This is a genomic window from Polaromonas sp. P4_F6, from assembly GCF_056401275.1.
This window is the reverse complement of the sequence record NZ_JBFUJQ010000004.1, coordinates 168,727-278,098: the sequence shown is the minus strand read 5'-3', so window position 1 is coordinate 278,098 and position 109,372 is coordinate 168,727. Positions and strand designations below refer to the sequence as shown.

General features: G+C 64.2%; 120 protein-coding genes and 2 tRNA genes (2 of these 122 running past the window's edge). 35 read left to right on the top strand and 87 right to left on the bottom strand.

Features of this window, described 5'->3' with window-relative positions; all coding sequences use genetic code 11:
• From panC to AC1DUN_RS13055, 4 genes are all read left to right on the top strand, one after another.
• Positions 1–447, top strand: the 3' portion of a protein-coding gene (panC, locus tag AC1DUN_RS13070) for a pantoate--beta-alanine ligase (protein ID WP_477714376.1). Its footprint begins 402 nt before the window's first position; 447 of the gene's 849 nt are visible here — the last part of the coding sequence; the start codon falls outside the window, past its left edge; it ends in the stop codon at positions 445–447.
• A 7-nt stretch (positions 448–454) separates the two neighbouring features.
• Complete coding sequence (locus AC1DUN_RS13065) at positions 455–913, top strand: GNAT family N-acetyltransferase (protein WP_477714307.1); 459 nt, start codon at positions 455–457, stop codon at positions 911–913.
• Complete coding sequence (locus tag AC1DUN_RS13060; RefSeq protein ID WP_477714306.1) at positions 910–1,389, top strand: N-acetyltransferase family protein; 480 nt, start codon at positions 910–912, stop codon at positions 1,387–1,389. Before AC1DUN_RS13065 ends, AC1DUN_RS13060 begins: the two co-directional genes overlap by 4 nt.
• Before the next feature lie 79 nt (positions 1,390–1,468).
• On the top strand, positions 1,469–1,798 hold the full coding sequence (locus AC1DUN_RS13055; protein WP_074577985.1) for a cupin domain-containing protein: 330 nt from the start codon (positions 1,469–1,471) through the stop codon (positions 1,796–1,798).
• Between the two features lie 24 nt (positions 1,799–1,822).
• Here AC1DUN_RS13055 and AC1DUN_RS13050 read toward each other — a convergent pair whose 3' ends face one another.
• From AC1DUN_RS13050 to AC1DUN_RS13035, 4 genes are all read right to left on the bottom strand, one after another.
• Entirely contained in the window at positions 1,823–2,833 is a 1,011-nt protein-coding gene (locus tag AC1DUN_RS13050; RefSeq protein ID WP_477714305.1) for an NAD(P)H-dependent glycerol-3-phosphate dehydrogenase, read from the bottom strand.
• A 51-nt stretch (positions 2,834–2,884) separates the two neighbouring features.
• Positions 2,885–3,352 carry a protein-export chaperone SecB gene (secB, locus tag AC1DUN_RS13045; protein WP_074577983.1) on the bottom strand — a complete coding sequence of 156 codons (468 nt, stop codon included), beginning with the start codon at positions 3,350–3,352 and terminating at the stop codon, positions 2,885–2,887.
• Positions 3,353–3,441: 89 nt separating this feature from the next.
• Entirely contained in the window at positions 3,442–3,705 is a 264-nt protein-coding gene (grxC, locus tag AC1DUN_RS13040) for a glutaredoxin 3 (RefSeq protein WP_007867884.1), read from the bottom strand.
• A 107-nt stretch (positions 3,706–3,812) separates the two neighbouring features.
• On the bottom strand, positions 3,813–4,223 hold the full coding sequence (locus AC1DUN_RS13035; RefSeq protein ID WP_477714304.1) for a rhodanese-like domain-containing protein: 411 nt from the start codon (positions 4,221–4,223) through the stop codon (positions 3,813–3,815).
• Between the two features lie 125 nt (positions 4,224–4,348).
• Between AC1DUN_RS13035 and gpmA the strand changes: the two genes are divergently transcribed.
• From gpmA to AC1DUN_RS13020, 3 genes are all read left to right on the top strand, one after another.
• Positions 4,349–5,092 carry a 2,3-diphosphoglycerate-dependent phosphoglycerate mutase gene (gpmA, locus tag AC1DUN_RS13030; RefSeq protein ID WP_477714303.1) on the top strand — a complete coding sequence of 248 codons (744 nt, stop codon included), beginning with the start codon at positions 4,349–4,351 and terminating at the stop codon, positions 5,090–5,092.
• Between the two features lie 185 nt (positions 5,093–5,277).
• Positions 5,278–6,717 carry a S41 family peptidase gene (locus tag AC1DUN_RS13025; protein ID WP_007867890.1) on the top strand — a complete coding sequence of 480 codons (1,440 nt, stop codon included), beginning with the start codon at positions 5,278–5,280 and terminating at the stop codon, positions 6,715–6,717.
• Between the two features lie 114 nt (positions 6,718–6,831).
• The gene (locus AC1DUN_RS13020) at positions 6,832–7,587 is read left to right on the top strand and encodes a HesA/MoeB/ThiF family protein (protein WP_477714302.1); all 756 of its coding nucleotides are present in this window, start codon (positions 6,832–6,834) and stop codon (positions 7,585–7,587) included.
• A 4-nt stretch (positions 7,588–7,591) separates the two neighbouring features.
• Here AC1DUN_RS13020 and AC1DUN_RS13015 read toward each other — a convergent pair whose 3' ends face one another.
• Positions 7,592–9,601, bottom strand: a complete 2,010-nt coding sequence (locus AC1DUN_RS13015) for an AsmA family protein (RefSeq protein ID WP_477714301.1) — start codon at positions 9,599–9,601, stop codon at positions 7,592–7,594.
• Positions 9,602–9,958: 357 nt separating this feature from the next.
• Between AC1DUN_RS13015 and AC1DUN_RS13010 the strand changes: the two genes are divergently transcribed.
• Positions 9,959–10,339 (top strand): response regulator, encoded by a 381-nt coding sequence (locus AC1DUN_RS13010; protein ID WP_074577977.1) that lies wholly within the window; start codon positions 9,959–9,961, stop codon positions 10,337–10,339.
• 2 nt (positions 10,340–10,341) lie between these two features.
• On the opposite strand, the gene AC1DUN_RS13005 is transcribed toward AC1DUN_RS13010, so the two are convergent.
• Positions 10,342–10,974: a response regulator gene (locus tag AC1DUN_RS13005; RefSeq protein WP_007867910.1), complete on the bottom strand. Its 633-nt coding sequence runs from the start codon at positions 10,972–10,974 to the stop codon at positions 10,342–10,344.
• Between the two features lie 129 nt (positions 10,975–11,103).
• Here AC1DUN_RS13005 and AC1DUN_RS13000 point away from each other — a divergent pair, with 129 nt between their 5' ends.
• The 7 genes from AC1DUN_RS13000 (at position 11,104) to AC1DUN_RS12970 (ending at position 14,714) form a co-directional block, all read left to right on the top strand.
• Positions 11,104–12,444, top strand: a complete 1,341-nt coding sequence (locus tag AC1DUN_RS13000) for a sensor histidine kinase (protein ID WP_477714300.1) — start codon at positions 11,104–11,106, stop codon at positions 12,442–12,444.
• A gap of 191 nt (positions 12,445–12,635) precedes the next feature.
• On the top strand, positions 12,636–12,800 hold the full coding sequence (locus tag AC1DUN_RS12995) for a DUF1328 domain-containing protein (RefSeq protein ID WP_007867921.1): 165 nt from the start codon (positions 12,636–12,638) through the stop codon (positions 12,798–12,800).
• A 106-nt stretch (positions 12,801–12,906) separates the two neighbouring features.
• Entirely contained in the window at positions 12,907–13,293 is a 387-nt protein-coding gene (locus AC1DUN_RS12990) for a hypothetical protein (RefSeq protein ID WP_074577975.1), read from the top strand.
• A gap of 47 nt (positions 13,294–13,340) precedes the next feature.
• Positions 13,341–13,706, top strand: coding sequence for a hypothetical protein (locus AC1DUN_RS12985; protein WP_477714299.1), 366 nt, complete (start codon positions 13,341–13,343; stop codon positions 13,704–13,706).
• Positions 13,707–13,728: 22 nt separating this feature from the next.
• The gene (locus AC1DUN_RS12980) at positions 13,729–14,184 is read left to right on the top strand and encodes a hypothetical protein (protein ID WP_477714298.1); all 456 of its coding nucleotides are present in this window, start codon (positions 13,729–13,731) and stop codon (positions 14,182–14,184) included.
• Positions 14,181–14,306: a hypothetical protein gene (locus AC1DUN_RS12975; RefSeq protein ID WP_477714297.1), complete on the top strand. Its 126-nt coding sequence runs from the start codon at positions 14,181–14,183 to the stop codon at positions 14,304–14,306. The genes AC1DUN_RS12980 and AC1DUN_RS12975 overlap by 4 nt, the downstream gene beginning before the upstream one ends.
• A 93-nt stretch (positions 14,307–14,399) precedes the next feature.
• The gene (locus AC1DUN_RS12970; protein ID WP_477714296.1) at positions 14,400–14,714 is read left to right on the top strand and encodes a BON domain-containing protein; all 315 of its coding nucleotides are present in this window, start codon (positions 14,400–14,402) and stop codon (positions 14,712–14,714) included.
• Positions 14,715–14,813: 99 nt separating this feature from the next.
• On the opposite strand, the gene AC1DUN_RS12965 is transcribed toward AC1DUN_RS12970, so the two are convergent.
• The 16 genes from AC1DUN_RS12965 to AC1DUN_RS12890 all read right to left on the bottom strand — a co-directional run bounded on the left by AC1DUN_RS12965 (position 14,814) and on the right by AC1DUN_RS12890 (position 31,662).
• Positions 14,814–15,320, bottom strand: coding sequence for a BON domain-containing protein (locus tag AC1DUN_RS12965; RefSeq protein ID WP_477714295.1), 507 nt, complete (start codon positions 15,318–15,320; stop codon positions 14,814–14,816).
• 156 nt (positions 15,321–15,476) lie between these two features.
• Positions 15,477–15,998, bottom strand: a complete 522-nt coding sequence (locus AC1DUN_RS12960; protein ID WP_477714294.1) for a thermonuclease family protein — start codon at positions 15,996–15,998, stop codon at positions 15,477–15,479.
• Positions 15,999–16,086: 88 nt separating this feature from the next.
• Complete coding sequence (locus tag AC1DUN_RS12955; RefSeq protein ID WP_477714293.1) at positions 16,087–16,911, bottom strand: DUF429 domain-containing protein; 825 nt, start codon at positions 16,909–16,911, stop codon at positions 16,087–16,089.
• A gap of 30 nt (positions 16,912–16,941) precedes the next feature.
• On the bottom strand, positions 16,942–17,364 hold the full coding sequence (locus AC1DUN_RS12950; protein ID WP_436157645.1) for a BLUF domain-containing protein: 423 nt from the start codon (positions 17,362–17,364) through the stop codon (positions 16,942–16,944).
• A gap of 2 nt (positions 17,365–17,366) precedes the next feature.
• Entirely contained in the window at positions 17,367–18,089 is a 723-nt protein-coding gene (folE, locus tag AC1DUN_RS12945; RefSeq protein WP_036838408.1) for a GTP cyclohydrolase I, read from the bottom strand.
• Between the two features lie 134 nt (positions 18,090–18,223).
• Positions 18,224–19,444, bottom strand: a complete 1,221-nt coding sequence (gene clsB / locus AC1DUN_RS12940) for a cardiolipin synthase ClsB (protein ID WP_477714292.1) — start codon at positions 19,442–19,444, stop codon at positions 18,224–18,226.
• 145 nt (positions 19,445–19,589) lie between these two features.
• Positions 19,590–20,036: a dihydroneopterin triphosphate diphosphatase gene (gene nudB, locus AC1DUN_RS12935; protein WP_477714291.1), complete on the bottom strand. Its 447-nt coding sequence runs from the start codon at positions 20,034–20,036 to the stop codon at positions 19,590–19,592.
• A 36-nt stretch (positions 20,037–20,072) separates the two neighbouring features.
• Complete coding sequence (gene aspS / locus AC1DUN_RS12930; protein WP_477714290.1) at positions 20,073–21,872, bottom strand: aspartate--tRNA ligase; 1,800 nt, start codon at positions 21,870–21,872, stop codon at positions 20,073–20,075.
• Positions 21,873–21,916: 44 nt separating this feature from the next.
• Positions 21,917–22,558, bottom strand: coding sequence for a DUF502 domain-containing protein (locus tag AC1DUN_RS12925; RefSeq protein WP_477714289.1), 642 nt, complete (start codon positions 22,556–22,558; stop codon positions 21,917–21,919).
• Positions 22,558–22,920, bottom strand: coding sequence for an FmdB family zinc ribbon protein (locus AC1DUN_RS12920; protein WP_477714288.1), 363 nt, complete (start codon positions 22,918–22,920; stop codon positions 22,558–22,560). Before AC1DUN_RS12920 ends, AC1DUN_RS12925 begins: the two co-directional genes overlap by 1 nt.
• A 114-nt stretch (positions 22,921–23,034) precedes the next feature.
• Positions 23,035–24,588 carry a ubiquinone biosynthesis regulatory protein kinase UbiB gene (ubiB, locus tag AC1DUN_RS12915; RefSeq protein WP_477714287.1) on the bottom strand — a complete coding sequence of 518 codons (1,554 nt, stop codon included), beginning with the start codon at positions 24,586–24,588 and terminating at the stop codon, positions 23,035–23,037.
• Complete coding sequence (locus AC1DUN_RS12910) at positions 24,585–25,202, bottom strand: hypothetical protein (RefSeq protein ID WP_477714286.1); 618 nt, start codon at positions 25,200–25,202, stop codon at positions 24,585–24,587. The genes ubiB and AC1DUN_RS12910 overlap by 4 nt, the downstream gene beginning before the upstream one ends.
• A 136-nt stretch (positions 25,203–25,338) precedes the next feature.
• Positions 25,339–26,343, bottom strand: coding sequence for a Tim44 domain-containing protein (locus tag AC1DUN_RS12905; RefSeq protein WP_477714285.1), 1,005 nt, complete (start codon positions 26,341–26,343; stop codon positions 25,339–25,341).
• A gap of 28 nt (positions 26,344–26,371) precedes the next feature.
• Positions 26,372–27,103 (bottom strand): bifunctional demethylmenaquinone methyltransferase/2-methoxy-6-polyprenyl-1,4-benzoquinol methylase UbiE, encoded by a 732-nt coding sequence (gene ubiE, locus AC1DUN_RS12900; protein WP_007867977.1) that lies wholly within the window; start codon positions 27,101–27,103, stop codon positions 26,372–26,374.
• Positions 27,104–27,269: 166 nt separating this feature from the next.
• Positions 27,270–27,683: a gamma-butyrobetaine hydroxylase family protein gene (locus AC1DUN_RS12895; RefSeq protein ID WP_477714284.1), complete on the bottom strand. Its 414-nt coding sequence runs from the start codon at positions 27,681–27,683 to the stop codon at positions 27,270–27,272.
• Positions 27,684–27,762: 79 nt separating this feature from the next.
• On the bottom strand, positions 27,763–31,662 hold the full coding sequence (locus tag AC1DUN_RS12890) for a DUF3683 domain-containing protein (RefSeq protein ID WP_477714283.1): 3,900 nt from the start codon (positions 31,660–31,662) through the stop codon (positions 27,763–27,765).
• 220 nt (positions 31,663–31,882) lie between these two features.
• Between AC1DUN_RS12890 and ugpB the strand changes: the two genes are divergently transcribed.
• From ugpB to ugpQ, 5 genes are all read left to right on the top strand, one after another.
• The gene (ugpB, locus tag AC1DUN_RS12885; protein ID WP_477714282.1) at positions 31,883–33,196 is read left to right on the top strand and encodes a sn-glycerol-3-phosphate ABC transporter substrate-binding protein UgpB; all 1,314 of its coding nucleotides are present in this window, start codon (positions 31,883–31,885) and stop codon (positions 33,194–33,196) included.
• A gap of 133 nt (positions 33,197–33,329) precedes the next feature.
• The gene (gene ugpA / locus AC1DUN_RS12880) at positions 33,330–34,211 is read left to right on the top strand and encodes a sn-glycerol-3-phosphate ABC transporter permease UgpA (RefSeq protein ID WP_477714281.1); all 882 of its coding nucleotides are present in this window, start codon (positions 33,330–33,332) and stop codon (positions 34,209–34,211) included.
• A gap of 30 nt (positions 34,212–34,241) precedes the next feature.
• Complete coding sequence (gene ugpE, locus AC1DUN_RS12875; protein ID WP_413327516.1) at positions 34,242–35,093, top strand: sn-glycerol-3-phosphate ABC transporter permease UgpE; 852 nt, start codon at positions 34,242–34,244, stop codon at positions 35,091–35,093.
• 32 nt (positions 35,094–35,125) lie between these two features.
• Positions 35,126–36,145 carry a sn-glycerol-3-phosphate import ATP-binding protein UgpC gene (locus tag AC1DUN_RS12870; RefSeq protein ID WP_477661100.1) on the top strand — a complete coding sequence of 340 codons (1,020 nt, stop codon included), beginning with the start codon at positions 35,126–35,128 and terminating at the stop codon, positions 36,143–36,145.
• 31 nt (positions 36,146–36,176) lie between these two features.
• Positions 36,177–36,929 carry a glycerophosphodiester phosphodiesterase gene (gene ugpQ / locus AC1DUN_RS12865; protein WP_477714280.1) on the top strand — a complete coding sequence of 251 codons (753 nt, stop codon included), beginning with the start codon at positions 36,177–36,179 and terminating at the stop codon, positions 36,927–36,929.
• Between the two features lie 4 nt (positions 36,930–36,933).
• Here the strand turns inward: ugpQ and AC1DUN_RS12860 are convergent, their stop codons facing one another.
• A complete protein-coding gene (locus AC1DUN_RS12860; protein WP_477714279.1) occupies positions 36,934–37,224 on the bottom strand; it encodes a hypothetical protein in 291 nt (96 codons plus the stop codon).
• Positions 37,225–37,362: 138 nt separating this feature from the next.
• Here AC1DUN_RS12860 and hemA point away from each other — a divergent pair, with 138 nt between their 5' ends.
• From hemA to grxD, 4 genes are all read left to right on the top strand, one after another.
• The gene (gene hemA / locus AC1DUN_RS12855) at positions 37,363–38,652 is read left to right on the top strand and encodes a glutamyl-tRNA reductase (protein ID WP_477714278.1); all 1,290 of its coding nucleotides are present in this window, start codon (positions 37,363–37,365) and stop codon (positions 38,650–38,652) included.
• A 114-nt stretch (positions 38,653–38,766) separates the two neighbouring features.
• Complete coding sequence (gene prfA / locus AC1DUN_RS12850) at positions 38,767–39,888, top strand: peptide chain release factor 1 (RefSeq protein WP_477714277.1); 1,122 nt, start codon at positions 38,767–38,769, stop codon at positions 39,886–39,888.
• Between the two features lie 12 nt (positions 39,889–39,900).
• Positions 39,901–40,755, top strand: coding sequence for a peptide chain release factor N(5)-glutamine methyltransferase (gene prmC, locus AC1DUN_RS12845; RefSeq protein ID WP_477714276.1), 855 nt, complete (start codon positions 39,901–39,903; stop codon positions 40,753–40,755).
• 146 nt (positions 40,756–40,901) lie between these two features.
• Complete coding sequence (gene grxD, locus AC1DUN_RS12840) at positions 40,902–41,231, top strand: Grx4 family monothiol glutaredoxin (protein WP_007868007.1); 330 nt, start codon at positions 40,902–40,904, stop codon at positions 41,229–41,231.
• A 50-nt stretch (positions 41,232–41,281) separates the two neighbouring features.
• On the opposite strand, the gene AC1DUN_RS12835 is transcribed toward grxD, so the two are convergent.
• The 9 genes from AC1DUN_RS12835 to AC1DUN_RS12795 form a co-directional block, all read right to left on the bottom strand.
• The gene (locus tag AC1DUN_RS12835; RefSeq protein WP_477714275.1) at positions 41,282–41,560 is read right to left on the bottom strand and encodes a hypothetical protein; all 279 of its coding nucleotides are present in this window, start codon (positions 41,558–41,560) and stop codon (positions 41,282–41,284) included.
• Positions 41,561–41,633: 73 nt separating this feature from the next.
• Positions 41,634–41,849 carry a DNA gyrase inhibitor YacG gene (locus tag AC1DUN_RS12830; RefSeq protein WP_007868011.1) on the bottom strand — a complete coding sequence of 72 codons (216 nt, stop codon included), beginning with the start codon at positions 41,847–41,849 and terminating at the stop codon, positions 41,634–41,636.
• Positions 41,850–41,910: 61 nt separating this feature from the next.
• Positions 41,911–42,666 carry a cell division protein ZapD gene (zapD, locus tag AC1DUN_RS12825; protein ID WP_007868013.1) on the bottom strand — a complete coding sequence of 252 codons (756 nt, stop codon included), beginning with the start codon at positions 42,664–42,666 and terminating at the stop codon, positions 41,911–41,913.
• 45 nt (positions 42,667–42,711) lie between these two features.
• Positions 42,712–43,323 carry a dephospho-CoA kinase gene (coaE, locus tag AC1DUN_RS12820; protein ID WP_477714274.1) on the bottom strand — a complete coding sequence of 204 codons (612 nt, stop codon included), beginning with the start codon at positions 43,321–43,323 and terminating at the stop codon, positions 42,712–42,714.
• A 4-nt stretch (positions 43,324–43,327) separates the two neighbouring features.
• Entirely contained in the window at positions 43,328–44,179 is an 852-nt protein-coding gene (locus AC1DUN_RS12815; RefSeq protein ID WP_477714273.1) for a prepilin peptidase, read from the bottom strand.
• Entirely contained in the window at positions 44,179–45,396 is a 1,218-nt protein-coding gene (locus AC1DUN_RS12810) for a type II secretion system F family protein (RefSeq protein ID WP_477714272.1), read from the bottom strand. The genes AC1DUN_RS12815 and AC1DUN_RS12810 overlap by 1 nt, the downstream gene beginning before the upstream one ends.
• Positions 45,397–45,480: 84 nt before the next feature.
• Positions 45,481–47,214 (bottom strand): type IV-A pilus assembly ATPase PilB, encoded by a 1,734-nt coding sequence (pilB, locus tag AC1DUN_RS12805; RefSeq protein ID WP_477714271.1) that lies wholly within the window; start codon positions 47,212–47,214, stop codon positions 45,481–45,483.
• Between the two features lie 133 nt (positions 47,215–47,347).
• A tRNA-Pro gene (locus AC1DUN_RS12800) sits at positions 47,348–47,424 on the bottom strand.
• Positions 47,425–47,441: 17 nt separating this feature from the next.
• On the bottom strand, positions 47,442–48,425 hold the full coding sequence (locus tag AC1DUN_RS12795) for a polyprenyl synthetase family protein (RefSeq protein WP_477714270.1): 984 nt from the start codon (positions 48,423–48,425) through the stop codon (positions 47,442–47,444).
• A gap of 184 nt (positions 48,426–48,609) precedes the next feature.
• On the opposite strand from AC1DUN_RS12795, the gene rplU reads away from it, so the two are divergent.
• From rplU to proB, 4 genes are all read left to right on the top strand, one after another.
• Positions 48,610–48,921, top strand: a complete 312-nt coding sequence (gene rplU / locus AC1DUN_RS12790) for a 50S ribosomal protein L21 (RefSeq protein WP_007868028.1) — start codon at positions 48,610–48,612, stop codon at positions 48,919–48,921.
• A gap of 27 nt (positions 48,922–48,948) precedes the next feature.
• On the top strand, positions 48,949–49,206 hold the full coding sequence (gene rpmA / locus AC1DUN_RS12785; RefSeq protein WP_007868030.1) for a 50S ribosomal protein L27: 258 nt from the start codon (positions 48,949–48,951) through the stop codon (positions 49,204–49,206).
• 117 nt (positions 49,207–49,323) lie between these two features.
• Complete coding sequence (gene cgtA / locus AC1DUN_RS12780; RefSeq protein WP_007868035.1) at positions 49,324–50,409, top strand: Obg family GTPase CgtA; 1,086 nt, start codon at positions 49,324–49,326, stop codon at positions 50,407–50,409.
• Between the two features lie 114 nt (positions 50,410–50,523).
• The gene (gene proB, locus AC1DUN_RS12775; RefSeq protein ID WP_074577942.1) at positions 50,524–51,660 is read left to right on the top strand and encodes a glutamate 5-kinase; all 1,137 of its coding nucleotides are present in this window, start codon (positions 50,524–50,526) and stop codon (positions 51,658–51,660) included.
• 31 nt (positions 51,661–51,691) lie between these two features.
• Here the strand turns inward: proB and AC1DUN_RS12770 are convergent, their stop codons facing one another.
• Together AC1DUN_RS12770 and AC1DUN_RS12765 are read right to left on the bottom strand one after the other, a co-directional pair.
• Positions 51,692–52,213 (bottom strand): CNP1-like family protein, encoded by a 522-nt coding sequence (locus AC1DUN_RS12770; RefSeq protein ID WP_477714269.1) that lies wholly within the window; start codon positions 52,211–52,213, stop codon positions 51,692–51,694.
• Entirely contained in the window at positions 52,210–52,911 is a 702-nt protein-coding gene (locus AC1DUN_RS12765) for an RNA pyrophosphohydrolase (protein ID WP_477714268.1), read from the bottom strand. The genes AC1DUN_RS12770 and AC1DUN_RS12765 overlap by 4 nt, the downstream gene beginning before the upstream one ends.
• A gap of 123 nt (positions 52,912–53,034) precedes the next feature.
• Between AC1DUN_RS12765 and AC1DUN_RS12760 the strand changes: the two genes are divergently transcribed.
• Entirely contained in the window at positions 53,035–54,774 is a 1,740-nt protein-coding gene (locus AC1DUN_RS12760; protein WP_477714267.1) for a proline--tRNA ligase, read from the top strand.
• A 31-nt stretch (positions 54,775–54,805) separates the two neighbouring features.
• The gene (locus tag AC1DUN_RS12755; RefSeq protein WP_477714375.1) at positions 54,806–55,465 is read left to right on the top strand and encodes a lytic transglycosylase domain-containing protein; all 660 of its coding nucleotides are present in this window, start codon (positions 54,806–54,808) and stop codon (positions 55,463–55,465) included.
• A 17-nt stretch (positions 55,466–55,482) separates the two neighbouring features.
• Here the strand turns inward: AC1DUN_RS12755 and AC1DUN_RS12750 are convergent, their stop codons facing one another.
• From AC1DUN_RS12750 to AC1DUN_RS12730, 5 genes are all read right to left on the bottom strand, one after another.
• Entirely contained in the window at positions 55,483–55,944 is a 462-nt protein-coding gene (locus AC1DUN_RS12750; protein ID WP_477714266.1) for an NUDIX domain-containing protein, read from the bottom strand.
• Positions 55,941–56,915, bottom strand: a complete 975-nt coding sequence (locus AC1DUN_RS12745; protein WP_477714265.1) for an ATP-binding protein — start codon at positions 56,913–56,915, stop codon at positions 55,941–55,943. Before AC1DUN_RS12745 ends, AC1DUN_RS12750 begins: the two co-directional genes overlap by 4 nt.
• A gap of 6 nt (positions 56,916–56,921) precedes the next feature.
• A complete protein-coding gene (gene argJ / locus AC1DUN_RS12740; protein ID WP_477714264.1) occupies positions 56,922–58,163 on the bottom strand; it encodes a bifunctional glutamate N-acetyltransferase/amino-acid acetyltransferase ArgJ in 1,242 nt (413 codons plus the stop codon).
• A gap of 54 nt (positions 58,164–58,217) precedes the next feature.
• The gene (gene secA / locus AC1DUN_RS12735; protein WP_477714263.1) at positions 58,218–60,983 is read right to left on the bottom strand and encodes a preprotein translocase subunit SecA; all 2,766 of its coding nucleotides are present in this window, start codon (positions 60,981–60,983) and stop codon (positions 58,218–58,220) included.
• Positions 60,984–61,196: 213 nt separating this feature from the next.
• A complete protein-coding gene (locus tag AC1DUN_RS12730) occupies positions 61,197–62,180 on the bottom strand; it encodes a M23 family metallopeptidase (RefSeq protein ID WP_477661078.1) in 984 nt (327 codons plus the stop codon).
• A gap of 50 nt (positions 62,181–62,230) precedes the next feature.
• Between AC1DUN_RS12730 and AC1DUN_RS12725 the strand changes: the two genes are divergently transcribed.
• Positions 62,231–62,548: a hypothetical protein gene (locus tag AC1DUN_RS12725; protein WP_413327491.1), complete on the top strand. Its 318-nt coding sequence runs from the start codon at positions 62,231–62,233 to the stop codon at positions 62,546–62,548.
• Positions 62,549–62,672: 124 nt separating this feature from the next.
• Here AC1DUN_RS12725 and AC1DUN_RS12720 read toward each other — a convergent pair.
• The 6 genes from AC1DUN_RS12720 to petA all read right to left on the bottom strand — a co-directional run bounded on the left by AC1DUN_RS12720 (position 62,673) and on the right by petA (position 67,090).
• Positions 62,673–62,748 (bottom strand) — tRNA-Thr (locus tag AC1DUN_RS12720).
• A gap of 11 nt (positions 62,749–62,759) precedes the next feature.
• Positions 62,760–63,311 (bottom strand): ClpXP protease specificity-enhancing factor, encoded by a 552-nt coding sequence (locus tag AC1DUN_RS12715; protein WP_477714262.1) that lies wholly within the window; start codon positions 63,309–63,311, stop codon positions 62,760–62,762.
• Positions 63,312–63,455: 144 nt separating this feature from the next.
• Complete coding sequence (locus AC1DUN_RS12710) at positions 63,456–64,067, bottom strand: glutathione S-transferase N-terminal domain-containing protein (protein ID WP_007868077.1); 612 nt, start codon at positions 64,065–64,067, stop codon at positions 63,456–63,458.
• An 88-nt stretch (positions 64,068–64,155) separates the two neighbouring features.
• Positions 64,156–64,911: a cytochrome c1 gene (locus AC1DUN_RS12705; RefSeq protein WP_477714261.1), complete on the bottom strand. Its 756-nt coding sequence runs from the start codon at positions 64,909–64,911 to the stop codon at positions 64,156–64,158.
• Positions 64,912–64,929: 18 nt separating this feature from the next.
• Complete coding sequence (locus AC1DUN_RS12700) at positions 64,930–66,339, bottom strand: cytochrome b (protein WP_477714260.1); 1,410 nt, start codon at positions 66,337–66,339, stop codon at positions 64,930–64,932.
• Between the two features lie 115 nt (positions 66,340–66,454).
• Entirely contained in the window at positions 66,455–67,090 is a 636-nt protein-coding gene (petA, locus tag AC1DUN_RS12695) for a ubiquinol-cytochrome c reductase iron-sulfur subunit (RefSeq protein WP_477661075.1), read from the bottom strand.
• 252 nt (positions 67,091–67,342) lie between these two features.
• Between petA and mscL the strand changes: the two genes are divergently transcribed.
• Positions 67,343–67,765, top strand: a complete 423-nt coding sequence (gene mscL, locus AC1DUN_RS12690) for a large conductance mechanosensitive channel protein MscL (RefSeq protein WP_007868086.1) — start codon at positions 67,343–67,345, stop codon at positions 67,763–67,765.
• 165 nt (positions 67,766–67,930) lie between these two features.
• On the opposite strand, the gene pdxA is transcribed toward mscL, so the two are convergent.
• Complete coding sequence (pdxA, locus tag AC1DUN_RS12685; RefSeq protein ID WP_477714259.1) at positions 67,931–68,968, bottom strand: 4-hydroxythreonine-4-phosphate dehydrogenase PdxA; 1,038 nt, start codon at positions 68,966–68,968, stop codon at positions 67,931–67,933.
• Positions 68,969–69,184: 216 nt separating this feature from the next.
• On the opposite strand from pdxA, the gene AC1DUN_RS12680 reads away from it, so the two are divergent.
• The gene (locus tag AC1DUN_RS12680) at positions 69,185–70,534 is read left to right on the top strand and encodes a hypothetical protein (protein ID WP_477714258.1); all 1,350 of its coding nucleotides are present in this window, start codon (positions 69,185–69,187) and stop codon (positions 70,532–70,534) included.
• Positions 70,535–70,564: 30 nt separating this feature from the next.
• Here the strand turns inward: AC1DUN_RS12680 and AC1DUN_RS12675 are convergent, their stop codons facing one another.
• The gene (locus AC1DUN_RS12675; protein ID WP_477714257.1) at positions 70,565–71,326 is read right to left on the bottom strand and encodes a Nif3-like dinuclear metal center hexameric protein; all 762 of its coding nucleotides are present in this window, start codon (positions 71,324–71,326) and stop codon (positions 70,565–70,567) included.
• 134 nt (positions 71,327–71,460) lie between these two features.
• On the opposite strand from AC1DUN_RS12675, the gene AC1DUN_RS12670 reads away from it, so the two are divergent.
• Complete coding sequence (locus tag AC1DUN_RS12670; protein ID WP_477714256.1) at positions 71,461–72,618, top strand: S1C family serine protease; 1,158 nt, start codon at positions 71,461–71,463, stop codon at positions 72,616–72,618.
• 18 nt (positions 72,619–72,636) lie between these two features.
• Here the strand turns inward: AC1DUN_RS12670 and tatC are convergent, their stop codons facing one another.
• The 40 genes from tatC to AC1DUN_RS12470 form a co-directional block, all read right to left on the bottom strand.
• A complete protein-coding gene (gene tatC, locus AC1DUN_RS12665) occupies positions 72,637–73,437 on the bottom strand; it encodes a twin-arginine translocase subunit TatC (protein ID WP_477661070.1) in 801 nt (266 codons plus the stop codon).
• A gap of 67 nt (positions 73,438–73,504) precedes the next feature.
• Positions 73,505–73,972, bottom strand: a complete 468-nt coding sequence (gene tatB / locus AC1DUN_RS12660; RefSeq protein ID WP_477661069.1) for a Sec-independent protein translocase protein TatB — start codon at positions 73,970–73,972, stop codon at positions 73,505–73,507.
• 15 nt (positions 73,973–73,987) lie between these two features.
• A complete protein-coding gene (tatA, locus tag AC1DUN_RS12655) occupies positions 73,988–74,227 on the bottom strand; it encodes a Sec-independent protein translocase subunit TatA (RefSeq protein WP_074577924.1) in 240 nt (79 codons plus the stop codon).
• 169 nt (positions 74,228–74,396) lie between these two features.
• Positions 74,397–74,756: a histidine triad nucleotide-binding protein gene (locus AC1DUN_RS12650; protein WP_413327479.1), complete on the bottom strand. Its 360-nt coding sequence runs from the start codon at positions 74,754–74,756 to the stop codon at positions 74,397–74,399.
• A gap of 22 nt (positions 74,757–74,778) precedes the next feature.
• Positions 74,779–75,129 (bottom strand): DUF4870 family protein, encoded by a 351-nt coding sequence (locus AC1DUN_RS12645; protein ID WP_477714255.1) that lies wholly within the window; start codon positions 75,127–75,129, stop codon positions 74,779–74,781.
• Between the two features lie 55 nt (positions 75,130–75,184).
• Positions 75,185–75,580 (bottom strand): phosphoribosyl-ATP diphosphatase, encoded by a 396-nt coding sequence (locus AC1DUN_RS12640; RefSeq protein WP_007868112.1) that lies wholly within the window; start codon positions 75,578–75,580, stop codon positions 75,185–75,187.
• The gene (gene hisI, locus AC1DUN_RS12635) at positions 75,567–75,983 is read right to left on the bottom strand and encodes a phosphoribosyl-AMP cyclohydrolase (RefSeq protein ID WP_477661066.1); all 417 of its coding nucleotides are present in this window, start codon (positions 75,981–75,983) and stop codon (positions 75,567–75,569) included. The genes AC1DUN_RS12640 and hisI overlap by 14 nt, the downstream gene beginning before the upstream one ends.
• 158 nt (positions 75,984–76,141) lie before the next feature.
• Positions 76,142–76,921, bottom strand: a complete 780-nt coding sequence (gene hisF, locus AC1DUN_RS12630) for an imidazole glycerol phosphate synthase subunit HisF (protein WP_477714254.1) — start codon at positions 76,919–76,921, stop codon at positions 76,142–76,144.
• Between the two features lie 2 nt (positions 76,922–76,923).
• Entirely contained in the window at positions 76,924–77,115 is a 192-nt protein-coding gene (locus AC1DUN_RS12625) for a hypothetical protein (RefSeq protein ID WP_074577918.1), read from the bottom strand.
• Positions 77,108–77,848 carry a 1-(5-phosphoribosyl)-5-[(5-phosphoribosylamino)methylideneamino]imidazole-4-carboxamide isomerase gene (gene hisA / locus AC1DUN_RS12620; RefSeq protein WP_007868120.1) on the bottom strand — a complete coding sequence of 247 codons (741 nt, stop codon included), beginning with the start codon at positions 77,846–77,848 and terminating at the stop codon, positions 77,108–77,110. The genes AC1DUN_RS12625 and hisA overlap by 8 nt, the downstream gene beginning before the upstream one ends.
• A gap of 99 nt (positions 77,849–77,947) precedes the next feature.
• Positions 77,948–78,637, bottom strand: a complete 690-nt coding sequence (gene hisH / locus AC1DUN_RS12615; RefSeq protein WP_477714253.1) for an imidazole glycerol phosphate synthase subunit HisH — start codon at positions 78,635–78,637, stop codon at positions 77,948–77,950.
• Positions 78,638–78,749: 112 nt separating this feature from the next.
• Complete coding sequence (hisB, locus tag AC1DUN_RS12610) at positions 78,750–79,358, bottom strand: imidazoleglycerol-phosphate dehydratase HisB (RefSeq protein ID WP_477714252.1); 609 nt, start codon at positions 79,356–79,358, stop codon at positions 78,750–78,752.
• Positions 79,355–80,449 (bottom strand): histidinol-phosphate transaminase, encoded by a 1,095-nt coding sequence (gene hisC, locus AC1DUN_RS12605; RefSeq protein ID WP_477714251.1) that lies wholly within the window; start codon positions 80,447–80,449, stop codon positions 79,355–79,357. Before hisC ends, hisB begins: the two co-directional genes overlap by 4 nt.
• Positions 80,446–80,904, bottom strand: coding sequence for a PIN domain-containing protein (locus tag AC1DUN_RS12600; protein ID WP_477714250.1), 459 nt, complete (start codon positions 80,902–80,904; stop codon positions 80,446–80,448). Before AC1DUN_RS12600 ends, hisC begins: the two co-directional genes overlap by 4 nt.
• Positions 80,901–81,134 (bottom strand): hypothetical protein, encoded by a 234-nt coding sequence (locus tag AC1DUN_RS12595; RefSeq protein ID WP_007868133.1) that lies wholly within the window; start codon positions 81,132–81,134, stop codon positions 80,901–80,903. The genes AC1DUN_RS12600 and AC1DUN_RS12595 overlap by 4 nt, the downstream gene beginning before the upstream one ends.
• 54 nt (positions 81,135–81,188) lie before the next feature.
• Positions 81,189–82,505 (bottom strand): histidinol dehydrogenase, encoded by a 1,317-nt coding sequence (gene hisD, locus AC1DUN_RS12590; protein WP_477714249.1) that lies wholly within the window; start codon positions 82,503–82,505, stop codon positions 81,189–81,191.
• A 3-nt stretch (positions 82,506–82,508) separates the two neighbouring features.
• On the bottom strand, positions 82,509–83,159 hold the full coding sequence (gene hisG, locus AC1DUN_RS12585; protein WP_477714248.1) for an ATP phosphoribosyltransferase: 651 nt from the start codon (positions 83,157–83,159) through the stop codon (positions 82,509–82,511).
• The gene (gene murA, locus AC1DUN_RS12580) at positions 83,156–84,424 is read right to left on the bottom strand and encodes a UDP-N-acetylglucosamine 1-carboxyvinyltransferase (RefSeq protein WP_477714247.1); all 1,269 of its coding nucleotides are present in this window, start codon (positions 84,422–84,424) and stop codon (positions 83,156–83,158) included. The genes hisG and murA overlap by 4 nt, the downstream gene beginning before the upstream one ends.
• A gap of 7 nt (positions 84,425–84,431) precedes the next feature.
• Positions 84,432–84,686: a BolA family protein gene (locus tag AC1DUN_RS12575; RefSeq protein ID WP_007868148.1), complete on the bottom strand. Its 255-nt coding sequence runs from the start codon at positions 84,684–84,686 to the stop codon at positions 84,432–84,434.
• Between the two features lie 2 nt (positions 84,687–84,688).
• Complete coding sequence (locus AC1DUN_RS12570) at positions 84,689–85,444, bottom strand: ABC transporter permease (protein WP_074577910.1); 756 nt, start codon at positions 85,442–85,444, stop codon at positions 84,689–84,691.
• Positions 85,441–86,406 (bottom strand): ABC transporter ATP-binding protein, encoded by a 966-nt coding sequence (locus AC1DUN_RS12565; protein ID WP_477714246.1) that lies wholly within the window; start codon positions 86,404–86,406, stop codon positions 85,441–85,443. The genes AC1DUN_RS12570 and AC1DUN_RS12565 overlap by 4 nt, the downstream gene beginning before the upstream one ends.
• 69 nt (positions 86,407–86,475) lie before the next feature.
• The gene (locus AC1DUN_RS12560) at positions 86,476–86,748 is read right to left on the bottom strand and encodes an STAS domain-containing protein (protein ID WP_477714245.1); all 273 of its coding nucleotides are present in this window, start codon (positions 86,746–86,748) and stop codon (positions 86,476–86,478) included.
• Between the two features lie 12 nt (positions 86,749–86,760).
• Entirely contained in the window at positions 86,761–87,405 is a 645-nt protein-coding gene (locus tag AC1DUN_RS12555) for an MlaC/ttg2D family ABC transporter substrate-binding protein (protein ID WP_074577907.1), read from the bottom strand.
• A gap of 202 nt (positions 87,406–87,607) precedes the next feature.
• Positions 87,608–88,351 (bottom strand): MlaA family lipoprotein, encoded by a 744-nt coding sequence (locus AC1DUN_RS12550; RefSeq protein WP_477714244.1) that lies wholly within the window; start codon positions 88,349–88,351, stop codon positions 87,608–87,610.
• A 14-nt stretch (positions 88,352–88,365) separates the two neighbouring features.
• Entirely contained in the window at positions 88,366–88,872 is a 507-nt protein-coding gene (gene mlaD, locus AC1DUN_RS12545) for an outer membrane lipid asymmetry maintenance protein MlaD (protein WP_074577905.1), read from the bottom strand.
• 132 nt (positions 88,873–89,004) lie between these two features.
• Entirely contained in the window at positions 89,005–89,799 is a 795-nt protein-coding gene (mlaE, locus tag AC1DUN_RS12540; RefSeq protein WP_074577904.1) for a lipid asymmetry maintenance ABC transporter permease subunit MlaE, read from the bottom strand.
• Entirely contained in the window at positions 89,796–90,641 is an 846-nt protein-coding gene (locus AC1DUN_RS12535) for an ABC transporter ATP-binding protein (protein WP_477714243.1), read from the bottom strand. Before AC1DUN_RS12535 ends, mlaE begins: the two co-directional genes overlap by 4 nt.
• A gap of 321 nt (positions 90,642–90,962) precedes the next feature.
• Positions 90,963–92,429, bottom strand: coding sequence for a glutamate synthase subunit beta (locus AC1DUN_RS12530; RefSeq protein WP_477714242.1), 1,467 nt, complete (start codon positions 92,427–92,429; stop codon positions 90,963–90,965).
• Between the two features lie 100 nt (positions 92,430–92,529).
• Positions 92,530–97,272, bottom strand: coding sequence for a glutamate synthase-related protein (locus tag AC1DUN_RS12525; RefSeq protein ID WP_477714241.1), 4,743 nt, complete (start codon positions 97,270–97,272; stop codon positions 92,530–92,532).
• Between the two features lie 236 nt (positions 97,273–97,508).
• Entirely contained in the window at positions 97,509–98,219 is a 711-nt protein-coding gene (locus tag AC1DUN_RS12520; RefSeq protein WP_477714240.1) for a transposase, read from the bottom strand.
• A 98-nt stretch (positions 98,220–98,317) separates the two neighbouring features.
• The gene (locus AC1DUN_RS12515; protein ID WP_477714239.1) at positions 98,318–99,466 is read right to left on the bottom strand and encodes an ABC transporter substrate-binding protein; all 1,149 of its coding nucleotides are present in this window, start codon (positions 99,464–99,466) and stop codon (positions 98,318–98,320) included.
• 216 nt (positions 99,467–99,682) lie between these two features.
• A complete protein-coding gene (locus AC1DUN_RS12510) occupies positions 99,683–100,906 on the bottom strand; it encodes an MFS transporter (RefSeq protein ID WP_477714238.1) in 1,224 nt (407 codons plus the stop codon).
• 24 nt (positions 100,907–100,930) lie between these two features.
• Positions 100,931–102,130, bottom strand: coding sequence for a deoxyguanosinetriphosphate triphosphohydrolase (locus AC1DUN_RS12505; protein WP_477714237.1), 1,200 nt, complete (start codon positions 102,128–102,130; stop codon positions 100,931–100,933).
• A gap of 19 nt (positions 102,131–102,149) precedes the next feature.
• The gene (gene aroB, locus AC1DUN_RS12500) at positions 102,150–103,265 is read right to left on the bottom strand and encodes a 3-dehydroquinate synthase (protein ID WP_477714236.1); all 1,116 of its coding nucleotides are present in this window, start codon (positions 103,263–103,265) and stop codon (positions 102,150–102,152) included.
• Positions 103,266–103,333: 68 nt separating this feature from the next.
• Positions 103,334–103,858 (bottom strand): shikimate kinase, encoded by a 525-nt coding sequence (locus AC1DUN_RS12495; RefSeq protein ID WP_477714235.1) that lies wholly within the window; start codon positions 103,856–103,858, stop codon positions 103,334–103,336.
• Between the two features lie 163 nt (positions 103,859–104,021).
• Positions 104,022–106,145, bottom strand: a complete 2,124-nt coding sequence (locus AC1DUN_RS12490; protein WP_477714234.1) for a type IV pilus secretin PilQ — start codon at positions 106,143–106,145, stop codon at positions 104,022–104,024.
• The gene (locus AC1DUN_RS12485; RefSeq protein ID WP_477714233.1) at positions 106,142–106,693 is read right to left on the bottom strand and encodes a pilus assembly protein PilP; all 552 of its coding nucleotides are present in this window, start codon (positions 106,691–106,693) and stop codon (positions 106,142–106,144) included. Before AC1DUN_RS12485 ends, AC1DUN_RS12490 begins: the two co-directional genes overlap by 4 nt.
• Positions 106,690–107,358 (bottom strand): type IV pilus inner membrane component PilO, encoded by a 669-nt coding sequence (locus tag AC1DUN_RS12480; RefSeq protein WP_477714232.1) that lies wholly within the window; start codon positions 107,356–107,358, stop codon positions 106,690–106,692. Before AC1DUN_RS12480 ends, AC1DUN_RS12485 begins: the two co-directional genes overlap by 4 nt.
• Positions 107,359–107,374: 16 nt before the next feature.
• Positions 107,375–108,019: a PilN domain-containing protein gene (locus tag AC1DUN_RS12475; protein WP_477714231.1), complete on the bottom strand. Its 645-nt coding sequence runs from the start codon at positions 108,017–108,019 to the stop codon at positions 107,375–107,377.
• The gene (locus tag AC1DUN_RS12470) at positions 108,016–109,095 is read right to left on the bottom strand and encodes a pilus assembly protein PilM (RefSeq protein WP_477714230.1); all 1,080 of its coding nucleotides are present in this window, start codon (positions 109,093–109,095) and stop codon (positions 108,016–108,018) included. Before AC1DUN_RS12470 ends, AC1DUN_RS12475 begins: the two co-directional genes overlap by 4 nt.
• A 268-nt stretch (positions 109,096–109,363) precedes the next feature.
• Between AC1DUN_RS12470 and AC1DUN_RS12465 the strand changes: the two genes are divergently transcribed.
• Positions 109,364–109,372 carry the beginning of a penicillin-binding protein 1A gene (locus AC1DUN_RS12465; RefSeq protein ID WP_477714229.1) on the top strand. Its footprint extends 2,415 nt past the window's final position, so only the first 9 of its 2,424 coding nucleotides appear in the window; it begins with the start codon at positions 109,364–109,366; its stop codon lies beyond the right edge, outside the window.

Sequence of the window (109,372 nt, the reverse complement as noted above, 5' to 3'; positions counted from 1 at the left end):
TGCGTGTTCGCCGGCATGCCCACCGGCGTGGCGGCTTTCGGCAAGAAGGACTACCAGCAGGTCATGGTGGTGCGCCGCATGGTGCAGCAGTTCGCGCTGCCCATCGAGATCCTGGCCGGCGAGACCCAGCGCGCCGAGGACGGCCTGGCGCTGTCCTCGCGCAACGGCTACCTGAGCGCGGCCGAACGCGCCGAGGCCGTGGAGCTGTCCAAAGCCATACGCGCGCTGGGCGAAGCCGCCCGCGCCGCCGGCACGCCCGACCTGCCCGCGCTGGAAGCCCAGGCCATGCAGGCGCTGGCGCGCCGCGGCTGGAAACCCGACTACCTCACCGTGCGCCGCCGCGCCGACCTGCTGGCGCCCCAGGGCCCGCTGGCGGGTGAGCCGCTGGTGGTGCTGGGTGCGGCCAAGCTGGGCAGCACGCGGCTGATCGACAATCTGGAAATCTAGGCCGGCGATGCACATCAAACCCGTCGACCCGCTGTCGCCCGAAGCGCAATCATTGCTCGCGCGATCCGACGCTTATATGGCCGCGCTCTACCCCGCTGAAAGCAACCACCTGGAAAGCGCGGAGGCGCTGCGCCAGCCCCATGTGCTGTTTGTGGGCGCCCACCTCGACGGCGCGCTGGTGGGCTGCGGCGCGGTCAAGACGCTGGACGACGACGGGACTTACGGCGAAATCAAGCGCGTCTTTGTGCTGGATGCGCACCGCGGCAAGGGGCTGTCCAAAGCCATCATGCAGACGCTGGAGTCCCACCTCAAGGCCGGCGGCGTGGGCCTGGCCCGGCTGGAAACCGGCATCCACCAACCCGAAGCGCTGGGCCTTTATGCCAAGCTCGGTTATGTGGCGCGGGAGCCGTTTGGCGCCTATGCGCCCGACCCCTTGAGCGTCTTCATGGAAAAGCCGCTCGCGTGAGCACGTTGTCCATACGGCTGGCCACCCCGGCCGACCTGGCGGCGGTGGCCGCGCTGTTTGACGCCTACCGGCAGTTTTACGAGCAGCCCGCCGATGCTGGACTGGCACTGCACTTCATAGGCGAGCGCATGCGCAGGCAGGAGTCGGTGATCCTGGTCGCGCAAGCCGTGGACGCGCCGCACACCCTGGTGGGTTTCTGCCAGCTCTACCCCAGCTTCTGCTCGGTGATCGCCCAGCCGATCTGCACGCTTTACGACCTTTTTGTGGCACCCGAAGCGCGCCAGACCGGCGCCGGCCGCGCGCTGATGCAGGCGGCCCATGCGCACGCGCAGCAAAACGGCTTCGCGCGGCTGGACCTCAGCACCGCCAGGACCAACCACAAGGCGCAGGCCTTGTATGAATCCTTGGGCTGGGTGCGCGACGAGGTCTTTCTGTACTACAACAAGGCGGTTCCCGGGACGGTTGCGCCAGCCTGATCAGGTCAAACGCGCGGACGGGCAAGGCCCGCCTTGGGGTATAAAGTTCCATAGCCCCCACGTTCCCAGGAGTTTCGCCATGGCCATTCCCCACGCCGCATCCGGGCAGCTCGTTGACGTCCAGCCGCTGGCGGGCAAGCTCTCCGAGGGCCGCACCGTCGCGCTGTTCAAAAGCGAGGAACTGGAGGTCATGCGCCTCATCGTTCCGGCCGGCAAGACCGTTCCCTCGCACCAGGTCAAAGGTGAGATCACCGTGCAATGCCTGGAAGGCGAAGTGGCGTTCACCGCGAACGGCCAGACCCAGCCCATGAAAGCCGGCCAGTTGCTCTGGCTGGCCGGCGGCGTGCCGCACGGGCTCACGGCGGTGCGGGACTCGTCGCTGCTGGTGACGCTGCATTTACGCAAGTAGCCGCGTCCCGGCGCGACGCGGGATTCAGGCCAGCTCAGCGGTAGGCCCGCGGCCCATCAGCATCGCCACCGCCTCGGCGGGTTTGAGCTTGCCATCGAGCAAGGCCACCACGCTCTGGGCGATGGGCATCTCCACGCCCAGGCCGGCGGCGCGCTGCACCACGGTGCGGGCGCAGTACACACCTTCGGCGACATGGCCCAGCGAGGCCACCGCCTGCGCCAGGGTCTGGCCCTGGGCCAGCAGCAGGCCGACCTTGCGGTTGCGGCTCAGGTCGCCGGTGGCCGTGAGCACCAGGTCGCCCAGGCCCGACAGGCCGGTGAAGGTTTCGGCGCGCGCGCCCAGGGCCACGCCCAGGCGCGTCATTTCGGCCAGGCCGCGCGTGATAAGGGCGGCGCGGGCGTTCAGCCCCAGCTGCAGGCCGTCGCACAGGCCGGTGGCGATGGCCAGCACGTTCTTGACGGCGCCACCCACTTCCACGCCCACAACGTCGTCATTGGCGTAGACGCGCAGCGTGGCGCCGTGGAAGGCGGCGACCAGCGCGTCGCGCACCTCGGCATGTTCGCTGGCGGCGACCAGCGCCGTCGGCTGGCCGCGCGCGACTTCGAGCGCAAAACTCGGGCCGCTGAGCACACCGGCCCTCAAGCTGGGAGCGGCCTGCGCGCGTATTTCGTGGACCATCAAGCCAAAAGGCGAAGCTGCGGCGGCCACCGGGGCCTCAAAGCCCTTGCTGAGCCAGGCCACGGGCGCGCCGGCATCCCGCAGGCTGTGCAGCATGCCGCGGGCAGCCGACACCGGCGTCGCGAGGATGATGAGGTCTCGCCCGGCCAGCGCCTGGGCCAGCGGCGTATCGCCGCCCTGCAGCGCCAGGGCGGCGGGCAAGGCGATGCCGGGCAGGTAACGGGCATTGACGCGCCCGGAGCGCAGGCCGGCGAGTTGCGCGGCATCACGCACCCACAAAGTCACCTGGTGGCGCGAGGCGCTGCTCACGGCCAGCGCCGTGCCCCAGGCACCCGCGCCTATGACCAGTATTTTCATGAGGGTGTCACGCGGACATCATGAGGCGGCCGGGAGCATCCCGGCGGGCCCTCAGACGATGATCTGGGACGGGGCCGGCGTGGCAGCTGCGGCTTCCGCCTGCTGCTGCTCGTACATGGCCTGGAAGTTGATTTCGGCCATGTGCACGGGCGGGAAACCGCCGCGCTGGATCACGTCGGCCACGTTGCCGCGCAGGTAGGGGTAGACGATTTGCGGGCAGGCGATGCCCAGGATGGCGCCCAGCTGTTCGGGCGGCACATTGCGGATTTCAAAAATGCCGGCCTGCTTGGCCTCCACCAGGAACACCGTCTTGTCGGCGATCTTGGTCTGCACGGTGGCCGTCACGGCGACTTCGAACAGGCCTTCGGCGATGGGCGTGGCGCCCACGCCCAGCTGGATGTCCACGCTGGGCTGTTCCTGGTTCAGCAGGATTTCGGGGGAATTGGGCTGCTCCAGCGACACGTCCTTAAGGTAAACGCGCTGGATCTGGAATACGGGGTCAAGATTGGCTTCAGCCATGGTGTTCTTTCGGGTGCTGGGAGGGAATCGATGCGCCGGCGGGCCGGCGGCCAGCGCGCATTATCTCAGGCAATTCCTGCCTCAAAAATTCAGGCTGGATTATTCAGGAGAGGCATGAGGCCACCGCGGCCGTCGAGAGCCATCAGGTCGTCGCAGCCGCCCACATGGGTCTCGCCGATGAAGATCTGCGGCACCGTGCGCCGGCCGGTGATGTCCATCATCTTCTGGCGTTCGCCGGGCACCATGTCGACGCGGATTTCATCGAGTTCGGTGACGCCGCGCTGTTTGAGCAGTTGTTTGGCCTGGATGCAGTAAGGGCAGGTGCCGGTGGTGTAGATCTTGACGGTTTGCATGGTGTCTCCGGATCGCGCCGGCGGGGGCGGGGCGCGGGAAAAGTGGATGAATCAGGACTTGCCGGGAGAGGCAGGTTTCATGCCTGCTTTGCCCGGCCAAGCCTGGTTCAGGCCTTTTCCAGGGGAAGGTTAGCCTCTTTCCAGGCTTTGAGCCCGCCGCCCAGCGATTGGGCTTGCTCGTAACCGAGCTTTTTGGCCACGGCGACGGCACGGCCGGCGCGCGCGCCGGTGGCGCACACCAGGATCAAGGGCAGGCCTTTGTTCTTGACCGCCAGGGGCAATTTCTCTTCCAGCTCGCCGAAAGGCACGTTTTTGGCGCCCGTGACGTGGCCGGCGGCAAATTCATCCGCTTCGCTGACATCCACGACCACCGCTTTTTCGCGGTTGATCAGCTGCACCGCGCCGCTGGCGGTCAGCGCGCCGGCGTTCATCGCGCCGGAAATCATGGGCCAAACCAGCATGCCGCCCGAGGCGAGTGCTATCGAAATCAGCATCCAGTTATCGATCAGAAATTTCACGGTAAACCCTTTGTGTATTTTTCAGCTAACCCGTGATTTTAGAATGGAGGGAGAAAGCGCCCCGCCCGGCAGCCCCCCAATTCCCTTTAATTTCCCCTTTTTTCCACTCCCCACCCCTCCTGACCATGTACAAACTCGTGCTCATACGCCACGGCGAATCGACCTGGAACCTTGAAAACCGCTTCACCGGCTGGACCGACGTGGACCTCACGGAAACCGGCATTGAACAGGCCAAAAACGCCGGCAGGCTGCTCAAAAGCGAGGGCTACGAGTTCGACCTGGCCTACACCAGCGTGCTCAAGCGGGCGACCCGCACGCTGTGGCACACGCTGGACGAAATGGACCGTACCTGGCTGCCCGTGGTGCACAGCTGGCGCCTCAACGAGCGGCACTATGGCGCCCTGCAGGGGCTGAACAAGGCCGAAACCGCGAAAAAATTCGGCGACGAGCAGGTGCTGGTCTGGCGCCGCAGCTACGACACCCCGCCGCCGCCGCTGGATGCGAACGACCCGCGCGGCGAACGCGATGACCCGCGCTACGCCAAGCTTCAGCCCGGCCAGGTGCCGCTGACCGAGTGCCTCAAGGACACGGTGGAGCGCGTGCTGCCCTTCTGGAACGAATCCATGGCGCCCGCCATCAAGGCCGGCAAGCGCATCGTGGTCGCGGCGCACGGCAACTCCATACGCGCGCTGGTGAAATACCTGGACAACATCTCCGACAGCGACATCGTGGGGCTCAACATCCCCAACGGCATTCCGCTGGTCTATGAGCTGGACGCCAGCCTCAAACCCCTGCGCCACTTCTACCTGGGCGACAGCGAGGCCGCGGCCAAAGCCGCCGCCGCGGTGGGCGCCCAGGGAAAAGCCTGATCCCGCACAGGGGTTTACCCGTCCGGATTTTTGTAAAAGTCCTGTAAATAGCCGACCGTTTCGCTTCTTTTTTCGCGCCGCGCCCTGGCTAGGGTGGAACTGGAGGCTCCGGCCTTTCTCCAAGGTGTATATTGCTTCCCACGGGGGGAACAAGGGTTTCCCAACGGCTTACGAAGGTATTTTTTATGGGTCAAAAGCTCAAGATAGCAGGCTGGATTTCAATCGGCGCCGTGGCGGGAGCTCTCACCACGGTACAGCTGCAGGCGGTGGCCCGCGCGGGCATCGCCCCCCTGCCACTCGAAGAGCTGCAGCAGCTGGCCGCGGTTTTCGGCATGGTCAAGACCGATTACGTCGAGCCGGTGGACGAGAAAAAGCTCATCACCGACGCCATTTCCGGCATGGTGGCCAGCCTGGACCCGCACTCGGTCTATTTCGACAAGAAGTCCTACAAGGAATTCCGCGAAGGCACGACCGGCCGCTTTGTCGGTGTCGGCATCGAAATCAGCCAGGAAGACGGCCTGGTCAAGGTGGTTTCGCCCATCGAAGGCTCGCCCGCCGACCGCGCCGGCCTCAAGCCCAACGACCTGATCACTCGCATCGACGACACGGCGGTCAAGGGCCTGACGCTCAATGAAGCCGTCAAGAAAATGCGCGGCGAGCCCAAAACCAAGGTGTTGCTGACGATCTTCCGCAAGGACGAAAACCGCACCTTCCCGGTCACCATCACGCGCGAGGAAATCCGCACCCAGTCGGTTCGCAGCAAGGTGGTGGAGCCCGGTTACGCCTGGGTACGCCTGAGCCAGTTCCAGGAGCGCACGGTCGAGGATTTCGTGACCAAGCTCGAGCAGATCTACAAGCAGGAGCCCAACCTCAAGGGCCTGGTGCTCGATTTGCGCAACGACCCGGGCGGCCTGCTGGACGCCGCCGTCGCGGTGTCGGCCGTTTTCCTGCCTGATAACGTCACCGTGGTGTCGACCAACGGCCAGCTCGCCGAAAGCAAGTTCACCTACAAGGCCTCGCCCGAGTTCTACCAGCGCCGCAACGGCGCCGATCCGCTCAAGCGCCTGCCCGCAGCCCTGAAGAACGTGCCGCTGGTGGTGCTGGTCAATGAAGGCTCAGCCTCGGCCAGCGAAATCGTCGCCGGCGCGCTGCAGGACTACAAGCGCGCCACCATCATGGGCACGCAGACCTTCGGCAAGGGCTCGGTGCAAACCGTGCGGCCGCTGGGCCCCGACACGGGCCTGAAGCTCACCACGGCGCGCTACTACACCCCCAGCGGCAAATCCATCCAGGCGCGCGGCATCGTGCCCGACGTGATGGTGGACGAAACCGCCGAAGGCAGCCCGTTCGCCGCCCTGCGCACCCGCGAAGCCGACCTGGAGAAACACCTCAACAGCGGCCAGGGCGCCGAGGTCAAGGATGCCAATCGCGAAAAAGCCCGCGAGATAGCACTCAAGCGCCTCGAGGAAGAAGCCAAGAAGACGCCGGAGCAGCGCCGCCCGCCCGAACTGGGCAGCGACAAGGACTTCCAGCTGGCCCAGGCGATCAACCAGCTCAAGGGACGTCCCGTGCTGGTCAGCAAGACCGCCGTGGTGGAACCCAAGAACGAGAAAAAAGAGAACTGAGGCCGTGACGGGAGAGTGCCGGGATAACCGGCCTTTCCCGGTTTCCCCTGGCCGGTTTTTCGCACTCCTGTTCCATCGAGGCCGCCCTCCCCCGCGGCGGACTCCTTTCCTTTCATGAACGACGACCAGCTGCTTCGTTATTCCCGGCACATCCTGCTCGACGACATCGGCATCGAAGGCCAGGACAGGCTCCTGAAAGCGCATGTGCTCATCGTCGGGGCCGGCGGACTGGGCTCGCCGGTCGCGCTTTACCTGGGCAGCGCCGGCGTCGGCCACATCACCATCGCCGACCATGACCGTGTCGAGGCCACCAACCTGCAGCGGCAAGTCGCCCACACCCTGGACCGCATCGGCGAATTCAAGGCCGAATCCGCCCGGCAGGCCATCGCGGCGATCAATCCCGACGTGACGGTCACGCCCGTCACGCAGCGGGCCGAGGGCGCGCTGCTGGATGACCTGGTAGCCCAGGCCGACCTGGTGCTCGACTGCACCGACAACTTCGCGACCCGCCACGCGATCAACCGCGCCTGCGTGAAACACCGCAAGCCGCTGGTCTCGGGCGCGGCCATCCGCTTTGACGGCCAGGTCGCGGTGTTTGACGCGGGCCATGCGCAGTCGCCCTGCTATGCCTGTGTGTTCCCCGAATCGGAGCTGATGGAAGAAGCCTTGTGCGCCACCATGGGCGTGTTCGCGCCGCTGGTCGGCATCATCGGCAGCACGCAGGCGGCCGAAGCCCTGAAGCTGCTGTGCGGCGTGGGCGAGGCGCTCACCGGGCGCCTGTTGATGCTGGACGCCAGGCGCATGGAATGGAGCGAGATGAAACTGGCGCGCAACACCGCTTGCGCGGTCTGCGGCGGCATTCACCGCTGACCTTTTATTTGACGGCAGCCGCCGGGATGCGCGAGCCAGCGCTCGATGCGGCGGCCTGTTTCAGGATCGCCGCGCAGTTCTCGTCCTGGCCCGGCCCGGTTTCTATCGTGGCGGCCAGGGCCAGCAAAGGATTGATCATACCCAGCGCGAGCGCGATGCCGGCCCGCCCGGCCAGTGCGCCCTTGTCGGGACCGGCCGACGGGGCCGCGAAAGTACCACCGATTTTCAAGGGCGACCTCAAGCTCAGGATGCTGTGGTCCTTGGGAGCCGGCTCCAGGACCAGGTCCAGGGTTTCATCGGCTAGGCTGATGTTGCCGCGTCCGTTGATCACCGTGTCGGAAGTGTCCAGCACGATGGTTTTGCTGCTCATCAGCCCCTGCTTGACTTCAAAGGCGACAGCCGCGCAGCGCAGCTGCACATTGCGGTCGCCGCGCACCAGGAACTTGATGATCTCGCCGCCATCCAGGCCCATGAATTCGAGCAGGATGTTGCTGATCTCGCCTTTGCCCATCAGGACGGCCACATCACCGGAAGACGTGCCCAGCATCTGCGCCAGCGAGTTGCCGCGCCCCTTCAAGTCGAACTGGCCGCTGATTTTGCCCAGGCTGCTTTTGGTGGTTTGCACCGCGGGGAAAAGCTGGTTGAGCTGCACGCCGCGCAGGTCCAGCCGCGCCGCAAAAAGCGCCGGTACCTCATTCGAATCTATGCGTATGGCGCCGGCCACCGTGCCGCCCGCGATGCCCAGCGATATCGGCTCGAGTTGCAGGACACCGCCCGTCAGCTTGACGTGCACGCTGCCCTTGTCCAGCGGCAGCACCTGCACATGCCGGATGTCGGCGGCCGAATACACCACGTCGGCGTTCATGGCTTTAAGCCGGGTAATGTCCAGTGTCGCGACGGGCAAAACTTTGCGCGAGGCGTTGCCCGTTTTGCCTGTCTTGACCGGCGCGGGCTCGGCCTTGGCGGCCACGGCATTCGTGGGAGTGGGCCCCGCCGGCGGGGCCAGCCCGATCACCGGCGCCAGGTCGGCGAAGTCCAGCAGTTTTGACTGCACCTTGCCGGTCAGCAAGGGCACCGGCGCGGAGGGGTCAAAACTGAGCGCGCCGCTGAGGTCCGAGCTGCCCAGGCGTCCCTGAATCTGGCTGGCAGCCCAGACCTTGCCGTGCTTGGCGAGTTTGCCGCGCAATTTGTAAGGCGGCGTGGACGGCAGCACCACGCCCAGCAGCTTGTAGAGTTCCTCGAGGTTGCGGCCCTGCAGGTCAAAGCTGGCATCCACCCCGGCAAGGTCCGCGAGGTTGGCGATGCTGCCCTTGGCCTTCAGGCTGGTCTTGCCGGCCACCGCATTCACTTCTATCGGGAACGGTGCCTCCACGTCCTTGCTCAGCTGCAGGACGCCGCCGGTGCGCCCGTTGGCGCTGAAGGCCTCGTTCTTCCATTTGCCCGTGGCCTTGTAGCTCAGCGGCAACTGGCCGGCCGCCTCCTGGGCGAGCGAAAAATCGACGTGGATGTTGGCGCCCTGCGCCGCCGCCCGGTAGTCCACGCTGCCGCCGTCTATCAGCAAGGCATCGATGCGCGGAATGGCACCCTCATCGGAGGTGTCGCGCGCCAGCGCCCAGGTCCGGCGTCCATCGGGCTCCATCTGCAGCCCTATTTCCGGTGCCGTCAGCGCGATGCGCGGCAACACGACCTTGCCCAGCAGCAGCGGCAGCAGCCTGATGTCGAATTCGGCCGCCTCCGCCTTGACCAGGTAAGGCTTGCTGGCCCACTCGGGGTTGGCAAACTCCACACCGTCGGCCCTGACCGTGACGGTGCGCCCCAGGTGCACCGACAGATGCCGGGTGATTTCAAAGCGCCGTCCCAACTGGTCGGAAATATGGCGGTTGATGGGGCCGCGCAGCATGTCCCATGGGAAAAACACCAGTACCAGCACCAGGGCAAGCAGCACGGCGGCGATACCGGCAAGCCACCGTCGCCAGAGGACCGGCGCGGACTGGGGAGTGTTCATGAGTGGCATGGAGGATGGGGCCCGTCAAGGAGGCGGAAGGCCGGGCTTGCCGCGCGGGTGGCGGGGAAGGTGTGGAAGCGCCGGGGCGCGGGGCTCCGTTTAGCCCTGCATTCCACTATCGGCCGGATTGCGGAATGAGGCAGTCGGCAGGCGCCATGACACCCTGTGGGCATGTACCTACAGCCCGCGTAGTGTGGCTGCGGCGCACAAGCAATGCAGCCGTAGGCGGCCTCCTACAAGTGCTGGCCTTGGCCGCTGGCAGAATGGGCCTGGGTTGAAGATACATTAGGAAACAAGAGACATTCGCATTTTTGGGACTTTCGTAATACTTCGAAAGCCACGCGGCCTCCCACCTGGACCTGAGCAGTGAGACTGAAAACGTACATCGTAGAAGACAATCCGACCATTCGCGAAAATCTGATCGGAACGCTGGAGGAGTTGGCACGCATTGATGCCGTGGGAACCGCAGAAACCGAAAACGAAGGCAAGGCCTGGCTGGCGGAAAACAGCGAGGACTGGGACCTGGCGATTGTTGACCTGTTTCTCAAACAAGGAAGCGGGCTGGGCGTGCTGGCCGCCTGCAGGGACCGCCCTTCACGGCAGAAAGTCGTGGTCCTGAGCAACTATGCCACCGCCGACATCCGCCAGCGCTGCACGCAACTCGGCGTCGACGCGGTGTTCGACAAATCCAACGAGATCGACGCCCTGGTGGACTATTGCATCCAGCAGAGCGCCGCCGCCGATTGAACTCAATCAATCAGCTTGTTCTTGAGCGCGTAGTAGGTCAGGTCGCTATTCGAGGAAAGGCTCATCTTTTCCATCACGCGGGTGCGGTAGGTGCTCACCGTTTTCACGCTCAGCGACAGCGCCTTGGCGATGTCGCCCGCCGTCTCGCCCTTGGCCAGTTTCAGGAACACCTGGAACTCCCGCTCGGACAGCTGCTCGTGCGAAGCCACGTCGTTGGGCCGGTTCAGCTGCTGCGCCAGCAGCTCCGCCACCGCCGGGGTGATGTAGCGCTTGCCCAGCGAGATCACGCGGATCGCGTCGACAATCTCGGAAGGGTCGCACTCCTTGTTGAGGTAGCCGCTGGCGCCCTGGCGGATCAGGTTGACCGCATAGTGCTCCTCGGGGTAGCCGCTGAGGATGAGAATGCCGACATCGGGCGCCTTTGCGCGGATCATGGCCAGCGCGTCAATGCCGCTTTGGCCCGGCATGGACAAGTCCATGACGAGGATGTCGAGTTCGACATTGCGAACCAGGTCAATGGCCTCACGGCCGCTGCCGGCCTCGCCGACGACGCGCAAGTCAACCTGGTCCGAGAAAAACTGCTTGAGCCCCGAACGCACAATGGCGTGGTCGTCCACAATTCCGATTTTGATCATGTCGCTGTCTTCCTATAAAGCTGCAAGCCGGCAACGCCGTGAAAAGAGAAGCCTTGAACTGGCGCCTGCTTTAATTTTCAGCACCCATTATTGACGAATTCTTCACCGAAGTACCAAACGGAGTTTGCCGTGAAAGCATTTGCGATACCCAGAATGGCCATCAGCCTGCCTTTGGCGGTGTTGGCCGCCGCCTTCCTCATCTTCATCAATGAGGCGAGTTTCCGCAAGTCTACCGAAGCGGCGGCCAGCATTGAAGAGGCGCAGCAGACCCGCGGCGCCATCAACAAGCTGCTGCAGCACATGCTGGACGCGGAAACCGGCCAGCGGGGCTACCTGCTGACGGGCGACGCGCGCTACCTGGAGCCCTACAACGCCGCGCTGGCCGACATCGACCACAACCTGGACACGCTGCGCCAGCTGTTCACGCCCTACCGGGAGCAGCTGGCGGAGTTCGGCCAGATGTCGCGGCACGTTTCCCGCAAGCTGGCCGAAATGGACCTGAGCGTTCGCATGCGCAAGGAGGGCAATGAGGACGCCTGGAAGTTCGTGCTGACCACGGACGTCGGCAAGGAACACATGGAGGCCATCCGCGAGCAGTCCGCCAGGCTGGCGGCCGGCAGCGTCAGCAAAATGGAGCAGGGGCAGGAGCAGATCCGGCGCTCGCTGCAGCTGTCGCGCATCGGGGTGGCCACCGTGGCGCTGGCGGGTTTGCTGGCCTTCTACATGTACCTGCTGCAGACCAAGGCCTTGCTGGCTTCGGGCCGGCGCGAGCAGGAATCCCTGCAGCGCGAGCGCGACTTCCTCGAAGTGCAGGTGCGTGAGCGCACCGCCAACCTGGCCGAACTGGCCACCCACCTGCAGAATGTGCGCGAGGACGAACGCGGCCACCTGGCGCGCGAACTGCACGACGAACTGGGCGCGCTGCTGACCGCGGCCAAGCTCGATGTGGCGCGTTTGAAGTCGCGCCTGGCGGGCAGCATGCCGGAAGCGGTGGAGAGGCTTACGCACCTGACCAACACGCTCAACAGCGGCATCGCGCTCAAGCGGCGCATCGTGGAAGACCTGCGCCCGTCCTCGCTGTCGCACCTGGGCCTGGTGGCCTCGCTCGAAATCCTGGGACGTGAGTTCGAGGAACGCTCGGGCCTGGCCATCACCACCGACCTGGAGCCCGTCGAACTCGGCGGCTCCGCGCAACTGACCGTCTACCGCCTGGTGCAGGAGTCGCTGACCAACATCGGCAAATACGCGGAAGCCAAGCAGGCCGAGATCAGCCTGCATAACTTCGACAGCTACATCACCGTCGAGGTCAAGGACGACGGCAAGGGTTTCAAGGTCGGCAGCGTGGGCGCGGGCAGCCACGGACTGGCCGGCATGCGGCATCGCGTGGAAGCCGCGGGCGGCCGCCTCACCGTCACCAGCGCCGAAGGCGAGGGCACGCGCATTTCCGCGGTGCTGCCGAAGACGCGCTGACACGCGCACGCGCGCGTGAGCCTCGCAAGCGCGTAACAAAATGTCGGCCCCCTCCTACAGGGCGTGGCCATTCGAACTGACACAGGCACACGTCCGCAGCCGATGAGGCCATCGCGGGACGCTCTCTAAGCTTGGCTCAAGGCCGCTTCAACCGAAGCAAGGGCCATCCACCCCGGAGCAAGGAGCCTCAGATGTTGCACTATTCCGTCGTTTTTCTCGTCATCGCGCTGATCGCCGCCGTGTTCGGTTTCGGTGGCATCGCGGCCGGCGCCGTCGAGATCGCCAAGATCCTGTTCTTCATTTTTGCCGTGATGGCCGTCGTGAGTTTTGTCATCAGCCTGTTGCGCAAGAACTGACGGTCCCGCGTTTCGCCTCCCCCGCATGAGCCGCGTCACCCGGTGACACGGCTTTTGTTTTCCCTTCTTCTTTTTAATGCTTCCCCTCAAACCACCAAGGACCGCCATGAATTCCCAGACCGCCGCCAATACCGCCCGCCAAGCCTCCGATGAGCTGCTGCAGACCGCCGAGAAAGCCGTGGGCAGCACCCGCAGCTATGCCAACGAAGCCCTCGACAAAGCAGAAAGCAAGGTGCGCGACCTGCGAGGCAGCGTCGACCCTGTGGTCGACATGCTGGCCTCCAAGGCCCAGCACCTGGCACGCCAGAGCCTGGACATCGCCGCCGAAGCCAAGGACCGCGCACAGCGCTCGCTGTCCAACGCCGCGGGCGCAACCTCGCGCTATGTCGCCGACCAGCCCCTGCGCTCGGTGCTGATCGCCGCCGCGGTAGGCGCGGGCGTCGCGCTGCTGATTTCCTCGGCACGCCACCACCGCCAGCAGAACCGCTACTGAGAGCTACCGAGCCACACCGCGACACAGGCCAATACAAGCACCCCGCCATGCTCCATCCCCTTTTCTCCACCATCGTGCAGCGGCCCGACCTGGTCGTGGACCACTTGTCGGCCTATGCGGCGCTGTTCCAGGAAGAAGCTTCCGAGGCCGGCTCCGAATTGCTGGCGCGTGTCGTGGCCTGGGCGGTGGCCGTCGTGGCGGCCGCCGTCTTCCTGGGCCTGGCGGGCACGGCCGTGATGCTGGGGATGCTGCATAACCAGTTTCACTGGGCGCTGGTGGTGGTGCCGGGTATTGCGCTGGCCATCCTGGCCATTGCCATGCTGCGGGCGCGCAAGCCTCTTTCCTCGGAGCGCTTTCCCGAACTGAAGGCGCAGATCGACAGTGACGCCCATGCCTTGCGCATGGCCGCCTGAACAGCGCCACCCAGACCACACCATGACCGCCCTCTCCCAACTCACCCAGCCCACGCCGCAGGAAAGGCTGGCCAGCAGCCGCAAGGCCATCGTCAGGCATATGAACCGCGACAAGCTGTCCCACGATGAGCAGGAACAGTCTGCGCAGCACGGTGAGGAAGGCCCACCATATGCCAGTGGCGGCAGCTGGGGCTTCATCAAACACGCGCTGGGCGCCTGGTGGCAGCACCACCCCGTGAGCGCCGCGCTCAACCTGGCGCGGCCCGTGCTCGGCCAGTACGCCAGGGAAAAACCGCTGCAGCTGCTGGGCATCGCCGCCGTGGCGGGCGCCGCGGCCGTGGCCTTCAAGCCCTGGCGGCTGGTGTCCCTGGGCAGCGTGCTGCTGGCCACGCTCAAGTCGTCGGAGGTCTCGGGCGCCCTGCTGTCCCTGCTTTCCCGCCCGGCGCAAGACAACGAACAGGCACAAAGAACACCATGAAGCCCCTCGCCATTTCCAGACACCCCACGGCAACGGCCCGCGCCGAAGCTGAGCCGCGCGAGCCCGGCCTGGAAGCGGCGCGCACGAGCCCGCACGAACTCAGGGACTGGCTGGAGACATAACCCTTACCGCAGGCCTGTGGGCGTGGTGCCGTCCACAGACAGGCTTTTTCAACCCTGCACCAAAACCATGACATCAACACAAGAGGAAACCATATGAAATACGCTCGCGCACTTGCATTCGCCGCCCTGGCAGGCATCACCATCATTGGCAGCGGCTGCGCTGTCGGGCGTGGCCAGGAAACTGCCGGCGCCTACGTCGACGACGCCGCCATCACGACGTCCGTGAAGGCGAAATTCGTCGAGGACAAGACCGTGGCGGCCTCCTCCATCAAGGTGGAAACGCTCAACGGCACCGTCCAGCTGTCCGGCTTCGCCAAATCCGCCGCGGAAAAGGCCCAGGCTGAAAACATCGCCCGCAACGTGAAGAACGTCAAGGCCGTTCGCAACGACATCGTCGTTCGCCCGTAAACGGTTGGGCCCTATGCCACCGCAAGGGTGGCTGCAAAAGGCAGGCATGGGATTTCCCATGGCCTGCCTTTTTCACGTCCAGGCTCGCGGCCTCTGACTCTAGCCGGCTGCTTTGACCTCGAGTTTGTTGTCCACCGATTTGACGCCCTTGACCGCCTTGGCCAGGTCGGCGGCCTTGTCGCGGGCGGCCGACGTGGGCGCGGAGCCCTTGAGGGTCACGGCGCCGTCGCGGGTGTCCACATTGATCTTGAGCACGCTCAGGTCCGGGTCCTTCGCGAAGCCCGCAGTGACGGTGGTGGTGATGGTGAGGTCGTCGATTTTTTCACCGGCCTTGGCGGCCATGTCCTTGCCGGAAGACTCGGCGCTCTGGGTCGCGTTTTTCACCGCGGCGCCCACACTGGCCATCTCGCTCTCGGCCTTGGCTTTGGCCCGGGCGGCGGCGTCTTCGGTTTTCGCAATGGCCGAGTCGAGTTGCTGGCCGGCGGTTTTTCCCTCGTCCTGCTTGTTGCAGGCCGACAGGGCCAGCGCCAGGGATGCCGCGACCAGGACGGCCAGCGGCCGCGGGGCATGGCCCGCTTGCGAGGGATTCAAAAGGGTGGGAATCATGGTGGCTCCTTATCGGGATGTGAGGGGCTCGGCCTGAGCAGCCGGGCGCAAGAAAGTGGCGAAGCGGCGTTCGCGCACATTCACTCTAGCCAGATGGCCCGTTGCCGCACATCGGTACCGGCTGAAACAGCCGTAGGACAAGGGGCAGCTCCGGTGTTAGCGGCAGCTGCCGTGCCGCTTGCGGAATTGCGCGGGGTACACCGGCGGTGCGGCATACGATGGCGCGAAGATTCCCAGCCCCGCGGCCCTGGCCTGCCGCTGCTGCGCGGCATAGGGGCCGGCGTTGCCCCGGTTGCGGTAAGACCAGGCCAGGCCCTGCGCCACCATCCAGCGGCCCGTGTCTTCGCCTTTGAAGCTGATCTTCGCCAGCAGGCGGCCATAGTCGTCATGCTGCCGCCCGTGCACAGCCACACGCTGGCCCAGCAGCTTGCGCATCAGCGCGTCGCGGGAGGCGGTGCCGCCGGCCTGGCAGATTTCCGGCGCGTCTATGCCGCTGATGCGAACGCTGACGGGCTTACCGCCGCCGGGCGGCCGCACCCTCACGGTGTCGCCGTCGACCACATAAGTCACCACGCCGGACCAGGCGCTTGGTGTGGACTTGGCTTGGGAAGATGCCTGCACGGGAAGCCACGCGCCCAGCAGCGCGGCCAGCACGAGTACGCGGAAAAGGAAAGACATGGCACTAAGGGGCGCGTGATGCGCGGAAAAAAGGCCCCTGAATATACTGGACAAACAGACAGGCCGGCCCTGCTCCTTCGTGCGGATGTCAGGCCGTGACAATCCAGCCTTCCAGCGGGTCCATCTCCAGCGGCAAACCGTAGCGCGGCGCGCCCTGCCGCTGCGCCCAGGCCGCCTGCATCAGGCACAGCACGGCATCCAGGCTGTCGCCGCTGGCGTCATCGGCCAGCGTGTCGCGCTGGGCATGGCTGACTTTCAGGCGCAGCCCCAGCCGGGTTTGCCCGTTTTCCAGCGCGGTGATCAGGTCCTTGCGCGCAATCAGCCGTTCCGGCGTCTGTTTGGCCTTGTCGTCGCTTTTGTAAGAGCGGCCGCCTAGCACTTCGCGCGCGAGCAGGCCGGGGTAGCCCTCGAGCGCGACGCGGCGAATGTCGCCGTCGTGCAGGCCGGGCAGGTGCACGCCGGCCGCCAGCAGCCGCGGCACACCCGCATGCAGCATATAGGCCACCGGCGGGTTGACCCATTTCATCGAGGGGCTGGAGCCGGCCGGTCCATCGGCGGCGCGGTGGGCAAATTTCCGGCCGGCGGGGCGGGCGTCGCAGAAGGCGGCAAAAGCGCTGCGGATATCGGGCCGGCTCAGGGCCGCGTAGTGCAGCATCAGGTCCGGCCAATGGCCGGGCCAGCCGAGCTGCTCAACCAGTTCGCGCGGCAAGCCGAAGGGAAAATCAAAAGCGCCCAGCCAGGCGGGTTCGCGGCGCAGCCATTGCTCAAAGCCGTCCAGCGACTCGAGGCGCTCCAGGCCGGCGAGCAGCACGCGGCCGCCGGCCGCGGAGCCGGTGGCCATCACAATGGGTTTGCGGCGGCTGGGGCTGCTGGAAAAATCGCAGCCCAGGAGCAATCCGGTCACCGGCGCCATGCAGGCTCCCTCACGCCGACGCCGCCAGGCTCAAACGCGCCCGCAGATGGAGGCGGTGGCCATCAGGTCTTCGAGCAGCGCGTAGGACACCTTGCCGGAGACGGAATAGGGATCGAGCTCGGCCTTCTCGGAATACTTCAGCAGGATGGAATGGTTGAGCTTGGAGAGGTTGACCTGCCCCATGGTCCAGCCGCCGAAGCGCCGCTCGGAGATCTCCTCGAAGTGCAGCAGCACCACGTCCTTGTGGCGGGCGTCGTGCTGGATATGGCCGAACAGGTCGCTGACCGCCATGCGCCCGCCCTCGATGGCCTGCAGAAAGATGCCGCCGCCGTAGCAGAGGATGCCGGTGATGCCGGTGGCCGGATTGTGCTGGCGCGACTGCGACAGGATGCCCTCGATGGCCTCGGGGCTGGTGTCGACCGCGCGGCTTGCGTAAAGTAAACGTACGAGCATGCTTAGCCTTTTTGCGGAATCAGTGCGAGGAATTCGCGGCGCAGGGTCGAGTCCTTCAGGAACACGCCGCGCATCACCGAGTTGATCATCTTGCTGTCCATGTCTTTCACGCCGCGCCAGGCCATGCAGTAGTGGCTGGCTTCCATCACGATGGCCAAGCCGTCGGGCTGGGTTTTTTCCATGATGAGGTCGGCCAGCTGCACCACGGCCTCTTCCTGGATTTGCGGGCGTCCCATGACCCATTCGGCCAGGCGCGCGTATTTGGACAGGCCGATCACATTGGTGTGCTCATTGGGCAGCACGCCTATCCAGATCTTGCCGATGACCGGGCAGAAGTGGTGGGAGCAGGCGCTGCGCACCGTGATGGGCCCGACGATCATGAGCTCGTTGAGGTGTTCGGCGTTGGGGAACTCGGTGATGGTGGGTGAGGCCACGTAGCGGCCCTTGAAGACCTCGTTGAGGTACATCTTGGCCACGCGGCGCGCGGTGTTGTTGGTGTTGTGGTCGCCGGCGGTGTCTATCACCAGGCTGTCGAGCACGCCTTGCATCTTGCCCTCGACTTCGTCCAGCAGTTTTTCGAGCTCTCCGGGCTGGATGAACTGGGCGATGTTGTCATTGGCGTGAAAGCGCTTGCGCGCCAGGGCCAGCCGTTCGCGGATCTTGACGGAAACGGGCGTACCCTCGCCGGTCGCGTCCTGGGGGGGCGTGTCGGATTTCATAAGCATGCCAGATATTACCAGCCCGCCCCGGCGCCGTCTTGTCCGGAATTTGACAGGGTCTTTGGCCTTTTACCCTTTCCGCACGGGCGCAAGCAGCTATTAATTTAATAGCGATCTGATCAAGTTGGGGCTTCAGGGCCTCAATAGCGCTGGCCCGCCACCAGCAGCGCCAGCCGCACCAGGGCATAAGCCCCCCAGCCCCGCAGGCGCTGGCCCAGGGGGCGGTGGCTGTGGGCGGCCGGGTCCATACGCCGCCCGTGCTTGACCATGGCATCGCGCAGAATGCCCGCCAGGCCTTCGGCAAAGGCCTTGTCCTCGACCACCACATTGGCTTCACGGGCCAGCAACAGGCTCAAGGGGTCCAGGTTGGACGAGCCCACGGTGGCCCAGTGCCCGTCCACCACGGCCACCTTGGCGTGCAGAAAGCCGGCCTCGTATTCATGGATCTCCACACCCGCCGCCAGCAGGACGCCGTAGACGGGCCGGGCCGCGTGGTACTGCATGAAGTACTCGTAGCGGCCCTGCAGTAGCAAGGTGACGCGCACGCCGCGCCGCGCGGCCCCTATCAGGGCGCGCCGCAGCTTGCGCCCCGGCAGAAAGTAGGCATTGGCGATGATGATCTCTCGGTGCGCCTTGCCTATGGCCTTGCGGTAGGCGCGCTCTATGCTGCTGCGGTTGCGCAGGTTGTCGCGCAGCACCAGCGCCGCCCTGGGGCCGGCGCCGCTGCCCGCGGCGGGCAGCGTGGCGCCGGTGCGCCCGCCGTAACCCGCCGCCTTGAACTTCTCCCAGGCCGCGTTCATGTGCCGTTGCCGCGCGCTGTAGCCTGCCTGCACGCGCCACCACAGCAGCGCCATGGCATCGGCGGCTTCCAGCGCCAGCGGCCCGGTGGCGGCCACGGCGAAATCAAGGCGAGCCGCCTGGAGCTCGCCGTGGTTGGGGTCGTAAAAATCGTCGAGCACATTGATGCCGCCGCAAAACACCGTGTGCTGGTCGACGACACACAGCTTGCGGTGCAGGCGGCGCCAGCGCTCCGGCACCAGCAGGCCCAGGCCGCTCAGGCCCGTGCCCAGGGGAGAGTAGACGCACCAGTCGACTTTGGCCTGCGCGAATTTTTCGCGCCATTCGGCCGGCAGCGGGCTGGTGCCTATGCCGTCCACCAGCACCTGCACCGTCACGCCGCGGCCGGCGGCGCGCACCAGCGCTTCGGCCACCTGCGCCCCGGCGCCGTGGAAATCGAAAATATAGGACTCCAGCTGGACCCAGCTATGCGCCGCGTCCAGCGCCTGGACCAAGGCGGGGAAAAAGTCCCGCCCGCCCTGGAGCAGTTGCAGCTCGCCGGTCTTGTGGAGGGGATACAGCATGGGCGGTGGCGTTCGTCCCTGTGCGAATGGAGAGATGGGCGTGGGGTCCGTCCCATTTAAACCGAGCGGCCGGTGTTTGCCAATCCTGTGAAACGCCAACTCACAAAGTGTTGCGCCTGCGCGCGGCCCTCGCGGCCCTCACGGCTCAGGCCATGAATTGCGGCAGCAGCAGCACCGCCTCGGCATTCGAGGGCGAAAAGCACAGGTCGGCCGCCGCGTGGTGCGGCAGCCATTGCCAGGCGGTGTGCTCCCGGGGGTTGAGCTTCACCTCGCGGGCCTCGGGCAGGCACAGGCTGAAAACGTGCTCGGTATTGCGGGTCACGCCGGGCGCGTAACGATGGCGCCAGACCGGGTAGATCTCGTAGACGTTGGCGAGGCCCCAGTCGCGAAATTGCGCCGGCGCGGCAGCGATGCCCGTCTCCTCAAGCACCTCGCGCATGGCGGTCTCCAGCAAGGGTTCGTCCACCCCGTCCTTGGACCCCGTCACGCTCTGCCAGAAGCCGGGATTGTCGGCGCGCTCTATCAGCAGCACCTCGCGCTGCGGCGTGTGGATGACGACCAGCACCGACTCGGGGATCTTGAACGGCTTCAAGGCATCCCCTTTCGCGCTGGCCGTGCGGCGCGCCGTTTAGACCGGGTTGCGCAGGCGGATGTGCAGCTCGCGCAACTGCTTTTCGTCCACCGGGCTGGGCGCATGCGTGAGCAAGTCCTGCGCGCGCTGGGTTTTCGGGAAGGCGATCACGTCGCGGATCGACTCGGCACCGGTCATCATGGTGACGATGCGGTCCAGGCCAAAGGCCAGGCCGCCGTGCGGCGGCGCGCCGTACTGCAGCGCGTCCAGCAGGAAGCCGAACTTCTGCTGGGCTTCTTCAGGACCGATCTTCAGCGCGCTGAACACCTTGCTCTGCACCTCGGCGCGGTGGATACGCACCGAGCCGCCGCCCAGTTCCCAGCCGTTGAGCACCATGTCGTAGGCCTTGGCGATGCAGCGGCCCGGGTCGGTGTCCATCCAGTCCTCATGGCCGTCCTTGGGCGCGGTGAAGGGATGGTGCACGGCGCTCCAGCGCTGGCCGTCCTCGTCGAATTCGAACATCGGAAAGTCCACCACCCACAGCGGCTTCCAGCCCTTGGTGAACAGGCCGGTCTTTTTGCCGAAGTCGCTGTGGCCGACCTTCAGGCGCAGCGCGCCTATGCTGTCGTTGACGATCTTGGCCTTGTCGGCGCCGAAGAAAATGATGTCGCCGTTCTGCGCGCCCGTGCGCTTGAGGATTTCGGCAATGGCGGCATCGTGGATGTTCTTGACGATGGGGCTTTGCAGGCCCTCGCGGCCCTTGGCGGCGTCGTTGACCTTGATCCAGGCCAGGCCCTTGGCGCCGTAGATCTTGACGAACTCGGTGTAGCCGTCGATCTCGCCGCGGCTCATTTCAGAGCCGCCGGGCACGCGCAGGGCCACCACGCGGCCGCCCGCCGTCGTGGCCGGCGCGCTGAAGACCTTGAAGTCCACGTCGGCCATGACGTCGGTCAGCTCGGTGAATTCGAGGTTCACGCGCAGGTCGGGCTTGTCGGAGCCGAAGCGGTGCATGGCGTCGGCATAGGCCATGACGGGGAACTCGCCCAGGTCGGTGTCCAGCACGGTCTTGAAGATGCTGCTGATCATGCCCTGGAACAGGTCGCGGATGTCCTGCTCGCCCATGAAGGAGGTTTCAATATCGATCTGCGTAAATTCGGGCTGGCGGTCGGCGCGCAGGTCTTCGTCGCGAAAGCACTTGGTGATCTGGTAGTAGCGGTCGAAGCCGGACACCATGAGCAGCTGCTTGAACAGCTGCGGGCTTTGCGGCAGCGCGAAGAACATGCCTTCGTTGACGCGGCTGGGCACCAGGTAGTCGCGCGCGCCTTCGGGCGTGCTCTTGGTCAGCATCGGCGTTTCAATGTCGATGAAGCCGTTGGCGTCGAGGAACTTGCGCGTTTCCATGGCCACGCGGTAGCGCAGCATCAGGTTGTTCTGCATGTAGGGGCGGCGCAGGTCCAGCACGCGGTGCGTGAGGCGCGTCGTCTCCGACAGGTTGTCGTCGTCGAGCTGGAAGGGCGGCGTCACGCTGGGGTTCAGCACGATCAGCTCGTGGCACAGCACCTCGATCTTTCCGCTCTTGAGGTTGTCGTTGGTGGTGCCGTCGGGGCGGGCCCGCACCACGCCCTTGACTTGAACACAGAACTCGTTGCGCACGCCTTCGGCGGTCTTGAACATGTCGGCGCGGTCCGGATCACAGACCACCTGCACATAACCTTCGCGGTCGCGCAGGTCGATGAAGATGACGCCGCCGTGGTCGCGCCGGCGGTTGACCCAGCCGCACAGGCTCACGGTCTGGCCCATGAGGCTCTCGGTCACCAGACCGCAATAGTGGGAACGCATTTGGGAAACGATGGCCATAAAAATACTCGAACTTTCAGCGCTTTTGGGGCAGTTGTCGCCGTTTAAAGGGGAGGGGTCAGGGGCAGGGTCGCGGGCAGCGGCACGGGCTTTGCGGGCACCACGACACCCATGGAAATCACGTAGGTCAGGGCTTCATCGACGCTCATCTTGAGTTCGATGCAGTCGCTTTTTTTCAGCATCACGAAATAGCCGCCGGTGGGGTTGGGCGTGGTCGGGACGTAAACGCTCAGGTAGTCGCCCTGCAGGTGGTTGACCACGTCCCCGCCGGGCGTGCCGGTGAGAAAACCTATGGTCCAGACGCCTTCACGCGGCCACTGCACCAGCAGGGCCTTGCGAAAGGCGTTGCCGTTTTCCGAGAACACCGTGTCGGAGACCTGCTTCACGCTCGAATAGATGGAGCGGACAATGGGGATGCGGCTCAGGAAGGAATTGCCCCAGCGCACCAGCTTCTTGCCGAAAAAATTGCTGGCGAAGGCGCCCATCAGCAGCACGATCAGCAGCATGAGCAGCACACCGAAGCCGGGGATGTGAAAACCCAGCAGCTTGTCGGGGTGCCAGGCGCCCGGCAGGATCAGCAGCGTCTGGTCCAGCGTGCCGACGATCCAGTCGAGCACCCACAGCGTGATCGCCAGGGGCACCAGCACCAGCAGTCCGGCCAGAAGCCATCGGCGAATGGAAGCCATCACGAGGAAGACTTGGAAGAAGCATCGCCGGCCGAAGCCTTGGCGGGTGCGGCTGCTGCGGGGGCTGGAGCGGCCGGTGTGCTTGCCGGCGCGGCGGCCGTGGAATCGGCCGGCTTGCTGTCCGCGCCCTTGCCGGCTTCGCCGCCCTCAGTCTTGGGGGCGGCCACGCCCGTGCTGTTGCCGCCGCGAAAATCCGTCACATACCAGCCCGAGCCCTTGAGCTGGAAACCCGCGGCCGTGACCTGCTTTTTGAACGCGGGCGCGCCGCAGTTCGGGCACACGGTGAGCGGCGCATCGGAGATTTTTTGCAGAACGTCCTTGGCATGCCCGCAGGACTCGCATTTATAGGCGTAGATTGGCATAGTGCTTAAGGCTTTGAGGGGGTATTCCCAGGAATTCCCGGGGAATTTGCCCGGGCAAGGTAGCCCGGGTGCAAAGCCTTCAATTATAGGCCGTTGAGGCCCTTCCCGGCGGCTTTAGAAGAGCCGCACGCGCAGGATGAGCTGCATGGCGATCAGCCCCAAAACAAAGCCCAGGCCGCCGTAAATCAGGCTTTGCAAGAGCTTGTTGGTGTGTTTTTGTTCCTGCAGCAATTCTTCAAGCTCGCGCCGGCTGATGCCGGGGGGAGATTTCAGGTACTGGGACAGGAGGCGCGGCAGGCCCGGCAGCAGCTTGGCATAGGCCGGCGCCTCGGCCTTGAGCTGCGCCAGCAGTTTTTCGGGGCCCACCTGCTCCAGCATCCATTTCTCGAGAAAGGGCTTGGCGGTGCTCCAGAGGTCCAGGTCGGGGTCCAGTTCGCGCCCCAGGCCTTCGATGTTGAGCAGGGTTTTTTGCAGCAGCACCAGCTGGGGCTGGATTTCGACGTGAAAGCGCCGCGATGTCTGGAACAGCCGCATCAGCACCAGCCCCAGCGAGATTTCCCGCAGCGGCCGGTCGAAATAGGGTTCGCAGCAGGCGCGTATGGCGGCCTCCAGCTCGTCGACCCGGGTTTCGGGGGGCACCCAGCCGGATTCGAGGTGCAGCTCGGCCACCCGCTTGTAGTCGCGCTGGAAGAAGGCGCTGAAGTTCTGCGCCAGGTATTCCTTGTCGACCTCGGTCAGCGTGCCCACGATGCCGAAGTCCAGCGAGATGTAACGGCCGAAAGTTCCCGGTGCCAGGCTCACCTGGATATTGCCCGGGTGCATGTCGGCATGGAAAAAGCCGTCACGGAACACCTGGGTAAAGAAAATGGTGACGCCGTCGCGCGCCAGTTTTTTCATGTCCACGCCGGCATCCAGCAGGCGCTGCACCTGGCTGATGGGAACGCCCTTCATACGCTCCATCACCATCACGTCGGGCATGCAGAAGTCCCAGACCATCTCGGGGATCATGACCAGGTCGAGGTCCTGCATGTTGCGGCGCAGCTGGGCCGCGTTGGCAGCCTCGCGCAGCAGGTCCAACTCGTCATGCAGGTATTTGTCGAACTCGGCGACCACCTCGCGCGGTTTGAGGCGCTTGCCGTCGGCCGAGGCGCCCTCCACCCAGCCGGCCATCATGTGCATCAGCGCCAGGTCTTTCTCGATGGCGGGCAGCATATTGGGCCTGAGCACCTTGACGGCCACCTCGCGCCCGTTCGGCAGGGTGGCGAAATGCACCTGGGCGATGGAGGCGCTGGCGACCGGCGTGTGCTCAAAGCTCGCAAAAATGCGGTCCAGCGGCCGGCCGAAGGCTTTTTCGATGATGGCGACGGCCACGGCGGAGTCAAACGGCGGCACCCTGTCCTGCAGGCGGGCCAGCTCGTCGGCGATGTCGGGCGGCAGCAGGTCGCGGCGGGTGGACATCACCTGGCCGAACTTGACGAAGATGGGGCCCAGGCTTTCGAGGGCTTCGCGCAGGCGCTCGCCGCGCGGCGCCTTCAGGTTGCGCCCGACGGAAACGATGCGCGTCAGCAGGCGCACGCCCGGACGCTGGAAACTGGAGAGCACCAGCTCATCCAGCCCGAACCGCAGCACGGTCCAGACGATGAAGACGCCCCGGAAAAGCCGGGTCATGCAGAAGCCTTCGCGGTCGGGGCGCCCTCACCCGCCGCGGGGCTTGCGGGCGCCGCCTGTGTGGCAACCCCGGACGAGGTGGGCGCCGGAGCCAGCGGTGTCCTGGCGAGGAACTGCTTGAGTCCTTCAAACAGCCGGCGCCCGGCGTCGGCCACCGCGTGGGCGGGTGCGTCGCCGATCAGGCGCGACAGGTCTTCCTCGGCATCCCAGCGCAGGTTTTCGGCCAGCCAGCCCAGCTCGGCGGCCAGTTGCACGTCGCCTTCGATCTTGACCGGCGGCGGCTTGCCGGCCAGGACGGATTGCACGACAGTGAGCGGCGACTCGATGGCGACGGCCAGGGTGAGGTCCGGCGTGGCGCCGGGCGTGGCGCCGGGCGTGGCCCGGTCGACCAGGCCCGCGGGTGTGACCACCAGGTCAATCGAGAACAAGCCCCAGCGCAGGTGCACCACACGCCCCTTTTGCCGCAACAAGCGGTCCTGGGCCTGCTTTTCCTGCATCAGGACATGGTTCAGGAACAGCACCAGCCGCTGCTGCCCCTCATCGACCACCCAGTCGGGAGGCTGAAAACGGGTGGCGATGGATTCCAGAAATGAAAAAGGGGACGATGTATTCATACGTCCCCGATTCTGACATGGCCCCCACGGTCGCGCACTTCGTGTGGCCTGCTGCCTCTCCCTGCCCCTTTCACCACAAAAGGGGCCGCTGCGCCTGCGGCCCCTGCTTGAATGGGGAGCCGCGCCTTCCAACCGATTACTGGAGAGCTTGGACTCCAGCCACTAGCCAGCCGCTGCCGCCGTTGCGGGGTTTGGTCATATTCCAGACCTCGCGGAAGGGGCTGGCGCCGGCAGAGGCGTCTTCGCGGATCATGCCGGAGAACTCCACGCTGGCCATGTAGACGTCGCTGAGTTCCTCGATGCCCAGCAGTTGGGCGTCCAGCATCACGACCTCGGTCTTGTTGACCTGGCCGCCGGTGTGCGATTCGCGGTCGGCGAGCTGGGTCTTGATCTGCTCGAGCATGTCGTCGGTCATCATGGCGCGCAGGCTCTGGATGTCGGAGCGGTCCCAGGCATCCTGCAGCGTCACGAAGTTGGCCTTGCTGGCCTTGAGGAAGCCTTCGGCGTCAAAACCGGCCGGGACACCCCAGGACTGCGAGCCCAGCAGGGCCGAGCCGATCATGGAGCCGCCCGCAGCGGGCGCGGCCGCGTCGTATTTGTTGGCGTCGAAAGCCATGCTGCTGCGCTCCCAGGGGCGCGCGGAGGCATCGTTGCCGACGTTTTCGGGGCTGTAGTTCTTGGGGGTGGTGGCATTGCCCGCACCCTGGAAGGCGAAAGGCGCCTGACCGGAGGCCGCGCCGGGCGCACTGGCCGCCCCGCCCTTGAGCCTGCGCATGACAAAGCCGATCACCAGCATGACCACCAGCGCCAGCAGGGCAAACAGCATGATCTGGCCGAAGGCACCACCCAGGCCCAGCGACGAAGCCAGCCAGGCCAGGCCCAGGCCGGCGGCCAGGCCGCCCAGCATCGCGCCCCAGGGGCGCTTGGGCGCCTGCGCGGGCGCCGCGGCGGGCGTTGCCGGCTTGGCGGCGGAATTGGTGGCGGAGCCGGCGCCCGCGGGCGCCGCCTCGCGTTGCGTGACATTGGACGACTGCTTGCCGAAGGACTTGCCGCCACCCAGGCGCTTGGCCTCGGCCGACGTGCCTGCCAGGGCCATGGCCGTGACCAGCACGGTGGAAAGAATTGCGGACCAGATCTTCATATCGTCTCCTTAATCACACTTCAACACTTCAGCACTTGATTCCAACATGCAATGCCACTACGCCGCCCGTCATGTTGTGATAGTCCACATGGCCGAAACCACCTTTACGCATCAGGGCTTTAAGTTCTTCCTGGCCCGGATGCATGCGAATGGACTCGGCGAGGTACTGGTAGCTTGAGTCGTCATTGGCCACCAGCTTGCCCAGCCGGGGCAGGACCTTGAAGGAATACCAGTCGTAGATTTTTTCCAGCGGCCTGGCCACTTTGGAGAATTCGAGCACCAGCAACTTGCCGCCGGGCTTGAGCACGCGGTTCATCTCGCGCAGCGCGTCTTCCTTGTGCGTCATGTTGCGCAGGCCGAAGGCCACGGTCACCACGTCGAAACTCGCGTCGGGGAAAGGCAGGTGCTCGGCGTCGCAAACCAGCGTCGGCAGGTTCACGCCTGCGTCCAGCAGCCGGTTGCGGCCCTCGCGCAGCATGGCCTCGTTGATGTCGGTGTGCACCACACGCCCGGTACTGCCCACCTTGGGAGCAAAGGCCAACGCCAGGTCGCCCGTGCCGCCGGCGATGTCCAGCACCTGGTAGCCCTCCTTGACGTTGGCCACCAGCACGGTGTAGGCCTTCCAGGCGCGATGCAGGCCCATGGACATCAGGTCGTTCATCACGTCGTATTTGGGCGCCACGGAATCAAAAACGCCGCGCACCCGGCGCGCCTTGTCCTGCTCGTCAACGGATTCGAAACCGAAATGGGTACTGCTCATAGGTCAATGCTAGAGGGCAAAGCGGGCAATGGCCGCGACAACCCTGGGCTGACGCGGGACATTGCGGGCTTATTGCAGGCTTTTATGCTGGAAAAACAACAGTGCCGTGATGCGGGCTTTGACCACCCGGCGCGGCGCGGCAAAGGGCCTCGCGCGGCTCGCGCCATCAATGGCTGGCGCAGCCCTGCCCGCCGGCCTGGGGCATGGGCGCATCGCGGTCCACACCGGCGGCTTGCAGGCGACGCTGGTAGTCGTCCCAGAGACGGTTTTGCTCGGCACCCAGGTGGTAGAGGTAGTCCCAGGAAAAAATCCCGCTCTCATGGCCGTCCGAAAACACCGGCTTGACCGCGTAGTTGCCTATGGGCTCGAGTTCGACCACCGTCACCTCGCGCTTGCCGGTCTGCAGGATCTCCTGGCCCGGGCCGTGGCCCTGCACCTCGGCGGACGGCGAGTAGATGCGCATGAGTTCAAACGGAATCCGGAACTCGGCGCCGTCGGAAAACGCGATTTCAAGCACGCGCGACTGGCTGTGAACCGTCAGCGCCGTGGGCGTCGGGGAGCCGGGTTGAAGGCCTGCCATGGGAATCGCTTTCTGAAAGGAAAAGGCCGGACAGGCCGGCCATCATGGTTTTGGCAATATCTCTGTTGACACCCGGAGCCTAAACCAGCACGCGTTCGATGCCGCCGTGGTTGGCCGCCTCCACATAGGCCGGCAGCCATTCCTTGCCCAGGATCTGGTTGGCCATTTCGACGACGATGTAGTCCGCCTCGAGCAGGCCGTTCTGCAGGTCGTCGCCGTAGCGCGAGAGCCCTTGCAGGCAGCTCGGGCAGCTGGTGAGTATCTTCACATTGGCGGTTTCAGCCACCGCGCCGGAGGCCCGCAGGGCGGCTTCGCCCTTGCGCAATTCCTCTTCCTTGCGAAAGCGGATCTGCGTGGAGATGTCGGGGCGGGTGACGCCCAAGGTGCCCGACTCACCGCAGCAGCGCTCGTTCTTGAGCACGTTGTCGCCCATCAGCGCCTTGACGGTTTTCATGGGCTCCTGCAGCTTCATGGGGCTGTGGCAGGGGTCGTGGTAAAGGTAGCCCGCACCAGGCTGGCCGGTGCGCAGGGTGATGCCTTTTTCGAGCAGGTACTCGTGGATGTCGATGATGCGGCAGCCCGGGAAGATTTTCTCGAACTCATAGCCCTGCAGCTGGTCATAGCACGTGCCGCAGCTGACCACCACGGTCTTGATGTCCAGGTAGTTCAGCGTGTTGGCCACGCGGTGGAACAGCACCCGGTTGTCGGTGATGATTTTTTCGGCCTTGTCGAACTGGCCGCTGCCGCGCTGCGGGTAGCCGCAGCACAGATAACCCGGCGGCAGCACGGTCTGCACGCCCGCGTGCCAGAGCATGGCCTGCGTCGCCAGGCCCACCTGGCTGAACAGCCGCTCGGAGCCGCAACCGGGGAAATAGAACACGGCTTCGGTTTCGGAGGTGGTGCTTTTCGGGTTGCGGATGATGGGGACGTAGTCCTTGTCCTCGATGTCCAGCAGCGCGCGCGCGGTCTTCTTGGGCAGGCCGCCCGGCATCTTCTTGTTGATGAAGTGGATCACCTGCTCTTTCACGGGCGCCTTGCCGACCGTGGCYGGCGGCAGCGCCGTCTGCTTGCGTGCCAGCCGGCGCAGCAGGTCGTTGGCCAGGCGCTGGGCCTTGAAGCCCACGTCCACCATGGCGCCGCGCATGAACTTGATGGTCTGCGGGTTGGTCGCGTTCAGGAAGAACATGGCGGCGGCATTGCCGGGCCGGAAGGACTTCTGCCCCATCTTGCGCAGCAGGTTGCGCATGTTCATCGACACTTCGCCGAAGTCGATGTCCACCGGGCAAGGGGTCAGGCATTTGTGGCAGACCGTGCAGTGGTCGGCCACGTCCTCGAACTCTTCCCAGTGCTTGATGCTCACGCCGCGCCGGGTCTGCTCTTCATACAGGAAGGCCTCCACCAGCAGCGAGGTCGCCAGGATCTTGTTGCGCGGGCTGTACAGCAGGTTGGCGCGCGGCACATGGGTGGCGCACACGGGCTTGCATTTGCCGCAGCGCAGGCAGTCCTTCACGCTGTCGGCGATGGCGCCTATGTCGGACTGCTGCATGATCAGCGACTCGTGCCCCATCAGGCCGAAGCTGGGTGTGTAGGCGTTGGTCAGGTCGGCCTGGAGCGCTTGCCCTTCGTTGCCGAGGTGCCCTTGGTCCCGTAGCAGCTTGCCTTTGTTGAAGCGCCCTTGCGGGTCGACCTTCTGCTTGTATTCGGTGAAGGGCCGCAGTTCCTCATCGGTCAGGAACTCGAGCTTGGTGATGCCTATGCCGTGCTCGCCGGAAATCACGCCGTCCAGCGAGCGGGCCAGCACCATGATGCGCGCCACGGCTTCGTGCGCGGTCTGCAGCATCTCGTAGTCGTCGCTGTTGACGGGCAGGTTGGTGTGCACATTGCCGTCGCCGGCATGCATGTGCAGCGCCGCCCAGACGCGGCCCTTGAGCACGCGCTTGTGGATGGCCGTGCATTCTTCCAGGATGGGCAGGAACGCGCCGCCCGAAAAAATCGCCTGCAGCGGAGCGCGGATCTGGGTTTTCCAGCTGGCGCGCAACGAATGATCCTGCAGCTGCGGGAACAAGGTGGCCACGCCCTCCAGCCAGCCGGACCAGAGCGTGCGCACCTCGGCCACCAGCGCCAGCGCCTGGGCGACGCGGTCTTCGAGCAGTTCGGCCGACGGAATGTCGTTGGCGTCGTCCGATTTGCCCAGGGGCAGGCTGCCCTGGAGGAAAAAGGCCTCGAGCTCGTCGCACAGCTTGATCTTGTTGCGCAGGCTCAGCTCGATGTTGATCTGCTCGATGCCGTCGGTGTACTCGGCCATGCGCGGCAGCGGAATGACGACGTCCTCGTTGATCTTGAAGGCGTTGGTGTGCTTGGAGATCGCCGCCGTGCGCTTGCGGTCCAGCCAGAACTTCTTGCGCGCTTCGGCGCTGATGGCGATAAAACCTTCGCCGCTGCGCGAGTTGGCGATGCGCACGATCTCACTGGTGGCGCGGGCCACCACGTCGGCGTCGTCGCCGGCGATGTCGCCGATCAGCACCATCTTGGGCAGGCCGCCGCGCTTGGACTTGGTGGCGTAGCCGACGGCGCGCAGGTAGCGGTCGTCCAGGTGCTCCAGGCCGGCCAGGATGGCGCCGCCGCGCTTTTGCTCGGCGAACATGAAGTCCTTGATCTCGACGATGCTGGGCACCGCGTCTTTGGCGTTGCCGAAGAATTCCATGCAGACGGTGCGCGTGTGCGCCGGCATGCGGTGCACGATCCAGCGCGCGCTGGTGATCAGGCCGTCACAGCCCTCCTTCTGGATGCCCGGCAGGCCGCTGAGGAACTTGTCGGTGACGTCCTTGCCCAGGCCTTCCTTGCGAAAGGACTTGCCGGGAATGTCCAGCCGTTCGCGGCGCAGCGGCGTCTTGCCGTCGGCCTCGAAATACTGCAGCTCGAAGCTGGCCATGTCGGCGTCGTGGATCTTGCCCAGGTTGTGGCCCACGCGCGTGACCTCCAGCCAGGTCGCTTCGGGCGTGACCATGCGCCAGGAGGCCAGGTTGTCCAGGGCGGTACCCCAGAGCACGGCTTTTTTGCCGCCCGCGTTCATCGCGATGTTGCCGCCTATGCAGGAGGCTTCTGCCGAGGTCGGGTCGACCGCGAACACAAAGCCGCCGCGCTCGGCCGCGTCGGCCACACGCTGGGTGACCACACCGGCTTCCGTCCAGATGGTCGCGACCGGTTTGTCGACGCCGGGCAGCGAGAGCATTTCGACCTCGGTCATGGCCTCGAGCTTTTCGGTGTTGATGACGGCCGACTTCCAGGTCAGCGGGATCGCCCCGCCGGTGTAGCCGGTGCCGCCGCCGCGCGGGACTATGGTCAGGCCCAGCTCGATGCAGGCCTTGACCAGCCCGGCCATTTCCGCTTCGGTGTCGGGCGTGAGGACCACAAAGGGGTATTCGACGCGCCAGTCGGTCGCGTCGGTGACGTGCGAGACCCGCGAGAGGCCGTCGAACTTGATGTTGTCGTGGCGGGTCAGCTTGCGCAGCTTGCGTTCAGCCAGCCGGCGCAAGTCGTAGATCTCGCTGAAGGAGGTGTAAAAACGGGTGACCGCCGCGCGGGCGGCGTCCAGCAGCTCGCCCACGATGGCGTCGCGCTGCGAGTCGGCATCCGGCGTACGGCGCTTTTCCACCTCGGTCAGCCGGTGCTGCAAGGCGTCGACCAGCAGCTTGCGCCGCTTGGGGTTGTCCAGCAGGTCATCCTGCAAATAGGGGTTGCGCTGCACCACCCAGATGTCGCCCAGCACTTCATACAGCATGCGCGCGGAACGGCCGGTGCGGCGCTCGTCGCGAAGCCGGTTCAGCAGGTCCCAGGCGCGTTCGCCGAGCAGGCGTATCACCACCTCGCGGTCGGAAAACGAGGTGTAGTTATAGGGAATTTCGCGAATGCGGGCTTCGCCGGCCTTTGCGTCGCCGGCAAAGACATGGAGTTCTTGGAGTGTGGTAGTGGCGTTCATCGTGAAAAGCCAGCGGCTTCAGACCCGTGTCCAGCGCTGTTGCCCTATATTACCGCAGCGCACCATTTGGGGCTCCGCCCGCACCGGTCCTAAGTCGTCTTATGGAAATCCCGCTTGTCGGGCGTCTCCCAAATCGCTTAAATCCACGTGTCATAAACAGTTTCTAGACTGTCTCGTTTAACTTGGCGCGCCTGTTCGCGCCCAAATCCCAGGAGTTTTAATGAAAAACCGTCTTTCCGCCTTTGCTTTTGCGGCCCTAGGCCTTTGCATGCCTTTGGCCAGCCAGGCGCAAGTCGAAATCCAGTGGTGGCACTCCATGGTGGCGGTCAACGGCGAATGGGTCAATGACCTGGCCAAGCAGTTCAACGAAAGCCAGAAGGAATACAAGGTGGTGCCCACCTTCAAGGGAAGCTACGACGAATCCATGACCGCCGCCATCGCGGCCTTCCGCGCCGGCAACGCGCCCCATATCCTGCAGGTGTTCGAAGTCGGCACCGCCACCATGCAGGCCAGCAAGGGCGCCATCGTCCCGGTCGGCAAGATCATGCAGGACGCGGGAGAAAAATTCGACCCGAAAGCCTACATCCCCGCCGTCGCCGGCTACTACACCGCGCCTAACGGCCAGATGTTGAGCTTCCCCTTCAACAGCTCCACCACCATCTTCTATTTCAATAAAGACGCGTTCAAGGCTGCCGGCCTGCCGACCGACAAGGCGCCAGTCACCTGGCCTGAAGTCGTCAACGCCGCCGCAAAATTGAAGGCATCCGGCCATAAGTGCCCCTTCACGACGGCCTGGCAGAACTGGACGCAGGTGGAAAGTTTCTCGGCCTGGCACAACGTCGAATTCGCCACCAAGGCCAACGGCCTGCAAGGCATGGATGCGCGCCTGAAAGTGGATTCGCCGCTGCACGTGCGCCACATCGAAAACCTGGCCAACATGGCCAAGCAGGGCCTCTTCGTCTACAAGGGCCGCGGCAATGTGCCGGAAGCCAGCTTTGTGTCGGGCGAGTGCGCCATGATCAACACCTCGTCGGGCTTTTACGGCAACGTGGCCAAGAATGCCAAGTTCGCCTACGGCCTGGCCCCGCTGCCTTATTACCAGGATGTTCCCGGCGCACCGCAGAACACAGTGATCGGCGGCGCCAGCCTCTGGGTCATGTCGGGCAAAAAGCCAGCCGAATACAAAGGCGTCGCCAAGTTCTTCAGCTTCATTTCAACCCCTGAAGTGCAGTCGGCCAGCCACAAGCGCACCGGTTACCTGCCCGTGACGATGGCTTCGTACGACCTGACCGAAAAATCCGGCTTCTACAAACAGAATCCGGGCACCGACGTCGCGGTCACGCAGATGATTCGCAAGGTCACCGACAAGAGCCGCGGCATCCGCCTGGGCAACTATGTCCAGATACGCGCGATCGAGGACGAAGAACTCGAACAGGTCTGGAGCGGCAAGAAGACGGCCAAGGATGCGCTGGATTCCATCGTCAAACGCGGTAACGAGCAGCTCGAGCGCTTCCAGAAAGCAAACAAGAACTGATCACGCAAGAGACAGAGCGGAGCCCGCCCGGCGGGCTACACTCGGCCCGCCTGACCCCCTCCCCCTGACAAGGGAAGGCCAGGCGGGTTTTATTGTTTAAGCGCTCCCGAGTTTCTGCCCACTGGAAAGCCCTATGGAAAAACGCGTTGTCTTTCGATCCAGCTGGCTGCCCTGGCTGCTGCTGCTGCCGCAAATGGCGGTCATCCTGGTGTTCTTCTTCTGGCCCGCGGCGCAGGCCCTGCTGCAGTCGCTGCAGCAGCAGGATGCCTTCGGCACCTCCATCGAATTCGTCGGCCTGGCCAACTTCCGGCAGCTGCTGGAAGACCCGAGTTATGTGGAGTCCTTCAAGACGACCGCGTTTTTCTCGGTGATGGTGGCCGGCATAGGCATCAGCCTGTCGCTGATGCTGGCGGTTTTCGCCGACCGCATCACGCGTGGCGGCATGTTCTACAAGACCATGCTGGTGCTGCCCTACGCGGTGGCGCCCGCCGTGGCCGCCGTGCTGTGGGTGTTCATGTTCTCGCCCTCGCTGGGCGTGGTGGCCTATGCCCTGGGCAAGATAGGCATCAACTGGAACCACCTGCTGGACTCGGGCCACGCCATGACGCTGATCGTGATGGCCTCGGTCTGGAAGCAGATTTCCTACAACTTCCTGTTCTTCCTGGCGGGCCTGCAGTCGATCCCGAAGTCGCTGATCGAGGCCGCCGCGATCGACGGCGCCCGGCCCTGGCGCCGTTTCTGGACCATCCAGTTCCCGCTGCTGTCGCCCACCACCTTCTTCCTGCTGGTCATCAACGTGGTTTACGCCTTCTTCGACACCTTCGCCATCGTCGACGCCGCCACCCAGGGCGGCCCGGGCAAGGACACGGCCATCCTGGTCTACAAGGTGTACTACGACGGTTTCAAGGCCCTGGACCTGGGCGGCTCGGCCGCGCAGTCGGTGGTGCTGATGGTGATCGTGGTGGCCCTGACGGTCATCCAGTTCCGCTACGTCGAGAAGAAAGTTCAATACTGATGAAAACGAAAAATACGACGGGAGCCCACCATGGTTGAAAAACGCGGCACCCATGGCATCCTGGCCCATGTGGTGGTGATGCTGGGCGTCTTTATCGTCGCCTTCCCGCTCTACCTGGCCTTCGTGGCCTCCACCCACACAGCGCAGGAAATCGTGCAGGCGCCCATGCCGCTGCTGCCGGGCACCAATATGCTCGACAGCTACAAGGCCGCGCTGTTCGGGCGCGAGTCCGCCACCGGCTCCAACGCGCCGGTGGCGCACATGATGTGGGTCAGCCTGGTCACGGCGCTGGTGATCGCCATCGGCAAGATCGCCATCTCGCTGCTGTCGGCCTTTGCCATCGTGTACTTCCGCTTCCCTTTCAAGAAGACCTGCTTCTGGGCCATCTTCGTGACGCTGATGCTGCCGGTGGAGGTGCGCATACTGCCCACCTACAAGGTGCTGTCGGACCTGAACATGCTCAACACCTACGCGGGCCTCACCGTGCCGCTGATCGCCTCGGCGACGGCGACTTTCCTGTTCCGCCAGTTCTTCCTGACGGTGCCCGAAGAGCTGACCGAGGCCTCGCGCATGGACGGCGCCAGCCCCATGCGCTTTTTCTTCGACGTGCTGCTGCCGCTGTCCAAGACCTCGATCGCGGCGCTGTTTGTCATCCAGTTCATCTACGGCTGGAACCAGTACCTCTGGCCGCTGCTGGCCACGACCAGTGAAGACATGTACCCGGTGGTCGTGGGCATCAAACGCATGATCGCCGGCGGCGACGGCCAGAACGAGTGGAATGTGGTCATGGCGACCGCCATCCTGGCCATGCTGCCGCCCGCCCTGGTGGTGGTGCTGATGCAGAAATGGTTCGTCAAGGGCCTGGTCGACACCGAGAAATAAAAGAAACCAACAAGACAAGACGGAACACAGATATGGCATCCCTTTCATTCAACAACGTCATCAAGCGCTACGGCTCTGGCAAGGACGCGCTGCAGGTGCTGCACGGCGTGAACGCCGACATCGCCGACCACGAATTCATCGTGATCGTCGGGCCCTCGGGCTGCGGAAAATCCACCCTGCTGCGCATGGTGGCCGGCCTGGAAGAAGTCAGCGACGGGCAAATCTCCATAGGCGGCAAGGTCGTCAACCAGCTGGAGCCTTCCGAGCGGGACATCGCCATGGTGTTCCAGAACTACGCGCTTTACCCGCACATGAGCGTCTTCGACAACATGGCCTACGGCCTGAAGATCGCCAAGGTGCCCAAGGACGAGATCAAGACGCGCGTCGACAAGGCCGCCAAGATCCTGGAACTGGGCCACCTGCTGGACCGCAAGCCCCGTGCGCTTTCGGGCGGCCAGCGCCAGCGCGTGGCCATGGGCCGCGCCATCGTGCGCCAGCCGCAGGTGTTCCTGTTCGACGAGCCGCTGTCCAACCTGGACGCCAAGCTGCGCGTGCAGACGCGCCTGGAAATCCAGAAGCTGCACCGCGAGCTCGGCATCACCTCGCTCTTCGTGACCCACGACCAGGTCGAGGCCATGACGCTGGCGCAGCGCATGATGGTGATGAACGCGGGCCGCATGGAGCAGTTCGGCACGCCCGAAGAGGTCTACAACCGCCCCGCCACCACCTTTGTGGCGAGTTTCATGGGCTCGCCGCCCATGAACCTGCTCAAGCAGGCGCCGAATGCCGACTTCGGCGGCAAGCCGGGCGCCATCCTGGGCATACGTCCCGAGCACCTGACGGTAGGCGCCACCGGCTGGGCCGTGCAGGTCGACACGATTGAAATGCTGGGCGCCGAGCGGCTGGTGTATTGCCGCATGGGCGGTGAAGCCCTCATCGTGCGCACCGATGAAAGCCTGTCGACGGCGCCCGAAATCGGCGCGACCATCCACGTCACGCCGCGCGCCGACCGCCTGCACTGGTTTGACGCGGACACCGGAAAACGCCTGTAATCTTTCAGTTTTAGCAGTTCCCGAGAAGACCATGACGAATTCCGTGACCGCCGCCAGCTGGCCCTATCCGCGCTGGGTGGCGCACCGCGGTGCCGGCAAGCTGGCGCCCGAAAACACCCTGGCCTCCTTCATGCTGGGCGCCCGCCACGGCTACCGCATGTTCGAGTGCGACGTGAAGCTCAGCGCTGACGGCATCCCGTTTTTGCTGCATGACGCGACGCTGGAGCGCACGAGCAACGGCAAGGGCGTGGCCGGCGAGTTGGGCTGGGAAGCGCTGGCAAAGCTGGACGCCGGCAGCTGGCATTCGCCGGCCTTTGCCGCCGAAGGCCTGGCCAGCTTTGAGCGCATCGCCCGCTTTTGCCTGGACAAGGCCTATTTCCTGAATATCGAGATCAAGCCCACGCCGGGCGCGGAGGCCCGTACCGGCACCGTCGTGGCCAACGAGGCGGCCCGGCTGTGGCAAGGCACGGCGATTCCGCCGCTGCTGACTTCTTTCCAGCCGCTGTCACTGGAAGCGGCCCGCGCCGCCCAGCCCCAGCTGCCGCGCGGCCTGCTGCTCGACGAACTGCCGGCCCACTGGCTGGAAACAGCCACCCGGCTGGGCTGCGTGGCCATTGTCTGCAACCACAAGCTCTGGAACGCCGACACCGTGGCGCAGGCCAAAAAGGCCGGCTTCAGGCTGCTGAGCTACACGGTGAACGACGAGGCCAATGTAAAAAGGCTGCTGGCGCTGGGCACCGACGGCATCATCACGGACGCGGTGAACGTCTTCAAGCCCGACTAGGCTTTCAGGCTCTCCAGGCGCCCAACAGCACCCACTGGCAAAACGCCGCACCGCCCACCATCGCGGCATAGGTCATCATCTTCCCGTCCCGGCCGAAAAAAACCAGGCCGGCGACCAGCACCGCCACATTCGCGGCGAAAACAATCGCCGTCTGCGCCCACCAGGTGGCGGCGACCGGCCGGCTTGACCGGAATAGGCCGCCAAAGACACGGCTGGACAGCACCAGCAGCAGCGCGACGGCGGCGGCCGGCAGGACAAAATTGAGCAGGTGATTGGCCAGCAGGTAAAAGGTCATGCGCTTGCGATGGTTGGAAATGCCGGGAAGGTGCCGGAAAGGTGCCGGGAAGACGCCAAAACAGGCTCTCAAAAGGGCTATCAGGGCGATTGTCAGGGCTTCCCGCCGGCCCGGCCGCTTCAATTTTATAATCCGGGGATGTCAGTCTGGGCCCTTGGGCTAAACCATAACACCGCACCGCTCGATTTGCGCGGGCGATTCGCCTACGCCCTGGACCAGATAGCGCCCACTTTGCGCGGCCTGCGCGCCTCGCTGGCGCGCCAGCCCGAGGCGACGCTGCTCTCGACCTGCAACCGCACCGAGATCTATTGCGCCGGCGACAAGACCGACCTGGACCACACGCTGGAGTGGCTGGCGCACAACGGCGGCGTTTCGCCCGCCCTGCTGCGCTCGCATGCCTACACCCTGCAGGGCGACCAGGTCGCCCGCCATGCCTTTCGCGTGGCCAGCGGCCTGGACTCCATGGTGCTGGGCGAGCCGCAAATCCTGGGCCAGATGAAAGACGCGGTGCGCGCCGCCGAAGATGCCGGCGCCATGGGCACCACGCTGCACCAGCTGTTCCAGCGTTCCTTCGCCGTGGCCAAGGAGGTGCGCAGCAGCACAGAAATCGGCGCGCACAGCATCAGCATGGCGGCGGCCAGCGTGCGCCTGGCCGGCCAGCTGTTTGAGAACCTGAGCGACATCAAGGTACTGTTTGTCGGCGCCGGCGAGATGATCGACCTGGCGGCCACCCACTTCGCCGCCAAAAACCCCAAGGCCATGGCGATTGCCAACCGCACGCTGGAGCGCGGCGAAAAGCTGGCCAGCCGCTTTGGCGCCGAAGTCATGCGCCTGGCCGACCTGCCCAGCCGCCTGCACGAATTCGACGCGGTGATCAGTTGTACCGCCAGTACGCTGCCCATCATCGGCCTGGGCGCCGTGGAGCGCGCCGTCAAGCTGCGCAAGCACCGCCCCATGTTCATGGTTGACCTGGCCGTGCCGCGCGACATCGAGCCCGAAGTCAAGGCCCTGCCCGACATCTACCTCTACACGGTGGACGACCTGGCGCACGTGGTGCAGACCGGCAAGGACAGCCGCAAGGCCGCCGTGGCGCAGGCCGAGGTCATCATCGACGCCGGTGTGCAGAATTTCATGCACTGGCTGGCCCAGCGCCGCAGCGTGCCGCTGATTCAGCAGCTCAATGCGCAGACCGACGAATGGCGCGCCGCCGAAATCGTGCGCGCCAAAAAACTGCTGGCCAAGGGCGAGCCCATAGAAACGGTGCTGGAAGCCTTGACCCGCGGCCTGACCCAGAAGATGCTGCACGGCACGCTGGCCGAGCTGCACGCGGGCGACGCCAGCAGCCGGGAAGCCACGGCGCAGGCCGTTTCCAGGCTGTTTTTGCGCGGCCAGCTGCCCAAAATCCAGCCCGACGACAAAGAGCGTTAGCGCAGGTCCCTGCGCTGATGCCTCGCGCCGGCTGCCAGCCGGCGGCTTTATTGACGGCCTTGCGGCCCCCTCTTCAGCTCTTTCGGCTCTTTCGGCTTTCCCTCCCCCACACCCATGAAACCCTTTCTTCGCCAAACCCTGGACCGCCAGCTTTTGCGGCTGCACGAGCTGGACGCGCTGCTGTCCGCCAGCGACGTGGTCAGCGACCTGGACCGTTTTCGCGCCCTGACCCGCGAACATGCCGAGGCCAGCGTGGTGGCCGAGCAGTACATGCGGCTGACCGGCCGCGAGGCCGACCTGGCCGGCGCCGAAAGCATGCTGGCCGAAGCCAAAGACGATCCCGAGATGGCCGCCATGGCCGAGGAAGAGATCGCCGCGGCCAAGGCCGACATCGCGCAGATCGACGAAGCCCTGCAGCTGATGCTGATACCCAAGGACCCGGACGACGTGCGGCCGGCCTTTGTGGAAATCCGCGCGGGCACGGGCGGCGACGAGTCGGCGCTGTTTGCGGGCGACCTGTTCCGCATGTACACCCGCTTTGCCGAGCGCAACCGCTGGCAGGTCGAGATCATCAGCGAGTCGCCGAGCGAGCTGGGCGGCTACAAGGAGGTGGTGCTGCGCATCGAGGGCGCCGCCGACGCCATGGGCGTGGGCGTCTACGGCAAGCTGCGCTTCGAGTCGGGCGGCCACCGCGTGCAACGCGTGCCCGCCACCGAAACCCAGGGCCGCATCCATACCAGCGCCTGCACCGTGGCGGTGATGCCCGAACCCGACGAGGCCGTGGCCATACAGATCAACCCGACCGACCTGCGCATAGACACCTACCGCGCCAGCGGCGCCGGCGGCCAGCACATCAACAAGACCGACTCGGCCGTGCGCATCACGCACATCCCGACCGGCATCGTCGCCGAATGCCAGGAAGGCCGCAGCCAGCACAGCAACAAGGCCCAGGCGCTCAAGGTGCTGACCGCCCGCATCCATGAAAAAGACCGCGCGGAACGCGCCGCCAAGGATGCGGCCCTGCGCAAGGGCCTGGTCGGCACGGGCGACCGCAGCGACCGCATCCGTACCTACAACTTCCCGCAGGGGCGGCTGACCGACCACCGCATCAACCTGACGCTGTACAAGCTGCTGGCCATCATGGAAGGCGACCTGGGCGACGTGATCACCGCGCTGCAGGTGGCGCGCGGCGCCGAGCAGCTGGCCGAACTCGAAACCGCCAACAGCGGGCTCTGAGGCATCTCCGCCATGAACGCGCCCAACTGCGCCCAGGCCCTGGCCGCCGCCCAGACCCTGGGGCTGGACCGGCTGGACGCCCAGTTGCTGCTGCTGCACGCCCTGGGCAAGCCCGGCGACGCGCGGGCCTGGCTGCTGGCGCACGACACCGATGTGCTGCCGGAGCAGGCTGCGCAAGATTTCCGTGCCATGTGCCTGCGCCGGGCCGCCGGGGAGCCCCTGGCCTACATCGTCGGCGAAAAGGAGTTTTTCGGCCTGACGCTGCGGGTGGATGCCCGCGTGCTGGTGCCGCGGCCCGACACCGAAACCCTGGTGGAGTGGGCGCTCGAGCGCCTGCGCGTGCCCGGCGCGCCGCCAGCCCCCGCGGTGCTGGACCTGGGCACGGGCAGCGGTGCGATCGCGCTGGCCATCGCGCACAGCCTGCAGGCCGACGGCCGCCGGGGCAAGGTCACGGCCGTGGATGCCAGCGCCGATGCGCTGGAGGTGGCCCGCGGCAATGCCGCGCGCCTGGGGCTGAAACTGGATTTCATCCAAAGCCACTGGCTGGAGAAAGTTGGTGGACACTTTCACCTGGTCGCCAGCAATCCACCCTATATCGCCAGCACCGACCATCACCTGGAGGCCCTGGCCTACGAACCCCTGGCTGCGCTGGCCGCCGGTGCGGACGGGCTGGACGACATCCGCGAGATCGTCCAGCAGGTGCCCGGCCATTTGCTGCCGGGCGGCTGGCTGCTGCTGGAGCATGGTTACGACCAAGCCGAGGCGGTATGCGCCCTGCTGGCCCAGGCCGGTTTTGACCAGGTCCAAAGCCGGCTGGACCTGGCCGGCATCGCGCGCTGCTCGGGCGGATTGTGGGCTGGCGGGTGAGCCGGCCACGCGGGATGCCAAACGGCGGGATAATCGGGCTGTTGAATTCTGCGTGCCAGATTCCATCTAACTAGCATCACCTGTCCCCGATCCGGGGCCGGGCACGGGCGCCAGTCCCTCCCAAGGATTCCCAAAGGATTTTCACCATGAGCAGCACAGACCCTACCCAGCAACGCATCGCCGAAATCGTCAAATCCAGCGATGTGGTCCTTTTCATGAAGGGCACGGCCCAGTTCCCCATGTGCGGTTTCTCCGGCCGCGCCATCCAGGTCCTCAAGGCCTGCGGCGTGAACAAGCCCGCCACGGTGAACGTGCTGGAGGACGAAGAAATCCGCCAGGGCATCAAGGAATTCAGCAACTGGCCCACCATCCCCCAGCTGTATGTGAAGGGCGAGTTCATAGGCGGCTCGGACATCATGATGGAGATGTACCAGAGCGGCGAGCTCCAGCAGGTGCTGGGCACGCCGGCAGCCTGAAGGCACAGGCAGCCCCCTGCGGGCCGCCTCCCCTACCGGGTCAAAACCGGTCAGCGCGTATAGCCTGAGCAGGCGCCCGCGTCCACGCCGCCCTTGCATTCGCGCTTGAGGCGCGCGGTGCGCTGGGCGGGCGTTTCCCCAGACCCATTGATGAACTTGACCTTGCCGCCCGCAGCGGATTTGACGGCAGTTTTTTTGGCTTTGGATTTGGACTTGGCGGGCTTGTCGCCCTCCGGCGCCGGCGGGGTTTGCGCACGGGCCTGGCTTGCCGCCAGGGCGGCCACCATGATCGCGGCCAGCAATGGCGCCATCAAAGACTTCTTGCTCATTTTTCGCTCCCTCTCTTTTTTTGCTTTTTGCTCTCTCACGAAACGCGGGTGACACCGCGTGCCTCGGCAAATTCTATTGCAGCTTGGGATCGCCAAAAACTTCGTCGTCGGGCGGTGTATCCGCGGGCAGGCGAAAACCTTCGCTGGCCCAGGCGCCCAAGTCTATGTTTTTGCAGCGCTCGCTGCAAAACGGGCGAAACGGGTTGCTGGGCGCGTAAACGCTTTCACCGCCGCAGCCTGGGCATACGACCAGTTTGACGGGTGGGGATTCTTTTTTCATCGCAGGCATGTTTCAGGACAAGTCTGGGGAACCATCGAGCAATGCGGCCTATGGCTGGCAAGGCCTTGGGTCAGGAACAGAGTGTCAGTTCAAACGCCGAATCTTCGGTGCTGGCATGCAGCCGGTCGTCGTCGCCGTGGCGCATGAGGCGCACCGACACAATCAGGCGATTGCCGCTGATTTCGGGGATCAGCCCCAGGGCGGGGTCAATCCGCAGGCGCAGGAGTTGGAAGGTGCGCCCTTGCGGCAGCGTCTGCTGGTATTGGCCGCCCGGCGCCACCACCTTTTGCGGCGCCCCGGAGTCGCGCAGCAAGGTCAGCAGCACGCGTATGGACTCGGCCAGGGGCACCAGCGGGGTGATCCAGCGCTGCAGGTCCTGCTTGCGCACCTCGGTCTGCAGGTGCTGCCAGGCGTAATAGGCCGGCAGGTCAAATTCGCAGGTGCCGCCCGGAATGCCGACGCGGCTGCGGATGCTCATGAGCCAGTCGTTTTCGGTCAGGGATTGGCCGGCCTTGCCGGGCAGGCTGTTCAGGGCGGAAAAGCAGCTTTCGAGCTGCCCGGTCACCTCGTCAAGAACGGCCTCCGAAATGGCCGGGTTGCCGCGGTAGCCGTTGAGGACGTGTTTCTGTTTCTCAAGGTCCTTGAGGACATCGGTCTTGAGGTCGGCCCGGGCGCCCACGTCCATGATTTCAAAGATGGTCGTGATGGCGTAGTGGTGGTCCGTCGGACTGTCCCGTTCCACCAGTTCGCCAAGGCGGCGGAACAGGTGTTCAAGTCGCAAATACGTGCGTATGCGTTCGTGAAAAGGGTACTCGTAAAGGATCACAGCGCTATGTTTTCGTCGGCATCAATGAGGAGGTTTGTTTGCGCATCATAGCCCGAAGCGCGCGGCAAGCCGCCGCACCTCGGCATCCAGGGCCTCCAGCGGCAAACCATCATTGTGCAGGCATATGTCGGCGGCCGACAGGCGCTGCGCGCGGCTGGCCTGGCCGGCAATGACTTTTTCCACCGCCTCGCGAGGCCAGCCGTTGCGGGCCATCACCCGGCTGACCTGGGTGGCTTCACCGCAGTCCACGACCAGCACCCGGTCCAGTTGCTGCCGCCAGCGGCCGGATTCCACCAGCAGGGGAACGTCGAACACCACGCAGGCGCGGCCGGCAGCGGCGGCCTGCTCGTATTGCCGCAAGGTCTCCGTGCTGACCAGGGGGTGGACGATGGACTCCAGCCGTCGCCTGGCGGAGGGGTCGTCAAAGGCCAGCTGGCGCATCCGGTCGCGGTCCATGGCGCCTTCGGTGGTGACCATAGCGGTGCCGAATTGCGCCGCAATCTCCTTGACGGCGGCACCGCCGGCCGCCGTGACCGCACGGGAGATTGCATCGGCATCCACCAGCGCCGCGCCGCAGGCCACCAGGGTGCGGGCAACCGTGCTTTTTCCGCTGCCTATGCCGCCGGTCAGTCCGATGCGCAAAGCTGCACGGCGCATGGCATCACAGGCCGATAAAGCGCAGGATGGATTGAGGCCCGAAGACCATGGCCGTGAAGCCCGCTCCGGCCAGGAATGGGCCGAAGGGCACATAACCGCCTTCACGCAATCCGCTGGAAAACTTCATCGCGATGCCGACGAGGGCGCCGATCACGGAGGCCATCAGGATCATGGGCACCAGCGCCTGCCAGCCGAACCAGGCGCCGAGCGCGGCGAAAAGCTTGAAGTCGCCGTAGCCCATGCCTTCCTTGCCGGTGACGAGCTTGAAGGCCCAATAGACCAGCCACAGGCAGAGGTAGCCGGCAACCGCCCCCCACAGGGCCGTCGGCAGATTGACCGACGGGTTCCACTGAAGGGCGGCGACGATCAGGCCGGCCCACAGCAAGGGCAAGGTGATATCGTCCGGCAGCAAGGTGGTGTCCCAGTCGATCACGGCCAGGGCCAGCAGCGCGGCGGAAAAGCCGCACCAGGCTACAGCGGTCAACGACCAGCCCCAGCGCGATACGCAAAAGAAGAACAGCGCGCCCGTCACCGCTTCCACGATGGGATAGCGCAGGCCGTAGGGCGTGCCGCATACCGAGCATTTGCCCCGAAGGATCAGGTAGCTGGCGACCGGGATGTTTTCATACCAGCGTATGACATGGCCACAGCTGGAGCAGCGCGAACGCGGCACCAGCAAATTGAATTTTTCGGCGGGCTCCTGGGGTGTTTCGCTCAGTTCGGCGCACTCCCGTGCCCACTGCCGCTCCATGATTTTGGGCAGGCGGTATATGACGACGTTGAGGAAACTGCCGATCAGAAGGCCCAGAAAACCGGCCAGCGAAGCGTCGAACGCCGGCCCGAGACCGGTCCCCATCAAACGACTTGACCCAGCTTGAAAATGGGCAGATACATGGAAACCACGATGCCGCCGATCAGAGTGCCCAGGAACACGATGATGATGGGCTCCATCAGACTGGAAAGGCCCGCCACCATTTCGTCGACTTCCGCTTCATAAAAGTCGGCAGCCTTGCCCAGCATGTGGTCGATGGAGCCGGATTCCTCGCCGATCGCGCACATCTGCAGCACCATGGATGGAAACAGATTGGCATTCGTCATGGCCGCGGTCAGGCTGGTACCTGTGGAAACTTCCTGCTGAATCTTCTCCGTGGCTTCGGCATACTTTGAATTACCGGAAGCGCCGCCGACCGAATCCAGTGCCTCGACCAGAGGCACGCCCGCGGCGAACATCGTGGCAAGGGTGCGGGTCCAGCGGGCGATACAGGATTTTTCGATCAGGGCACCGAAAACGGGCACCTTGAGCAAGGCCCTGTCCATGAATTTCTGCATTTTCTCGTTGCGCTTCCAGGCCTGGAAGAAGAAATAGAGTCCACCGCCTATACCGCCAAAAATCAACCACCAGTAGGCGACAAAAAACTCACTCATCGCAATGACGACCATCGTAGGGGCCGGCAGATCCGCGCCAAACGAGGAGAACACGGTTTTGAATGCCGGAATCACGAAAATCATGATGACGGCAACCACCACAAAGGCCACCACCACCACCGAAGTGGGATACATCAGGGCCGACTTGATCTTGGACTTGATGGCCTCGGTTTTTTCCATGTAGGTCGCCAGGCGGTCCAGCAGGGATTCCAGGATACCGGCGGCCTCACCGGCCTCGACCAGGTTGCAATAGAGCGCATTGAAATACAGCGGGTATTTGCGAAACGCGGCGCTCAGGGAGGTTCCGGTCTCCACGTCGGTGCGCACATCATTGAGCAGTTTGGTGACGCTGGCATTGGCATTGCCGCGGCCTACAATGTCGAAGGCCTGCAGCAACGGCACGCCGGCTTTCATCATGGTGGCCAGCTGGCGGGTAAAAATGGCAATATCCTTGGGCTTGATAGCCTTGCCGGCGCGCATCTTGCGCTTCTTGATTTTGGTGGGCAAGACGCCCTGGCGACGCAGCGAGGACTTGACCTGGTTTTCGCCGACGGCCCGGATTTCTCCGCGAACCTGCTTGCCGCCGCGGTCCTTGCCTTCCCACTCGAAAACAAATTCCTTGATGCCCTTGGATACTGCAGTTGCCATGATGCTTTCTCGTTGTATCGACAGTCTCAGACCGCCCTGTCGCCACGGTCACTCCGCCGGGTGGCGGCCCTTGAACGCAGCTGCTTAAACATTGGTACAGCCCAGAATCTCTTCCAACGAAGTCATGCCGAGCTTGACTTTGGACAACCCCGACACGCGCAAGCTTTTGACTCCCTCCGCCTCCGCCTGGGCCGCAATTTCCAGGGCGCTGCCGTCGCGAAGGACGATACGCTGAATCTCTTCGGAAATGGGCATAACCTGATAAACACCGACACGGCCTTTGTAACCATTCGTACACATTGAGCAGCCGACCGGCCGGTAAGGCGTCCAGGAACCGTCCACATCATCCTCGGTGAAACCCGCATCCAGCAGGGTCTCGCGCGGGATGTCCGCAGGGGCTTTGCAGTTGGGGCACAGGCGGCGTGCCAGCCGCTGGGCGGTGATCAGGATCACGCTGGAAGCGATGTTGAAGGGTGCAATGCCCATGTTGCGCATACGCGTCAGTGTGGTCGGCGCATCGTTGGTGTGCAGCGTCGACATGACCATGTGGCCGGTCTGCGCGGCCTTGATCGCGATATCGGCGGTTTCGAGGTCCCGGATCTCACCGACCATGATGATGTCGGGATCCTGCCGCAGGAAGGCCTTGAGCGCGACCGAAAATGTCATGCCCGCCTTGTCGTTCATGCTGACCTGGTTGACGCCCGGCAAAGTGATTTCGGCGGGGTCTTCGGCCGTCGCGATGTTGACGCCCGGCTTGTTGAGGATGTTCAGGCAGGTGTAGAGCGAAACGGTTTTCCCCGAACCGGTGGGGCCGGTCACGAGAACCATGCCGTACGGCCGCTGGATGGCATGCAGCAGGCGCTCCTTCTCTGCGGGCTCATAGCCCAGGGCATCGATGCCCAGCTTGGCACTGCTCGGGTCAAGAATACGGATGACGATTTTTTCGCCATACATGGTAGGCAAGGTGCTGACCCGGAAATCGATCACCCGGTCCGGGCCTATCTTGAGCTTCATCTTGCCGTCTTGCGGCACGCGCTTTTCGGAGATGTCGAGCTTGGAAATGACCTTGATGCGCGCGGCCAGCTTTTCCTTGATGGCCACGGGCGGCGACGCGATTTCGCGCAATTCACCGTCAACACGGAAACGCACGCGATAGGTGTGCTCGAACGGCTCGAAGTGCAGATCGGACGCCCGCATGCTGAAGGCATCGAGCAGCATTTTCTGCAGGAATTTGACAACCGGGGCATCTTCGACCTCGGAGACGCTGGCCTCGCTGTCCTCGGTCGACGCTTCGGTGCTGGATTCATCGAACTCGAAATCGTCGCCAATGATGCTTTCCATGGCCTCGGCCGCGGAGGTGTTGGAAACTTCCACCAGCTTGGAAAGCTTGTCATATTCGGCGATCACCCAGTCCACCCCCATCTGGGTGGAGAACTTGATCTTTTCCGCCGCCTCCTGGTCAGACGGATCCGCCGTCGCGACGATCAGGCGGTTGTTGCGCTTGCTCAGGACAACAATGCGGTAGGTTGTACAGATCTTGGGGTCAAGCAGGCCCTTGGGCAAACGCTGGGCGTCAATGGCTTCCAGATCCAGCAAGGGGGCGGCAAAAGCCGTGGACATGGTATGAGCCAGGTCGAACGCGGAAACCGCGCCGGACCCCGTCAGCTCGGCGATAAAGCTGGTTCGTCCGCTTTGGGCCTTGCGAAAAATGTCTTCGGCGGCCTTTTGACCCAGTTTTCCCGCCACCACCAGGGCCCGTCCCAGGCCGGGCAAGGCCATGGAAGGCGATTGGTTGATTGCGGTGTCGACAGCGGCCATGGTTCTCGGGTTTAGCTCAAATATGTATCATCGCTTATAGATTCCCGGGTGTAAATCGAAAACACCCTGACCGCCCCGGCCAGCGTTGGAACTATGCGAAGAAACGCACACTTAAGAAGAAAGAACACAGGCCTGGTCGGGGTGAGAGGATTCGAACCTCCGGCCTCTACGTCCCGAACGTAGCGCTCTACCAGGCTAAGCTACACCCCGCCGTCATACTTAAGAAATCAGGAACGCCTCTCCAGCAATTGGGAGGCCAGCTGCGTCAAGGCATTACTGTAAATGTTTTGCGGCAGCATCCGCAAGGCATTCAGCGCACGCTGGGCCTCCACCGCCGCCGCGTCCCGGGTGGCCGTCAAGGCGCCCGTATGGTGCACGATCTCGATGATCCGCGCCATCTGGTCAGTCCCGCCGGTTTCAATGGCCTGCCGGATAGTGGCTCGCTCCGCCTCGCTGCCGCGCTGCATTGCGATGATCAAGGGAAGGGTTGCCTTGCCTTCCCGCAGGTCATCTCCCAGATTTTTCCCCATTTCCGACACATCGCCGTCGTAATCGAGCACGTCGTCGATCACCTGGAACGCCGTGCCCAGCGCCTGCCCGTAGTCGGCGCAGCTTTGCTCGATAGTGGGCGACGACTGCGCCAGCAAGGCTGCCAGGCGGGCGCTTGCCTCGAACAGCTTGGCCGTTTTGGAGCGGATCACCCTCAGATAGCCCTCCTCGGACAGCGCCGCGTCATGCATATTCATGAGCTGCAGCACCTCGCCTTCCGCAATCACGTTGGTGGCTTCGGCCAGGGTTTGCATGACGCGCATGTCCCCGGCTTCCACCATCATCTGGAAAGCCCGGGAGTACAGAAAATCGCCGACCAGCACGCTCGCCGGGTTGCCAAAGGCCTCGTTGGCGGTCGCGCGGCCGCGGCGCAAGGTGGATTCATCCACCACGTCGTCATGCAGCAGGGTCGCCGTGTGGATGAACTCCACGACAGCCGCGAGGTTGTAACGCTGGTCCCCTTGGTAGCCCAGCGCGCCGCACATCAGCAGCAAAAGGGCGGGGCGCAGCCGTTTTCCGCCCGCCGCCACGATGTAGCTGGAAACCTGGCTGACCAGCGGCACCTCGGACTTCAGTCGGCGCTCGATCACCCTGTCCATCCCGCGCATGTCGTCGGCAATCAGGGCGAGGGCGGCGGCGGTGCTTGAAGAATTGGCAGACAAAAGGCGATCCAGACGTTAAGTTTGGCCGATTATAGGAAGCCGCCCTGCCCGTTCTGGCCCGGCCGGCCCGGTAAACCAGCCTAAAAACCCGCAAAACCGCCCCGCTGGCCAATTCCAGCCTGCCATGCTAGAATAGCCGGCTCTGCGGAAATCCGTCTGCAGAACTCAATTTACGAGGTCTTACATGTACGCGGTCATAAAAACCGGTGGCAAACAATACAAGGTTGCTACCGGAGAAAAAATTAAAGTAGAACAGATTGCTGCGGACGTAGGCCAAGAGATCGTTATTGACCAGGTATTGGCTGTCGGCACCGGCAGCTCGATCACGGTTGGTACGCCCTTGGTGTCCGGCGCCACTGTTACAGTCACTGTCCTTTCGCAAGGTAGGCACGACAAGGTTCGCATTTTCAAAATGCGCCGTCGCAAGCACTACCAAAAGCGCCAGGGCCACCGGCAAAACTACACGGAACTGCAAATCGGCGCCATCGCCGGCTGAGCAGGGACGTACCAGGAGTAACGAAAAATGGCACAGAAAAAAGGCGGCGGCTCTACGCGAAACGGGCGTGATTCACAGCCCAAAATGCTGGGCGTCAAGAAATTTGGCGGCGAAGTCATCAACGCAGGCAGCATCATTGTGCGCCAGCGCGGCACCAAGTTCCATCCAGGCGTCAATGTCGGCATCGGCAAGGACCACACCCTGTTTGCACTGGTTGACGGCTCGGTCTCGTTTTCCGTCAAGGGCGCGCTGAACAAGCACACCGTGGACGTGACTCCGGCGTAAGCTGATCACTTCGATAAGTCACTTCGACTGAAACGAAGCCCCGACCTGTCGGGGCTTTTTTGTTTGTAAACTTGATCCGGCCCTCACAGCCCCTGTTTTAACCGCGGCACTCCCATCATGAAATTTGTTGACGAAGCCTTTATTGACATTGCCGCAGGCGATGGCGGGAGTGGCTGCGTCTCGTTCAGCCACGAAAAATACAAAGAATTCGGCGGCCCCAACGGCGGCGACGGCGGGCGCGGCGGCCATGTGTACGCGGTGGCCGACATCAACCTGAACACCCTGGTGGACTTCCGGTTTTCGCGCCGCCACGAGGCCCGCAACGGCCAGCACGGCATGGGCTCGGACATGTTCGGCGCCAAGGGCGACGACATCATCCTCAAGATGCCGGTGGGTACCATCCTGACCGACGCGGAAACCGGTGAGGTTCTCTTTGAGCTGCTGGTTCCCGGCGAGCAGGTCCTGATCGCCAAAGGCGGCGACGGCGGCTTCGGCAACCTGCGCTTCAAGAGCTCGACCAACCGCGCGCCGCGCAGCAAGACGCCCGGCTGGCCCGGCGAGCGCAAAAGCCTCAAGCTGGAACTCAAGGTTCTGGCCGACGTCGGCCTGCTCGGCATGCCTAATGCCGGCAAGTCCACCTTCATCTCGGCGGTCTCCAATGCCCGCCCCCGCATCGCCGACTACCCATTCACCACACTTCACCCCAACCTGGGCGTGGTGCGGGTAGGCCCCGAGCAAAGTTTTGTGGTGGCCGACCTGCCCGGCCTGATAGAAGGCGCTTCCGAAGGCGCGGGCCTGGGCCATCTCTTCCTGCGGCACCTGCAGCGCACCCGCCTGCTGCTGCACATCGTGGACCTGGCGCCCTTCGACGAGGGCGTGGACCCGGTCGCGCAGGCCAAGGCCATCGTCGGCGAGCTCAAGAAATACGACGAAGCGCTGTATGAAAAGCCGCGCTGGCTGGTCCTCAACAAACTGGACATGGTGGACAGCGACAAGCGCGCAGCCATCGTCAAGGATTTCGTCAAGCGCTTCAAATTCAAGGGCCCGGTGTTCGAGATTTCGGCGCTGACGCGCGAGGGCTGCGAGCACCTGATCAAGACGATCTACCAGCACGTCAAGCAGGTTCAGAAAAGCGAACAACCCGTGGAAGAAGTCGACCCGCGCTTTGCCCCGCTGCCTCCTGAACCGCCGGAATCGTCCTGACCCCTCGTTTCCGGCACCCTAGCCGCGGGCAGGTGCAGGGCTGCACTCGCTCCCCCAACAACAATCGCTGCCCACGCCCGTGTCGACGGGACCGCAACCCGAGAAGTACCGAACATGCAAGACAAACCCGGCTCCACCGTCCTGCGCAACGCCAGGCGCATTGTGGTCAAGGTAGGTTCCAGCCTGGTCACCAATGAGGGCCGCGGGCTGGACGCGACCGCCATCGGCCAATGGTGCGAACAGCTGGCAGCCCTCGTCAAGGACGGGCGCGAGGTGATCATGGTGAGCAGCGGTGCCATTGCCGAGGGCATGAAACGCCTGAACTGGGGCAGCCGCCCCAAGGCCATCCATGAACTGCAGGCCGCCGCCGCGGTCGGCCAGATGGGCCTGGTTCAGGTCTATGAGACCAAACTGCGCGAAAACGGCATAGGCAGCGCGCAGGTTCTGCTCACGCATGCCGACCTGGCCGACCGCGAGCGCTACATCAACGCCCGCTCCACCCTGCTGGCCTTGCTGCAGTTGGGCGTTGTGCCCGTCATCAATGAAAACGACACGGTGGTCAACGACGAAATCAAGTTCGGCGACAACGACACGCTGGGCGCGCTGGTGGCCAACCTGGTGGAAGCCGACGCACTGGTCATCCTCACGGACCAGAAGGGCCTGTACACCGCCGACCCGCGCAAGGACCCGGCGGCGCAGTTTGTGCACGAAGCCAAAGCCGGCGACCCGGCGCTGGAAGCCATGGCGGGGGGCGCCGGCTCCAGCATCGGCAAGGGCGGCATGATCACCAAGATACTGGCCGCCAAGCGCGCAGCGGGATCGGGCGCCTCCACCGTGATTGCCTGGGGCCGTGAACCGCAGGCGCTGATCCGGCTGGTACAGGGCGAGCCCATAGGCACCTTGCTGGTGGCGCAGACGCAGAAACTGCAGGCGCGCAAGCAATGGATGGCCGATCACCTTCAGATGCGCGGTTCGGTCACCGTGGACGCGGGCGCGGTGGTCAAGGTACAGGGCGAGGGCAAAAGCCTGCTGCCCATCGGCATGACGGCGGTCCAGGGCGAGTTTTCGCGCGGCGACGTCATCGCCATACGCAGCCCGGAAGGCACGGAGATCGCGCGCGGACTGGCCAATTACTCGAGCGCCGAAGCCCGGCTGATCTGCCGCAAGGCCTCTACTGAATTCGAGCGGCTGCTGGGGTATACGGGTGAACCGGAAATGGTCCACCGCACCAACCTCGTATTGACCCGCTAAGCCCCCCTCGGGTGCCGGCGGGCGGGCCGGTTTATTCGACCATCCTGAAGTTCTGGTTCTTCAAGCGCCGGACCAGCGTATCGACCGAAGTCGCGGGCGCCGCGCTGTCGCAGGCGCCGGCCCGGGCGAAGCGCAAGGCATGTTTGGACGGCATGTTGTCAAACAGCGAGCGCCATTCCGGCTTGCTCACATGGGTCCACTTTCCGTCCGAAGAATAGCGGGCATAGGTCTTGAATTCGCCGGTCGTGCAGCGTATGCCTTCGTACATCACATTGCTGGCTCCGCTGGCATTTGAAGCCACCATGACATAGCGCACGATCCCGTCTTTCTGGGAGATGCTGATGGTCGCCGGGTCCACGCCATAGACCAGCTGGGAATTGGGCGAGACCTCGAGTGTGATCAGCTTCTTGACGTCGAACGCCGGAGGCGGCGGCGTCTCGATTTCCTTCCAGTCGGCGGGATCCTCGAACGCGTATACCTGGGCTTGCGCCGGACCCGAGGCGTTAAGCGCCATCAGGAAGAAAGTGGCCAGAAAGGCCGATTTAAATGTCATGGTTTTGTGTTGGTGGGATCCGCGCCCAGGCTGGTTTGCGGATCAGGTTCAAAGGTGGCGCCCGGCGGCAATTCAAAAGAGGCGCCCGGCCTGATCTGGGCGTGAAAAGACTCGCCCGGAGCATGGAATCCGGCGTCGCCAGGCGGGTTCGAATGGTCGCGCTGGTGCAGGCCGCCGCGCAGGTAGCGGTTGCGGTGGTCGGGGCGCGGCTCGGCCCGGTTGTCCACGCGCGGGACAAACCTGGCGAGCTCAGTCAGCGCCATTTCATAGACTCCGCGCTTGAATTCGACCACCACGTCCAGCGGCACCCAGTAGTCGTTCCAGCGCCAGGCATCGAATTCGGGATGGTCGGTGGCGCGCAGATTCAAGTCCCAGTCGTGGCCGACCAGCTGAAGGAGAAACCAGATTTGCTTCTGGCCTTTGTAATGTCCGCGCGCATCCCGGCGGATGAACCGGTCAGGCACCTCATAGCGCAACCAGTCTCGGGTTCGGGCCAGCACATTCACATGCTGCGGCAACAGCCCCACTTCTTCATGCAACTCGCGGTACATGGCCTGCTCGGGATTTTCGCCCCGATCAATGCCACCCTGCGGAAACTGCCACGAGTGGGTACGGATACGTTTGCCCCAAAATACCTGACTTCTCTGGTTGAGCAAGATGATGCCGACGTTGGGCCTAAAGCCGTCCCGGTCAAGCATAATCAAACCTCAAATTTTTTAAACTGAGTCCATTATGCACAGCGAAGGCCCCAGCGCCAAGCGCACGGCGGGCTGCAGCACCTTTTCCCCCATTTCCAACCCCGGAATCCCCGAAAACCGCCCATGAAAGCCTCCCAGTTCTTCATTTCCACCCTCAAGGAAGCCCCTGCCGACGCGGAAGTCGTCAGCCACCAGCTCATGATGAGGGCCGGCATGATCAAGAAACTGGGGGCCGGCGTTTACAACTACATGCCCATGGGCCTGCGCGTGATCCGCAAGGTCGAAGCCATCGTGCGCGAGGAAATGAACCGCGCCGGCGCCGTGGAAATGACCATGCCGGTGATCCAGCCGGCCGAGCTCTGGCAGGAAACCGGCCGCTTTGAAAAAATGGGCCCCGAGCTGCTGCGCATCAAGGACCGCCACGGCCGCGACTTCGTGGTCCAGCCGACCAGCGAAGAAGTCGTCACCGACGTGATGCGCCAGGACATCAAGAGCTACAAGCAGCTGCCGAAGAACCTGTACCAGATCCAGACCAAGTTCCGCGACGAACGCCGGCCGCGCTTTGGCCTGATGCGCGGGCGCGAGTTCATCATGAAGGACGCCTACAGCTTCGACCGCGACCAGGCCGGCGCCAAAGCCAGCTACCAGGCCATGGCGGCCGCCTACCGCAGGATTTTTGACCGCTTCGGCCTGAGCTACCGCGCGGTGGCTGCCGACAGCGGTGCCATAGGCGGCGACCTCAGCGAGGAATTCCAGGTGATCGCCGCGACCGGCGAGGACGCCATCGTCTACTGCCCCGGCAGCGACTACGCCGCCAACATGGAAAAAGCCGAGGCGCTGCCGCCAGGCGCGCGCAAGCCGGCGTCGCGCGCCATGGCCAAAACACCGACCCCGGGCAAGGCCACCTGCGCCGATGTGGCCGAGTTGCTGGGCATCCCGCTGAACACCACCGTCAAGTCGCTGGTGCTGGCCACCGACGAACTCGACGAGGCGGGCAAGCCCGTCAAATCGCAGGTCTGGCTGCTGCTGCTGCGCGGCGACCACGACATGAACGAAGTCAAGGTCGGCAAGGTGCCGGGCTTGGCTGATTTCCGCTTCGCGACCCTGCCCGAGATCGAAGACCATTTCGGCTGCAAGCCGGGTTACCTCGGCCCGCTGAACCTGAAAAAGCCCGTCAAGCTGGTGGTGGACCGCGAAGCCGCGGCACTCGCCGACTGGGTGTGCGGCGCTAATGAAGTCGATTTCCACATGACCGGCGTCAACTGGGGCCGCGACCTGCCCGAACCCGAGCTGGTGTTGGACCTGCGAAACGTGGTGGCCGGCGACCCGTCGCCGGACGGCAAAGGCGCACTGGCCATAGAGCGCGGCATCGAGATCGGCCATGTGTTCTACCTCGGCACCAAATACAGCCGGGCCATGAACGCTACCTTCCTGGGCGAGAACGGCAAGCCCCAGTTCATGGAGATGGGCTGCTACGGCATAGGCATCACGCGCCTGCCGGCCGCGGCCATTGAGCAGAACCACGACGAGCGTGGCATCATCTGGCCCGACGCCATCGCGCCTTTCACCGTGGTGCTGTGCCCCATCAGCCCCGACCGCTTCCCCGAGGTCGAAGCCGCCGCGAACAAGCTGTATGGCGAGTTGCTCGCGGCCGGCGTGGACGTGATCCTGGATGACCGCGGCGAGCGGCCCGGCGCCATGTTCGCCGACTGGGAACTGATAGGCGTGCCGCACCGCGTCACCATAGGCGACCGCGGCCTCAAGGACGGCCAGCTCGAGTACCAGCACCGCCGCGACGCGGCTTCCAGCAAGATCGACGCGGCAAACGCCTTCGACTTCCTCAAAGGAAAGCTGGCGCTTTGAGTTTTCCATGGTTTCCGTGCGCTCATTGACCATGTCCGCATCCGGCGCTGCCCCGGCAAAGGCGCAAGGGCTCTCCCGGCGAAGCTGCCTGGCTTTGCCCCTGGCCTGCAGCCCCTTGCTGCTGGCCGGGCGGGCGCATGCCGGCGCGCAAGTTGAAGAGCCGCTGGTCGACTCGGTGCGCACCGCGCTGAGCTCAGCCATCGCCAACCAGGCGCCTCCCGTGCCCGAATTCAAGGACACGGAAAGCCGCCTGGCCTACCTGCGCTGGCTGGGCGCCATGAGCGACCGGCTCAAGAAGAAAAAACCCGAATTTCAGATCCGCAAGGAGTTTTTGCAAACCGTCTGGTACGAAAGCAAACGCGCCGGCCTGGACACCACGCTGGTGCTGGGCCTGATCCAGGTCGAGAGCAACTTCCGCAAATTCGCGGTCAGCAACGTGGGGGCGCGCGGCTACATGCAGGTCATGCCCTTCTGGACACGCGTGATCGGGGACGGCGACCCCGGCAAGCTCTTTCACATGCAAACCAACCTGCGCTTTGGCTGCGTGATCCTGCGCCACTACCTGGACAGGGAGCGCGGCGACCTCTTCATGGGTCTGGGACGCTACAACGGTTCACGCGGCAAATCGCCCTATCCCGACGCCGTGATGGGCGCGAGCAAGAATTGGGTGTTTATCGCCGAGCGGCCCTGACGAAGCGGCGAGAAAACTCAGCAGGTCGCGCCGGCAAAGCCCCGCTCTTGGGCAAACCAGGCCAGCACCGGCACCGTGCCCGGCAAGACGGGCTGCACGCTGACCGGCAGCGACTGCCAGGCGAAAGACTGGCCCTCATGCATCTGCAGCTCACCGGTCCACTCAAACACCTTGCAGAAATTCAGGCGCACCAGCGCATGCGGGTAGTCGACCATCTCGACCTTCCAGGGATGGACCGCGCCTATGGTCACGCCGATTTCTTCCTGCAGTTCGCGGCGCAGCGCGGCTTCGACGCTTTCACCCGGCTCCAGCTTGCCGCCCGGAAACTCCCAATAGCCTTCGTAGACCTTGCCCGGCGGGCGGGAGGTCAGCAAGAAGTCGCCATCGGGGCGGATTAAAACGCCCACCGCGACATCGACCACCTTGCGGTCCGCGCCGCCCTCGCGCGGCCGTTCACCGTCGGCGACCAGCACGCTCATGTCGAGTGGTCAGGCGCCTGGTCGGCCTGCTCAGGCGACGCGGTGGCGGCGGCGCCCGGCCGCTCGTAGGCGGCAATGGGCGGTGCCGCCACAGGCCGGCTGGCCGCGTCGCGGCCGGCGTAGTCGCGGGCAAACTGGTAGGCCACCCGGCCGCTGCGCGAGCCCCGCTCCAGCGCCCAGACCAGGGACGCCGGTTTTGCCGCGGCAATCGCATCCTGGCCCACACCGAAGGACGACAGCCACTGCGCGACGATGCTCAGGTATTCGTCCTGGCTGAAAGGGTAAAAGCTGACCCAGAGGCCGAAACGCTCGGACAGCGAAATCTTCTCTTCGACCACCTCTCCGGGATGCACCTCACCGTCGTCCCCATGGGTATAGGTGAGGTTCTCCGTCATGTACTCGGGCAGCAGGTGGCGCCGGTTGCTGGTGGCGTAGATCAGCACATTGGGCGTGGCCGCCGCGACCGATCCATCCAGGATGGACTTGAGCGCCTTGTAGCCCGGCTCGCCTTCCTCAAAACTCAGGTCGTCGCAAAAGACGATGAATTTTTCAGGCAGGCCGGACACCACGTCGACGATGTCCGGCAGGTCGGTCAGGTCGGCCTTGTCGACCTCAATCAGGCGCAGGCCGCGCGAGGAATATTCATTGAGGCAGGCCTTGATCAGCGAGGACTTGCCGGTGCCGCGCGCGCCCGTCAACAACACGTTGTTGGCGGGCTTGCCCAGCACGAACTGCTCGGTGTTGCGCTTGATCTTTTCCTTCTGGTCCTCGATTTCCTTGAGGTCGCCCAGGCGCATGTTGCCGATGTGCCGCACCGGCTCCAGCGAGCCGTGGCCGGAACTGCGCTTGCGGTAGCGGTAGGCGATCGAGGCAGTCCAGTCCGGCGCGGCCAGCGGCTGCGGCAGCACGGATTCGATCCGCGCCATCAGGGACTCGACGCGGGCGATCAGGCGCTCAAACTGCTCGTTCATGCGGGCTCAGCTTCTGTAATCGGCGTTGATCTTGACGTAGTCGTAGGAAAAATCGCAGGTCCAGACGGTATCGTTCGCCGTGCCGCGGCCCAGCACCACGCGCACCGTGATCTCGCTTTGTTTCATCACGCGCTGGCCGTCGGCCTCGACGTAGCCGGGATGGCGGCCGCCGTTTTTGGCCACCAGTACCTCATCAAGGTACAGGTCGATCTTGGTCTGGTCCAGGTCCTCGATGCCGGCGTAACCGACGGCCGCCAGGATGCGGCCGAGGTTGGGGTCGCTGGCAAAGAAAGCGGTTTTGACCAGGGGCGAATGGGCGATCGCGTAAGCCACCTTGCGGCATTCCTCGCCGGTCTTGCCGCCTTCGACCTGGATGGTCATGAACTTGGTGGCGCCCTCGCCGTCGCGCACGATGGCCTGCGCCAGCTGCCGGGCGATGTCCAGCATGGCGGCGCGCAAGGCCTGGCCTTCAGCGCTGTCCAGCGAAGCCACGGGCGCGTGGACGGCCTTGTTGGTGGCCACCACCACAAAGGAGTCGTTGGTCGAGGTGTCGCCGTCCACCGTCACGCGGTTGAACGATCCCTCGGCCAGTTCCCGGGCCAGTTGGGCCATGAGCGGCTGCGCCACGCAGGCATCCGTTGCCAGGAAACCCAGCATGGTGGCCATATTCGGCCGTATCATGCCGGCACCCTTGCTGATGCCGGTGATGGTGACGTCGGCGCCCGCGATCTTGATGCGTTTGGAAAATGCCTTGGCCACGGTGTCGGTGGTCATGATGGCTTCGGCCGCGTTGCCCCAGTTGTTTTCCTTCGCGTCGGCCAGCGCGGCTGGCAGGCCTGCCGCGATGCGGTCGTTGGGCAGGGACTCCATGATGACCCCGGTGGAAAACGGCAACACCTGTTCGGGCGCGATATCCAACAGGCGGGCCAGCGCGATGCAGCTGGCGTGCGCGCGGCTCAGGCCGTCGTCGCCGGTACCGGCATTGGCGTTGCCGGTGTTGATCAGCATCGCGCGTATGCCTGCCGTCAGCCCCCCGTTTTTTGCGAGGTGCTCACGGCAGATCTGCACGGGCGCCGCGCAAAAGCGGTTCTGCGTGAAGACCGCGCCTACCGAAGCGCCCTCATCAAGCAGCAACACGGAAAGGTCCTTGCGGTTGGCTTTTCGTATGCCTGCTTCGGTAATGCCCCAGCGTACGCCGGGCACGGGGTAAAGGTCCGCAGCGGGTGTGGCGACCAGATTGACGGGCATGGTTGACTCCGGAAAACCAGTGGGGGTTGGAAGACGTTCAGCCGGTGCCGGCGCTCAGTTCAGCTGGCCGTGGCAGTTCTTGTATTTTTTGCCCGAGCCGCAGGGGCAGGGGTCGTTGCGGCCCACGCGGGGCACATCGCCGGCCGGCACGGCCGGCGCGCGGCGCTGCGACTCCTCGTCCACCGTGGTTTCCACCCCGCCGGTTTCGGTGGGCGCGGTGTAGGTCACGTTGGCGATGTTTTCAGCACGGCTCTCCATTTCCTCGGCCGCCTGTTCGAGTTGCTCGCCCGACTGGATCTTGACCGTCATCAGGACTTTGGTGACCTCGTTCTTCACGCTGTCGAGCAGCTGGCCGAACAGTTCAAAGGCTTCGCGCTTGTATTCCTGCTTGGGCTGCTTTTGCGCATAGCCGCGCAGGTGTATACCCTGGCGCAGGTAGTCGAGGGCGCTCAGGTGCTCGCGCCAGTGGCTGTCTATGCTTTGCAGCAGGACCACGCGCTCGAACTGCGTGAAGTTTTCTTCGCCGATTTTCTCGACCTTGTCGGCAAAGGCGGCATTGGCGGCGGCTATGACTTTTTCGACCACTTCCTCATCGGTGATGGCGGCGGCGGCTTCCAGTTCCTGGCGCAGCGGCAGCTCGATCTGCCACTCCTCGCGCAGCACGTTCTCCAGGCCCGCGACGTCCCATTGTTCCTCGACGCTTTCAGCCGGCACATACTGCCGCGCCAGGTCGGTGAAGCAACCTTCGCGCAGCGAGGCGATCTGCGCCTGCAGGCTGGCGGCGTCCATGATGTCGTTGCGCTGCTGGTAGATCACCTTGCGCTGGTCGTTGGCGACGTCGTCGTATTCGAGCAGCTGCTTGCGGATGTCGAAGTTGCGCGCTTCGACCTTGCGCTGGGCCGACTCGATGCTGCGGGTGACGATGCCCGCCTCGATAGCCTCGCCGTCGGGCATCTTCAGGCGTTCCATGATGGCCTTGACACGGTCGCCCGCGAAGATGCGCATCAGCGGGTCGTCCAGGCTCAGGTAAAAGCGCGACGAGCCGGGGTCGCCCTGGCGGCCGGATCGGCCGCGCAGCTGGTTGTCGATACGGCGCGATTCGTGGCGCTCGGTCGCGATGATGCGCAGGCCGCCCAATCCGGTGACCTGTTCGTGCTCCTGCTTCCACACCGCGCGCAGGCGGGAAATTTCCGCTTCTTTGGCGGCAGCATCCATGGCTTCGTCCGCTTCAACCGCTTCGATCAGCTTTTCAACATTGCCGCCCAGCACGATGTCGGTGCCGCGGCCGGCCATGTTGGTGGCGATGGTGATCATCTTCGGGCGGCCCGCCTGCGCGATGATGTCGGCCTCGCGGGCATGCTGCTTGGCATTGAGCACCTGGTGCGGCAGGTCTTCCTTGACCAGCAACTGGTCGATGATCTCGGAGTTTTCGATCGAGGTCGTGCCGACCAGCACGGGCTGGCCGCGCTCGTAGCACTCGCGGATGTCCTTGATAGCGGCTTCGTATTTTTCGCGCGTTGTTTTGTAGACGCGGTCGAGCTGGTCGTCGCGGCGGCTCACGCGGTTGGGCGGGATCACCGTGGTTTCGAGGCCGTAAATCTCCTGGAATTCATAGGCCTCGGTGTCGGCGGTTCCGGTCATGCCGGCCAGCTTGGTGTAGAGGCGGAAATAGTTCTGGAAGGTAATGGACGCGAGGGTCTGGTTCTCGGCCTGGATCTGCACGCCTTCCTTGGCCTCGACGGCCTGGTGCAGCCCGTCGCTCCAGCGGCGGCCCGACATCAGGCGGCCGGTGAACTCGTCGACGATCACGACTTCGCCGTCCTGGACCACGTAATGCTGGTCGCGGTGGTACAGCAGGTTGGCGCGCAGGGCCGCATACAGGTGGTGCATCAGCGAGATGTTGGCCGGGTCGTACAGCGTGGCGCCCTCGGGGATCAGGCCCAGGTTGAACAGCAGGCGCTCGGCGTTCTCGTGGCCCTGCTCGGTCAGGAACACCTGGTGGCTTTTCTCGTCGATGGTGAAGTCGCCGGGCTTGGTCACGCCCTCCCCCGTGCGCGGGTCGGCTTCGCCCTCCTGGCGCGTCAACAGGGGGACGACCTTGTTCATCGCCAGGTACATCTCGGTGTGGTCTTCGGCCTGGCCGCTGATGATGAGCGGCGTTCGCGCCTCGTCGATCAGGATGGAGTCCACCTCGTCGACGATGGCGTAGTTCAGGCCGCGCTGCACGCGGTCCGCCACTTCATAGACCATGTTGTCGCGCAGGTAGTCGAAACCGTATTCGTTGTTGGTGCCGTAGGTGATGTCGGAGCCGTAGGCGGCCTGCTTTTCCTCGCGCGACATGTTGGGCAGGTTGATGCCCACCGTCAGACCCAGGAAGTTGTAGAGCTTGCCCATCCAGCGCGCGTCGCGGCTGGCCAGGTAGTCATTGACCGTCACCACGTGCACGCCCTTGCCGGTCAAGGCATTGAGGTAGACCGGCAGCGTGGCGGTCAGGGTCTTGCCCTCACCCGTGCGCATTTCGGAAATCTTGCCGTTGTGCAGCGACATGCCGCCCAGCATCTGCACGTCGAAGTGGCGCATCTTCATGACACGCTTGCTGCCCTCCCGCACCACCGCAAAAGCCTCGGGAAGTATCGCATCGAGCTCCTCGCCGGCGGCTACCCGGTCCTTGAACTCCTGGGTTTTGGCCCGAAGCTGGTCGTCGTCAAGCTTTTCGTACTGGGTCTCCAGCGCATTGATGCGTTCTACGGTTTTGCGGTAGGTTTTGAGCAGCCTGTCGTTGCGGCTGCCGAAAATTTTGGTCAGGATGTTGGAAGCCATAAATGCGAGGCCGCCTTGACCGCTCCCCATGAGCTGGCAATGCGGCCGAAATCCCTTATTGAGTACGGAACCTAGGTGTGGGCGCCATCAGTGAGTTCAACTGGGCCCAAACCTCTGATTTTAGCGCCGCCAAGGGAGCCGCACCGCCGTCCGGGAGAAAACCGTCATCAGGAATGAAAAGCCATGCCCGCACGCGCGGCAGGCGCGCGCCGCCTAGTGAGGGCGTGGCAGCTGTGCAGGCGCCGGGAGCGGAGACCGCGCGCCGGCCGATGCCACCATGGGCCCGGGCAGTTTTTGCCCCGCGGTCAGGAATTTCTGCGGATCCTGGAAAACGCCCTGCACCAGTACCTCGAAATGCAGGTGCGGGCCTGTGGATCGGCCGGTGGTGCCGACTTCGGCGATCTTCTGGCCGCGTTTGACCAGGTCGCCCTTTTTGACCAGCACGCGCGAAGCGTGGGCATAACGCGTGACGAGCTCATTGCCGTGGTCGACTTCCACCATATTGCCGTAGGCCGGGTGGTACTCCTGCGTGACGACAACACCACCCGCGGCGGCCAGGATGGCCGTGCCCGGTTCGGAGGGGAAATCGAGCCCGGTGTGCAGCGCGGAGCGGCCGTTCATCGGGTCTATGCGCCAGCCGAAAGGCGAACCGAGGTTGCCGCCGGCGACCGGCTCCTGGGTGGGAACCATCATTTTTTTGATCTTCTGGTCGAACAGGCGCGACTCCATCACGGTCATGAGGTCGACCCGCTGGTCGGTGAGTTTGTCCAGGTCCGCCAGCGTGGCCTGCAGCTCCTGCATGGTGAGCGAAGGGCCGGCCACCAGCGCGCCGCCGCGGCCGGGCGTGACCTTGATGTCGTTGGGATTGACGCCGGCCAGGCCCGACACCCGCTCGCCGAGCGCCTCGAGCTGCATCATCTTGGCCTGCATTTCGCCGACCCGCTTGGCCATCACGTCGAGGTTTTCACGCATAAAGCGGTCGCGCTGGTCGAATTCGTCCTTGACCATGAGCTTGACCAGCGAGCCGACGACCGGCCAGCCTTCGCGTGCCCCCTTGAGAAACACCCAGTGGTAGAGGCCCGCGGCCACAAGCATCAGCGCCAGCGCGGCGACAAAACCCGCAAGAACCAGTTTTGTCCCGCTTAAGTAAATGGCCCGGCTTTTCGCCAGCCACGCATCCGTGATAATCAAATGCACTTGTCTACCTCTTTAAAAGCTTGCGCTCATCAGGCCACGCACCGTTCATCATGACTTCCGACCGGCGCCTTCCGCAGGCGCTCTCCGCTTACCAGGCCGCCGGGAATTCGCCCTCCCTGGCGCGGCTGACCGAGCTCGTCCGGGAATCCAGCGACAGGCTCAAGGCCATTGAGCCGCTGCTGCCCGAAGCCCTGCGCCCCGCGGTTCAGGCCGGCCCCATAGACGGCGAAACCTGGTGCCTGCTGGTCAGCGGCAACGCCGCCGCCGCCAAGATCCGCCAGTTACTCCCCCTGATCCAAGCACGCCTTATAGGCAAAGGTTGGAAGGTTACCTCAATCCGACTCAAGATCCTAATAAGCAAAAAGTAGTAAACCAGCCTCTTCACATAACGGCAGGAAGGCATGAAAGATCAAGCCCTGCCTGGTAGCTCGCTACAAAATTGGTAGCGTATGGTACCCATGTTGCATGGGGAAGGCAAGGATGCTGGAAAAATGGTGCCGCTTGTCGGAATCGAACTGACGACCTACCGCTTACAAGGCGGTTGCTCTACCAACTGAGCTAAAGCGGCACAAGGGGATTTTACTTGACCCGTTTCAGCGAAGGCCGCGCACGCGGCGGCTTGGGGGGTTCAGGGCTGTCCGGGCCGCCGTCTTGCGCATCGGGTGCGCTGTCCGGCACCAGTTGCATGATCTTGCTTTCGGGCCCGTCCGCCGGGCCGTGCTGCGCCGCAGCCGGAGCTGGCGGCACGGCGGGAGCCGTCTGGCCTGCGTCACTGCCCCCTTCGGCACCGGAAACCGGGCCTGCGGCGGGCGCGGCCATGGGAAACGCCATACCCTGCCCGTTTTCGCGGGCATAAATGGCGATCACATGGCTGATGGGCACCATGATTTCCCGGGCGCTGCCGGCAAAGCGGGCCTTGAACTCAATGAAATCATTGCCCAGCTTGAGCGACGAGGTCGCGTCAAAGCTGATGTTGAGCACGATCTCATTGTTTTTCACGTACTCGCGCGGCACCTGTACGGTCTCATCCACCGACACGGCCACATAGGGCGTGAAGCCGTTGTCGGTGCACCATTCGTAGAGCGCCCTTATCAGATAAGGGCGTGTCGACGTGGCGTCCAGGGCGTTCATGAATTCAGCCAAGTTAGACCTAGACCCGTGTGCGGGCACCCTCTTCACCAGCTGGGGCCGCGGAACCGGCTATGCCGGGCCGCAGGCGCAGCGCCCCCCCGGGGGGCAGCGAAGTACACGCAGTGACGAGCGTGGGGGCCATATTTATTTGCGCATCACTTTTTCGGACGGCGTCAACGCTTCGATATAGGCCGGGCGCGAGAAAATGCGTTCCGCGTACTTGAGCAGCGGAGCGGCATTCTTCGACAGGTCGATGTCGTAGTAATCCAGGCGCCACAGCAAAGGAGCGATGGCCACGTCCAGCATGGAGAAATTGTCGCCCAGCATGAACTTGTTCTTCAGGAAGATGGGCGCGAGCTGCGTCAGGCGGTCGCGGATGTGCGAGCGGGCCTTTTCCAGCGCCTTTTCATTGCCCTTGGACGCGCGCGATTCCAGCGTGCTGACATGGACGAACAGTTCTTTTTCGAAGTTCAGCAAAAACAGGCGAACGCGCGCGCGGTCGACCGGGTCGCCGGGCATCAGTTGCGGGTGCGGGAAGCGCTCGTCGATGTATTCGTTGATGATGTTCGACTCATACAGGATCAGGTCGCGCTCGACCAGGATGGGCACCTGGCCGTAGGGATTCATCACATTGATGTCTTCGGGCTTGTTGTACAGGTCGACGTCGCGGATTTCGAAGTCCATACCTTTTTCAAACAGCACAAAGCGGCAGCGGTGCGAGAAGGGGCAGGTTGTGCCTGAATAAAGGACCATCATGGTGCGGAACTCCTAAATGCAAAGGAGTGGATACATATAAAAAGCATCCACTCCAGAAGGTGCCGGGAACAAGGCCCCGGCGAAAAAATTACTTGACGTCTTTCCAGAACGCCGCATTCAGGCGCCAGGCGACGAAAGTCAAGCCGAGAAGGAAAATCAGCACCCAGACGCCGACGCGGATGCGGGTGTTCTGGGCCGGCTCGCCCATCCACTGCAGGTAACCCACGAGGTCACCGATGGCCTGGTCGTACTGCAGCGGCGTCATGCTGCCGGGCGTGAGCTGTTGCCAGCCCTTGAAGACCGCGACCTTGTGGCCGTGTTCTTCCTTTTCTTCGTACACCGGCGTGCGCGTGCCCTGCAGTTCCCAGAGCACGTGCGGCATGGCAACGCTGGGGAAAGCCAGGTTGTTCCAGCCCGTGGCCTTGGTTTCGTCGCGGTAGTAGGTGCGCAGGTAGGTGTAGAGGTAGTCGGCACCGGTGCCGCCGTGGCCGGAGCGCGAACGCGCGATCACGGTGAGGTCGGGGGGATTGCCGCCGAACCATTCCTTGGCCTGTTTGGGGTCGATCGCGGCTTTCATGGTGTCGCCCACTTTTTCGGTGGTGAACAGCAGGTTGTCCTTGATTTCCTTCTCGGTCAGGCCGATGTCTTTCAGGCGGTTGAAGCGCATGAAAGAAGCGGAATGGCAGTTCAGGCAATAGTTGACGAACAGCTTGGCGCCGTTTTGCAGGGAGCCCAGGTCGTTGGTCCGGTCGGGAGCTTTGTCCCAGGCAATGCCGCCTTCGGAGGCCTGCGCGCCGGCCGCCAGGCCAAAGGCGGTAATCAGGGCAAAAATAATTTTTTTCATCGTTTTTATCTCCAACTCTCAGTGACCGTGGAAAACAGGGCGGTCAGGCGGTGTTTTGGGGGTGCCCACGCGGCTCCACCACGGCATCAGGATGAAGAAGCCAAAGTAAAACAGCGTGCCGACCTGGGAGACGCGCTCGCCGATGGGCGACGGCGGCTGGACGCCAAGGTAACCCAGCACCAGGAAGTTGATGACAAAAATGCCGTAGAGGTATTTGTGCCAATCGGGGCGGTAGCGGATCGACTTGACCGGGCTGAGGTCCAGCCAGGGCAGGAAGAACAGGATCACCACGGCGCCGCCCATCACGACCACACCCCAGAACTTGGCGTCGATGGACAGCAGCAGGGCCGAGCCCACGACGGCGGCGCCGACGATGGCGGCCTTCAACAGCACCGGCATGCGGAACTTCCAGACGCTGAAGCCCGCGGCACCCACCACGCAGGCGATCAGTGCATAGATCATCTCGCTGGTGATGGCGCGCAGCATCGAGTAGTAAGGCGTGAAGTACCAGACCGGGGCGATGTGCGCCGGCGTCTTCAGCGGGTCGGCCGGAATGAAGTTGTTGTATTCGAGGAAGTAGCCGCCGAACTCGGGAGCGAAGAAGATGATCGCCGAGAAGATCATCAGGAAGACGCTCACGCCGAAAATGTCGTGCACCGTGTAGTAGGGGTGGAAGGGAATGCCGTCCAGCGGGTGGCCTTGCGCATCCTTGGGCGCGTTCGGGCCCTTGATCTCGACCCCGTCGGGGTTGTTGGAGCCGACTTCATGCAATGCGATGATGTGCGCGGCCACCAGGCCCAGCAGCACCAGCGGCACGGCGATCACGTGGAAAGCGAAGAAACGGTTCAGCGTGGCGTCGCCCACCACGTAGTCGCCGCGAATCAGCAGCGCGAGGTCGGGGCCGATGAAAGGAATCGCCGCGAACAGGTTGACGATCACCTGGGCGCCCCAGTAGCTCATCTGGCCCCATGGCAGCAGGTAGCCCATGAAAGCCTCGGCCATCAGGCACAGGAAAATGGCGCAGCCGAAAATCCAGACCAACTCGCGCGGCTTGCGGTAGCTGCCGTAGAGCAGACCGCGGAACATGTGCAGGTAGACCACGACGAAGAAGGCCGAGGCGCCGGTCGAGTGCATGTAGCGGATCAGCCAGCCCCAGGGCACGTCGCGCATGATGTATTCAACGGAGCCGAAAGCCAGGGCGGCATCGGGCTTGTAGTTCATCGTCAGGAAAATGCCGGTCACGATCTGGATGACCAGCACCAGCATGGCCAGCGAGCCGAAGATGTACCAGAAGTTGAAGTTCTTCGGTGCGTAGTACTCGCTCATGTGCTCTTTGTAGAGCTTGCTGGCGGGAAACCGGTTGTCGACCCAGTTCATCGCCTTGGCGGCGAGCGGGGCATCGGGGGAAATTTCTTTGAATTCAGCCATAACTGATCCTGGTTCGGTGGGGTTCTTTGGCAAGCGCCGGATACGTGCGTCTGGACGGCTTGTATCTGGCGCTGGCTACAGGGTCTTGTGAAGGAGCTCGGGGTTTGAAGCGCCTTCAGGCCTTCTTGTCTTCACCAATCAGCAACCGGGTGTCTGACAGGTACATGTGCGGCGGAACTTCGAGGTTGTCGGGTGCTGGCTTGTTCTTGTAAACGCGGCCGGCCATGTCGAAGGTCGAGCCGTGGCAGGGGCACAGGAAACCGCCGGCCCAGTTGTCGGGCAGCGAAGGCTGCGCGCCAGGCTGGAACTTGTCGGAAGGCGAGCAGCCCAGGTGCGAGCAGATGCCGACCACCACCAGCGTTTCGGGCTTGATGGAGCGGTTTTCGTTGCGGGCGTAAACAGGGGTCAGTTCGTCGGGCTTGCGCTCGGACTTGGGGTCGGCCAGCAGGGCATCGACCTTGGGGAGCTCGGCGAGCTGCGCGGGCGTGCGCTTGATGATCCAGACCGGCTTGCCGCGCCATTCCACCGTGATTTTCTCACCGGGCTTGACGTCGGAAATATCGACTTCGACGGCGGCGCCGGCGGCTTTGGCTTTTTCGGAGGGTTGGAAGGTGCTGACAAAGGGAACAGCGGTGGCGATGGCGCCTGCGCCGCCCACCGCGCAGGTGGTCACCAGCCAGTTTCTTTTATCTTTATCTACGGGAGCGCCGTGGGGCGCGCCATTCACGCTTGCTTCGCTTGCTTGGGTCATGAGAGTCCTTCAAGAACTGGCTTGAAATAGGCATAGTGGGGTCAACCCGCGATTGTAGCGGAGCGCAACGTCGTTTTTCAAGGCGAGGGGCCGCATCCGGGTGGCCCGGGCCATCCCCAAGGCCGGGGGCTTGCCTGTTTTTTAAGCACAAGCCGGATTGCACATACTTTGTTTCAAGCCAGGCCCGCGCGCAGGCGGCGCCGGCAGGCCCAGCCTTGATAATGTTCTGTCCAAAACAAGAGGAGAAACTTCATGGGAATGATGCAGGAATTCAAGGAATTCGCCGTCAAGGGCAATGTGATCGACTTGGCGGTCGGCGTGATCATTGGCGCGGCTTTCGGCAAGATCGTGGACTCGGTCGTCAGCGACCTGATCCTTCCCCTGGTCGGCGCCCTCTTCGGCAAGCTGGATTTTTCCAACCTCTTTGTAGTGTTGGGGACAGTGCCGCCGGGCACGGCCACCACGCTGGACGCGTTGAAGAAGGCGGGCGTGCCGGTCTTCGCCTACGGCAATTTCATCACCGTCGCGGTCAACTTCATCATCCTGGCTTTCATCATTTTCCTGATGGTCAAGCAGATCAACCGGCTCAAGCGCGACCAGCCGGCGCCCGCCCCGGCCGCGCCGCCTGAGGACATCGCGCTGCTGCGCGAGATCCGCGACAGCCTCAAGAAATAAGCCCCCCCCTGTTGCCCGCTCACTTCGTGTAGCGGGCCTCTCCCCTGCAGGGGACGGCGCCTGGCGGCTGGCAAAGCCAGACCACGGCCCCCGCTTGCAAACGCATGGCCGATTGCTATTTAATTAATAGCAGTCAGGGCCGATTCGCTTAAATTCTCGCGCCTTTCACCGCGCCGCAAGCCGGCGCGCCATGCGCACGGCGGCCAGCAGGCTGGAAGCGTCGGCGCGCCCGCTGCCGGCGATGTCGAAGGCCGTCCCGTGGTCGGGGCTGGTGCGCACCAGCGGCAAGCCCAGCGTAACGTTGACGCCCTGCTCCACCCCCAGGTACTTGACCGGGATCAGCCCCTGGTCGTGGTACATCGCAACCACGACGTCAAACTCGCCGGGCTTGCCGGCGGCCTGGCGCGCCCGCATAAACACCGTATCAGGCGCGAAGGGGCCGCTCACATCCAGGCCTTCCGCGCGGGCTGCGGCAATGGCCGGGGCGATGATGGCCTGCTCTTCGCTGCCGAACAGCCCGCCTTCGCCGGCATGGGGATTGAGCCCCGCCACCGCGATGCGCGGCGTGCGTCCCAAGCCGGCGCCCACGGCGGCGTGTGTGATGCGCAGGGTTTGCAGCACGTTGTCGAAAGTCACGGCCTCGATGGCCTGCCTGAGCGACATGTGAATGCTCACCAGCACGGTGCGTAGCTCCTCATTGGCCAGCATCATCCGCACCGGCACTTCGCCCGCGGGCTTGCCCAGAAAAGCGGCCGCTTCGGCCTGCAGCATTTCCGTGTGGCCCGGAAATTGGGCCGCCCAGCCGCCGGCGGCGGCCAGCGCCTCCTTGTGGATGGGGGCGGTCACCAGCGCGGCGGCCTCGCCCGCCAACACGCGGCGGGCCGCCCAGACGATGCAATCGGCCGCGGCCTGGCCGGCCACGCCGCTGACCTGCCCATAAGGCACCAGGCCCGGCAGCGCGCATTGCTGCAGCACCGGAATGCACCGCGGGGGCACGCCGTGCAGCCCGGCCAGGCTGGCCAGTTGCGCCACCGGCAATGCCAGCGGGGAAGCCAGCAGCGCGGCGGCGCGGCGCAAGGTGGCCACATCCCCCACCACGGCGCAGCCGGCCAGCTCGGCGGGCGCTTCGCGAAAAGCCCTGGCGATGATTTCCGGACCTATGCCGGCCGCATCGCCCATGGTGATGAGCAGCGGCTTAGCCACAACGCAGCCTTCGCCGCAGCAGGGCAAATTCAAGCGGCAAAGTGCATTTTGCGGACGGTGGGACCATAATCGCGAAAAAATGGGTAGGCCCGCGCTCGGCATGAGACCGCGACAGGGCAAAAAACACGAGGGGTTCGGGCAGATGCATTCTTGGGGTATTTTGGCGCAAACCACAGCGTGGCGGCCGGCGGGCCCTTGCGCAGCGCTGGGCCAGCCATGAATATCCTGCACCCACTGATGCCCGACGCGGACATGATGCTGTGGAGCGCGGCCGCCGGCGCGCTGGGACTGGTGGTCCTGCTGGCCCTGGCCGACGCCTTTTACAGCCGCACGCGCGCCGCTTCGCAAACACTGGCCTACCTGACGCTGTGCTGGGCGGTGGTGCTGCTGCTGAGCGGGCTGCCCGCCGCCGTCTGGCCGGGCGCGAGTGACGAGCTGGCCACGGCGCAGTTCCTGGCCGGGCCGCTGTGCGCGGCCATGGGCAGCTACGGCGCCAGCAAATGGCTGTCGGCCCACCAGCGCGACCACCTGATGCAAGTCAGCCTGCTGGCGATGACCCTGGTGTGCCTGGCGGGCGTGCCGCTGTGCCTGCTGCTCGCCCCTGAGTGGCGCCTTCCGGTTTCCGGGGCGCTGGCCATCGCCAACCTGTCGGTGGTGCTCTGGCTTTCGGTGCGCGCCACGCAGCTGGGCGACAGGATGGCGTGGGGCCTGGCCCTGGGCTGCCTGCTGACCCTGCCGGCGCAGATCGGCCTCTACGGACTGGCGCTGAACACCAGCCGGCCGCCGCTGCTGCTGCAGGCCGGCGTGGCGCTGGCGGCGCTGCTCAGCGTGGTCATCACCGCCGCGATGCTGTGGCTGCGCAACCACCATATCCGGCAGATGCGGCAGGGCGAGGTCTCGCGCCGCGACCCCATCACCCAGCTCTACGACGGCGTGGCCATGGTGCGGAAAATCATAGGGGCGCAGCAGCGCCGCCAGCGCACCCGGCGCGACGGCGCGCTGATGGCCGTGCTGCTGTTCGAGCCCGAACGCCTGCTGCCGCTGATCGGCCAGGCCGGCCTCAACGACCTCTACATCCAGCTGGCGCGCCGCATGCAGCGCCACACCGGCGCCGTCAACCCGGCCGGCCGTTATTACGACCGCTGTTTTATGGTGCTGCTGGAAACCATGCATTCGCCGCGCTGGATACGCACACTGGGCCTGCGCGTGGCCTCCAGCCTGCGCCGGCCCCTGGATTTGCGCTCGCTGGACGGGCGGCGCATACGGGTCACGCCCGACATCGCCGTCGGCATCGTCCACCTGTCGGCCGCGAGCAAGGACGTGGACCAGCTGCTGCATGAGGCGCAGTCGGTGGCGCAAGCCGCGCGCGCGATGCGCTCCCGCGCGGCAATGCTGGACCCGGAGAGCCACACCGCCGTGCCGGTCGAGCATGCGGACCTGGGCTCCAGCTGGCGCGCACTGCGCGACGCCGTGCCGGAAGCACCCTCACGGTCCAAAAATCCGAAAACGCCGAAAAGCGCCGGCAAAACGCCCCGCACGGGCCGGCCGCGCCACAAGCCGGCCTGAACCGGTGCTGCCCACCAGGGTCGGCTCGCCTCAGGCCGGGTTGTCGATGTCGATGAATTCGTGGGCCAGCCCGAGCTGGGCCGCGACCTGCCCCGCCACCGCCGGCGCGCCGTAGCGCTCGGAGGCATGGTGGCCGCAGGCGATGAAGGCCACGCCCATCTCGCGGGCGTAATGGGCTTGCGGCTCGGAAATCTCACCCGTGATGAAGACATCGGCGCCTGCGGCGATCGCCGACTCGAAGTAGCCCTGCGCACCACCCGTGCACCAGGCGATGTTCCGGATGGTTTTTTGGGGCGGCCCGGCTTGGACCACAGGCCGCTTCAGCACCTGCTGCACATGGGCCGCCAGCGCGGCGGCGTCGGCGAAACCGCCGCCGTCGCCGCGGCTACCGATAAAGCCCAGGTCCTGCTCGCCGAAGCGCGCGCTGGCCGCCAGGCCCAACTGCAGGCCCAGCTGCGCGTTGTTGCCCAGCTCGGGATGCGCGTCCAGCGGCAGGTGGTAGGCAAAGAGGTTGATGTCCTGCGCCAGCAGCAGCGCCAAGCGCTGTTTCATCCAGCCCGTGACGCGTCCGTCCTGGCCGCGCCAGAACAGGCCGTGGTGCACAAAAATGGCGTCGGCCCGGGCGGCTACCGCCGCCTCGATCAGGGCCAGGCTGGCGGTGACGCCGGAAACGATTTTGCGAACCTCGGGCCGGCCCTCGACCTGCAGGCCGTTGGGGCCGTAGTCCTTGAAGCGCGCGGGCTGCAAAAGCGCGTCAAAGGCCTGCAGCAAGTCCTGTCGTGTGGTGCTCATGGGGGGATTGTCTCAGGCGGGCGCCCGGGCTAAAAGCCCTTGCCTTGGGCACCCGGGGGAGCTGAGGGACAATAGGGGCTTGCAGCGCAAGCTCCCGCGCGGCTTTTGACATTTTTTGCTGACCTCCCTCATTCATGAAGCGTACCTGGCTCCTGTTTTCCCAAGCCGTCACCGTCCTGCTGGCGGCTTACTTCGTCGTGGCCACGCTCAAGCCCCAATGGCTGGACCGCGGCAACACGCCCGGCGTCTCCGTGATCGAGGCGCCCGCTGGTAGCGCGCCGCGCAGCCCGGGCGCCGCCGGCGGTTTTGCCTCGGCCGCCAAGCTGGCTTCCGCGGCCGTCGTCAGCATCAACACCAGCAAGGCCGCCGCCAGGAACCCGCACGCAGAAGACCCGTGGTTCAAGTTTTTCTTCGGCGACCAGAGCCCCAACGAACCGCAGGGCGGGTTGGGCAGCGGCGTCATCATCAGCGCCAGCGGCTACATCCTGACCAACAACCATGTGGTCGATGGCGCCGACGACATCGAGGTCATCCTCAACGACACGCGCAAGGCCAAGGCCCAGGTCATAGGCACGGACCCCGACACAGACCTGGCCATTCTCAAGATTGACCTGGACAAGCTGCCCGTCATCGTGCTGGGCAATTCCGACGCGCTGCAGGTGGGCGACCCGGTGATGGCCATCGGCAACCCCTTCGGCGTGGGCCAGACCGTCACCGGCGGCATTGTCAGCGCGCTGGGACGCAACCAGCTGGGCATCAACACCTTTGAGAACTTCATCCAGACCGACGCGGCCATCAACCCCGGCAACTCGGGCGGCGCCCTGGTCGACGTGAACGGCCACCTGATGGGCATCAACACCGCGATCTACTCGCGCTCGGGCGGCTCCATGGGCATAGGCTTCGCGATTCCGGTGTCCACCGCCAAGCAGGTGCTTGAAGGCATCGTGAAGGACGGCCAGGTCACGCGCGGCTGGATAGGCGTGGAGCCGCAGGATTTAAACCCCGAACTGGCCGAGACCTTCGGTCTCAAGCCCGCGGCGGCCAAGGACGGGGGCGTCATCATCACCGGTGTGCTGCAAAACGGCCCGGCCGCGCAGGCCGGCATACAGCCCGGCGACGTGATCACCGCGGTGGACGGCAAGGGCGTGCGCAACGTGAGCCAGCTGCTGACCGCCGTGGCGGCCCTCAAGCCCGGCACCCCCGCACCGCTGACGGTGCTGCGCAAGGACAAACAGACCGAGATCGCCGTCACGCCCGGCAAGCGCCAGCGACCCAAGGCGCAGCAGCGCTAGGAGCCGGGCAACCGGGGCTCAGGGCTTGGCCGCTTCGGCCTCGCTGTCGTCTTCGGGCTTTTTGGTGTGCTTGACGAACAGCTGCGCGGCGACGATGCCCACCTCATAGAGGCCGCCGACAACACCCAGCAGCATGATCATGGAGCCCGCATCGGGCGGCGTCACCAATGCGGTGCCGACGGCCGCGGCCACCCAGAAATAGCCGCGGTATTCGCGCAGCTGGGCCACGCTGAGCACGCCCATGCGCACCAGCAGGATCACCGCGATCGGCACCTCAAAGGCCAGCCCGAAGGCCAGGAACATGCCGAGCACGAAACTCAGGTATTCCTCTATGTCCGGCGTGGCGATGATGGACTTGGGCGCAAAGCTCTGGATGAAGTGAAAGACCTGGCCGAACACCACGAAATAGCAGAAAGCCACGCCGACAAAAAACAGCACGGTGCTGGAGACCACCAGCGGCATGACGAGTTTTTTCTCGTGCGAATACAGGCCCGGCGCGACAAAAGCCCAGACCTGGTAAAGCACCACCGGCAGCGCGATCATGAAGGCCGCCATGAACAATATCTTGATCGGCACCACAAAGGGGGTGATCACGCTGATGGCGATCAGCTTGGAGCCCTGGGGCAGGGTTGCCACCAGCGGCGCGGCCATCAGGTCATACAGGGCGCTGGCGCCCGGATAAAAAGCCAGCACGGCTGCCGCGATGCCAATGGCGATCACCGCCTTGATCATCCGGTCGCGCAGCTCCATGAGGTGCTGCACAAAAGGCTGCTCAGTGCCCGCGAGTTCGTCGGGCTTGTCGGTGTTGGGATCGCTCATGAAGGAAGTTTGCGCTGTAGGGGTGGCGCCGGAAGATGCGCAAGAAACAGGAGATCGGCAGCAAGGCTCAAGACAGGCGGCCCGGCTGCGGACGGAAGCGTGCCACACGGGCCGCCCCCGACTGCGCGCGGGTGCGCACGCCGGTACGGGCCTTGTACCACTGGGGCGTCGCGCCCTGCTTGAGGCGCCACTTCTTTTTCGGGTGCTTGTATTCGGGGAAGATTTCCATGCCCGGCAAGGCGCCAGAGGACGACTCGCCCGTGGCCTCGGCCCAGGATTTTTCAAAATCGCTGGCGTTGGTCTGGATGGAATTCTCGACGTCGCGGGCCGCGCCCTCGACGGATTCCTTCATCTTCTTGAGTTCGTCCAGCTCCATGGAGCGGTTGACCTCATTTTTGACGTCGGCCACATAGCGCTGCGCCTTGCCCAGCAAGGTGCCCACGGTGCGCGCCACGCGCGGCAGCTTTTCCGGGCCGATCACGATCAGCGCCACGGCGCCTATCAGCGCCATTTTGGAAATGCCGAGGTCAATCACTGAGTCAGGCCTGAATTACGACTTCTGGCGGGCTTCGACGTCGATCGTCGTTTTGTCCGAAGCCTGCGCATTCGTGACGCTGGCGGGTGGCACAGGCGTGTCGGCGGGAGGCTGTCCGCCGTCCTTCATGCCGTCCTTGAAGCCTTTGACCGCGCTGCCGAGGTCGCTGCCCATGTTCTTGAGCTTTTTGGTGCCGAACACCATGACCACGATCAACAGCACGATCAGCCAGTGCCAAATGGAAAATGAACCCATGATTTGCTCCTAATCTGTAAATACCGCTGTAAATGCACTATTGCCGGTTTTGGGTCGGCTTGCACGCAATTGCCTTGATTCTAAAGGCCAGTACCCGCCGGGGCGCCGATTACACACATTGGCCTACCGGGTTAGTGTGCCAGCGCAGCCCGGGGTTCCCGGCGCCTTGCTAACCCTTCAACCAGGGCCGCGGCCCGCCGATCACGTGAAAGTGCAGGTGATGCACTTCCTGCCCGCCTTCGGCGCCGGTGTTGGTCACGATGCGGTAACCGCCCGCCGGGTAGGGGTTGCAGCCCTGCTCCATCGCCAGCTTGGGCGCCAGCACCATCATGCGGCCCATCAGCGCGGCGTGCTCGGGGCCCACCTGTGCCATGGACGGGATATGTGCCTTGGGGATGATCAAAAAATGCACCGGCGCCCAGGGATTGATGTCGTGGAAGGCGAACAATTCGTCGTCCTCATACACCTTGCGGCTCGGAATGGCGCCCGCAGCGATCTTGCAGAAAATGCAGTTGTCGGAATGGCTCATGGCTTGGTCGGTTTGAGAGGGCTTAAGTCGGGCGGTGGCTGTTAAAACGCACCCAGCCGCGCACGCAGCGATACAAGTACCAGAGCCACACGATACCGTAGGCGACAAAGCCCGGGAGCACAAACAGCAGCCACAGCGGCGACAGCAGCACCAGCCAGCCCAGCGTCCACCAGAAGGTGCGGATCATGTAGTTGTGGTGATCGATGTAAAGCGCGTCGGATTCGTCGGCGCGGCGTATGTAGTTGACGATCACGGCAATCACCGCGAACACGCCACCGCTGAACCAGGCCAACGTGTGCAGTGCGTACAGCACGTGCATCACAAGACGGTCATTGGGGTTTTTGCCCTCGAATTCGGCCAGATCGGTTTCCATGGGGGGTCAGCTTCCTGTCACAGTCAAGTCAAAATGAAATCGATGGCCGGCGCGCTCACGGTTTTTCGGCCGCGTCGCGGTGCTGGGCCTTGCGCAGCGCTTTTTCCTCGATGCCGCTGGTGCCTTCGCGGCGCTCCAGCTCGGCAATCACGTCGGCCGGGCTCAGGCCGTAATGCGCCAGTGCGATCAGGCTGTGAAACCACAGGTCGGCGACCTCGCCGACCAGCTTGCCCTTGAGCCCGGCCGTCGCGCCGCCCTGGGCCAGCGCGCAATCAATGTCCTTGGCGGCCATCACGGTTTCGGTGGCTTCCTCGCCGATTTTTTTCAGGAAGGCGTCCGGGCCCTTGTGCAGCAGGCGCGCCACATAACTTTTGTCCGGGTCGCCGCCATTGGCCGCCTTGCGGCTTTCGATGATCTGCGCCAGGCGCTGGAGGGAGTCATTCGTGGTCATGTTTGCCGGGAGTCTGTTTGTACATGCTTGTCGGGTCTTTCAGGACCGGCTCGGTCACCACCCACTGGCCGTCTTTATACACACTGAAAAAGCAGCTGTGGCGGCCCGTGTGGCAGGCGATGCCCGGCGTGTGGCCCAGCTGCGTCACCTTGAGCAGGATCACGTCGTTGTCGCAGTCCAGGCGGATTTCATGCACCGTTTGCTGGTTTCCGGATTCCTCGCCCTTGTGCCAGAGGCGGCCGCGCGAGCGGCTGTAGTAAACCGCCTGGCCCAGCTCGGCGGTTTTCTGCAGCGCCTCGCGGTTCATCCAGGCAAACATGAGCACATCGCCGCTGGAGGCTTCCTGCGCAATGACAGGGATCAGGCCCTTGTCGTCCCAGCTAATCTCGTCTAACCAGTTCATGGTGTGTATTGTCCGGGATTTGGGTTGGGTTACAGAAGCTCTTAAAACCAAGGGTATCGCGGAACCGGCTTTGCCGGGCCGCAGATGCCGCCCCAGCAGGGGGGAAGGCGCTACACGCAGTGAGCGTCCGACGGGGGTTGCAGCCTATTCGACGGGGGTTACAACCTTACTGGGATGCCCCGTTCGGCCATATGCTGCTTGGCCTGCTGCACCGTGTATTCGCCGTAATGGAAGATGCTGGCGGCCAGCACCGCATCGGCGCCGCCGGTCTGGATGCCGTCAGCGAGGTGCTCAAGATTGCCAACGCCGCCCGAGGCGATCACCGGCACGCTGACGGCGTCGCTCACCGCGCGGGTCAGGGCCAGGTCGAAGCCCGACTTGGTGCCGTCGCGGTCCATGCTGGTCAGCAAAATCTCGCCGGCGCCGCGCCGCGCCATCTCGGCAGCCCAGGCCACGGCGTCCATGCCGGTGTTTTTGCGTCCGCCGTGGCTATAGACGTCCCAGCCCGGGCCGCGAGTTTTGGCGTCTTCCTCACTGCGGCGCTTGGCGTCTATCGCCACCACAATGCACTGCGAGCCGTATTTGGCCGAGGCGTCTTCAATCACTTGCGGGTTGGCAATGGCGGCCGAGTTGAAGCTGGTCTTGTCGGCCCCGGAATTGAGCAGGCGGCGCACGTCTTCGACGGTGCGCACGCCGCCGCCCACGGTGAGAGGAATGAAGACTTGTGAGGCCACCGCCTCGATGATGGGCAGGATCAGGTCGCGCCCGTCGCTGGTGGCGGTGATGTCGAGAAAGGTGAGTTCGTCCGCGCCCTGCTCGTTGTAGCGCGCCGCGATTTCCACCGGGTCGCCGGCGTCACGCAGCTGGGTGAAGTTAACGCCCTTCACGACGCGGCCGCCGGTGACGTCAAGGCAGGGAATGATTCGTTTGGCGAGCATGGTTAGGAAAAGAAGAAAGCTATAAACGCAATCACCGGCACGGAAAGAATAAACCAGGCGAAGAAGCCAAGGTATTCACCAGGAGGCAGATTGCAGTAGTGGATCAGAACACCAAACCAGGCAATCAGCCAAAACAAGCCTAAAAGATATGGCCAAGAGGGGCCCAGGTCTTTCTTCTGACCCTTTTTATCCATTCAACTCATCTGCCCTGGCCTGAGCCTTCTCAAAATCCAGGTCGCCGCTGTATATCGAGCGGCCGCAGATCACGCCTTCCACGCCCTCTTCCTCGACTTCGCAGAGTTTTTCGATGTCGGCCATGTTCGAGAGGCCGCCGGAGGCGATCACGGGAATGGTCAGCGCCTGGGCCAGCTTGACGGTGGCGTCGATGTTGATGCCGGTCAGCATGCCGTCCCGGCCTATGTCGGTGTAGATGATGGATTCGACGCCGTAGTCCTGGAATTTCTTGCCCAGGTCTATGACCTCGTGGCCGGTCATCTTGCTCCAGCCGTCGGTGGCGACCTTGCCGTCCTTGGCGTCCAGGCCGACGATGATGTGGCCGCCGAAGGCCGTGCAGGCGTCCTGCAGGAAGCCGGGGTTCTTCACGGCGGCCGTGCCGATGATGACGTAGCGCAGGCCGGCGTCCAGGTAGCGCTCAATCGTGTCCAGGTCGCGGATGCCGCCGCCCAGCTGCACGTCGATTTCACTGCCGACTTCGGCCAGGATCTGCTTGATGGCCTGCTCGTTGCGGGGCTTGCCCGCGAAAGCACCGTTCAAGTCCACCAGGTGCAGGCGGCGCGCGCCCTTGTCGACCCAGTTGCGCGCCATGGCGGCCGGGTCTTCGCTGAAGATGGTGGATTGATCCATGTCGCCCTGTTTGAGGCGAACGCAGTGACCGTCTTTCAGGTCAATCGCGGGGATAAGTAGCATGTGGCGGTAAAAAAGACGGTAAAAAAAGAAGATGGGTGCTCAGGGTAACAAAAAGTCCGGTGTCCCGGTACCGGGTCTGACCCAAGGCGCTGCCGGCGGCTAGGGATTCCAGTGCAGGAAGTTGCGGTACAGGGCCAGTCCGTGGTCGGCGCTTTTCTCGGGATGGAACTGGGTGGCAAAAATATTATCGCGTGCAATCGCCGCCGCAAAGCGCGCGCCGTAGTCGGCTTCGCCGGCGATGTGGCGCGCGTCCGACGGGTGGGCATAAAAGCTGTGCACAAAATAAAAGTACGCGCCGTCAGGCACGCCGGCCCAGACCGGATGGGCTTTTGCCGTGCCCGCACCATTTTGGTAGACCTGGTTCCAGCCCATCTGCGGCACCTTGTAGCGGCTGCCGTCGGGTTGCGTCCTGCCCGCCAGTTCGAACTTGACGACCTCGCCGGGAATCAGCCCCAGGCCGTTGGTGCCGGCGCCGCCGTCGCCGGGCTGGCCTTCGTCGCTGTGGCTCAGCAGCATCTGCATGCCCACGCACACGCCGAACAGCGGCTTGTGGGCCGCCGCGTGCAGCACCGACTCCAGCATGCCGGAATCGGCCAGTTCGCGCATGCAGTCGGCAATCGCGCCCTGGCCGGGCAACACGATGCGCTCGGCCTGCATGACGTCCTCGGCCTTGGAGGTCACGAGCACTTCAAAGCCGCTGCCCGCCGCCACATGGCGCACAGCCTGCGACACGGAATGCAGGTTGCCCATGCCGTAGTCGACCACGGCCACTGTTTTGGGTTTTGCCATCAGGGGTTCAAGAAGGGTTGACTGTGAATTTAGGGGCTGCCGGCGCCCATTTGTAGGGGGCTACGCCAAAAAAACGGGGTGGAACCCGGCGCGGCAACTTTGGGAGGGTGGCTTAGAGCGAGCCCTTGGTCGAGGGGATCACACCGGCCGCGCGCGGGTCTATCTCCAGCGCCATGCGCAGCGCGCGGGCAAAAGCCTTGAACACGGTCTCGGCCTGGTGGTGGGCGTTTTCACCCTTGAGGTTGTCGATGTGCAAGGTCACGAAGGCGTGATTTACAAAGCCCTGAAAGAATTCGTAGGCAAGCTGGCTGTCAAAGGTACCGATCATGCCGCTCTTGAAGGGCACATGCATTTCCAGCCCCGGGCGGCCCGAGAAGTCGACCACCACGCGCGACAGCGCTTCGTCCAGCGGGACATAGGCATGGCCGTAGCGGCGCAGGCCTTTTTTGTCGCCCACGGCCTTGGCCACGGCCTGGCCCAGCGTGATGCCCACGTCTTCCACCGTGTGGTGGCCGTCGATGTGCAGGTCGCCCTTGGCCTGGATGTCCAGGTCTATCAGCCCGTGGCGGGCGATCTGGTCCAGCATGTGGTCGAAAAAGCCTATGCCCGTGGACAGGTTGGCCTTGCCGGTGCCGTCGAGGTTGAGCTTGACGGTGATCTGGGTCTCGGCGGTGTTGCGCGAGACCTCGGCGATGCGGGGAGCGAGGGTTGGGGTAGTCATAGGGATTTTTCAAGCGCCGCCAGCATTTGCGCGTTCTCGTCCGCGGTGCCGACCGTCAGGCGCAAACAATTGGCCAGCAATGGATGCATTTTAGAAACGTTTTTGACCAGCACCTTGTGGGATTTCATGCCCTCAAAGGTTTTGGCCGCATCGGGCACGCGCACCAGGATCATGTTGGCATCGCTTTTCCAGGTTTTGACGCCCTTGGCCGCCATGCCGGCCAGCGCGTCCATCAGCACGGCGCGCTGGGCCACCAGCTCGCTGGCCTGGGCGGCGAATTCGGCCCGGTGCTCCAGCGCGAACAGCGCGCACTCGTAATTGAGCACGCTGATGTTGTAGGGCGGGCGCACCTTGTCGACCTCGGCGATCAAGGCCTTGGGGCCCATCATGTAGCCCAGGCGCACACCGGCCAGGCCGAACTTGCTCAGGGTGCGCATCAGCAGCACATGGCCGTGCCTGGCAATGCGGTCTATATAACTTTTGCTTGAAAACGGCTGGTAGGCCTCGTCCATCACCACCAGCCCGGGCGCCGCCTCGATGATTTTTTCGATCACCGCGTCGTCCCACAGGTTGGCCGTGGGATTGTTGGGATAGGCCAGGTAGATGATGGAAGGCTGGTGTTCCTTGATCGCGGCCAGCATGGCGGCTTCGTCGAGTTCAAAGTCGGCCGTCAGCGGCACGCCGATGAATTTCAGGCCCTGCAGCTGCGCGCTCATGGCGTACATCACAAAACCCGGCAGCGGCGCCAGAATGGAGCCGCCCTCCACGTCGCAGGCCATGGCCAGCAGCGAAATCAGCTCGTCCGAGCCGTTGCCCAGCATGATGTCGAAGCCTTCGGGCATGCGCGCGTAGTCGGCCAGTGAGCGGCGCAGCTCGTTGACCCGGCCGTCGGGGTAGCGGTTCAGCGCCAGTGCGCCCAGGCGCTGGCCCAGCTTGGCCTGCAGCGCCATGGGCAGGCGGTGCGGGTTCTCCATGGCGTCGAGCTTGACCATGCCGGCCGAGTCCTGGATGGCATAGGCATGCATGGACTGCACGTCCTGGCGTATCAGTTTTTTGAATTTGGGATCCAGAGAGGGGGCAGGCAGGGTCATGGGAGCTTCTCCAGCAGTTCAATGCCGGTTTTAAAAGGGTTGATCACCTGGACACCGCCGTAGTGCTGCTCATGCGCCAGGCTTTCGCTGAGCAAATAGCGGCAGCCCAGGTGCTGGGCCGCCGCGACGACCAGGCTGTCGCGGTAGTGCAGGCCGTAGCGGCTTTCCACCGCCCAGGCGGATTCGACGGTCGCGTGGTCGGTTTGCCAGGGCTGCCAGAGTTCATAGCGGCGCACCTCGGCGCGCGCATCGCCGGCCGGCATGGGCGGCTGGATCTTGCGCGTGGCCAGCAGGTAGAACTCATTGAGCACCTGGGTGCTGGTGCGGCCCAACCCGCGCCGCCACAACACGGTCAGCCAGGCCAGGGCGGCCTGCTGTTTGGCCCGGTCGGCGCCGTCTTCGCTGTGCAGCAGGATGCTGGCGTCCACAAAGACGCCGGTAGAAGCCTCGCTCATGCGCCGCGCTCGTCCAGTTCAAGGCGCGTGGGATAAGGCTGCCCGTTGGACACCCAGAGCCTGTCCTTGTTTTGCCAGTCATGCAGGGCGCGCTGGTAGGCGTCGGTGCGCTGCATCTTCTCGGCCAGCATCTCGCCCACCAGGCGCGAGACGCTGGTATTGCGCCGCGCCGCCTCGATGCGCACCCATTCCAGGGCGGCATCGTCCACGGTGATGGTCACATTCTTCATGGCTCGAAGTTTACACGAATTTCGTGTTGCACGAAATTCGTGTAATTTGAAGCCTTATTTCAGCCGCATCTCGGCCGCCCGCGCATGCGCCTGCAAACCCTCGCCGTAAGCCAGCTCGGCGGCGATCTTGCCCAGCACCTGGGCGCCGGCTTCGCTGACCTCGATCAGGCTGGAGCGCTTCTGGAAGTCGTAGACGCCCAGCGGGCTCGAAAAGCGTGCCGTGCCGCTGGTGGGCAGCACGTGATTCGGGCCGGCGCAGTAGTCGCCCAGCGATTCGCTGGTGTAGGCGCCCAGGAAGATGGCACCGGCGTGCCTGAGCAGCGGCTCCCATTTGTGCGGCTCGCGGCTGGAGACTTCCAGGTGTTCGGGCGCGATGCGGTTGCTGATCTCGCAGGCTTCTTCCATGCTGCGGGTGTGGATCAGCGCGCCGCGGCCGCTCAGGGATTTGGCGATGATCTCGGCGCGCGGCATGTCGGGCAGCAGGCGGTCAATCGCGGCCTGCACCTGGTCGATATAGGCGGCGTCGGGGCACAGCAAAATGCTTTGCGCGAGTTCGTCGTGCTCGGCCTGGCTGAACAAGTCCATGGCGACCCAATCGGCCGGTGTGCTGCCGTCGGCCAGCACCAGGATTTCCGAGGGGCCGGCGATCATGTCTATGCCCACCGTGCCGAAAACGCGCTTCTTGGCGCTGGCGACATAGGCATTGCCGGGGCCGGTGATTTTGTCGACCTTGGGCACGGTCTGCGTGCCGTAGGCCAGCGCGGCCACGGCCTGAGCGCCGCCAATCGTGAAGGCGCGGGTCACGCCGGCCACATAGGCGGCGGCCAGCACCAGGGCGTTTTTTTCGCCTTTGGGCGTGGGGACGACCATGATGATTTCGCCGACACCGGCCACGTGGGCGGGGATGGCGTTCATCAGCACCGACGACGGGTAGGCTGCCTTGCCGCCGGGCACATAAATGCCGACGCGGTCCAGCGGCGTGACCTTCTGGCCCAGCAGGGTGCCGTCTTCGTCGCGGTAGCTCCAGCTCTCGCCGCTGGCCTTCTTCTGAGCCTCGTGGTAGCTGCGCACGCGGCGCGCGGCGGCTTCGAGCGCATCGCGCTGGGCCGCCGGAATGGTGTCGAACGCGGCTTTCAACTCGGCCTGCGTGAGTTCCAGCTCGCCCATGGCGGCAACGTTGAGCCCGTCGAAGCGCGCGGTGTATTCAAGCACCGCCGCATCGCCGCGCTGCTGCACATCGGCCAGGATGTCGGCCACGCGCTGCTCGATGGCCGCGTCGGTGTCGGCGGACCAATGCAGGCGCGCCTTGAATTCGGCTTCAAAAGTGGCGGAAACCGTGGATAGGCGGGCGGGCGCGGCGGTCAGTTTCATGGCTCAGGATTTTCGCGAGGAGGCCGTTGCGGCCGAAAGGGCATCGATCAATTGGCGAATAGGCGCCTGCTTGAGCTTGAGCGCGGTCTGGTTCACCACCAGGTGCGAGCTGATGTCCATGATGCGCTCGACCTCGACCAGGTGGTTGGCCCTGAGCGTGCTGCCGGTGGACACCAGGTCGACGATGGCGTCGGCGAGACCCGTGAGCGGCGCCAGTTCCATGCTGCCGTAGAGCTTGATCAGGTCGACGTGCACGCCCTTGGTGGCGAAGAAATCGCGCGCGATCGCCACGTACTTGGTGGCGACCTTCAGGCGCGAGCCCTGGCGCACGGCGGCGGCGTAGTCAAAGCCTTCGCGCACGGCCACGCTGATGCGGCATTTGGCGATCTGCAAATCGAGCGGCTGGTACAGGCCCTGGCTGCCGGATTCGAGCAGAGTGTCCTTGCCGACCACACCGAGGTCGGCGCCGCCGTACTGCACATAGGTGGGCACATCGGTGGCACGCACCAGCACCACGCGCACGCCCGTCTGGTTGGTGTCCAGGATCAGCTTGCGGGATTTTTCGGGGTCGTCCAGCACCTCGATGCCGGCGCTTTTGAGCAGCGGCAGGATGTCGTCGAAGATGCGGCCCTTGGACAGTGCGAGCGTGATCATGCTTTCACCCGTTCTATGTCGGCGCCGATTCCGCGCAGCTTGGCTTCCATCTGGTCGTAGCCGCGGTCCAGGTGGTAGATGCGGTCCACCAGGGTTTCGCCTTCGGCCACCAGGCCGGCGATCACCAGGCTGGCGGAGGCGCGCAAGTCAGTCGCCATGACGGTGGCACCAGACAACTTTTCGACGCCTTCCATGACGGCGATCTTGCCGTCGATCTGGATCTTGGCACCCAGGCGGACCATCTCGTTGACGTGCATGAAGCGGTTTTCAAAAATCGTCTCGGTCACGGTGCTGCTACCCTGCGCGATGGCGTTGAGCGCCATGAACTGGGCTTGCATGTCGGTCGGGAAGCCAGGGTACTCGGTGGTGCGGAAGGATTGCGCCTTCATGCGGCCGCTGGCCTGGATGCGGATAAAGCCCTCGCCCGCCGTCACGGTGGCGCCGGCTTCGCGCAGCTTGTCGATCACGGCGTCGAGGTGGTCGGCGCGGCCGTGCTTGAGCACCACGTCGCCGCCGGCGGCCGCGACCGCGCACAGAAAAGTGCCGGTCTCGATGCGGTCGGCCACCACCTGGTGGGTGCAGCCGTACAGGCGCTCCACGCCCTGGATGCGGATGCGGCGCGTGCCGTGGCCTTCAATCTTCGCGCCCATCTTGATGAGCATTTCGGCCAGGTCGCCGATCTCGGGCTCCTGCGCGGCGTTTTCCAGGATGGTCTCGCCTTCGGCCAGGCTGGCTGCCATCAAAAAGTTCTCGGTACCGGTGACGGTCACCATGTCGGTGGTGATGCTGGCGCCCTTGAGCCGCTTCTGGCCGGCCGGCAGCTTGGCGATCATGTAGCCGTGCTCGACCACGATCTCGGCACCCATGGCCTGCAGGCCCTTGATGTGCTGGTCCACCGGGCGCGAACCAATGGCGCAGCCGCCAGGCAGCGACACGGTGGCTTCGCCGAAGCGCGCCAACAGCGGCCCCAGCGCCAGCACCGAGGCGCGCATGGTCTTGACCAGCTCGTAGGGCGCCTCGGGCGAGCTCAGCGGCCCGGCATTGATGCGCACCGTGCCGTCATCGCCGCGCTCGGCTTCCACGCCCATGTTGCGGATCAGCTTGAGCATGGTGGCCACGTCCTGCAGGCGCGGCACGTTGCGCAGCGTCACCTCGTCGGCCGTCAGCAGCGCGGCGCAAAGCTCGGGCAGCGCGGCATTCTTGGCGCCGGAAATTTCGACCGTGCCGGCCAGCGGCTTGCCGCCCTTGATGAGTAGTTTGTCCATGTTCTTTTCAGTTCGCGTTGCCGTTGTTGGTATTGGCCCATTCGGTGGGCGTGTAGGTTTTCATCGACAGCGCATGCACCTCGTCGGTCTGCATGCGGCCGCCCAGCGTGGCGTAGACCTTCTGGTGGCGCTGGATCAGGCGCTGGCCTTCAAAGGCGCTGGACACCACGGTGGCATACCAGTGCCGGCCGTCGCCCGACAGCTCGATGTGCTCGCAGGGCAGGCCCGCGGCGATGATGGATTGCAGTTCTTCGCTGGTCATGTCTAGTGTCTTATTTTGTAGCCGGTGCGCAGCAGGTTGACGGCCACCGCGCTGACGGCCAGCAAGGCTGTCGCGACAATGCCCAGGCTCAGCCAGGGCGAGACGTCGCTGACGCCGAAAAAGCCGTAGCGGAAACCGTCGATCATGTAGAAAAAGGGGTTCAGGTGGCTGACCTTCTGCCAGAAGGGCGGCAGCGAGTGGATGGAGTAAAACACGCCGCTCAGGAAAGTCATGGGCATGATGACGAAGTTCTGGAAGGCCGCCATCTGGTCGAACTTCTCGGACCACAGCCCGGCGATCACGCCCAGGGCGCCCAGCATGGCGGCGCCCAGCACCGCGAACAGCACGATCCACAGCGGCGCCACAAAAGCCGGTTGGCCGAAAAACACGGTGACGGCGAACACGCCCACACCGACCAGCAGGCCGCGCGCGACCGAGGAGCCCACATAGGCGAAAAACCAGTGCCAATGCGACAGCGGCGTGAGCAGCACAAACACCAGGCTGCCCATGATCTTGCTCTGGATCAGCGAAGAGGAGCTGTTGGCAAAAGCGTTCTGCAGCACGCTCATCATCACCAGGCCAGGCACCAGGAAAGCGGTGTAGCTGACCTGGTCGTAGACCTTCACCTGGTCCTGCAGCACATGGCCGAAGATCAGCATGTAGAGCACGGCGGTCAGCACCGGTGCACCCACGGTCTGGAAGCCTACCTTCCAGAAGCGCAGGGTTTCCTTGTACAAAAGGGTTTGCCAGCCTGTCATGTTGCTACTTTCGCGAGATCTACCGCCACGGCCGGGGTTTCGCCGGCGGGCTTTTTGTTCATGACGTCGAGGAAGACGTCTTCGAGGTCGGCCTTGCGGATTTCAACGTCCTCGGCCACCAGGCCCGCCTCGCGGATCGCCGCAAGGTATTGCTCGATCTCGTGGGCGTTGTGCGCCGGGAACTGCACGATGCGGCCGGTGATGCGGGCCTGCACCGCCAGGTGCGTGGGCAGCTCGCTGTCGATCTTGAAGCGCAGCACGTTGGAAGACGCCGCCTTGAGCAGCTCGGAGGTTTGCGCCAGCGCCACCACCCGCCCCTGCTTGAGCATGGCAATGCGGCTGCACAGGGCTTCGGCTTCTTCGAGGTAGTGCGTGGTCAGCAGCACGGTGCTGCCCTGCTTGTTGAGTTTGGCGATGAACTGCCAGAGGGTCTGGCGCAGCTCCACGTCGACACCGGCGGTGGGCTCGTCGAGCACGATGACCTGCGGCTTGTGCACCAGGGCCTGCGCCACCAGCACGCGGCGCTTCATGCCCCCGGAGAGCTGGCGCATGTTGGCGTTGGCTTTGTCGGCCAAGCCCAGGCTGACCAGCAGTTCGTCTATCCAGTCGTCATTGCGCTTGATGCCGAAATAGCCGGACTGGATGCGCAGCGCCTCGCGCACCGAGAAAAAGGGATCGAACACCAGTTCCTGCGGCACCACGCCGAGCTTTCGGCGGGCGCTGGCGTAGTCGGCCAGCACGTCGCTGCCGTGGACCTTGACGGTGCCGCTGCTGGCGCGCGAGAGGCCGGCCAGTATGCTGATCAGGGAGGTTTTCCCGGCGCCGTTGGGGCCCAGCAGGCCAAAAAATTCGCCCTGCCGGATATCGAAACTGACGTCGTCAAGCGCCTTGACGACCGGACCCGTTTGATTTCGCGCGGAGGAATAGGTTTTGGAGACGGACTGGAATGAGATCGCTGGCATGAGCCCGCCATTTTAAGGGCGGATGCCGTTTTGGCCGGGCCGGGCCGTGGAATGCCCCGTGGCGGCGGCTCAGGCCGCGGCGGCCGGAATCAATTCCGCCACGCCGTACAGGCCCGCCAGCTGGCGCAGCCGGGGCGGCAAGCCCGCCACAGCGAAATCCTTGCCGGCGGCCAGCGCTTCCCGCCGGCACTCCAGCAGCACCGCCAGCGCGGAGGAATCAAACTCCTTGAGCGCGCCGGCGTCCGCCACCACCCCGGCGGGCTGGGACAGCACGGCCTGTTTCAGGCCGAGCGAAAAACCTGCGGCCTCGGCGTGCGTGAGGACGGGGGGAAGCGTGAGCACCGATGGGCCCGCTCAGGAAGACTTCTTGGCAACCGAGCCGCTGTTGGACTGGTTGCGCTGTACCAACGAGGCAATCAGGCCGTCCACACCCTTGGTGCTGATTTCCTGGGCAAACTGGGTGCGGTAGGTTTCCACCAGCCACACGCCCAGCACGTTGAGGTCATAGATCTTCCAGCCCGTGGGGGTTTTTTCCATGCGGTAGTCCAGCTGGACGGGGTCACCCCGGCCCAGGACTTCGGTGCGCACCACCACTTCGGTGTCGGCGGCCTCCGCGCGCAGCGGCTTGACGCTGACGGTCTGGTCGCTGACTTGCGCCAACGCGCCGGAATAGGTGCGGATCAGCAGGATCTTGAACTCCTCCTGCAGTTTCTTTTGCTGCTCGGGCGTGGCCTGGCGCCAGTTGCGGCCCACGGCGGCTGCCGTCATGCGCGTGAAGTTCACGTTGGGCATGATCTTGCTGTCGACCAGGGACAGCACTTTGGTCAGGTCGCCGGCTTTCACCGCCTTGTCGGTCTTGATGTTGTCCAGCACTTCGGCCGACACGCGTTTGATCAGCGCGTCGGGGGCCTCGTCGGCGGCGCGCACAAAAGGCGCGGCGCCCAGCAAGGCGAGGCTGAGGGTGGCGGTCAACAAATGGCCAAGGGTTCTGCGTTTCATGATGCTCCTTCATATCGAAACATGGGGCTCAGTGTCGCGGGCATCGGGTTGATGCACGGCGCGCTGAAAACCGGTGCTTCGAGGGTATTTTGCGGGATGGTTTCCGGACTGGGGATGAAGTTATTCGGCAGTCTTGTAAATATTGGCACTACCAGGCCTTCACAAGAGCGGGTTTGCCCCTGTAAAAGCCTGTTTCAACTGCTTACTTGGCTGCCGGCTTAGGCTGCGCGCCTTCAGGCAGGTCAAAGCGTTCTTCCTTTTCCGCCGGCGTGTTGCCGATCAGGCTGTTGCGGCGCTGCTGGTAGATATCGCGGGTAAAGCTGTATTTGTCCAGCGCCGCCTGATCCAGCACATCGCCAGCGCCCAGCAGGTTGGCGCGCACATTGACCGCGCGCAGCGTCGTCAGGGTGTTGCGGACACGGACGTTCTTGGCCTGGCTGACCGCGTCCAGCTGGTAATCCACCACCAGGCCGGCGGTGTCGCGCACCGAGGAAGGGCCCAGCACAGGCAGCACCAGGTAGGGGCCCGAGCCCACACCCCAGACACCCAGGGTCTGGCCGAAGTCTTCCGAGTGCTTCTGGATTTTCATTTCACTGGCCACGTCAAAAATGCCGCCCAGGCCCCAGAGGGTGTTGGTGGTGACGCGGAACAGGCTGTCAGCGGCGGCTTCGCCCTTGCCCTGCAGCAGGTTGTTGACCATGGACCAGACGTCGGAAATGTTGCCGAAGAAGCTGGTGACCCCGGTGCGCACGGGCTGGGGCGTGACGTCGCGGTAGGCGGTGGCTACGGGCTTGAGGACGGCGCGGTCCAGGCCCTCGTTGAAGCCGAACATGGCCCGGTTAAACGGCTCCAGCGGATCGGACGGATTGGCGCCCGGGCCGGTTGCGCATCCCTGAAGCAGCGCCACTGCGAGAACGGCGCCGGCCCACCCTGTTGATTTTTTCATTGTGTTGTTGTTCGTCATTTTTTTTGTGTCGTCGCTGGTGGCGGCGCAGACCCTGATCCGGAACTGCTGTCCGCCGCTTTACTGTATAAAAATTGGCTGATCAGATTCTCAAGCACCACGGCGGACTGGGTGTTTTTGGTCACATCCCCCGCGGCGAAATTTTTCTCGTCCCCACCGGCCTCCACGCCGATGTACTGCTCACCGAGCAGGCCGCTGGTCAGAATCTTCAGCGAGCTGTCCTTGGGAAACACATAACGGCTCTCCATGGCCAGGCTCACGCTGGCCTGGTAGGACTTGTCGTCGAAAGTGATATTTTCAACTCGCCCGACCACCACACCCGCGCTTTTGACCGCGGCGCGCGGCTTCAGGCCGCCGATATTGTCGAATTTCGCCGTGATCTTGTAAGAAGTGTCGAAATTCAGTGAAAGAAGGTTGGCGGACTTCAGTGCCAGAAACAGGATGGCCAGGCCCCCGATCAGGACAAACAGGCCAACCCAGAGATCATTTTTGGAGCGTTGCATTGTTTTCTTTCAGTGGCCCGGCAAGGCGGCCGCGGCTTGGGCCTTGCGCCATCCCTTCAAGGCAGACACTGGAATGGCGGATTTTCTCATGGACAAATTAAAAATGTTTGAAGGCGGTTATACGGCTACAAGCTACAGGCTGAACATGGACGCGGTCAGCAGGAAGTCCAGCCCCAGCACGGCCAGCGAGGCCACCACCACGGTGCGCGTGGTGGCGCGCGAGACGCCCTCGGGCGTGGGCTGGGCTTCAAAGCCCTGGTGCAGGGCGACAAAGGTGACAGTCACGCCGAACACAAAACTCTTGATGATGCCGTTGCCCACGTCGCGCCAGACGTCCACGCCGGACTGCATCTGGCTCCAGAAGGAGCCGGCGTCTATGCCTATCATGACCACGCCGACCAGCCAGCCGCCCAGGATGCCCACGGCGCTGAAGACCGCGGCCAGCAGGGGCATGGCGATGATGCCGCCCCAAAAACGCGGCGCCAGGATGCGGCGTATCGGGTCCACCGCCATCATTTCCATGGCCGAGAGCTGTTCGCCGGCTTTCATCAGGCCGATTTCGGCGGTCAGGGCCGTGCCGGCGCGGCCGGCGAACAGCAGCGCCGTGACCACCGGCCCGAGCTCGCGCACCAGGCTGAGCGCCACCAGCAGGCCCAGCGCCTCGGCCGAACCGTAGCGCTGCAGCGTGTAGTAGCCCTGCAGGCCCAGCACAAAGCCCACAAAGAGGCCGGACACCGCGATGATGGCCAGCGAATAGTTGCCCAAAAAGAAGATCTGGTCGCGCACCAGGCCGAAACGGGCCAGGGCCGGCCCGCTCAGGGCGACCAGGCGTGACATCAGCCGCGCGGCATAGCCGACGTCGGCCAGCTGCCTGCGCACCGCAAAACCGAGGTCGGACACCAGGGCGACGGGACTGTAGCGGCTCATGCGCGCTCCTTTTTGGCGGCATCCGCGTTGCCGAAGTCGGCCTCCACGCCGGGCCCGGGGTAATGGAATTTCACCGGGCCCTCGCTTTCGGCATTGACGAACTGGTGCACCAGCGGGTCGGTGGAGCGCCTGACTTCATCGGGCGTGCCCTGGGCCGCGATGCCGCCGTTGGCCAGGATGATGACCTTGTCGGCGATGCGGAAGGTTTCTTCCAGGTCGTGCGAGACGACGATGCTGGTGATGCCCAGGGTGTCGTTGAGCTGGCGTATGAGCTGCGCGGCGGTGCCCAGCGAGATAGGGTCCAGCCCTGAAAACGGCTCGTCGTACATGATGAGTTCTGGGTCCAGCACGATGGCGCGCGCCAGCGCCACGCGCCTGGCCATGCCGCCGGAGATCTCACTGGGCATCAGGTCGCGCGCACCGCGCAGGCCTACGGCGTTGAGCTTCATGAGCACGATGTCGCGGATCAGGCGTTCACTCAGCGCGGTGTGCTCGCGCAGCGGGAAGGCCACATTGTCGAACACGCTCAAATCGGTGAACAGCGCGCCGAACTGGAACAGCATGCCCATGCGCCGACGTGCGGCGTACAGCTCTTGCTGCACCAGCTGCCCGACGTCCTTGCCGTCGAACAAGACGGCGCCGTGGGTAGCCTTTTGCTGGCCGCCTATCAGCCGCAGCACAGTCGTCTTGCCGCCGCCCGAGGCGCCCATCAGCGCGGTGACCTTGCCCCTGGGCACGGACAGGGTGACCCTGTCCAGAATCACGCGGTCGCCCGCGGAACCCGGATAGGAAAAGGTCACATCCTTGAATTCAACCAGTGATGAAGCGAGGGTGTCGGCCATGGAGAAAAAGAGGGGCCGACGAGCGCGCCGGCGAACTAGGGGAATGCCCTAATGATACGGGGTTTGGCCGCCCCCATTCCGGGAAGTAATACCAGGCAGTAATACCGTGGGGTTTCCGTCACGCCGCTTGCAGCGCAGGCCGTCGCACCCAGGCACAGCCTGGGGTTTCCTCAGTCGTCTGGTTCAGCGAGGCAGGTCGCTGTAACCCATCAGGAATTCGCCGACGGCACGCGCGGCCTGGCGGCCTTCGCGCACCCCAAGCATTAGCTTGGGGTTTCATTAGCCGCCCCTTGGGGCGATTGCGAAGGCCGGGCGCTGCGTTCAGCGAGGCAGGTCGCTGTAACCCATCAGGAATTCGTCGACGGCGCGCGCGGCCTGGCGGCCTTCGCGAATCGCCCATACCACCAGGCTCTGCCCACGGCGGATGTCGCCGGCGGCAAACACCTTGGGCACATTGGTGGCGTATCCGCCGGTGAAGTCGGTGCCCGCCTTGGCGTTGCCGCGGTTGTCTTTTTCAACGCCGAAAGCATCCAGCACGGAAGCCACCGGCGAGACAAAGCCCATGGCCAGCAGCACCAGGTCGGCCTTGAGGGTCTGCTCGGAGCCGGGCACCTCGGCCATCTTGCCGTCTTTCCACTCGACGCGAACCGTCTTCAGGCCCGTGACCTTGCCCTTTTCGCCGATCAGCTCCTTGGTGGAGATGGCGAACTCGCGCTCGCAGCCTTCCTCGTGCGAGGAAGAGGTGCGCAGCTTGATGGGCCAGTAAGGCCAGGTCAAGGGGCGGTTTTCTTCTTCGGGCGGCTGGGGCATCAGTTCAAACTGCGTGACGCTGACGGCGCCGTGGCGGTTGCTGGTGCCCACGCAGTCGGAGCCGGTGTCGCCGCCGCCTATCACGATGACATGCTTGCCGTCGGCGCGCAGCTGGCCCTTGACCTTGTCGCCGGCATTGACCTTGTTCTGCTGGGGCAGAAATTCCATCGCGAAATGCACGCCGTCCAGGTCGCGGCCGGGCACCGGCAGGTCGCGCGACTGCTCGGCGCCGCCGGTCAGCATCACGGCGTCAAAGTCTTTTTGCAGCTGCTCGGGGCTGATGCTTTCCTTGGCCCAGTTGGTGACCTTGGAGTCCTTGGGCAGGCTGCCCACCATCACGCCGGTACGGAATACCACGCCTTCGGCCTTCATCTGCTCGACGCGGCGGTCGATATGGACTTTCTCCATCTTGAAGTCGGGGATGCCGTAGCGCAGCAGGCCGCCAATGCGGTCGTTCTTCTCGAACAGCGTGACCTCGTGGCCGGCGCGCGCCAGCTGCTGGGCCGCGGCCATGCCGGCCGGACCGGAGCCGACGACGGCGACCTTCTTGCCGGTCTTGTGTTTGGGCATCACGGGCTTGACCCAGCCTTCGGACCAGGCGCGGTCAATGATGGCGTGCTCGATGGACTTGATGCCGACGGCGTCGTCGTTCACGTTCAGCGTGCAGGCGGCCTCACAGGGCGCCGGGCAGATGCGGCCGGTGAACTCGGGGAAGTTGTTGGTGCTGTGCAGCGTGTCGATCGCGTTTTTCCAGTCGGCGCGAAACACCATGTCGTTGAAGTCGGGAATGATGTTGTTGACCGGGCAACCGTTGTTGCAGAACGGCGTGCCGCAGTCCATGCAGCGCGCCGCCTGCTTGTTGGCCTGCGCGTCGTCCAGCCCGATGACAAATTCGCGGTAGTTCTTCAGGCGCTCCGGCACGGGCTTGTAGCCCTCCTCGATGCGCTCGTATTCCATGAAGCCGGTGATTTTTCCCATGATGAGGTCCTGTGCGATTCTTTTTTAAGCTTTTCCGGCTGCCGGCCCGTCATCACGGGCGCGGGCAGTTCCGGTTCAATGCAAGCGTGGGGTGGGCGGCCTACTTGGCGGCCACCGCTTCCTGGTTGGTGGCGACCTGGGCCCGGGTGGTCTCGGTCGCCGCCTCGAGCCGGCGCTCCTTGCGCTCGATCAGGGCCCGCTTGTACTCGTTCGGGAAGACCTTGACGAACTTCAGGCGCGACTCGCCCCAGTTATCCAGCAGTTCGCGCGCGCGCTTGCTGCCGGTCCAGCGGTTGTGGTCCTGCAGCAGGCGCTTGAGCAGTTCCTCATCGCTTTCGCCGGCATGCCAGTCGGCCTTGTCGTGGGTGTGCTGTTCGGTCGTGGTGACGATGCGGTCCATGGAGACCATGGAGGTGTTGCAGCGCGTGGCGAAGAGGCCGTCTTCGTCGTACACATAGGCCACGCCGCCGCTCATGCCCGCGGCGAAGTTGCGGCCGGTCTTGCCCAGCACCGCGACGGTGCCGCCCGTCATGTATTCGCAGCCGTGGTCGCCCGTGCCTTCAACGACCGCCGTGGCGCCCGACAAGCGCACGGCAAAACGTTCGCCGGCCACGCCGCTGAAGAAGGCCTCGCCAGTGGTCGCGCCATAGAGCACGGTGTTGCCGACGATGGTGTTCTTCACCGCGTCGCCGCGGAAGTCTATGCTGGGTCGCACCACGATGCGCCCGCCCGACAGGCCCTTGCCGGTGTAGTCGTTGGCGTCGCCTATCAGGTACATGGTGATGCCCTTGGCCAGGAAGGCGCCGAAGGACTGCCCGCCCGTGCCTTCAAGCTGTATGCGCAAGGTGTCGTCGGGCAGGCCCTGCGGATGGTGGCGCGTGAGCTCGCCCGAGAGCATGGCGCCCACGGTGCGGTTGACGTTGCGCGCGACTTCGATGAACTGGACTTTTTCGCCCTTTTCAATCGCGGCCTTGGATTTTTCGATCAGGCGCACGTCCAGCGCTTTTTCCAGCGCGTGGTCCTGCTCCATGACGTGCAGGCGCGGCACGTCGGCCGGCACATTGGGCTGGTAGAACAGGCGGCCGAAGTCCAGGCCGCGGGCCTTCCAGTGTTCAATGCCTTTTTGCGTGTCCAGCAGGTCGGCGCGGCCGATCAGGTCGTCGAACTTGCGCACGCCGAGCTGCGCCATGAGCTGGCGCGCTTCCTCGGCGACGAAGAAGAAGTAATTGACGACATGCTCGGGCTTGCCGCTGAATTTCTGGCGCAGCACCGGGTCCTGCGTGGCCACGCCGACGGGGCAGGTGTTGAGGTGGCACTTGCGCATCATGATGCAGCCTTCGACCACCAGCGGCGCGGTGGCGAAGCCGAACTCGTCGGCGCCCAGCAGCGCGCCGATGATGACGTCGCGGCCGGTTTTCATCTGGCCGTCGGCCTGCACGCGGATGCGGCCGCGCAGGCGGTTGAGCACCAGGGTCTGCTGGGTTTCGGCGAGACCAATTTCCCAGGGCGAACCGGCATGCTTGATGGACGACCAGGGCGAAGCGCCCGTTCCGCCATCATGGCCGGCGATCACCACGTGGTCGGACTTGGCCTTGGCCACGCCGGCCGCGATGGTGCCGACGCCGACTTCGCTGACCAGCTTGACGCTGATGCTGGCGCGCGGGTTGACGTTCTTGAGGTCGTGGATCAGCTGGGCCAGGTCTTCGATCGAATAAATGTCGTGGTGCGGTGGCGGCGAGATCAGGCCGACGCCCGGCACCGAGTAGCGCAGCTGGCCGATGTATTCGCTGACCTTGCCGCCGGGCAGCTGGCCGCCCTCGCCGGGCTTGGCGCCCTGGGCCATCTTGATCTGGATCTGGTCGGCCGACACCAGGTATTCGGCCGTGACGCCGAAGCGGCCCGAGGCGACCTGCTTGATGCGCGAGCGCAGCGAGTCGCCGTCCTGCAGCGGCAGGTCAACCTCGACCTGTTTCGGGCCGATCACGCTTTTGAGCGTCTCGCCCTTCTTGATCGGGATGCCCTTGAGCTCTTGCCGGTAACGGTTCGGGTCTTCACCGCCCTCGCCCGTGTTGCTCTTGCCGCCTATGCGGTTCATGGCGATAGCCAGCGTGGCGTGGGCCTCGGTGCTGATGGAGCCCAGCGACATGGCGCCGGTGGCAAAACGCTTGACGATTTCCTTCGCCGGCTCGACCTCGTCGATCGGGATGGCTTTGGAAGGGTCGATCTTGAACTCGAACAGGCCGCGCAAGGTCATGTGGCGGCGGTTCTGGTCGTTGATCAGCTGGGCGTATTCCTTGTAGGTGTTCCAGTTGTTGGAGCGCGTGGAATGCTGCAGCTTGGCAATGGCGTCAGGCGTCCACATATGGTCTTCGCCGCGCACGCGCCAGGCGTATTCACCGCCGGCGTCCAGCATGTTGGCCAGCACCGGGTCGTTACCGAAGGCGGCGCGGTGCATGCGCAGCGCTTCCTCGGCGATCTCGAACACGCCCATGCCCTCGACCTGGCTGGCCGTGCCGGTGAAGAACTTGGCCACGGTGTCGCGGTTCAGGCCTATGGCCTCGAACAGCTGGGCGCCGCAGTAGCTCATATAGGTGGACACGCCCATCTTGGACATGATCTTGGACAGGCCCTTGCCGATGGCCTTGGTGTAGTTGTACACAGCCTTGTCGGTGCTGAGCTCGCCCGGCAGGCCCTTGGACAGCTCGGCCAGGGTTTCCATCGCGAGGTAGGGATGGACGGCCTCGGCGCCGTAGCCGGCCAGCACGGCGAAGTGGTGCACCTCGCGCGCGGAGCCGGTTTCCACCACCAGGCCGGCCGTGGTGCGCAGGCCTTCCTTGACCAGGTGCTGGTGAATGGCCGACAGGGCCAGCAGGGCCGGGATGGCGACCTGCGTGGCGCTGATGCCGCGGTCGCTGATGATCAGGATATTCTTGCCGTCCTTGATCGCGTCAACCGCCTCGGCGCACAGCGAGGCCAGCTTGGCCTCCACCCCTTCGTGGCCCCAGGCCAGCGGGTAGGTGATGTCCAGGGTGTAGCTCTTGAACTTGCCCTGGGTGTGCGCCTCGATGTCGCGCAGCTTTTGCATATCGGCCACGTTGAGCACCGGCTGGCTGACTTCCAGCCGCATGGGCGGGTTGACCTGGTTGATGTCCAGCAGGTTGGGCTTGGGGCCGATGAAGGACACCAGCGACATCACGATGGCTTCGCGTATCGGGTCGATGGGCGGGTTGGTCACCTGCGCGAACAGCTGCTTGAAGTAGTTGTAGAGCGGCTTGTCCTTGTTGGACAGCACGGCCAGCGGGCTGTCGTTGCCCATGGAGCCGGTGGCTTCCTCGCCGTTCGCGGCCATGGGAGACATCAGGAACTTGATGTCTTCCTGCGTGTAGCCGAAGGCCTGTTGGCGATCGAGCAGCGGAATGTCGGAGACAGGCGCGGCGGCCGCGGCGGGCTTGCTTGCCTTGCCGGCCACGTCGTCGAGCTTGATGCGCAGGTTTTCGATCCACTGCTTGTAGGGTTTGCTGTGCGCCAGCGTGGCCTTGATTTCCTCGTCATCGACCATGCGGCCCTGTTCCAGGTCGATCAGGAACATCTTGCCGGGCTGAAGGCGCCATTTGCGCACGATCTTGTGCTCGGGGATGGGCAGCACGCCCGATTCGGAAGCCATGATGACCAGGTCGTCGTCGGTCACGCAGTAGCGCGAGGGGCGCAGGCCGTTGCGGTCCAGCGTGGCGCCTATCTGGCGGCCGTCGGTGAAGACGATGGAGGCCGGGCCGTCCCAGGGCTCCAGCATGGCGGCATGGTATTCATAAAAGGCCTTGCGGCGCTCGTCCATGGTGGTGTGCTGTTCCCAGGGTTCGGGAATCATCATCATCACGGCCTGGCTGATCGGGTAGCCGGCCATGGTCAGCAGTTCCAGGCAGTTGTCGAAGGTGGCGGTGTCGGACTGGCTGGCAAAGCTGATCGGGTAGAGCTTTTGCAGGTCGGCGCCCAGCACCGGCGAGGACATCACGCCTTCGCGCGCCTTCATCCAGTTGTAGTTGCCCTTGACGGTGTTGATTTCGCCGTTGTGCGCGACATAGCGATAGGGGTGGGCCAGCGGCCACTCGGGGAAGGTGTTGGTGGAAAAGCGCTGGTGCACCAGGCCCAGCGCCGAAACGCAGCGTGTATCGGTCAGGTCGCGGTAGTAAGTGCCCACCTGGTCGGCCAGCAGCAGGCCTTTGTAGACCACCGTGCGGCTGGACATGCTGGGCACGTAATATTCCTTGCTGTGCGTCAGGCGCAGGTTCTGGATGGCCGCGCTGGCGGTCTTGCGAATCACGTAGAGCTTGCGTTCCAGCGCGTCCTGCACGATCACGTCGTTGCCGCGGCCGATAAAGATCTGCCGCAGGATGGGTTCTTTTTTGCGCACGGTGGGCGACATGGGCATGTCGCGGTTGACCGGCACATCGCGCCAGCCCAGCAGCACCTGGCCCTCGGCCTTGACGGCGCGTTCCAGCGCCTGTTCGCAAGCCAGGCGGGAGGCGTGCTCTTTGGGCAAAAACACCATGCCGACGCCGTATTCGCCGGGCGGCGGCAGTTGCACGCCCTGCGCGGCCATTTCTTCACGGTACAGCGCGTCGGGCAGCTGGATCAGGATACCGGCGCCGTCGCCCATGAGCTTGTCGGCGCCCACTGCGCCCCGATGGTCGAGGTTTTCGAGGATCTTGAGGCCTTGCTGGACGATGGCGTGGCTTTTATGCCCCTTGATATGTGCCACGAAACCGACGCCGCAGGCATCGTGTTCGTTGGCTCCGGCGTACAAACCGTTTTCTTCAAAATGCTTGATTTCAGCAGCCGTGGTCATGGCAATTCCTCGTCGGGGTGGGATGGGGGCGCTGAACGCGTCCTGTGAGAGGGGCCGCAACGCACCCATCCGCAGTTTCATAATTTTTCGCAGGGAATGGGGAGCATAGTGCAGTGCAACAACAATGCCAAGAAGTTTAAATAGGGTCAGATTCCAATTAAAAATCGATAAATTTAATCAACATTTAATTGGGGACATATTAAATTCGAGCGCAAAAAAGCCTTGAATGGCGTTGTTCAAGCCGGTGGCAAGTCCTCTTTGGCGGCCATGGCCGGCCGACCCGCCTGGTTTTTGGTCACGCGGCGCTCGGTGCGCTTTTGCAGTTCGGCCAGGAATTCATCCCCACCCAGCGCCCAGCCGCTGAGGGCCGAGCGGGTCAGCAGCTCCTGCTGCTCCAGTGTGATGCCGGCACGCACCAATGAGGCGTAGGCCGCCTCGCGGGCAAAGGGTGTGTTGCCCAGTGCCCAGACCAGGGGATGCGGCGTCAGCAGGCTGTCGACCCGCAAGCCCGCATAGTGGCCGTGGCTGGACCACGGATAGTCCCTGGCTTCGGCCACCAGCCCCGCGCGGACCGGGTTCAGGTCGATATAGGCCATGCACGCCAGCAAATAGCGCTCCGCCTCGATCACGGTGGCGCGGTAACGCCCCTCCCACAGGGTGCCGGAACGCCCCTGGCTGTCGTTGAAGTAGCGCACATAGCGCCGTCCCGCGGCCTGCATCATCTGCGGCAGGCCGTCCGCGGTGCCGGGCGTAGCCAGCAGGTGGAAGTGGTTGTCCATCAGCACATAGGCATGCAGGGCCACGCCGAATTTGCGCGCGCTTTCGTCGAGCAGTCGCAGCAGCATCTGGTGATCGGCGGCGCAGGAAAAGACGGCTTGCCGGTTATTGCCGCGCTGGATGATGTGATGGGGGAAACCGGGAAGCGTCAGACGGGGAAGACGGGCCATGGAATGCAACAGCTGGAGTTGGCACCATGATATTGGAATCCGACCCTAATTTCCCGACACCTCCTCGCCTCTTTCGAGAGGCATGGAGCCGCTGCCGCTCAGCGGACGACTTTGCCGTCAGGCGTGATGGTGACGAGGTCGATCGCACGCACCGATTCGTATTTCTTGGCGCGCAGGTTGACGCGAAAGCCGCCCACGTCGTAGTCCGTCATGGTTTCAAACGCTTTTTGCAGGCCGGCCCGGTCGGGCTTTCCGCTGCCTGCCGCGCTGCGACGCACACCTTCGGCAAAGGTCTTGGCGGCGATATAGCCTTCCACGCTTTCATAGCTGGGCGTCTGGTCGGTCTGGTTCAGCACATCAAGGTATTCCTTGATGATCGGCATGCCGGTGCTGCGCGGCGAGGGCACAACCTGGGAAATCACGACGCCGCCGATTTCCTTGCCCAGGGCGCTGAAAAGCGGGTCAATACCAACGACGGAAAAATTCAGGAATTGCCCGCCATAGCCGGCCTGGCGCATCTTGCGGATGAAGGCAGCCGATGAATTGAACAGGCTGACCTGGATAACGGCCTGGGGCTGCACCTTCATCAGGGAGGCCACGGCCGCGTCGACCTTGTCGCTGTTGACCGGCGACAGGGCGCTGCCAACGATGGCCGGCCGCTTCAGGTCGACCAGGGCCTGGTTGACGGCCGCCAGGCCGCCGCGCCCCATGGCGTCGTCTTCGGCAAACACCGCGATGCGGTCCTGGTTCAGCGTCGCGCAGTGGCGCGCGATTTTGTAGGCTTCATCGGCCAGCGCGGGACGCACGTGGAACACATTGCTGAGCGAGGGATCATGCAGCGCGTCCGACGCAGCAAACGGCGCGAAGAACAGAGTGTTGGAAGCTTTTGCCGCGGCGAAGGCGGCATCGCAGCTGGCGGTGCCGGTAAAGCCGAAAAGCGCGTCCACGTCGTCGTCGATCAGCTGCTTGGCGTTGCCGGCGGCCTTGGCCGGAACGTAGCCGTCATCGAGGGCCTTGACTTCGATCTTGTAGCCGCCCGCGCCGTTCTTGGCGTTGATCGCGTCAAAATAAATTTTGGCGCCGTTGAGGTAGGCCAGGCCGATCTGGTCGGCGGCGCCGGTCAGGGGAACGGATTGCCCGACGACGATTTTTCGCCCGGCCCTGCCCTGCGCCCACAGCGCGGGGCTTGCCACCACGGCGCCTGCGGATACACCACCGAGAATTAACTGACGCCGATTGAAGCCCATGACAACACCTTTTGAGATACGAATAGCCAAAGCAGGTTTGATGCCCGCAACTGCAGCATGCGCTTACTGTTCCAAAAAAATGTCACAAAGTGTGCGCAATCCCCAAGCGTAATCCGTGCTGGACCGAAAAGACAGCAGGAAAAATGCCGACACGTCATAAGCCTATGCGCCGTCATGTGGCTGACTGATGACCGCTTCGCCTGTTTGTGTGTCGGACTAGGGCCGGGGTGCGCGCAAAACCAGCAAACGGTGCAGCCGTAGCGCCAGAACCAGGCCCAGGGCGGAACTGGCCGCAGTGACCCAGCCCGTCCATTGCCAGCCCCCTGCCTCGGCGGCCACCCAGGCCACCAGCGGAGGCCCGGCGAACTGGCCCAGCGCCGACCATTGCTGCATCCAGCCTACCGTGGTGGACACCGTATCGGTGCTGGGCGCCAGCCGGATGGACAGGCTGAACAAGGTGGCGGGAACCAGGCCGCCCAGCATGGAGAAACCCATGATCGCCGCGTACTGCAGCGCGGGCGGCACGCCCGAAAACGCCAGCAAGGCGCCGCCCGCCATCGCCAGAAATCCTGCAGCCAGCAAGGCCAGCGGCGGCAGGCCGCGGCCGAGCAGCCGCCCGGCGGCGACGTTGCCGATGATGTTGGCGGCCGCTGCCAGCGCCGTCAGCGGCCCGGCCCAGCCGCCGGCCACACCGGCTTGCGCATAGATGGACGGCAGGAAACCCACCACGGCGAGCCATTGTCCGGAGTAGGTCGCAAAGGCCAGGGCCATAAGCCAGGCGGCGCGCGAGCGCAAGGTCGTCACGATGAGCTGGCGATTGCGCGGCCGACCCACGGGCGCAGCAGCCTCAGGCGGCTCCCCCGGCACACGCCACGCGAGGAGCAGGGCCAGCGCCGCAGCCAGCGCGGCCAGCAGCCACCACAGGAGGCGCCAGCCCCACTGCGGGCCGGCCCATGCGATGACAAGAGGCCCGGCCAGCAAGGCCAGCGAAGCCCCCAAAGGCATGTAGGCGCCCCACATGCCGAGCATGCCGCTCAATTTTTCCGGCGGCACCAGGCGGCGCACCAGGGCCGGCGCCGGCAGCACCACCCACAAAAAACCCAGGCCCTCCAGGACACGTGTCGCCAGCAAGCCATGAACGCCGGGCGCCATGGCGCCCAGGGCGCTGGCCGACGCCAGAACCCAGAGGCCGGCCAGCATGCTGCGCTTGAGCCCCACGCGCTGCACGGCCAGCCCGGTCACAAGGCCCAGGGTCATGCCGGCCAGCTGGACGAGCGAGAGCAGGAAGCCGGCCTGCAGCAGCGAAACGCCGAGCACCTGGCCCAGCACGGGCAAGGCGGGCGGCAGCTTGCCCACATGCAACGCGGCCACCACGCCGGCCGCGATCACGCACCAGGCGGCGCGCGCGCTGGCGGCGGTATCCGGCTTTGCGTCAGTCACACGGCGCGAAACAAAGGGGCGGGTTCAGGCCGCGAAGGCGGCCCGCCCCTTGAGGCGCTCATGCTCTTTGGCGGCAAAGCGGTCGGTCATGCCGGCGATGTAGTCGGCCACGACCCGCTCGGGCTTGGCGCCTGCGGCATGCGGCGCGTCGACGCCGTCAAAGCGCTCGCTGTGGGCCTGCGGCATCTGCGCCGGGTCGGCCATATAGGCCTCGAACAGCTCGCCGACCACCTGCTTGGCCGCCTGCGTGGTTTCCACCACCTTGGGGTGGCGGTAGAGGTTTTTCAGCAGGAAGCGCTTGAGCGACGCGGACTGCTGCGCCATCTCCGGCGTGAAGCAGACCAGGGCCGGCTGCTGGCGCACCTCGTCGGCACTGGCAGGCGCCGCCTTGTGGACGGCCGCCCACGTTGCATCCATCACGTTGTAGACCTGGGCGCTGAGCATGCGGCGTATGGTTTCAAACAGCAGCCGGCGGCCCTGCAGGCCGGGATAGGCCAGCCGCGTCTCGCGGCAGTACTGGCTGAAGAGCTCAACGTCCTCGAGCTGCTCCAGCGTGAGCAGGCCCGAGCGCACACCGTCGTCGATGTCGTGCGCGTTGTAGGCGATCTCGTCGGCCAGGTTGGCAAGCTGCGCTTCCAGGCTGGGCTGCTGCCAGCGCGGGCCTTCGGCGGGCTGATCCACAAAACGGCGCGCCACCCCACCCGGCTCGCGCGACTCGATGCGCCGCGCATTGCGCTTGGAGCAATGCTTGAGGATGCCCTCGCGCGTCTCGAAGCTGAGGTTCAGGCCGTTGTAGGCCGGGTAGCGCTCTTCCAGCACATCCACGACGCGCAGGCTTTGCAGGTTGTGCTCGAAGCCCGCGCTCTCGGGGTGGCCGGCCTTGAGGCAGGCGTTCAGGGCATCCTGGCCGGCGTGGCCGAAAGGCGTGTGGCCCAGGTCGTGCGCCAGCGCGATGGCTTCCACGAGGTCCTCGTTGAGTTGCAGCGTGCGGGCGATGGAGCGCCCCAGCTGCGCGACTTCCAGCGAGTGGGTCAGTCGGGTGCGGAACAGGTCTCCCTCGTGGTTGAGGAACACCTGGGTCTTGTAGACCAGGCGGCGAAAGGCTGTTGAATGCACGATGCGGTCGCGGTCGCGCTGGAAGTCGGAGCGCGTGGGCGCCACCGGCTCGGTGTAGCGGCGGCCGCGCGACAGCGCGGGATCACAGGCATAGGGCGCCAGGGTCATGGTTCACGCTCTCCAGGCGTTAAGCGCAGCACAGGTCTATCACTTCGCGCACCAGCGCGTCGGGCGCACTGCGAAGCGCCGCTTTACCCGGGCCGTCGATCACGATAAAACGGATTTCACCGGCCTCGGATTTTTTGTCGACACGCATAAGCTCCAGGTAGCGGCCCGCGTTGTCCGCGGCCGACAGCACCGGCGCCTTGACCGGCAAACCGGCACGCTGGATAAGCCGCGTCAGCCGCTCGACAAAAGCCGTGTCGACCAAGCCCAGGCGAGCGGACAGCTGCGCGGCCATCACCATACCGCAGCCCACGCCTTCGCCATGCAGCCATTCACCGTAACCCAGGCCGGACTCAATCGCGTGGCCGAAGGTGTGGCCGAAGTTCAGGATGGCGCGCAGGCCGGCTTCACGTTCGTCCTGCCCCACCACCCAGGCCTTGATCTCGCAGCTGCGTTTGATCGCGTGGGCCATGGCCGCGGGCTCCCTGGCCAGCAGGCCTTCAAGATTGGCCTCTATCCATTCCAGGAAGGCCATGTCGGCAATCGGGCCGTATTTGATGATTTCGGCCAGGCCCGCGCTGAGCTCACGCGCGGGCAGGGTCTGCAGCGCATCAAGGTCACAGACCACCAGCAGGGGCTGGTAGAAGGCGCCTATCATGTTCTTGCCCAGCGGGTGATTGATCGCCGTCTTGCCGCCCACCGAGGAATCCACCTGCGCCAGCAGGGTTGTGGGCACCTGCACAAAGGGCACGCCGCGCATATAGCTGGCCGCGGCAAAGCCGGTCATGTCGCCCACCACGCCGCCGCCCAGCGCGAACATCACCGTCTTGCGGTCGCAGCCGTTCTCGAGCAAGGCGTCAAAGATCAGCTGAAGCGTTTGCCAGTCCTTGTGGACCTCGCCGTCGGGCAAGGTCACCAGCAGCACCTTGCCATAACGCTGGCGCAGCGCCTGGCTCAATTGCGCCGCATACAGGGGAGCCACCGTGGTGTTCGACACCACCAGCGCGGTGGCGGCTTTCGGGAGATCCTGGTAAGTCAGCGCATTGCCGAGAAGGCCGTTGCCGATGGCGATCGGGTAGCTGCGATCGCCCAGCTCGATCTGGACCCGCGCCGCCGCGGAAGGGGAATTTGCGTGCATAAGTGGGAGTGTAGAGGCACTCGCCCGCCTTGGGTGCGTCGGCTTGCAAGGCAAAACGACGCAAGCGCTCAGGGCGCGGGCAGCAATCCCGCCAGCTCCAGCTGCATGAGAATCATGTTGACCAGGGTGGACACCGAGGGGCGCCCGGTCTCGATGACGAAGTGAGCGGTTTCCCGGTACAGGGGATCGCGGGCCGTATAGAGGTCCCTGAGCCTGGCCAGCGGATCGGCGACCTGGAGCAGGGGCCGGTTCTGGTCGTGCCGCAGGCGGCGAAACACCTCTTCGGGAATGGAATGCAGGTACACCACCTGCGCGCGCTCGCGAAGGTGCCGGCGGTTGGCGGGACGCAGCACGGTCCCGCCGCCGCTGGACAGCACGCAGGCTTGGCCCTGGGTCAGCTCATCGATGACCTGCTGCTCGATATCGCGGAAGGCGTTCTCGCCCTCGCGTTCGAAAAACTCGCGGATGGAGCAGCCGATGCGCTGCTCGATCACCTGGTCCGAATCAATGAAGCGCAGCCCCATCTTGCGGGCCAGATGCCGGCCGACAGTGGACTTCCCCGAACCCGGCAGGCCCACGCAGGCGATTCTCAACGGGTTTGCATTCAATGGAGTCTGGAGGCGTTCGCCCCGGGATGCGTGAATAGAGGGTGGAAAATGGGCCGGTTTCACAAACGCGACAGGCCCCAAAGGGCCCGCCGTTACCTGCATTTTCCCACCAAACCGGCCCCGCCTTGCGCGGCCGGCTCCGCGGGGCTCAGCGCAGCGCCGAGCCGTTGGTCAGCATCTTGGGGGTGATGAACACCAGCAGTTCGGATTTCGTGGCCGAGCGCGTCTTCTGTTTGAAGAGATTGCCGACGCCTGGCAGGTCGCCCAGCAGCGGAACCTTGGTCTCGGCATCGCGATCGTTCTGCTCAAAAATGCCGCCTATCACCACAGTCCCGCCGTTTTCCACCAGGACTTGCGTCTGGATGTGTTTGGTGTCGATGGCAAAGCCGTTGGCCGTTTCGCGGCCTACGCTGTCCTTGTTCACGTCCACGTTCAGGATGATGTTGCCCTCAGGAGTGATCTGCGGCGTGACCTCGAGCTTCAGATTGGCTTTGCGGAAGCTGATAGACGTGGCACCACTGGAGGTCGCCTGCTGGTACGGGAGTTCCGTGCCCTGCTCAATCAACGCCTTGACCTGGTCGGCCGTGACAACCCGTGGGCTGGAGACAATCTTGGATTTGCCGTCGGCTTCGGAAGCGGAAATCTCGAGGTTCAGGAATCGCGTTTTTGCGGCATTGAACAGGGAGACGGCAAAGGTCGCCGCCGAGAAACCGTTCTGGCCTACAGCCGGCAGGCTCAGGAATTCACCGGCATTGGTGCCCGCCGTCGTGGCGCTGTAGCTGCCGCCGAACGCCGAGTTGGTGTTCTGGTTGAAGGGCCGCCCGCCCAGCCGCACACCCAGCGACCTCCCGAAGCTGTCCGAGGCCTCGACAATGCGCGCCTCGATCAGCACCTGGCGAACCGCCACATCCAGTTTGGCGATCAGGTTCTGGACCTGCTCCAGCCTGGACGGAATGTCGGTCACGAACAACTGGTTGGTCCGGGGCTCGGCAATAACGCTGCCGCGCTGGGACAGGATGCGGGCGCTGGCCGGACCACTGCCGCCGGCGGTAATCTGTGTCGCAAGATCCGCGGCCTTGGCGTAATTGATCTGGAAGGACTGGGTGCGGACTGGCTCCAGGCTCTGGATGGCGTTACGCGATTCCAGGTCGAGTTTGTCCTTGGCCGCCAGCTCGTCCTTGGGCGCAATCACCAGCACGTTGCCGTTTTTGCGCATGCCCAGGCCCTTGGACTGGAGAATGATGTCCAGCGCCTGGTCCCAGGGAACGTCCTTGAGCCTCAGCGTGACGCTACCCGTCACGGAATCGGAAGTGACGATGTTGAAGTTCGTGAAGTCGGCGATCACCTGCAGCAGGGAGCGAATTTCAATGTTCTGGAAATTCAGGGACAGCTTCTCGCCGGTGTAGCCCGGGCCCTGCGTCAATTTGGTTGGGTCGGCCTTCACTGGGCGAATCTCCAGCACAAACTGGTTGTCGCTCTGGTAAGCGCTGTGCTCCCAGTCGCCCTTGGGTTCCACCACCATGCGGACCTTGTCGCCGGTCTGGAAGGTCGTGACGGTTTGCACCGGTGTGCCGAAGTCGCCCACGTCCAGCCGGCGGCGCAAGCCTTCGGGCAAGGCCGTCTTCAGGAATTCAACCACCAGGGTCTGGCCCTGCTGGCGTATGTCGACACCCACCTCGTTGTTGGACAGGCCCACGACGATGCGGCCGGCGCTGTCGGTTCCACGGCGGAAGTCCACGTCCTTGAGCGGAAGGATGTCGCGGTTGCGGCTTTCCGCAAATACCTGCGCCGGTGGCGCGGCTGCCGCCGCGCCGGCGGCGGTGGAGTCCAGCGTGATCACCAGCGATTTGCCCTGGATATCAGCCTTGTAAGTCGATGGCGCCTTGAGATTGAGCACCACGCGGGTCCGCTCGCCGGCTTGCACCACGTTCGCCGAACGCAGGTTTCCCAGGTTCATATCCACTGCGGACCGCCCCATGCCATTGCTGACGCCGGGGAAGTCCAGCGCGATGCGCGCGGGCGACTGGATAGTGAAGCCGGAGGGAATGGCGGTCAGGGGCTCGGCCAGGTCGATGCGGATGATCTCGGAACTTCCCTGGACCGAACCGCTCACCGATTGAATCGAATTCTGGGCCTGTGCGGCCTGCGGCAGCGTTGCTGCCATCAACGACAAAGCAATGCCGAACGAAGCGCCGCGCAACACACGTTCAAGCAAACGCTTCAGGCCGCCTCCCGTACCTTCTGCCTCTAATGCCCATGTTTGCTTGTTCATTTTGATCCCTCTAATAGCTGTAAAGTCGCCGTCCGCTCAATCCATTCGCCCGCAGCGTCCTGCACGATCTCACGCAGGGAAAGGCTTGTTTCACCCACCTGCGTGATACGGCCGTAATTCTGCCCAAGATAGTTGCCGACCCGGACCTGGTAAATCAGGTTGTCCACCTTGACCAGCGCCACCGGCTGGCCTACCTTGATCAGGCTTCCGACCATGAAGGTCGCGTCCAGGGGGTAGGCCTCCAGGGGTTCCTTGCGCCGGCTCAACTCAGGCGCGATCAGGCCCGCATTGGCCGTCGCCTGGTTGGAGTCGCGCTTGAGCGCCTGTGTCAATTTCTGGTTGCTGAAAGGCTCAGTGGCGCCTTCCTGGTTATAGGCCTGCGGCGCGAACTTGGTGGGTTCGGGCAGCGGATCGACCTTGGGTCGGGTGGCGTTGCGCTGCTCCGTCATCCATTGCTGCAGCTCTTCCTGTTCGGACGAACCGCAACCGGCCAGAGCCAGCAGCGTCAACATCAAACTGCCTGTCAGCACATAGCGGTTAAGTTTCATTTTTTGGCTCCCGGGGCGCTCTTGCGCTGCAGGGCCACTTCCTCGGGATCGAGGTAGCGGAATGTCTTGGCCGTGGTGTCCATGACGAGGTTGCCGTCCTTGGCGGGCACCAGACTCAGGTTGTTCAGAGTCACGATGCGGGAGAGATTCGCGATGTCCGCGGCAAAAGCGCCAATATCGTGATAACGGCCCGTGACGCGCACCGCGATGGGCAATTCGGCGTAGTACTCCTTGACACTTACCTGCCCCGGCCGGAACAGCTCGAACTGCAGGCTGCGGCCCAGGCCGGCCTGGTTGATGTCGGACAGCAAGGCATCCATTTCAGCCTTGCTGGGCAGTTGCTTTTCCAGCTGGGTCACATACTGCTGCACCTGTTCGCGCTGCTTTTTCAGCGCGTCGAGATTTACAGCTTGCACCAGCTTCTTCTTGTAGTCTTCCCTGAGCTGGACTTCCTTGGCCTGCTCGGCCGTCAGTTCCTCGTCGGAGGAACTCAGCCAGACAAACCACAGCGCGACCACCACGAGGACCGTGACGCCGACGCACAGAAGATAGCGCGGCAACGCAGGCCATGAAGGCGGGTCATTGGGATTAAGCCCGGAGAACTGTGCCTTCAGGCTGTTTTGGATCGCCGAGAAATCGACGGAGATTTTTGGAATTTTTGCCATGATCGTTCAACCTGCTTCAGGCCTTGGCCGGGATCGCCGTGGCCGCCGGGGCGGCACCAGGGGCCGAGCCTGCCGGCGCCGAAACGGGCGCCTTGGGCGCGGAGGCGCGCTTGAGCCCGACACGCATGGAGAAATTGGACACGCGCCGCTGGTCGCGCGGGGTCAGCGACACCGTGCTGGCGGTGATTTCAACCAGTTCCGGCCGGGTCAGCCAGGGGCTGTTGTTGGCCAGGTTGCGCAGCAGCTCGGAAACCCGCTCGTTGGACTGGGCCACGCCGGTGATAAACACCGTCTGGTTGTCCTGCTTCATGCTGTTGATGTATACGCCGTCGGGCAGCTGCTTGACCAGCTCGCTGAGCAGGTAGACCGGCAGGTTGCGATTGCCTTGCAGGTCTTCCACCGCGTTCTGGCGCGCCCTCAGGGCAGCGATTTCCGCCTGCAGGGTGGAAATCTCCTTGATCTGGTTTTCCAGGCGCGTGATCTCGGTTTTCAGGAAGTTGTTCTTGCTGCGCTGGCTTTCGATCTGGGCCAGGTACCAGGAGTACACGGCACCGCAAATCAGGCCGCCGATCAAGGCAGCGACGCCAAGGGTTGCGAAAAAGGTTTCGCGCCTGCGCTTGCGCGCGGCTTCGCGGTGCGGGAGCAGATTGACCAGAATCACTGCAGAAACCTCCGCAAAGCCAGACCGCAGGAGGTCAGGTAAGACGACGCCTCGCGGCGCATTTTCTTTTCCCGCACGCTGTCACCGAGCTCCATGCCCTCGAAGGGATTGGCCAGGAGACAGGCGAACGAGGTCTGCTGCGTGACGGAATCAGTCAGCCCGGGCAGGGCGGACGAGCCGCCGGCCAGCATGACATAGTCCACCTTGTTGTGCGGGGTGCTGGTAAAGAAGAACTGCAGGGCGCGGCCGATTTCCTGGGCCATGCTTTCCACAAAGGGTTTCAGGACGCCGGAGCCGTAGTCTTCGGGCAGATCGCCGCTGCGCTTCTTGCTCTCGGCCTCTTCGGGCGAAAACCCATACTGGCGCACGATCAGCTGCGTCAACTGGGCGCCGCCGAAGGCCTGGTCGCGCTCGTACAGCACTTCGTCGTTCTTGATGACCTGCATGCTGGTGGTCAAGGCGCCGACCTCAAACAGGGCAACCATGGTGTCCACCCCCTTGTTAGGCAGGTTTTCGATCAGGCGGGCGGTTGCCAGGCGTGACGCGTAGGACTCCACGTCGATCACGATGGGCTTGAGGCCCGCGGCTTCCGCCAGGCCTTCCCTATCCTGGACCTTTTCCTTGCGCGAAGCGGCAATCAGCACCTCGACGTCGCCGGTGGAGGTGGAACTGGGCCCTACCACGCAGAAGTCCAGGCTGACCTCGTCCAGGGAGAAGGGAATATATTGGTTGGCCTCGGACTCGACCTGGGTTTCGAGTTCGGCGTCCGTCATGCCTCCGGGGAGGATGATTTTTTTGGTGATGACCGCGGAAGCGGGCAGCGCCATGGCGACGTTTTTGGTGCGGGTTCCGCTCTTTTTGACCAGGCGGCGCACGGCGTCGGCGACTTCGTCGAATTTCTCGACGTTGCCGTCCGTGATCCAGCCGCGCTCCAGGGGCTCGATCGCGCAGCGATCCAGCACCAGGTTACCGGCCTTGTCACGGCTCAACTCCACCAGCTTGACGCTGGACGAACTGATATCCAAACCCAGCAAAGCGGGTTGTTGGCGGTTGAATAACGATCCCAGAGAGATCAAGGCAGTCCCCAAATGACGGCTAATATGTAGCCCTGCATACTTAAGAAATCACTTGAATAGTAGCAGTAAGCTCTTTGTGCAGTAAGGATTTTTCCTGTTCTGCGCATCCAGAACGTTGTCAAAAGCCGACGCTTGTAACTGAGTGCAAGTGGGCCGGCGGGGCCAAAACGATGTCTGCAAACGTAAAAATGTGATGCTCCGCAAGCTGCCCGATATCCCCCGGTTTCCAGGATTTTTATAATAGTGACGCGACTTTACGATTGCCTACATGCCCTCC

Excerpts from the sequence above, each read along its gene's own strand:
- AC1DUN_RS13065 (WP_477714307.1), top strand. The coding sequence starts at position 455 with ATGCACATCAAACCCGTCGACCCGCTGTCGCCCGAAGCGCAATCATTG.
- AC1DUN_RS13055 (WP_074577985.1), top strand. The coding sequence starts at position 1,469 with ATGGCCATTCCCCACGCCGCATCCGGGCAGCTCGTTGACGTCCAGCCG.
- AC1DUN_RS13050 (WP_477714305.1), bottom strand. The coding sequence starts at position 2,833 with ATGAAAATACTGGTCATAGGCGCGGGTGCCTGGGGCACGGCGCTGGCC.
- secB (WP_074577983.1), bottom strand. The coding sequence starts at position 3,352 with ATGGCTGAAGCCAATCTTGACCCCGTATTCCAGATCCAGCGCGTTTAC.
- grxC (WP_007867884.1), bottom strand. The coding sequence starts at position 3,705 with ATGCAAACCGTCAAGATCTACACCACCGGCACCTGCCCTTACTGCATC.
- gpmA (WP_477714303.1), top strand. The coding sequence starts at position 4,349 with ATGTACAAACTCGTGCTCATACGCCACGGCGAATCGACCTGGAACCTT.
- AC1DUN_RS13025 (WP_007867890.1), top strand. The coding sequence starts at position 5,278 with ATGGGTCAAAAGCTCAAGATAGCAGGCTGGATTTCAATCGGCGCCGTG.
- AC1DUN_RS13020 (WP_477714302.1), top strand. The coding sequence starts at position 6,832 with ATGAACGACGACCAGCTGCTTCGTTATTCCCGGCACATCCTGCTCGAC.
- AC1DUN_RS13015 (WP_477714301.1), bottom strand. The coding sequence starts at position 9,601 with ATGCCACTCATGAACACTCCCCAGTCCGCGCCGGTCCTCTGGCGACGG.
- AC1DUN_RS13005 (WP_007867910.1), bottom strand. The coding sequence starts at position 10,974 with ATGATCAAAATCGGAATTGTGGACGACCACGCCATTGTGCGTTCGGGG.
- AC1DUN_RS12995 (WP_007867921.1), top strand. The coding sequence starts at position 12,636 with ATGTTGCACTATTCCGTCGTTTTTCTCGTCATCGCGCTGATCGCCGCC.
- AC1DUN_RS12990 (WP_074577975.1), top strand. The coding sequence starts at position 12,907 with ATGAATTCCCAGACCGCCGCCAATACCGCCCGCCAAGCCTCCGATGAG.
- AC1DUN_RS12985 (WP_477714299.1), top strand. The coding sequence starts at position 13,341 with ATGCTCCATCCCCTTTTCTCCACCATCGTGCAGCGGCCCGACCTGGTC.
- AC1DUN_RS12980 (WP_477714298.1), top strand. The coding sequence starts at position 13,729 with ATGACCGCCCTCTCCCAACTCACCCAGCCCACGCCGCAGGAAAGGCTG.
- AC1DUN_RS12975 (WP_477714297.1), top strand. The coding sequence starts at position 14,181 with ATGAAGCCCCTCGCCATTTCCAGACACCCCACGGCAACGGCCCGCGCC.
- AC1DUN_RS12970 (WP_477714296.1), top strand. The coding sequence starts at position 14,400 with ATGAAATACGCTCGCGCACTTGCATTCGCCGCCCTGGCAGGCATCACC.
- AC1DUN_RS12965 (WP_477714295.1), bottom strand. The coding sequence starts at position 15,320 with ATGATTCCCACCCTTTTGAATCCCTCGCAAGCGGGCCATGCCCCGCGG.
- AC1DUN_RS12960 (WP_477714294.1), bottom strand. The coding sequence starts at position 15,998 with ATGTCTTTCCTTTTCCGCGTACTCGTGCTGGCCGCGCTGCTGGGCGCG.
- AC1DUN_RS12955 (WP_477714293.1), bottom strand. The coding sequence starts at position 16,911 with ATGGCGCCGGTGACCGGATTGCTCCTGGGCTGCGATTTTTCCAGCAGC.
- AC1DUN_RS12950 (WP_436157645.1), bottom strand. The coding sequence starts at position 17,364 with ATGCTCGTACGTTTACTTTACGCAAGCCGCGCGGTCGACACCAGCCCC.
- folE (WP_036838408.1), bottom strand. The coding sequence starts at position 18,089 with ATGCTTATGAAATCCGACACGCCCCCCCAGGACGCGACCGGCGAGGGT.
- clsB (WP_477714292.1), bottom strand. The coding sequence starts at position 19,444 with ATGCTGTATCCCCTCCACAAGACCGGCGAGCTGCAACTGCTCCAGGGC.
- aspS (WP_477714290.1), bottom strand. The coding sequence starts at position 21,872 with ATGGCCATCGTTTCCCAAATGCGTTCCCACTATTGCGGTCTGGTGACC.
- AC1DUN_RS12925 (WP_477714289.1), bottom strand. The coding sequence starts at position 22,558 with ATGGCTTCCATTCGCCGATGGCTTCTGGCCGGACTGCTGGTGCTGGTG.
- AC1DUN_RS12920 (WP_477714288.1), bottom strand. The coding sequence starts at position 22,920 with ATGCCAATCTACGCCTATAAATGCGAGTCCTGCGGGCATGCCAAGGAC.
- ubiB (WP_477714287.1), bottom strand. The coding sequence starts at position 24,588 with ATGACCCGGCTTTTCCGGGGCGTCTTCATCGTCTGGACCGTGCTGCGG.
- AC1DUN_RS12910 (WP_477714286.1), bottom strand. The coding sequence starts at position 25,202 with ATGAATACATCGTCCCCTTTTTCATTTCTGGAATCCATCGCCACCCGT.
- AC1DUN_RS12905 (WP_477714285.1), bottom strand. The coding sequence starts at position 26,343 with ATGAAGATCTGGTCCGCAATTCTTTCCACCGTGCTGGTCACGGCCATG.
- ubiE (WP_007867977.1), bottom strand. The coding sequence starts at position 27,103 with ATGAGCAGTACCCATTTCGGTTTCGAATCCGTTGACGAGCAGGACAAG.
- AC1DUN_RS12895 (WP_477714284.1), bottom strand. The coding sequence starts at position 27,683 with ATGGCAGGCCTTCAACCCGGCTCCCCGACGCCCACGGCGCTGACGGTT.
- ugpB (WP_477714282.1), top strand. The coding sequence starts at position 31,883 with ATGAAAAACCGTCTTTCCGCCTTTGCTTTTGCGGCCCTAGGCCTTTGC.
- ugpA (WP_477714281.1), top strand. The coding sequence starts at position 33,330 with ATGGAAAAACGCGTTGTCTTTCGATCCAGCTGGCTGCCCTGGCTGCTG.
- ugpE (WP_413327516.1), top strand. The coding sequence starts at position 34,242 with ATGGTTGAAAAACGCGGCACCCATGGCATCCTGGCCCATGTGGTGGTG.
- AC1DUN_RS12870 (WP_477661100.1), top strand. The coding sequence starts at position 35,126 with ATGGCATCCCTTTCATTCAACAACGTCATCAAGCGCTACGGCTCTGGC.
- ugpQ (WP_477714280.1), top strand. The coding sequence starts at position 36,177 with ATGACGAATTCCGTGACCGCCGCCAGCTGGCCCTATCCGCGCTGGGTG.
- AC1DUN_RS12860 (WP_477714279.1), bottom strand. The coding sequence starts at position 37,224 with ATGACCTTTTACCTGCTGGCCAATCACCTGCTCAATTTTGTCCTGCCG.
- hemA (WP_477714278.1), top strand. The coding sequence starts at position 37,363 with ATGTCAGTCTGGGCCCTTGGGCTAAACCATAACACCGCACCGCTCGAT.
- prfA (WP_477714277.1), top strand. The coding sequence starts at position 38,767 with ATGAAACCCTTTCTTCGCCAAACCCTGGACCGCCAGCTTTTGCGGCTG.
- prmC (WP_477714276.1), top strand. The coding sequence starts at position 39,901 with ATGAACGCGCCCAACTGCGCCCAGGCCCTGGCCGCCGCCCAGACCCTG.
- grxD (WP_007868007.1), top strand. The coding sequence starts at position 40,902 with ATGAGCAGCACAGACCCTACCCAGCAACGCATCGCCGAAATCGTCAAA.
- AC1DUN_RS12835 (WP_477714275.1), bottom strand. The coding sequence starts at position 41,560 with ATGAGCAAGAAGTCTTTGATGGCGCCATTGCTGGCCGCGATCATGGTG.
- AC1DUN_RS12830 (WP_007868011.1), bottom strand. The coding sequence starts at position 41,849 with ATGCCTGCGATGAAAAAAGAATCCCCACCCGTCAAACTGGTCGTATGC.
- coaE (WP_477714274.1), bottom strand. The coding sequence starts at position 43,323 with ATGCGCCGTGCAGCTTTGCGCATCGGACTGACCGGCGGCATAGGCAGC.
- AC1DUN_RS12815 (WP_477714273.1), bottom strand. The coding sequence starts at position 44,179 with ATGGGGACCGGTCTCGGGCCGGCGTTCGACGCTTCGCTGGCCGGTTTT.
- AC1DUN_RS12810 (WP_477714272.1), bottom strand. The coding sequence starts at position 45,396 with ATGGCAACTGCAGTATCCAAGGGCATCAAGGAATTTGTTTTCGAGTGG.
- pilB (WP_477714271.1), bottom strand. The coding sequence starts at position 47,214 with ATGGCCGCTGTCGACACCGCAATCAACCAATCGCCTTCCATGGCCTTG.
- rplU (WP_007868028.1), top strand. The coding sequence starts at position 48,610 with ATGTACGCGGTCATAAAAACCGGTGGCAAACAATACAAGGTTGCTACC.
- rpmA (WP_007868030.1), top strand. The coding sequence starts at position 48,949 with ATGGCACAGAAAAAAGGCGGCGGCTCTACGCGAAACGGGCGTGATTCA.
- cgtA (WP_007868035.1), top strand. The coding sequence starts at position 49,324 with ATGAAATTTGTTGACGAAGCCTTTATTGACATTGCCGCAGGCGATGGC.
- proB (WP_074577942.1), top strand. The coding sequence starts at position 50,524 with ATGCAAGACAAACCCGGCTCCACCGTCCTGCGCAACGCCAGGCGCATT.
- AC1DUN_RS12770 (WP_477714269.1), bottom strand. The coding sequence starts at position 52,213 with ATGACATTTAAATCGGCCTTTCTGGCCACTTTCTTCCTGATGGCGCTT.
- AC1DUN_RS12765 (WP_477714268.1), bottom strand. The coding sequence starts at position 52,911 with ATGCTTGACCGGGACGGCTTTAGGCCCAACGTCGGCATCATCTTGCTC.
- AC1DUN_RS12760 (WP_477714267.1), top strand. The coding sequence starts at position 53,035 with ATGAAAGCCTCCCAGTTCTTCATTTCCACCCTCAAGGAAGCCCCTGCC.
- AC1DUN_RS12755 (WP_477714375.1), top strand. The coding sequence starts at position 54,806 with ATGTCCGCATCCGGCGCTGCCCCGGCAAAGGCGCAAGGGCTCTCCCGG.
- AC1DUN_RS12750 (WP_477714266.1), bottom strand. The coding sequence starts at position 55,944 with ATGAGCGTGCTGGTCGCCGACGGTGAACGGCCGCGCGAGGGCGGCGCG.
- AC1DUN_RS12745 (WP_477714265.1), bottom strand. The coding sequence starts at position 56,915 with ATGAACGAGCAGTTTGAGCGCCTGATCGCCCGCGTCGAGTCCCTGATG.
- argJ (WP_477714264.1), bottom strand. The coding sequence starts at position 58,163 with ATGCCCGTCAATCTGGTCGCCACACCCGCTGCGGACCTTTACCCCGTG.
- secA (WP_477714263.1), bottom strand. The coding sequence starts at position 60,983 with ATGGCTTCCAACATCCTGACCAAAATTTTCGGCAGCCGCAACGACAGG.
- AC1DUN_RS12725 (WP_413327491.1), top strand. The coding sequence starts at position 62,231 with ATGACTTCCGACCGGCGCCTTCCGCAGGCGCTCTCCGCTTACCAGGCC.
- AC1DUN_RS12715 (WP_477714262.1), bottom strand. The coding sequence starts at position 63,311 with ATGAACGCCCTGGACGCCACGTCGACACGCCCTTATCTGATAAGGGCG.
- AC1DUN_RS12710 (WP_007868077.1), bottom strand. The coding sequence starts at position 64,067 with ATGATGGTCCTTTATTCAGGCACAACCTGCCCCTTCTCGCACCGCTGC.
- AC1DUN_RS12705 (WP_477714261.1), bottom strand. The coding sequence starts at position 64,911 with ATGAAAAAAATTATTTTTGCCCTGATTACCGCCTTTGGCCTGGCGGCC.
- AC1DUN_RS12700 (WP_477714260.1), bottom strand. The coding sequence starts at position 66,339 with ATGGCTGAATTCAAAGAAATTTCCCCCGATGCCCCGCTCGCCGCCAAG.
- petA (WP_477661075.1), bottom strand. The coding sequence starts at position 67,090 with ATGACCCAAGCAAGCGAAGCAAGCGTGAATGGCGCGCCCCACGGCGCT.
- mscL (WP_007868086.1), top strand. The coding sequence starts at position 67,343 with ATGGGAATGATGCAGGAATTCAAGGAATTCGCCGTCAAGGGCAATGTG.
- AC1DUN_RS12680 (WP_477714258.1), top strand. The coding sequence starts at position 69,185 with ATGAATATCCTGCACCCACTGATGCCCGACGCGGACATGATGCTGTGG.
- AC1DUN_RS12675 (WP_477714257.1), bottom strand. The coding sequence starts at position 71,326 with ATGAGCACCACACGACAGGACTTGCTGCAGGCCTTTGACGCGCTTTTG.
- AC1DUN_RS12670 (WP_477714256.1), top strand. The coding sequence starts at position 71,461 with ATGAAGCGTACCTGGCTCCTGTTTTCCCAAGCCGTCACCGTCCTGCTG.
- tatC (WP_477661070.1), bottom strand. The coding sequence starts at position 73,437 with ATGAGCGATCCCAACACCGACAAGCCCGACGAACTCGCGGGCACTGAG.
- tatA (WP_074577924.1), bottom strand. The coding sequence starts at position 74,227 with ATGGGTTCATTTTCCATTTGGCACTGGCTGATCGTGCTGTTGATCGTG.
- AC1DUN_RS12650 (WP_413327479.1), bottom strand. The coding sequence starts at position 74,756 with ATGAGCCATTCCGACAACTGCATTTTCTGCAAGATCGCTGCGGGCGCC.
- AC1DUN_RS12645 (WP_477714255.1), bottom strand. The coding sequence starts at position 75,129 with ATGGAAACCGATCTGGCCGAATTCGAGGGCAAAAACCCCAATGACCGT.
- AC1DUN_RS12640 (WP_007868112.1), bottom strand. The coding sequence starts at position 75,580 with ATGACCACGAATGACTCCCTCCAGCGCCTGGCGCAGATCATCGAAAGC.
- hisI (WP_477661066.1), bottom strand. The coding sequence starts at position 75,983 with ATGAACTGGTTAGACGAGATTAGCTGGGACGACAAGGGCCTGATCCCT.
- hisF (WP_477714254.1), bottom strand. The coding sequence starts at position 76,921 with ATGCTCGCCAAACGAATCATTCCCTGCCTTGACGTCACCGGCGGCCGC.
- AC1DUN_RS12625 (WP_074577918.1), bottom strand. The coding sequence starts at position 77,115 with ATGGATAAAAAGGGTCAGAAGAAAGACCTGGGCCCCTCTTGGCCATAT.
- hisA (WP_007868120.1), bottom strand. The coding sequence starts at position 77,848 with ATGCTACTTATCCCCGCGATTGACCTGAAAGACGGTCACTGCGTTCGC.
- hisH (WP_477714253.1), bottom strand. The coding sequence starts at position 78,637 with ATGGCAAAACCCAAAACAGTGGCCGTGGTCGACTACGGCATGGGCAAC.
- hisB (WP_477714252.1), bottom strand. The coding sequence starts at position 79,358 with ATGACTACCCCAACCCTCGCTCCCCGCATCGCCGAGGTCTCGCGCAAC.
- hisC (WP_477714251.1), bottom strand. The coding sequence starts at position 80,449 with ATGACCCTGCCTGCCCCCTCTCTGGATCCCAAATTCAAAAAACTGATA.
- AC1DUN_RS12600 (WP_477714250.1), bottom strand. The coding sequence starts at position 80,904 with ATGAGCGAGGCTTCTACCGGCGTCTTTGTGGACGCCAGCATCCTGCTG.
- AC1DUN_RS12595 (WP_007868133.1), bottom strand. The coding sequence starts at position 81,134 with ATGAAGAATGTGACCATCACCGTGGACGATGCCGCCCTGGAATGGGTG.
- hisD (WP_477714249.1), bottom strand. The coding sequence starts at position 82,505 with ATGAAACTGACCGCCGCGCCCGCCCGCCTATCCACGGTTTCCGCCACT.
- hisG (WP_477714248.1), bottom strand. The coding sequence starts at position 83,159 with ATGATCACGCTCGCACTGTCCAAGGGCCGCATCTTCGACGACATCCTG.
- murA (WP_477714247.1), bottom strand. The coding sequence starts at position 84,424 with ATGGACAAACTACTCATCAAGGGCGGCAAGCCGCTGGCCGGCACGGTC.
- AC1DUN_RS12575 (WP_007868148.1), bottom strand. The coding sequence starts at position 84,686 with ATGACCAGCGAAGAACTGCAATCCATCATCGCCGCGGGCCTGCCCTGC.
- AC1DUN_RS12570 (WP_074577910.1), bottom strand. The coding sequence starts at position 85,444 with ATGACAGGCTGGCAAACCCTTTTGTACAAGGAAACCCTGCGCTTCTGG.
- AC1DUN_RS12565 (WP_477714246.1), bottom strand. The coding sequence starts at position 86,406 with ATGCCAGCGATCTCATTCCAGTCCGTCTCCAAAACCTATTCCTCCGCG.
- AC1DUN_RS12555 (WP_074577907.1), bottom strand. The coding sequence starts at position 87,405 with ATGAAACGCAGAACCCTTGGCCATTTGTTGACCGCCACCCTCAGCCTC.
- AC1DUN_RS12550 (WP_477714244.1), bottom strand. The coding sequence starts at position 88,351 with ATGAAAAAATCAACAGGGTGGGCCGGCGCCGTTCTCGCAGTGGCGCTG.
- mlaD (WP_074577905.1), bottom strand. The coding sequence starts at position 88,872 with ATGCAACGCTCCAAAAATGATCTCTGGGTTGGCCTGTTTGTCCTGATC.
- mlaE (WP_074577904.1), bottom strand. The coding sequence starts at position 89,799 with ATGAGCCGCTACAGTCCCGTCGCCCTGGTGTCCGACCTCGGTTTTGCG.
- AC1DUN_RS12535 (WP_477714243.1), bottom strand. The coding sequence starts at position 90,641 with ATGGCCGACACCCTCGCTTCATCACTGGTTGAATTCAAGGATGTGACC.
- AC1DUN_RS12530 (WP_477714242.1), bottom strand. The coding sequence starts at position 92,429 with ATGGGAAAAATCACCGGCTTCATGGAATACGAGCGCATCGAGGAGGGC.
- AC1DUN_RS12525 (WP_477714241.1), bottom strand. The coding sequence starts at position 97,272 with ATGACCACGGCTGCTGAAATCAAGCATTTTGAAGAAAACGGTTTGTAC.
- AC1DUN_RS12520 (WP_477714240.1), bottom strand. The coding sequence starts at position 98,219 with ATGGCCCGTCTTCCCCGTCTGACGCTTCCCGGTTTCCCCCATCACATC.
- AC1DUN_RS12515 (WP_477714239.1), bottom strand. The coding sequence starts at position 99,466 with ATGGGCTTCAATCGGCGTCAGTTAATTCTCGGTGGTGTATCCGCAGGC.
- AC1DUN_RS12505 (WP_477714237.1), bottom strand. The coding sequence starts at position 102,130 with ATGACCCTGGCGCCCTATGCCTGTGATCCCGCGCTGTCGCGCGGCCGC.
- aroB (WP_477714236.1), bottom strand. The coding sequence starts at position 103,265 with ATGCACGCAAATTCCCCTTCCGCGGCGGCGCGGGTCCAGATCGAGCTG.
- AC1DUN_RS12490 (WP_477714234.1), bottom strand. The coding sequence starts at position 106,145 with ATGAACAAGCAAACATGGGCATTAGAGGCAGAAGGTACGGGAGGCGGC.
- AC1DUN_RS12485 (WP_477714233.1), bottom strand. The coding sequence starts at position 106,693 with ATGAAACTTAACCGCTATGTGCTGACAGGCAGTTTGATGTTGACGCTG.
- AC1DUN_RS12480 (WP_477714232.1), bottom strand. The coding sequence starts at position 107,358 with ATGGCAAAAATTCCAAAAATCTCCGTCGATTTCTCGGCGATCCAAAAC.